This window comes from uncultured Tenacibaculum sp. (assembly GCF_947502995.1).
Taxonomy (GTDB): Bacteria; Bacteroidota; Bacteroidia; order Flavobacteriales; family Flavobacteriaceae; genus Polaribacter.
On the sequence record NZ_CANNBW010000022.1, the window covers coordinates 1 to 83585 of the forward strand.

Here is an 83585-nt window from a genome sequence, read left to right on the forward strand (position 1 = left end):
AGTTCGCTTTTTCTTGGATTCATTGTTATTCATAAAATAAGTCTAAATTGTGTAAACTTATTTCAGGACGGGACAAAGAATAAAAAAAGAGGAAGTTAAAACTTCCTCTTTTTTTATGTATTAAAGTGTATTCTTTCGTATATAATCTATTGTAATTCCTTTATTATTTTCTGAAATCCCTATCATTTTTAATTCTTTTTCATTTGTTGAAATTTTCCATTTTTCTCTGTTTTGTTTCAAATTATGAGGAATAAAAGTAACCTCTGATCTGTGACCATGAATATGCCAATAGCCCAACTCTTTATTCCCTTTTTCGTCGTATTTTTCATAGATTCTATCCCATCGAATTAGTAATTTATTATATCTCCTTTCTTTTTTTAAATTTGAAACACTCGTTTGTTGCCACATACCTTTAAAATAATCTGCCGGAGACATTGGTTTTTCTGTAATTGGTATTAAAGTAACTTTTACTTCCATCCCATCTTCATTCCTTTTCCAGATCATATTTTCTTTATCAAAAGAAACCAAAAAAGATCCGAATTCATCTGCAATATTTAACGGATCTACAGTTTTGTAAGTTTTAGTTTTATTATCATAACTCCATTGTCCTTTAGAATTTTGTAACCACCCATTTCCTGATTCATAAGATTTATCAGAATTAATTTTCATCCATTTAGCTACAGGTGTTTTACTTCTGTTTCCTACCGAAACACTTTCTACTTTCCAAAAACCAATCACCTTTTCTTTTTGTGCATAAAGACTAGTTACGAACATTAAAAACAATAAGAGTATTATTTTACTTTGAAATTTCATTATTTATTGAATTAAAATTTGAACAATTTTTTGTGCTAAAACCAATTCATTTGTATTATTTCCAAGGTTACTTAGAAAACTAATCACATATTCTTGATTATTTATATTAATAAGCATTGATTTATAACCATCTGTACTTCCACCATGAATGATATAAGGCTTACTTATTTTTAAATCTCCAATCTTACTTTTAGTATTTAAATCAAAAACGACCCAACCATAACCGTAACTAATATTTTCCGTTTTATTCTGATGATTTTTAGTTAACAAATTCAATGATTTTTTAGATAACCAACCGGGATTTCCTATCACTTGAGCCCATTTATTTAAATCTAATGACGTAGAAAATATTCTTCTACCTAAACTTAAATCTATAAAAGGTGTTTGTAACCATGCTTTGCTTTTTTCATCATAACAATAATCTTTGGCTAACTTTTCAATGATATGATTGTTTTTATCAACCGATATTGTGTTTCTTAATCCTAATGGAATTGTCAACTTTTCTTTTAAGATCTCTTTGAAAGGCATTTTATAAGTAACTTCTAAAACAATAGCTAAAAGATGATATGCAAAATTGCTGTAGTAAAACCTTTCATTTGGTGAATATAATTGAGGTAATTTACTGATAAAATTTACATACTCACCATTTGAAAATTGAGAACGTTTAAACTTCAAAAAGTTATCCTTTTTTAATTCGTTGGAAACACTATCGTAATCTGCTAGACCTGAACGGTGACATAATAAATGATGAAGAGTAATTTCAGAATGAAAATTACCTTGATAATCAAAGTCAGCTAAAAGATCTACTAATTTATCTTCTAAATGAAGTAAATTATCCTCAACCGCTTTTAAAACTAAGGCAGCTATCATCGATTTATTTACAGAAGCAATATCAAACTTAGTGTTTTTATCTACAGAAATCCCCCAAGTTCTATCTGCAATTCCTAAATAATTTTCATAGATAATTTTGCCCTTTTCTGATATTACAATTCCACCTTGAAATCTATCTTGTGCATATTCATTTGTGAATAATGAATCTATTCGATTGGTAATAATTGAACTATCTTCATTTTTTATTTTTTCAGCTTTTGATTGACAAGAAAAAAAGGTATAAACACAAGTGATTATAATTATCAAATAAGTCTTTCTCATTTGTTTTTTGTTTTATACAAATATGAAGACTTGTATTGATATTAGGCTATAAAAAAGAAACTTAGGGATTAAAAACGCGTATTTGTGATGAAAGATAGATGTTAAATAAACGTTTTTTGATATTGTTTAGAGATCGGTACTATTAATTCTAATATTTCAAGATAAAATTTACCTTTTATTTGTTTTACTAATTGAATATTTGATGTGTTTACTAAATAACTTCTATGGCTTCTTTTAATTGTAGGATAATCTTTAAGCTCATCTTCTAATTTTTTTAACGTTTTTCGTATAAGATGTTCCTTTACTATTCCATTAGATTTATATGTAATTGTTATATAATTACCTGAAGACATTGCACATAAAAAATCTTCCATTTTTACTTTTAAGTGATCCTTATTGTTGTCCGATTTCAAAAATAAATATGTAGATAATTTTGTTTCTTTTTCTTTAGAAAAAGCTTGAATCATTAAATAAAAAGAAAGTGGAAAAAACATCATTAAAGGAAATTCTTTCTGAATTAAAAGATAAGCTTCTATATTCCATTCTTGCCAATTCCAAAAGAAATTAAAAAGTAAGAAAATCAGCTGATTCCCTATAACTATTAAACTTAAATACCAATAAAATTGTTTGCTAAGAGTAATAACTTGAAATCTAGACTTCACATACGACTCTAAAAAAAATAGATAGGTAAAAGTTAAAACCCCAAAACTTATACTTCTAAATAAATGTGAATGACCTGAATAAGAAACACCTTTTTGAATACCATATGCTTCAAAAAAATACAAAAAATAAAAAACTGCAATTCCAGAAATTAAACCAAAAGAAATTGGCAAAAAACTGAATAGTTTTTCTTTTTTGTAAAATGATTTATCTAAAAGCAACATCAATGTAGTAATATTTAATCTTGAGTATAATAATTGAAGTCTTTTAAAACAACATCTATAAATTCGATATCAGTAAGTTCTGTTGGCTTTTTAATACTTGTAACTTCTTCTATTTTAGATCGTAATTTGATTAAAGTATTATAATCCTTATTTCTTCTGGCTTTTACGTAAGTATCTTTTATAATTCTAACATCATTATCTGAAAGTTTAATAACATTAGAAAATCTAGGTTTATAATCTTCCTTGATTTCTTCTAAAATAGTTCGAGAAAAACTAGCCTTATCTTTTAAATAAACAACAACTGTATTAGCAGCGAAATCTCCTACTCTTTGATTGTTCTTTGTGAAAATAATTAAAAGAAAACCAGCCATTTTACCTGCTAAAAAAATAAGATACAACATTACAAAAAACTCTTCTCTTGCTAAATTATCGTAAAAGAACACAAAAATTAAAATGAAAAAATTAAAGTCTACTACACGCATAAACCAGCGAATAGTATAATCTAAAAATGATGGTTTAAAACCTTCAAAATTTATTACTCTTATATTCATTACTTTTTTTCCTAAGGTTTGTCCATTCATTAATACTTCTGAGTATAAAGAATAAAATGTAATAGGCAGAAAAAACAATACTTGTACAGCTATTTTCGACCAACGATCTTGATCTATATTTGAAATTACTGTATCGAAATCTACGAACTTAGCTAAAACGTAGATGTAAGCAATTTTTACGATATTATCTATCACAAAAGCTAATAAACGTTGACCGACATTTGCCATCTCAAAATTTATTTTAACATTTTGTGTAGTATTTACTTGTAGTGTGTTCATACAATTTTTACATTTGTCTCTATGAGAGAGATCGCTTTTATAAAGCAAAATAAAGAAAAATGGCTTGAATTCGAAGAAGTAATTTCAAATAAAATTGAAAAAACTCCTGATGAAATCGCGCACCTTCACATTCAAATAATGAATGACTTGTCATATGCGCAATCATTTTATCCAAAAAGTAATGTTGTTCCTTATTTAAATAAACTTGCAAAGAGTAGTTACAGCAAAATATATCATACTAAAAAACAAAGTAAGAACACATTTTTCTCTTTCTTTTTAGAAACAGTTCCTTTGTTATTGTTTAAGCATAAAAAATACATGTATATTTCTTTTGCTGTATTTTTCACTTTCTTTTTTATAGGTTTACTCTCTACATTTAATGATGAAAATTTCGCTCGTGAAATTCTAGGAAACAGTTATGTAGATCATACTCTAGAAAATATAGAAAGTGGTGATGCACTTGCTATTTATAAAGGAGGTAGTACTTGGGGAAGTTTCATTGGAATTTTTAATAATAATCTTAGAGTTGGTTTAAACATGTTTTTATCTGGACTTTTTATTGGAATTGGTTCTGGATATTATATTATGATTAATGGAATTATGGTAGCTGTTTTTCAGGCTTTCTTTTACCAACACAATTCTTTAGTTGATAGTTTATTAGGAATTTGGATTCATGGTACCTATGAAATCTTTGCTATGATAATTGAAGCAGGTTGTGGATATATTATTGGTGCAAGCATCTTATTTCCAGGAGCTTTAAAACGTTTTGAATCTTTTAAAAAAGGCTTGCGAGAAGCTTTTTTTATCTTTTTAAGTACAATTCCTTTTACTTTTGCAGCCGCATTTTTAGAAGGATATGTAACACGACATTATAACAGAATGCCTGCATTCTTCTGTGTATTAATAATTTTATTCTGTTTGGTTACAATTTCATATTACTATTTAATATTCCCATATAAAGTAGCTAAAAAACAACAAGCTATATGATTAAAAAGCTACTCTATTTTATATTCCTATTTATAGGAAGTTTACAACTATTTGCTCAAGAGGAAGATATCTCTTACGAAAGTTTTCCTCCTGAAAATAGTATAGAAAAGCAACGTAATTTTGACGATGATTTATCTTCTAAATATAATTCTGATGATTTTAAATATAAAGATGATGTAGAAAAAAAGCCTAAGAAAACTGGACCAAATTTCCCGTCTACTTTTCTTAGTAAGGTGGTGCATTTTTTTGTAACGATATTTCCTTATTTACTTGCTTTAATTATCATTTTTATTGTTGTAAAAGCTTTAATAGGTGAGGATTTTAAATGGTTCAATGCATCTATAAACAAAAAAGTCGAACGTGTTTCCATACTTTCTTCTGAGGAAGAATCGTATTTAGAAAATGAAGATTATAGGAAACTAGTTGCTTTATCTAAACAAAAAGGAGATTATAGGAACGCAACACGTTATTACTATTTGTTATTATTAAAAAGTATGTCTAATAAAGGATTAATTACTTTTGATAAGGATAAAACAAATACAGAATATATTTTCGATTTACAAAAGAAGGAATTAAGAAAACCTTTTTCTTACTTATTATACATTTACGATTACGTCTGGTATGGAGAATTTAATGTTAATCAGACTAATTTTGAGGTAATAGAATCTAATTATGAATCTTTTTTAAAACAATTGTAATGCTAAAAAGGACTAAATTATACATAATAGGATTCGTATTGTTTTCTTTAATTGGTTGTAAAAAAACCAATTGGAGAGAAAACTACCAAGAGCGTTCTAAAGAACCTTTTGGAACATATATTTTTGCCAATGAGCTTGAAACCTTATTTAATTATAATGAGTTTACAGTTTTAGATGAACATATTTACGATTATTTATTAATTAATCCTGTTACTACAAATGATCAGGCGAACTATGTTTGTATTAAATCTTATGCTTATCAATTAGATAAAAAAACTACCAAAAAGCTTTTAGATTTTGTGGCTGTTGGTAACGATATATTTCTATCCTTAAATAGTTTTAATGATACTTTTGAAAAAGAATTAAACTTTAAAACTGAAAATTTAGATAGTACTGTTTATGATATTGAATTTTTAAAAGAACTTGACGGTACTTTTTATCTCAATAATCAAGAGTTTAAGGTTAATAAATTCTATTTTGACAGAAATATTAGAAAGAATTATTTTAAATCCTTAGATAGCACAAAAACTGTCGTTTTAGGATCGCAAAATGTACCTTCCGAAGGTAAAAAACCTAACTTTATAAAAGTTAGTCACGGAGAAGGAAATGTATATTTACATACCCAACCTATTGTTTTTACAAATTATTATCTACTAAAAGATACTGCTCCAAAATATATAGAAAATGTATTCTCTTATCTTCCGGACAGATCAGTTTTATTAGATACGCAAACAAAACGTAGTAAATACAACTATAGTGATGAGGAAAAATCTGCATTACAGTTTTTCTACAAGCATCCAACTTTAAAATGGGCGCTATATGTTGGATTTATAGGCTTACTTTTATTTTTATTCTTAAATGCCAGAAGAAAACAACGCGCAATACCTGAATTAAAACCTTTGAAAAATTCAACTCAAGATTTTACACACACTATTGCAAACTTGTATTTAAGAGAAGACAATCATAAAGATTTAGTGAATAAGAAAATCACATATTTCTTAGAAAAAGTACGTTCAAAATACCATTTAGACACACAAAATTTAAATTCAACATTTATTGAAAAATTAGCAGCTAAATCCGGTAACACAGAACATACCACAAAATATTTAATTAATACAATTACAACAATTAATAAAAGATCGCAATGCTCACAAGAAGAGTTAGTACAACTAAACTCTCTTATCGAGAATTTTATAAAAAACAAATAATATGGAAGAAACAACTACTCCAAACGACGGTTTAGAATTTGAAAACAGAATAGATCTTTCTGAATTACAAGAAAGTGTATATAAAATTAAAAATCAACTTCATAAAGTAATTGTAGGTCAGAAAAACATGATCGATCTATTAATTGTTGCTATATTTTCTGACGGACATGCATTAATTGAAGGAGTTCCTGGAGTTGCAAAAACAATTACTACAAAATTATTATCTAGAGCAATGGATATTGATTTTAGTAGAATTCAATTTACACCAGATTTAATGCCATCAGATATTTTAGGAACATCTGTTTTTAATGTAAAATCTTCTGAATTTGAATTTAAAAAAGGTCCAGTTTTTTCTAATATGGTCTTAATTGATGAAATAAACAGAGCTCCTGCTAAAACTCAAGCTGCATTGTTTGAAGTAATGGAAGAAAAGCAAATTACCATGGATGGAAAACGTTATCCTATGAGTGCTCCATTTATTGTATTAGCTACTCAAAATCCTATTGAACAAGAAGGAACTTATCGTTTACCTGAAGCACAATTAGATCGTTTTTTATTCAAAATTAATGTAGATTATCCTACTGCTGCTGAAGAATTAGAAATTGTTACCAGAGAACAAGCCTTACTAAAAGATAAAAAATTAGATAAAGTAGAAAAAGTAATTACTGGCGAAGAAATTCTTAAGTTTAGAGACTTAATTACAAATATTAAAGTAGAAAAAAACTTATTGGAATACATTGCTAATATAGTAGTTAACACAAGATCTAACTCATTTTTATTTTTAGGAGCTTCACCAAGAGCAACAATTTCTATTTTAAAAGCTTCTAAAGCATTTGCTGCTGTAGCAGGAAGAGATTTTGTTACTCCAGAAGATATTAAAAATGCTGCAATTCCAGTTTTAGAACATAGAGTAATTGTGACTCCTGAACGTGAAATGGAAGGTGTTACAAGTAAACAAATCATTGAGCAAATAATTGAAGCTGTAGAAATTCCTAGGTAATTGTAAATGAAAACGTTTTTTAACTCTTTATTTTTAAATAATCGCTTTTTTTATGCCTTAGGATTAGTAGCTTCATTATTTATAGTTGGTTTTTTCGTTCCTATATTTTTTGATGTGGCTAAAATACTACTATTCAGTATCTGTATTTTTACTTGTATAGATATTATACTGCTCTTTTCTAAAAATAAAGGTATTACTGGTGAACGTTTTTTACCTGAAAAGCTCTCTAATGGTGATCAAAATAAGATTACGATCACATTAAAGAATAACTACAGCATAAAAATAAATGCTGTAATCTTAGAAGAACTACCTTACCAATTACAATTACGATATTTTAAACTTACTGAACGTTTAAAGAAACAAGAAGAACGAAAAAGTAATTATATAGTAAATCCTAATATTAGAGGTGATTACGATTTTGGTAACATGAATGTTTACGTATCTTCTCCATTGCAGTTTGCTACTAGAAAATATGTTTTAGGAGAACCTAAAATTGTTAAATGTTACCCTTCATTTTTAAAGTTAAATGACTTTTCTATCAAAGCTATTTCTAACGACATTACAAGTCAAGGAAATAAAAAGATTCGAAGAATTGGTAACTCAATGGAGTTTGAACAAATAAAAGAATATGTTACTGGAGATGATATTAGAACATTAAATTGGAAAGCTACAGCGAAACGAAACCAATTAATGGTAAATCAATATGTAGAAGAGAAATCACAACCTGTATATTCTATTATTGATACAGGTAGACCGATGCAAATGCACTTTGATAATTTAACGCTTTTAGATTACTCTATTAATGCTTCTTTAGCAGTGAGTAACGCTATTTTAAAGAAACATGACAAAGCAGGTATGTTTTCTTTTTCGCAAAAAATAGACAATCTTATTGTTGCAGAACAACGTAATTCTCAAATGAATCTAATCTCTGACGCATTGTATAACATTAAAACCAACTTTTTAGAGTCTGATTATAGTTTATTATATGCGTCTATCAAGCGAAAAATAACAAGTAGAAGTTTATTAATACTATATACTAATTTCGAAACTTTAGATGCTTTAAAACGTCAATTACCTTATTTGAGAGCTATTGCAAAAAACCATTTATTATTAGTTGTATTTTTTCAAAATACTGAACTGAATAAAATTATAGATCAAAAATCGAAAAAAGTAAGTGATGTATACGACACAATTATAGCTGAAAAATTCATTTACGAAAAAAAACAAATTGCTAACGAATTAAAGAAATACGGTATTCAGTCGGTTTTAACAAAACCAAAAGAATTAACCGGAAACACTATCAATAAATACTTAGAATTAAAATCAAGAGGATTATTTTAATTCTTATCTCAATCAAAAATTAACTCAAAAACAATAATTATTATGAATTGGTACCTTAAAGTAATGAAACAGTACGCTGATTTTCAAGGAAGAGCAAGAAGACAAGAATATTGGATGTTCATTCTATTTAATATGCTTTTTGCATTTGTCGCTATCTTTATAGATGGTTTAATTGGTTTTTCTATGAGCGGTGGTGAAGGCTTATTTCCTATAGGAATCTTTTACACGCTTTATGTTTTAGCTGTTTTAATTCCAGGTGTAGCAGTAGCAGTAAGAAGACTTCATGATATAGGTAAAAGCGGATGGTTTTATTTTATCGCTTTTATACCTTTAATTGGAGGTATCTTATTATTAGTTTGGTTGTGTACAGATAGCCAACACGGGCCAAATAAATGGGGAGATAATCCTAAAGGAATTGGAAATAATAGAAATATTGATCAAATAGGAAAAGATTAATATCAAATATTATAAATACAAATGAGATCGTCCAATTCGGGCGATTTCTTTTTTTAACTAGTATTGTGTAAGATTTTTTTGTTACTTCGTACTAATACCAAATTTATCTTATGAAATCTTACTTAGCTTTACTCTTAGCTGTCATTTTAACTTCTTGTACTTCTGAAACTAAAACAATCAAATTAAAAAAAGGAACTTACAGAGCTGCATTACAAATCCAAGATCAAAAAGAACTTCCTTTTATTTTTGAGGTAATCAATGAAAATGAATTACATGTTTTTAATGCTGAAGAAATAATAAAAGTTCATGAAATTACTTACAAAAATGACTCTGTAAAAATACAAATGCCATTTTTTGAAGGTTATCTCGTAGCAAAAATTAAAGAAAATAGACTTGAAGGCGAATTTGTAAAATCTAGTTTAGATCGTATTGTTCCATTTACAGCTGAAAAAAACACCAACCGATTCGCTAATACTTCTAAAAGCGTATTTAATATTTCAGGAAATTGGAAAACAGTTTTTAGTCCGAATTCAGAAGAAGATAAATATATAGCTAAAGGTATATTTAAACAAGAAGGAAATAAAGTTACAGGTACATTTAGAACTACTACAGGAGATTATCGTTTTTTAGAAGGTAATATCAATAATGATATTTTACAACTTTCTACTTTTGATGGCGCTCATGCATTTTTATTCACAGCAAAAGTCACTGACTCTACTATGAATGGACATTTCTATTCTGGTAATCATTGGAAAGAGCCTTTTACAGCTAAACTGAACAACAGCTATGAATTACCTGATGCTGAATCATTGACGTATTTGAAAGAAGGTTATGAAACGATTTCATTTTCATTTCCTGATAAAAACGGCACTATGGTTTCTTTAAAAGATAACCGCTTTAAAGATAAAGTAACTGTAGTTCAAATTATGGGATCTTGGTGTCCAAACTGTTTAGATGAAAGTAAATACTACTCAGAATATTACGCAAAAAATAAATCAAAAGGAATTGAATTTGTTGCCTTAGCTTTTGAAGTTGCTAAAACTAAAGAAGAAGCTTTTGAGTATTTAAATCGTTTAGAAGAACAAACCAATATCACCTACCCTATTTTGTTAGCTCAATTTGGTTCATCTAATAAAATTTCTGCTCAAGAAAAGTTACCAATGTTAAATCACGTTTTGTCATATCCGACTACAATTATACTTGATAAAAAAGGAAAAGTGAGAAAAATTCATACAGGATTTAATGGTCCTGCTACTGGTAAATTATATACAGATTTCACTAAAAATTTCGACTCTTTTTTAAACGAATTAGTTAACGAATAACCAATCACAAATAACTAAAAATAATGGCAAAAATTGGAATCATCACAGTAAGTGATAGAGCAAGTGCTGGTGTTTATGAAGATCTTAGTGGAAAAGCAATTATAGCAACTTTAAACGATTACTTAGTTTCTGATTGGACAGAAGTTTATCAAATTATTCCTGACGAACAAGATGTTATTGAAAATACTATGATTGATATGGTTGACAATAAAGGTTGTTGTTTAGTAATTACAACAGGTGGAACAGGTCCGGCAAAAAGAGATGTTACTCCTGAAGCTACTGAGGCTGTTTGTGATCGTATGATGCCAGGTTTTGGTGAGTTAATGAGAGCAGAATCTCTAAAATATGTTCCTACAGCTATATTATCTAGACAAACTGCTGGTCTTAGAAACGAAAGTTTAATTCTGAATTTACCTGGTAAACCGAAATCGATTCGTGAATGTTTAGATGCTGTTTTCCCTGCTATTCCATATTGTATTGATTTAATGAACGGACCATATTTGGAGTGTAATCATGAAGTTATAAAACCATTTCGTCCAAAGAAAAAATAAAACTCACCAATAGGTTTTACTTAAATAATTCTTAAAAAACATGTTAAACTAAACCATATACCTAAGCTTTAATCTTAATTTTTTATACTTTTAATCTCAATCAAATTAATCTTTATTAAAATTATTATTATGAGAAAAATTTTAAAAATCCAAGGTATTAAGGAATTAAACAAAAACGCACAAAAAGAATTAGTAGGAGGTTTTTTAACTGAATACATTGCATCATGTAGTTTTGCTACAGATGGTTTAGCTTGTTTAACAGGATTACCACACTGTCCAACTGGTTTCTGTGCTAGTGGAGTTTGTTCTCCTTCTACTGGTGGATAAAATTTTAGTAATTTTAAGAATATAATCTTCTAAAAGATAAATTTAAGTAGTCATTGCTCTGTAATGGCTACTTTTTTATTTTTAATTTTGAAAAAAATTGAATTCAGATGATAAAAAATGAACTAAAAATAAGAGACAGTATTCATATCTTTTACAAGCATAATACATTTTAATACCAATTAAATTTCAATAATGTCTAAACTTTTAGCTTACAGAAAAAAATTTAATCTTACACAAGAAGAACTAGCTGAAAAATCTGGAATATCTGTTAGAACTATTCAAAGAATAGAAGCTGGTGCTCCTTTAAAAGGTCATACTTTAAATGCTATCTCAAAAGCTTTAAACATAGATAAAGAAAATTTAAACGGTCAAAAAAATGAAGAAAGTATAAATATCAAACTTATTAAATTAATTAATTTATCTTCTTTACCTTTTGTTGCTATTCCTCTAGTAAATATTCTTATTCCATTTGCCATTGTTTATTATAAAAAAGAATACAATCGTTTAACAAAAGAGATTATCTCAATTCAGATATTCTGGACAATTATTTCTACTATTTTAATTCTATTAAGTCCATTTGCTAATCGATTATTTTCTTCAGAAATCAGACTAACATTACCAGTAATGATTCTTTTAATCTTAATAAACATCACCATCATCCTAGTAAATACAGTTGGATTGGATAAACATCAAAAAAACTATATAAAACTAAAATTCAACTTCTTATAAACCTTGTCGTGATTTTGTCAGGTTATTTTCGGGCTGTTTTCGGGTTTCTTTTATTCTGATTTACGGAATATTGCTTCATCATTTAAATTTTTAATCACAATCAAAATTATGAAGCAATTTTATACTCTTATATTAATTCTTATAGTTCTTTTTTCAATAAAAATAGGAGCACAAATTTCTAAAAATTCGAAACTCTTTAATGAACTGAAACAAATTGATAGTTTATTTTTTGAAGAAGGTTTTAATAAATGTAATTTTTCTCTATTAGAAAAATATATTGCTACTGATTTTGAGTTTTATCATGACGAAAACGGAATTCAAAATAGAGCACAATTTTTCAAAGGATTTAAAGAAAGTATATGCTCTAACACAAATAAAAAACCTATTCGAAAAGTCGTAAATGAAAGTTTAGATGTTTTCAGATTAAAGAATAATGGTGAAACTTATGGTGCTATTCAAAAAGGAATTCATTTATTCTACATAAAAGAAACAAACAAAGAACCGTATCTTACCAATATAGCTAAGTTTACTTCTCTTTGGAAGATAGAAAATAAACAATGGAAATTAGCTAGAGTTTTGAGTTATGATCATAAAGAACCTAAAACTAATTATGGCTCAAAATTTACAATTAACTATCCTTCTCCTCTATTTGAAAATGATAAGATTATAGAAAAACTTCTTAAAAAACATCAAATTACATCACTATCAATTGGTTATATAGAACAAGCTAAAATTAGACAATTGAGAGCTTTTGGCTATCAAAAAGACCTTGTAAAGACTGATTTAAACAGTATTTACAAAGTTGCCTCATTAACCAAACCTGTTGTTGCAAATGTTGTACTGAAACTTGTTGATTCGGGACAAATTGGTTTAGATGAACCTTTATCGAAATATTATATTGATTCAGATATAAAAGATCATGAGTTTTTACAAAAACTTACTGTTCGTAATATATTGTCACACCAATCAGGATTACCTAATTGGAGATATTTAACACCAACCCAAAAGTTAAATTTTGTAAGAGCACCTGGAACAAAATGGGAATATTCTGGCGAAGGATTTGAATATATGAGAAAAGCTATAGAAAATAAATTGAAAAAGCCTTTTGAACGTATAGCAGAAGCATTATTATTTGAACCTTTGGGAATGAAAAACACATCTTTTAATTGGAATTCGAAAATCAAAGAAAATAATTATGCTGTAGAACACAATGAAAAGGATAAAGCAATAGCTTTTGAAAAATACACTTCGGTTAACGCTGCTGCCAATTTATTAACTACAACAGAAGATTACTCTAAATTTTTAGTTCATCTCTTAAACGGTGCAGGAATTTCTAAGTTCTTATATAAAGAGTTTGTAAAACCACAGTCAAAAGAAAAGCAAGGAATATTCTGGGGTTTAGGTATGCAAATCTTACCTAATTTAAAAAACAATGAAACTGTTTTAATGCATACTGGTGGAGATTATGGAACCAAAACCATAGCTTTAATTTCTTTACAGTCTAAAAAAGGAATTGTAATACTATCTAATTCTGAAAACGGAATGAAAATATGGCAAAAAATATTACAAGAATATTTTCCTGATTTTGGTAATGAAATTATGGATAGAAATATGAAGTAATTCTACTTAAAAAGATAAAAAGCAGAGAAGTTTTAAATTTCTCTGCTTTTTAATTTATTCCTTTGGTAATTCTACCTCTTCATTCCATATATATTTTAAAAACCATTGCCAATTATGCCAAGTTGCTGCCAATTGCTCTTTTGGTTTCGTAATTGCATGACCAAATCCTTTATAAATAATATATTTAGTAGGTACTCCATTGTCTCTTAGCCCCTGATATAATTCATTCGCATTTGCAATAGGAACTCTACCATCATATTCGCCATGTTGAATTAAAGTTGGCGTAACCGCTTTAGTTATATTAGTCATCGGAGAAGTTTTTTCATAAATTTCTTTATTAGACCAAGGTGTAGCTTTTAAATATTGCCTAGTAAACGGATGAATATCTGTATTTACATAATACGTCGTCCAATTAGAAATTCCTGCACCGACAGATATAGCTTTAAAATCTTTGGTATTAGTACTTAAAAAAGCAGAGATATAACCTCCTTGACTCCATCCCATAACACCAAGTTTATCAGTATCAATCATTCCTTTTTTATCTAAATGTTTAATTCCAGACATTACATCCCAAGCATCACCAACTCCTAAATTTTTAACATTTAAAGACCTAAAACGTTCTCCATATCCAGCAGAACCACGATAATTTGGTCTTAAAATTAACGCTCCTTTATTAACCCATTGTACCATTGGATATACATAAGAAGCTGTTGGACCAGGAATTGAAACTCCTGTTGGACCTCCATGAATAATCACCAACAATGGATATTTTTTCTTAGAATCGTAATCCATTGGTTTGTTTAACACTCCTTCTATTACTTCTCCGTCTTTACTTTTCCATGAAATGACTTCACTTTTTGCAACTGCCCAATTATCTATTTGTTCAGAAGAATTTGTTACTTGAACTGGATTCTTGAATGTAAAATCCGTCTTGTAAATTTCTGATAAATGATTATTATCTCTACCAGTATACATTACTTTTTTGTTGTCCTTAGAAAAAGAATAACTCCAAATTTTACTATGCTTTACAGGAACTATTTCATAATTCCCTGTATTAGGATTAACTTTTATTAGAGCTCTTTTTGTTTTTAACCAGGCTAAACCAAAAATCCCCTTTTCATTCCATTGAAAATCAGATAAAATCTCATCAAAATCTTTAGCTAATTGTTTGGTATTAGTTCCATCAATATCTGTTCTAAAAAATTTCTCATTTCTATAATAATTTTCAGTAAAATCTTTTAGACTAGATGAATACAAAATAGATTTACTATCAGGTGACCAATCTATTAATCCGTCATAACTTTCATTTTTTACAAGTACTTTGTGAACTTTTGAATCGATATCATAAATTGAAATATCTGCCTTAAATGCTGAATTTATTAACGGATCTGGTTGATGTGTAAATGCAATTTTTTTACCATTAGGAGACCACTTAAAATTTGTGATTGAAAAAGCTTTGTCTCCGATTAATAACTTTGCTTCTAAATTACTTTTATAAACAGAATCTTTTAAAGTACTTGGCAGAGGTTTATCCATTAAAAGTTTAGGATTGAAATTCGTAATCCAAAGTTGATTTTGATTAAACTCTTTATCTTCAACTTTAAAACTCCCAAATTTATCTTTAATCTTTTTAGTTGATTTCGAATTATCTTCAGATTGAATGTATGCTAATTTTTTTCCATTTGGAGACCATTCAAAATTATATATTCCTTTCTTAGAATTTGTGATCTGAATTGCTTCACCACCAATTACTCGTATCGCATAGATTTGATTACCTGATCCTTTGTTAGACAAAAAAGCAATCCATTTTCCATCTGGAGACCATTTTGGAGATGAACTACTATTTTTACTATTCGTTAATTGAAAAGGTTCTTGACCATCTTTAGAAATCCATAATTCAGAATCAAATCGGTTTTCTTTCCAATCTGTTGCTTCTTTTGAAAAAATAAAATGTTTACCATTGGGTGATAGCACTACATTTCTTATAGTGTTTAAGGAAATAATTTCTTCAAAAGATGGTTTTTTAAGATTTTGTGCAGTAATAGATAATGCAAAAAAAATCAATATGATAATTGATGATGTTTTTTTCATAGTGATGTATAGCTATCTTTTTATTGATAGCAATTTTATATAGGTTAATTAATATTTCGTTGTTTGTAAAAGCAATTTTTAATCGATTCTCTCCACTTTATTAATTGGAATAGGTAAATCAACTCCTTCTTCAATAAAACGCTTGTGGACAGCTTCTTTTAAAGCACATTTTCCTCTAAATTCTTGAAATGGTTCATTCATCCAAACATAAGCTCTCATATGAATATAGGTTTCATGAATATCAATTACTCGAACATCAATACTATCACTAGATTCAGTTTCCATTACCATAGGTAATTTTACAGCTTCTTCCTGAATAATTTTACGTGCTAAATCTATATTTGCTCTTAATCCGATTTTAAAATTATTAAAGCTTAAAACGTGAGAATCTTCTATAGTATGATTTAATACAGAATCGGTACTAATTACAGAATTTGGAATGATTAAACGTTTATTTTCAAAATTGTTAATTACTGTGTGACGTAGAGTTATGTCTTCAACAATACCAACTCTAGCCTCATCTAGTTTAATATAATCACCAACTCTAAAAGGTTTAAAAATTACTATAAAAGCTCCGGCTATTAAATTCGATAAAGCTGCTTGTGCAGCGAAACCGATAATTGCTGCAATAATACCAGCACCTGAGAAAATTATTGTTGCTTTACTACGTAAAGTTGGTATTGTCATTACAATAAAAATCAGAGCAAATATTCCTACAAAAAACTTTACTGAATTACGTAAAAACTGAATACTCGTTCTACCAAAACGTTCTGATTTTTTGGACTTAATAACAACTAAAATGATTTGTCTGATCAATCTAGAAATTCCCCAAGAAACTAGCAATACTATTAGGATATAAAGTGTAATACCTAAAGGTGTATTTAAATCAAAATATGGAGAGATTTTATCCAACTGAATTTCTTTTTTCTAATGCGTTTGTTCTTAAATATAAATACAAAGGAAACGTAAAAGCTACAGCAATAATAAAGGTTAGCGGAATTAAAATCCACCAATACTTAATTTTAAGTTTAATTGCATCTGGTATATAAAAGGCAAAAAAAGTTAAAACGACTACTAATAAATCTGCACTTAACGACTTACCAGCAAAATTGACTTTTGCATCTGCGAAAAAGTTCAAAAATGATGGATCAGCTGCTGTTTGGAAATATTGAATATTGTAATACCAAGTATAACACATACCCAATATTGCCAAGAATAAGTACAAATACTTTAGTTTCATTTAAAATAATGCTGTTTGACTTTCATCATCACCTTCTTTCTTCTTTTTAATGGCAGCTTCTAATGCTTTACGTGCCTTCTCTTTTTTATCTAAAGATTCATCTGCTTCTGTGACATTAGTATCGCTATCTTGTACTAACTCTTCTTCATTCACCTCTATATTTTCAACCTTTTCTTCTTCAGGTTCTTCATAAGGTAATGACTCTAGAGTTTTTACCGTTCTAATTTTAGCTGCCGTCAACTGATTTCCGATTGCTTTTATACCTTTTACAGAAATAAATTCTTCAAAATTTACTTTCATACTTGGCAAAGCTCTCTTAGAGAAAATCACCTCTACCATTGGACGGTAATCTGTAGCAATTATTTGTAATTGCGACTTTTCGTGATCTGTGATAAATATTTCTTCTTTATCCGTACTTTCTAATAAGAAACGTTTCACATAATAACGTTCTTTATGACCGTCGTAATAAATTGCAGAAATTGGTTTATTAGGTTTCCATTTTTCTAAGACAATCATGTCATTATCGAAATGCATTGCTAAATCCGGTGTTACTGCTTTAGCTTTTCCAGATTGTTTTACAATTAGAATTTTATCTTCAGCTTTAAACTCTCCTAATAACTCTCCTCTTTCATCAACATTTAAACGTCTCACAGTATCATCAAACCAAATCTTACGTGGTTTTAATGTTGATACACCAGCTTCTTTAAACTCTACTTTTTTAACGCTATGTTTAGTAACTAAATTACCTCTAACACTTCTTCCTTTAATTGCTAAATCAGCAAAATCTAAATCCCATTTTAGCTTTTTAACACTTCCTACAGCACGTAGTAAAATAGTAACAACTTCTGCTTCTCCATTTGGATTTGCAGAGAAATACAGTACTTGAGAACCTTTATTTCCATTCGTTAAATCGTATTCTCGATCTCTTGTGATAGAAGTTACATTAAAACGTTTCATGTAACTTGGTCCGCGAGTACCATCTTTATAAATTAGGTTATAAACCGTACGCTTATCTTTTTTCTTGAAAACTGCAACGTGGATAATTCCTTTACCAACAAACGTTTTAGAATCTACTTTGGTAACTTGCATTACTCCATCTTCGCGGAAAACAATAATATCGTCGATATCTGCACAATCTGCAACAAATTCGTCTTTCTTTAACGACGTTCCGATAAAACCTTCTTCTCTATTCACATAAAGCTTTGCATTACGCATTACTACCTTTGTAGCTACAATATCATCGAAGATTCTGATTTCAGTTTTACGTTCTTTACCTTTTCCGTATTTATCTTTTAGTTCTTTAAAGTAATCAATAGCGAATTCGATAAGATTATCTAAATATTCTTTTACCTCCGCTATTTTCTCTTCTAAACTTTCTATAAACTGTTTCGCTTTATCAATATCGAACTTAGAAATTTTCTTAATTCGAATTTCAGTAAGCTTTACAATATCATCTACAGTAACTTCACGTTTTAAATGCTTAGTATGAGGTTTTAAACCTAAATCAATTGCTTCAATTACACCTTCCCAAGTTTCTTGTTCCTCAATATCACGATAAATTCTATTTTCAATAAAAATTCGTTCTAATGAAGAAAAATGCCATTGCTCTTCCAATTCATTTAATTGAATTTCTAACTCTTGCTTCAATAAATCAACAGTGAAATCTGTAGAACGTTTTAAAACATCAGAAACCCCAATAAAAATTGGTTTGTTATCTTCAATAATACAACACAACGGAGAAATTGAATTTTCACAATTTGTGAAAGCATATAATGCATCTATAGTTTTATCTGGAGATACATTTGGTGGTAGGTGCACCAATATTTCTACATTAGCAGCTGTATTATCTTCAATCTTCTTGATTTTGATTTTACCCTTATCATTTGCTTTTAAAACACTATCAATAAGCGAAGAAGTTGTTGTTCCGAAAGGAACTTCTGTAATTACTAATGTTTTTTTATCTAACTGAGAGATTTTTGCTCTTACACGAACTTTTCCTCCACGTTTACCATCATTATAATTAGAGACATCTGCAATTCCTCCAGTTAAAAAGTCTGGGACTATAGTAAAGTTTCTTCCTCTAAGATATTTGATGGAAGCATCAATTAACTCATTGAAATTATGTGGTAAAATTTTTGTTGATAAACCTACTGCAATACCTTCTGCTCCTTGTGCTAATAATAAAGGAAATTTTACAGGAAGATTTATAGGTTCCTTTTTTCTACCATCATAAGATTGTTGCCATTCAGTAGTTTTAGCATTGAAAACAACATCTAAAGCGAATTTAGATAAACGTGCTTCGATATAACGTGAAGCCGCAGCTCTATCTCCTGTTAAGATATTACCCCAGTTTCCTTGCATATCTATAAGCAACTCTTTTTGTCCCATTTGTACCATGGCATCTGCAATAGAAGCATCACCGTGTGGATGATACTGCATGGTGTGACCAACAATATTTGCTACTTTATTATAACGCCCATCATCTAAATCTTTCATAGAATGCATGATACGACGCTGTACAGGTTTAAATCCGTCTTCAATAGACGGAACAGCACGTTCTAAGATTACATACGAAGCATAATCTAAAAACCAATCTTTATACATTCCCGTAACCTTAGTTATGGTCTCTGTATTTTCAACTTGGTTTTCGTTTGTTAATTCTTCGTCGTGTTCGTAATTATTGTTTTCTTCGCTCATGTATTATAAACGTTTGTACGTTTTTGATTTTTTTACTTTTTTGATCTTAACAATATAAAAATAGCTAGACCTATTATTGTTATAAAAGCTGCATAGTTACCGTCATCAGTAATCTCGTTGAAATTTATTGAAAATAACATTAGAAAAATAAAAAAAAGAGCTATTAATATTAAGCCTCTATTTAATTTCATTTTAACTTTCTTCTATTAAATCTTGCTCTACTTTTAGATTTTCGATAATAAACTTTTGACGATCTGGTGTGTTTTTTCCCATGTAGAATTGTAACATTTGATCGATAGACATTTCTTTATCTAACATTACTGGATCTAAACGAATATCGTCTCCAATAAAGTGTACAAATTCGTTTGGTGAAATTTCACCTAATCCTTTAAATCGTGTTATCTCTGGTTTACCTCTTAACTTGGCGATAGCAGCTTGTTTTTCTGTTTCTGAATAACAATAATGCGTTTCTTTTTTATTTCGAACTCTAAAAAGTGGCGTTTCTAAAATATATAAATGTCCTTCTTTTATTACTTCTGGGAAGAATTGTAAAAAGAATGTAATTAATAACAGTCTAATGTGCATTCCATCGACATCGGCATCGGTTGCGATTACAATGTTGTTGTAACGTAAACCTTCTAATCCATCTTCTATATTTAATGCCGCTTGAAGTAAGTTAAACTCCTCGTTTTCGTAAACGATTTTCTTTGTTAAACCATATGAGTTTAAAGGCTTTCCTTTTAAACTGAAAACCGCTTGAGTATTTACATTTCTAGATTTTGTAATAGATCCAGATGCAGAATCTCCCTCGGTAATAAATAATGTGGTATTTAAATAATCTTCTTTCTTAGTGTCTCCGAAGTGAATTCTACAGTCTCTTAATTTTTTATTATGAAGATTTGCTTTCTTAGCTCGATCTCTTGCTAACTTTCGGATTCCAGATAATTCTTTACGCTCTTTTTCAGCTTGTAAAATCTTCTTTTGAAGCGTTTCTGCAATTACAGTGTTCTTATGTAAGAAATTATCTAATTTTGTTTTTACAAAATCATTGATGTAAGTTCTTACCGTTGGTAATCCGCCTCCCATTTCAGTAGAACCTAATTTGGTTTTCGTTTGACTTTCGAAAACAGGTTCCATTACTTTTATGGATATTGCTCCAATAATTGATTTTCGAACATCTGAAGCATCGAAGTTTTTTCCGTAGAATTCTCGAATAGTTTTAACAACAGCCTCTCTAAATGCAGCTTGGTGTGTACCACCTTGTGTTGTATTTTGTCCGTTTACAAACGAATGATATTCTTCTGAATATTGAGTTTTGCTATGTGTCATAGCAATTTCTATATCATCTCCTTTCAAATGGATGATCGGATATAGCATGTCCTCAACATTGTTATTATCTTCTAAAAGATCTTTTAATCCGTTTTCAGAATAATATTTTTCTCCGTTAAAAACTATAGTTAATCCTGGATTCAGATATACATAATTCTTTAATAAACGAATTACATATTCTGGACGATATTTATAGTTTTTAAATATGGCATCATCTGCAATAAAAGTAACCTTCGTTCCTCTTCTTCTAGTTGTTTCCTCTAAAAGATCTTGATTTGTAAGATTTCCTTTCTCAAATTCAGCAGATGCAGATTTTCCATCACGCGTACTTTCCACACGAAAATATGTAGATAATGCATTAACAGCTTTGGTACCAACTCCATTTAATCCTACAGATTTTTTAAAGGCTCTACTGTCGTATTTTCCTCCAGTATTCATCTTAGAAACTACATCGACAACTTTTCCTAAAGGAATACCACGACCGTAATCTCGAACAATAACTTTATTACCTTGGATAGATACTTCAATTGTTTTTCCTGTACCCATTACAAACTCATCAATAGAGTTATCGAGTACCTCTTTTACTAAAATGTATATTCCATCATCAGGAGAAGAACCATCTCCTAATTTACCAATATACATACCTGGACGCATACGGATATGCTCTTTCCAGTCGAGTGATCGTATATTATCTTCGGTATATTTAGTTTCTTGCGCCATAAAATCTGAGAAAAATGAAGTGTATGCTAAAATAAGATTTACCTAGAAAAAATAAAAAACTCTGTCAACATAGTTATTAACAGAGTTTTTAATGCTTTGATTATTAATCTAAAAGAAATAAAATTATTCTGACCAATAAGATAGTGTTACTATAATTTCATCATTAACAACTAAAGCATTTGATAATGTAACCATTGTACTACTTGCTCCATCAAAATATCCATCGTAAGCATCGAAACGATATGTACCAGCCGGTAAGTTTGTAAAAAGATCTTCTTCTCTCCTATCATCTGCATAATAATATGTATTTGTTTCTACATTATATGCATAATATCCAGGTAAAGTTGCTGCTGGAACTTCATTTCCGTATCTGTCTTCTAATTTGATTCTTACAGCAAATTCTGATGATTTCTTATTTAATTCTTTTTTTGTTTTAGTCTCAATAATAGTATTTGAATTATCTACTAAGTTTTGTGCTGTTATGTTTGATACAAACAATGTAGCTACTAAAAAAACAATAATCTGAGTGATTTTTTTCATTATATATGTATTAAGGTTAACTCAGTTAAAATTATCTTTTAAATTTCTGTCTAAAGGAAAAACTGCTTTATGAGATAGTTAGCTAAATATTAATTAACAGTTTTAAAATGACTCAAGAAATTAATATTTTAATCTTCTTCATCATCTTCTGCAGGAGTTTGGCCATCTTCCCTTGTAGTATTTTGAATTTCTTGTTGTATATCTAACTCTTGTATTTGTTTTTCATTTAAATCTGAACATGAAGTAAATATACTGTTCCCTATGATAAATGCGAATATTATAAAAATGCGTTTCATAATAAAATTCTGTTTTAAAAATTGATAATATTTATCCTGTCCGAGCACTTTGCTCAGATTCAGGCCATGTCGGTTTTTGACATAGAATTTTTAAAAGAGGCGCGCTACTCTTTCGCGGGAAGTGAGATGTCTAATCAATATTATTTAAAAGCTTCCCTTCTTTTAAAATCAACTGATGTAGAACTCTTAATTAAGTGATGTAATCGTTTAGTATATTTTTAATTCCCCGACCAATCACACTGCAAATATTCTGATTATTTGGAGTTTAGAATAAGATAGATATTGAAAACTTTCAAAAAATAGATTTAGACACTAGTTACACGTTTTTCACTAAAGGAGTTGCTAACTATTGGTATGGAAAAAATAATGATGATATTCGTGAGTTTTTTACAGATAGAGGAATTCATCCTGAAACAAAACAAGAATTAAAACCAATTACAAGGGATATTTTAAACTTAGAAGGATTATTAAATGAATAAAAAAAACTCTGTTGATTATGTAATCAGCAGAGTTTTTTCTTTTATTATTTATATAATTTATTATCTAATGATAATCTTTTTAACCAGCTTTTCGTTTTGAGTTTCAACTAATACGAAATATAAACCTGGAACCATAGTTAAGTTATAATCGATCTTATATTCTTTCTTATTTTCTACTTTCTTATAATCGATCATATCGTTACTTAGTAAACTATAAATCTTAACACTTACATCACTCTGTTCTTTTAACTCTAAATCTAAGGCAAATACTCCAGAAGAAGGATTTGGATAGATATTAAAGTCTGTTATTAATGGAGTTTGTCCGTTTGCTTCATCAGAACCAGTATTATCGTCTCCAATTTCTTTTTCAGTGATGAAAACAGTTTTTGTTTGAAACGCCTCACATTCTCCTTTTTTAGTGTATAATGTTATTTCGTATTCTCCGGCTTCTTCAAAATAAAACTCGACATATTCATCGGTTTTTTCATTTAACTTCACATTCGCAGGTAAAATCCACTCTGAATCATCTGGAGCAGGATCACTAACATTTACCGCTACGATTGGCTCGTTTACATAAGCAATGGAAGAAACTAAGAAATTTGATGAAATATCATCTCTAGTGCGTTTAATCTCTATTTCGTCAGTAATAATACATCCATCTTCGTTAGTTATGACAACAGAATATATTCCTTCTTCAGACACTTCTATTACACGTTCTGTGCTAGATAATCCGTTAGTAGAAGACCATTCGTAAGAAACACCGTTATCTATTGTAGCATTTAAAACATAAGTTTGATCTTTACATAAAGTAACATCTTCACCTAAAGAGAATTCGATTTCATCTGGATTTGCTAAAACATAAGCCTTAGAAATTATACAACCTTTACTATCTGTAATTATTACTTCATAAGTTCCTGAAGTTAAATTATTATTAGTATTAGTTGTATTTCCATTATTCCACTCATAAGTATATGGAGCTAATCCTCCTGATACTTCTATTTTAATATTACCGTTACTTCCATTGAAACATTTTGGATCATTTGTTTCTTCAGCACTAATAATTAATTCTGGTGGTGTAACTAATTCTATTTCTTTAGTTACAGAACAACCATTAGCATCTACAATAGTTACTTCGTAGCTACCTGTTATTACATCTGATAAATTTGCACTAGTTTCTCCGGTATTCCAAACATAACGATATGGTGCAGTTCCACCACTAACATTTGTAGTAATAGTCCAATCATTTCCAGTACCACATAACGTATAATCTGAAGCTAAAGTTAACTCTAAAGCATCTGGTTCTGTTATTTCGAAACTTGAACTACGAACTGTATTTCTGTTTGCATCTGAAATTATAATATAATAGTTCCCTGGAGCTAAATCAGAAAGTTGACTAGTAGTTCCTATAATTCTGCTAGAACCTTCTTTATACCAACTATACGTATAATCTTTAACTCCACCAGTTACAGTAGCTTCTAATGAAGCATTATTAGCACCTAAACAACTAATAATTGAAGTTTGGTTTAATGATACTTCTAATAAGTCTGGTTGTGTTATTTCATAATCTTGAACTAAACGACATCCTTTAGTATCTTCTACAATTAATTGATATTTTCCAGCTACAATATTATCTAAGATATTTGAGTTTGTTCCAACTGAAACTCCACTTGCATCAAACCACTGATAAGTATATCCTGGAGTTCCTCCTGTTAATTCAACTGTAATCGATCCATTTGATAATCCGAATCCACTTACATTTACTATATCTTCTTTTGTAAACTTGAATTCTGCTGGAGCTGTTAATCGAACTGTATCTTTAATACTACAACCATTAGCATCTACAACTGTTACTTCATATAAGCCTGAAATTACATTATTTAAATCTGCTGTAGTTTCTCCATTATTCCAAATATATCGGTAAGGAGCTGTTCCACCTGTAACTGTAGTAGTAACCGTCCAATCATTACCTGTTCCACAAGATGTGTATTCAGAAGCTAATGATAATCTTAATGCTGTTGGCTCTGTAAATTCAAAACTTGAACTACGAACTGTATTTCCATTAGCATCATTTATTACAACATAATATTTTCCTGGTGATAAATCTGAAAGAACATTTTCTGTACCTATTACAGTAGCTGATGATTCTTCATACCAACTATATGTATAATCTTTAACTCCGCCAGTTACAATAGCTTCAATTGATCCGTTTGAAGAACCTTCACAACTGATAATTGATAATTGATTTAATGATACTTCTAATAAATCTGGTTGTGTTACTTCATAATCTTGAACTAATCGACATCCTTTAGTATCTTCTACAATTAATTGATATTTTCCTGCTACAATGTTATCTAAAACAGTAGAATTTCCTCCTATTGAAGTTCCACTTGCATCGAACCATTGATAAGTATATCCTGGTGTTCCTCCTGTTAATTCAACTGTGATTGATCCATTAGATAATCCGAATCCACTTACATTTACTATATCTTCTTTTGTAAACTTGAATTCTGCTGGAGCTGTTAAACGTACTGTGTCTTTAATACTACAACCATTAGCATCTACAACTGTTACTTCATATAAGCCTGAAATCACATTATTTAAATCTGCTGTAGTTTCTCCATTGTTCCAAATATATCGGTAAGGAGCTGTTCCTCCTGTAACTGTAGTAGTAACTGTCCAGTCATTACCTGTTCCACAAGATGTGTATTCAGAAGTTAATGATAATCCTAATGCTGTTGGCTCTGTAAATTCAAAACTTGAACTACGGACTTTATTTCCGTTTGCATCATTTATGACAACATAGTATTTTCCTGGTGATAAATCTGAAAGAACATTTGCTGTACCTATTACAGTAGCAGATGATTCTTCATACCAACTATATGTATAATCTTTAACTCCACCTGTTACAATAGCTTCAATTGATCCGTTTGAAGAACCTTCACAACTGATAATTGATAATTGATTTAATGATACTTCTAATAAATCTGGTTGTGTTACTTCATAATCTTGAACTAATCGACATCCTTTAGTATCTTCTACAACTAATTGATATTTTCCTGCTACAATGTTATCTAAAACAGTAGAATTTCCTCCTATTGAAGTTCCACTTGCATCGAACCATTGATAAGTATATCCTGGTGTTCCTCCTGTTAATTCAACTGTGATTGATCCATTAGATAATCCGAATCCACTTACATTTACTATATCTTCTTTTGTAAACTTGAATTCTTTATGAGCAGGTAGATTAACTATATCATTAATCTTACAACCATTAGCATCTACAATTGTTACTTCATATAATCCTGAAGCTACATTGTTTAAATTTGCTGTACTATCTCCATTATTCCAAATATATCGGTAAGGAGCTGTTCCTCCTGTAACTGTAGTAGTAACTGTCCAATAATTTCCTACTTCACAAGATGTATATTCAGAAGCTAATGATAACTCTAATGCTGTTGGTTCTGTAAATTCAAAACTTGAACTACGAACTGTATTTCCATTAGCATCATTTATGACAACATAGTATTTTCCTGGTGATAAATCTGAAAGAATATTTGTTGTACCAATTACAGTAGCTGATGATTCTTCATACCAACTATATGTGTAATCTTTAACACCCCCAATTACAATAGCTTCAATTGATCCGTTTGAAGAACCTTCACAGCTAATAATTGATAATTGATTTAATGATACTTCTAATAAATCTGGTTGTGTTACTTCATAATCTTGAACTAGACGACACCCTTTAATATCTTCTACAACTAATTGATATTTTCCTGCTACAATGTTATCTAAAACAGTAGAATTTCCTCCAATTGAAGTCCCAATAGCATCGAACCATTGATAAGTATATACTGGTGTTCCTCCTGTTAATTCAACTATGATTGACCCATTAGATAATCCGAATCCACTTACATTAACAACTTCTTCTTTGGTAAGTTCTAATTTAGTAGGCTCAGTAATATTGATTTCATATTCTGAATTTCCAGCTGCATCTGTAGCCAAACAGTTATTTACATCTCTTACTTGAACTTTATAATCTCCTTTAATTAGATTTTCTATTGTTATAGAATTTCCAGTAATAGATGTCCAAGCAGTATATCCTAAAGTATTTGTGTATCTATACTCATAAGTTCCTGTTCCTCCTGTAACATCAACTTTGAAACTCGCATTAGTTGCTTCAAAACAAGATGCATTAACTTGACTAATTGATACTTCTACTTTTTCTGGCTGAGTAACTGTAAATATTGAACTCTTTTCTTCAATACCTTCTGCATTACTTACAATTACATAATAACTACCTGCTGGAATATTTTTTAACTCTTTATCTGATCCGATTACAGAATTTGTTGTTGCATTAAACCACTGGAATCTATTTCCTCCTGCGCCTCCTATAGTAATTACATCTAAAATAGCATTACTTTCTCCGTAACAGAAAATCTCTTGAGTTTGTTCTATAGAAACTAATAACTCTCCTGGATTAGCTAAATTATAAGTCTCTGAAAGTACACAATTCTTAGCATCAGTTATTGTAATTGTATATCTACCTTCTGATAAATTCTCTATTTTACTAGTTTTTAAATTAGTAGATTCGTCTAATATTGTAGAACCCGACTCATCTTCCCAAACATATTTGTATGGTGCTTCACCTCCAACTATAATAACTTCTATATCACCATCATTTACAGTTTCAGAAGTTGGACGTGCTAATTTTATTTTATCTATTGCATACTCTTCTGGTTGGTTGATTATTATTTCTCGTTCTACAGAACAACCATTAGCATCAGTAATAATAACATTATAAGTATCAGCTTCTATATTCTCTAAAATATTATCATTTATACTAGTATGTGTCCACTTATAAGAATATGGTGTAACACCACCCACAACTGTTATTTCTATTCTTCCATCAGAACCTTTATAACAAGTAACATCTGTAGTTTCTACATTTGTAATTTCTAATAAAGATGGCTCTATAATAGTAACTTCATCTTCTATTTTATTTCCATTTTTATCTTCAACTTTAATGACATAAACTCCACCACTAATATTCAATAACTCTGGAGCAGAACTTAACTCTAAAGTCTCTCCTTTTTCAATCCATGAATAAGTATACGGTTCAACCCCTCCTGTTACATTAGCTATTGCTGATCCTTTTTGACCGAAACAAGAAATATCGTTTTTATCTATTTTAACCTCTAGTTTTTCTGGTTGATTAATTGTGTAATTAGGAGAAATTTCACAACCTTTTGCATCATTAACTTTAACTGTATATACTCCAGCTTTAAATCCAGTTAAATTAGCTGTTGTATTTGTTAAAATAGTACCAGAAGCATCAGTCCATTCATAAGTATAAGGAAGAGTTCCTCCTTCAACTTCAATAGAAATTGCTCCATTAGATAAATCGAATCCACTTGCATCTTTAATAATATAATCTTTTATACTTAAAGGCGCTAACGGTTCAGTAACGATTATTTTCTTTTCAAACGCACAAACTAAATTCTTATCAGTTACTTTAACAATATACTCACCTGCTTTTAAACCTGTAAGCTCATTTCCTGTAGATCCGTTACTCCAATTATATACATATTCTCCAACTCCACCTGTCGCGGTTACTTTAATAGTTGCATCATCTTCACCAAAACAAGAAACATTAGTTACAATTACATTGGCATCTAAAATTTCTAATAATGTAGGTTCTATAATAGTAACTTCTTGTACTACTTTATTACCATTTTTATCTTCAATTTCAACAACATAAACACCACCACTAATGTTTAATAATTCTGAAGTAGTACTTAACTCTAAAGTCTCTCCTTTTTCTTTCCATGAATATACATACGGTTCAACTCCTCCTGTTACATTAGCGATTGCTGATCCTTTTTGACTAAAACAAGGAATATCATTTTTATCTATTCTAACTTCAAGCTTTGCTGGTTGGTCAATTGTATAAGTAGGATTAGGCTTAAGTTCACATCCTTTAGCATCAATAACTTTAACTGCGTAATCACCAGCTTTAACTCCAGTTAAATTAGCTTTTGTATTTGTTAAAATAGTACCAGAAGCATCAGTCCATTCATAAGTATAAGGAAGAGTTCCTCCTTCAACTTCAATAGAAATTGCTCCATTAGATAAATCGAATCCACTTGCATCTGTAATAGTATAATCTTTTATACTTAAAGGCGCTAACGGTTGAGAAACGATTATTTTCTTTTCAAATGCACAAACTAAATTCTTATCAGTAACTTTAACAGTATATTCACCTGCTCTTAAATCTGTAAGTTCACTTCCTGTAGATCCGTTACTCCAATTATAGACATATTCGCCAACTCCTCCAGTTGCAGTTACTTTAATTGTAGCATCATTTCCTCTAAAACAAGAAACATTAGTTACTATAATATTAGTATCTAAAATTTCTAACAACGGAGGTTCTATAATAGTAACTTCTTCTTCTATTTCAATACCGTTGTCATCTGTAATTTTTACTACATATGTTCCTTTATCTCTATTTAGTAATTCTAATGTGTTACTTAATTCAGTAGTTTCTCCTTTTTTCGTCCAAGAATACGTATAAGGTTTAACTCCACCAGTTACAATAGCAGTAGCTGATCCTTTTTGACCAAAACAAGGAATATCATTTTTATCAATTCTAACTTCTAATAATGGTGGTTGATTAATCGTATATTTTGGATTAGGATTTATGTAACATCCTTTAGCATCTGTAACTTTAACAGTATACTCTCCTGCTTTAACTCCTGTTAAATTAGCTGTTGTATTTGTTAAAATAGTACCAGAAGCATCAGTCCACTCGTAAGTATAAGGTGATGTTCCTCCTTCAACTTCAATAGAAATTGCTCCGTTAGGTAAATTAAACCCTTTTGCATCTGTAACAGTAAAATCTTTTATACTAAGTTCGGCTGTAGGTTGAGAAACTACAATCTTCTTTTCGAACTTACATACTAAGTTTTTATCAATCACAGTTACAACATATTCACCAGCAGTTAATCCTGTGAGTTCATCTCCTGAAGCTCCATTGTTCCAACTATATGAGTAATCACCAACTCCACCAATAGCTTTTACTTTAATAGTTCCATCATCTCCATTGAAACATGAAACATTAGTAACAATAACATCTGAATTTAATATTTCTAATTTTGGAGGCTCAATAATCGTTACTTCTTCTTCTATTACAATATCATTTGCATCTGTAACTTTAATTACAAAAGTTCCTCCGCTTCTATTTAACAATTCTGTAGTAGCACTTAACTCCGTAATTTCTCCTTTTTCTGTCCAAGAATACTTGTAAGGTTTAATTCCACCTGTTACACTAACTGTTGCGAATCCTTTTTCACCAAAACAAGAAATATCTTTCTTCGTAATCGTCAATTCTAATTTAGCAGGTTGATCTACAGTATATTTAGAATTAATTTCACAACCTTTAGCATCTGTAATAGTTACTGAATAATCTCCTGCTTTAATTCCTATTAGATTTGCAGTTGTATTTGTTAAAATTGTACCTGAAGTATCTTTCCATTCATAAGTATAAGGAAGAGTTCCTCCTTCAACTTCAATAGAAATTGCACCATCACTTGAACCAAATTTTTTAGTATCAGTAATTAAATAATCTTTAATATTTAATGATTTTTCAGGCTGGGTAATTACAATTTTCTTTTCAAACTTACATACTAAGTTCTTGTCTATTACAGTAACAGTATATTCTCCTGCTGCTAAACCAGTAAGTTCTGAACCTGTTTCACCATTGCTCCAACTGTAAGAATAATCTCCTACTCCTCCAGTTGCAGTAACTTTAATTATTCCTTGTTTTTCTCCAAAACAAGAGACATTTGTAGTAATGATATTTGTATCTAAAATTTGTAATACCGGCGGCTCGTTTATAGTTATTTTTTTATCCGCAGTATTATTGTTTTTATCAGTTACTGTTATTATATAATCTCCGGCTCCTCTTTTTAATAGCTCCTCAGTTAAGCTTAATTTAGTAGTTTCACCTTCTTTGATCCATGAGTAAGTATAAGGTTTAACACCACCTACAACATTAGCTAATAAATCTACAGATTCATCTCCATTACATTTAATTTCACCAGTTTGTACAATTTCACTAACTTCTAATTTTGCGGGTTGCTTAATTTCGTAAAGCTCAGAAAGAATTGTACACTTTTCATTAGTTAATGTTAATTGATAAAATCCAGCTTGAACACCAACAAGATTCTTGTCATTACTAATAACATCAGTTTGATCTTTTAATCTCCATTCATATTTATAATCGGAAGTTGTTCCTCCATCAACTTCAATTATAATACTTCCATCACCTTTTTCAAACCCTGTTAAATGATTTCTAACAGCTTTAGTTACTTTTAATTCTTTTGGAGGTTGAGTAATTAAAAATATAGGAGAAGTTATAGAACATATATTTTTATCGGTAACTTCTACATAATACTCACCTGCTTCTAAGTTTTGAATATTTTGATCTGTACTAGAAAAACTAGCATCTCCTACTTTAGTCCACACATACGTATAAGGCTCTGCACCTGTTGATGTATCAAACGGAGTTCCATCTTTAACACTAATTTTAATTTCCCCATCAGTACCTTTAAAACATGAAACATTTGTTTTATCTATTAGAGAGATTTTAATTTGAGACGGTTGAGCTATATTGATTGTCTTAGAAGTTGTTACTCCTTTACGATCCTTGATATCAACTCTATATGAACCAAATTTTAATCCTGATATACGATCTAATCTTATATTAGTAGGATTTAATAATGTTGAAGTACTTCCATCTAGTCTATACCAGCGATATTCAAAATCTGAAGGCTTTGATTCAATAGGAAAACCACCACTTACTTTTGCTAAGATTTCAGCAGTTTCTTCACCAAAACATTCTATTAATTTTGTTTGAGATAAAGCCACTGTTAAAGGAGAAGGCTCTTTTACCACATAATTTGCAGTAACAAAACAACTATTATTACTTTTATCTTTAACAACAACAGTATAAGTTGCTGCTCGTAAACTAGAAATAGTTGCAGAATTAGTTCCTACAAAAGAAGCATCAGTACTCGTCCATTCATAATCGAAATTCCCAGTACCTCCTGAAACATTAACTGTTATGGCACCAATACTCTGATTAATAATATCGTTATTAGTAATAATAGGAAAACCTAAAACAATAGCCGTTGGACGTTTTATTGCAACTGATTTTGGACCAACTATACAGTTTAGATCATCTTTAATGTATATTTGGAAAGTTCCATCATTTCTATTTTCAATTGTATTTCTATTTAAACTAGAAATTGGCTGAAAGTTAGACGTATTATTTATCGAATAATAATGAGCTCCTTGACCTCCAGAAACAGAAATTTCAATTTTTCCATCATTTAAATTAAAACAACTTATATCTGTTCCTTTTAAACTAAAAGTAATAGCCTTAGGTTGAGTCAATTTTTTAATTTCACTAGGCTTATTAGTGTAAGAATCGTAAACTACAACGCTATAATCACCAGAAGTCCCTTCATAAGTAGGGTCTGTTGCGCCAGAAATTATACTACCGTTTTTATACCATTTATAAGTGTAAGTTCCTTTTCCTCCTGTAGGATTGGCTTTTACAATTCCCTTTTCTCCATTACAGGTTATTTCTTTTTGAATACTAACATAAACTTTTAACTCTTCTGGTTCATCAACTATAATCTCCTTTGAAGTAATAACACATTTATTAGCATCTGTTATTGTTGCAATATATTTACCCGCTTTTAATTCTGTAATAGTTGCTCCTACATTAGAAATATTACCACCATCTTTTTTCCATGTAATTTTATAATTTTTAGTTCCTCCGCTTACAGCAATACTAATACTTCCTTTTGCTCCCCCATTAATATTATTATGAGTTACAGTAGGATTTGGATTTACATATAATTCTGTAGGTTGATCTATCTTTCCAGAACTAGAAAAAGCAGACTCACAAGAAGGTAAATTTTTACTTCTAACTTTAAAACGGAAGCCTGAAGTAGACGCTTTAACTTCAAAAGAATTATTATTTTGCCACTTTACAATTCCAGATTCTTCAATTCCATATTGATAAATAGTACCTGTTTTCCCTCCTGTTGCAGATATTTTAATTTCAGCATTTCCTCTATTACATTTGATAGGAGAAATAACTATATCTTTTATAACGATAGCAGAAACTTCACCAATAGTAATACTTTTTGTTCTTCCTCCACTTCTAGAATCCTTAATTATAACAGTATAAGTTCCTTTCTTTAAGTTCTCTGTTATAGTAGAAGTTCTTACTATGTTTCTTAAAGTTTTTAATGTCGTAGAACCTCTCTTTAATGTTACGGTATATTTTTCATAACCACCTTTGATACCTGAAACTACTAACTGTCCATTTCCACCAAAACATTCTGCATCTTTTTTAGTTAAAGTGAAATCTACAGGATTTGGTTTAATAATTGTTGGTAAAGTGAAATCCTTAGAACACCCGTTCGCATCTGTATATCTGATAATATGAGTTCCAGGAGGTAAACCTGTTATTGTAAATCCGCTTGAAGCTGCGGTCTTTTCAGTTGTAACTGTAGCACTATTACCATTTAAAAATATTACATACTTATAAGTATTTCCACTAAACATAGTTCCTCCAGATACACCACTAACATATATAGTTCCATCTTTATTATTTTCATCTGAAGGATGAGTGACTGCTGAATTAGGTATTGAATTTTGTACTATAGCTGTTGCAACATTAATAGTAACTTTTTTAACTATTACCTTATTTCTATCATCTCTAGCTTCACAATTTTTAGAATCTAAAATTGTAACATTTTTACTACCAGGAGCTAAGCCATCTACTATAGTTTCAGCAACACCTCCAGGTGAAGGAGCTGAAAACGTCTTTTTAAAGACTCCGTTAACATAAACTTTATATGTATTAGAACCTCCTGCAGCTTTTACTTTTATCTGACCATCATTGACCCCTGGACAACTTTGATGCTTTTGAGAAGATGCATTTAAAAATAATACTGGTTCAGGCGTTCTTATTTCATAAAATTCTTTTTCATTAGTCGGGAATTCTATTTCTACACAATTCTGAACTAAATTCCCAAAACTATTTTTTCTATAACCTGAAACCTCTATTTTATAATTACCATCTTCTAGTAAATTACCTGATCTATCCGGATCTACATCTTTCTGCCAAGAATAACTGTAGGTTCCATCAGCTTCTTCATTTAACCTAGTTATATTAGTATTAACATTCCAAGTAATTACAGAATGATCATCAAGTTCTTTATTTAAAGAAACATTTATTTCTTCGTTATCGTATAATTGACGATCAAAAAACAATTTCAAATTACTAACTTCATCATAAGAACAACTTGGAGAATCAAATGTTGGCTTTTTAGCTACTTTTGGTGGTTCAGGTAAAAATTGAAGAGTTAATATATTTGAAATATCAGTAATACCATTACATGAAGGATTCATTCTTACTCTTATTTTTTTATTATTAAGAGCCTTCATTTGATCAGTTTCATTAGAATAAAAATCAGATAGTCCTAAAGAAACATTACTTTGTCCAATTATCGAATTTAAATTTTTCCAAACTGATTTATCAAAATATTTTTCTCCAGTATAATTGTCTACAGCTTGACTTGCTTGTAAAAATCTTTGATATAAATATCTACACGCTGGGCTAGGATCTCCACCTCCCAAAATTGGTACTCTAAACAACATATCTTCATCTGAACTTTTCTTTTTTGGAGGATCAGTATTTGATCCTCTAGATCTTCTTAAAAAATCAATATCACCAGGTCCACCACCTCCTCCTGTTGATACTTCACAATCAAGATATCTTTGAAATGCATCATCTCTTGCATTCAATAAATTGTTATAAGCTGATGTAATAGTTCTTACCGTATTAACATTATCTTCAAATTCCCATTTGTAGATCTGGTTTTTATGTGTATTATCAAAGCCTGGTATTGAGTTTATTGATATTTTCTCATTTTGACATACAATTTTTGTGATATTAGTAGATGAATTATCAGCATAAGTAAGTTTTGTTACAGGTGTGAGTGTATACTTAAAATAACTATGAATAGTTCTTAAGTTTTTATTCATGAAACCTGATCTTGAATTTTCATAGCATGGATAATTAGGCATATCAAATCTAACATCAGAATAGTCACCTGAATGACATCCTCCCCAACTATTTTCATCATTTACGTAAGATGTAAATCTTATATAATTAATTTTATCGTTATTTTTAAATATCAATTCATCGGTAACATTAATATTTGAAAAATAACTTTTGGGACCAAATTCTTTTAAAACTACAGTTTTACCACTATTTAAATATGCAATAAGTTTATAATTATTTCTATCTGTACAAATATCCTGAAGTTTAGTATGTTCTAATCTAAATCTATAAGATAATTTATATTCTTGTGAGAAATTTTCTAGTACAGAAAGTAATATAAAAATCAACAGTAATATTCTTCTCATAATCAATAGTTTAATTCAATTTTTTTAATGGGTGATTTTGCTCCAGATGTAAAAACAGCTTGAAGCAAATATTTATAGTTAGTATTGATTAGCAATTCTTTATCTTTATACTTGGTAGTATTTTTATCAAAAATTTTATACATAGTAGGTTGTTTTCCTTCTTGTCCTTTGTATAAAATGAATTCTTCTACATTTTCAACAGAATATCTCCAATTCAAATTGATAAATTTTTCCTCTCTATTAGCATAAGCTTCAAACTTATTGATCTCTGGTTTAGGTAAATTATCTGAAATCTTTACTTTTAAAGGAGTAATCGGTTCAGATTCTAAACCAGAATCATCGACTGTTAGAATTGTATACAAATAATTTTTACCTATTTCTGTTTTTGTATCTGTAAATTTATTCTTAGGTAATGCTATAGTTGCTAAAAGTTGCCATGGTAAATCTGACCCTCTTTCTTTTCGATAAACCAAAGTACTTACAGCATCTTGACTAGAACTAGTTACCCAAGTTAGTATTACATTTTTCTTATCTACATTAAAAGAAGAAAAAACAGGTTGTGATGGAGGAATAATATCTGGTCTCTTCAATTCTAAAACTTCAGAAAAATTAGAAGGATTATACCTTTTATCTAAAGCTTGTATTTTATAGTAAATCTTCTTATTAAGTGTCTTTATATTGATTGTATCTACAATCTGATTATTCTGTATTGGTTTAAAAGTGATTTGAGTAAACTCATCATCTTTTAAATTTGCGCGAAAAACTCGGTAACCAAGAAAATCTAATTCTGTATTCTGCTTCCAATTTAATCTAACAATACCCAATGTATCTACTTTTCCTACAATTTCTGTTGGGATTGCAGGAGGAGTATTATCATCTGGTTGAATCATTTTAGGAAAAGATTCTCTTGTAGTTCCATCTGTACCAACAGCTACTATTTTATAATAATTAATAGGCTTTAAATTTGTTAACTTAATACTCCTTGTACCTTTGCTGATTTGATTGTTAATTACAAAATATTTTCCTTTTGGTTTATCTGCTCTTAATAATTCGAATCGTTTTAAAGTTTGTAAGCCTTCATTTGGAAAATCCCATTGAAGCACAACTGTTCCATCTTCTAAAAATTTATTTTCTGTTATAAAAGGATTATGAATTAAAGGTGTAACTCCTTTCCCTGAAACTATATTAGAATAAGGACCTTCAATACCAAATGGAGAAATTCCTTTAATTCTATATTGATATATCTTATCATTTTGAAAAAGACTATCAACATACATCATCCTATTAGAAGGTCTTACTTCTCTTTCACCTAAATTTGCTATAGGAGTATTGGTTAAAGGCGTAAATGTTTTTCCTAAATCTTCTGATTTTTCTATAATGTAATTTGTAAAAAAACGTTTTACTATTGCATAATTCCAACTTAAAATTGTTGTTTTATCTTTAAAAACACCAACAAATTCTTTTGGTTTTGGTAATGGCTTTTCATCTGATAATCCTAAATAAACACCACCGTGTTTTATATCAGATTTCCCCTGTGGTTCAGCTACTTTAATAGTATATAAATATCGTTCACCTTCTTTTACTGAAGTGTCCACAAAAGCTAATCCAGAAAATTTTGCAACTTCATAATCTTGATCGGCGGCATACATTGCAAAAATAAATCGTTGTTCTAATACTTGTGCTTGATTTAATATACTGATGATTCCATTACCTCCATTATTCATTTCAACATCAAAATTGTCACCATATAGTGCTTGTGCAGCTATGGCTGCATTCGTATTCTTTTGAGTAAATTCTTTCCACTCCATCATTGGTTTTGGTTTTAGAGGAGTAGAGTTTAATTTTTTTAGAATGGGAGTTTCTAAGATTTCATTATTTGATATAATGGTCTTTCTTTCTATAGTAAAACCATATTTATTTGCTCTTTTCCAAGCTGAAGGAGTGTTAACTCCCCAACGTAGCATGATTGCTTTTTTATTGACTGTAGCTATAGCTTTAACTCCAGCTTCTTCTGCTACAATTTCTTTTTGTGAAAAAACATTATTAATAGAAAACAATATCATTAATAATGTAATCAACCTAGACATTTTCATCTAATTAATCGTTAATAGGATTTACATACTTAATTACTCTTTCTCTTCCTTCCTGAATACCTCCTGGTAAGATATATTTATAAGTTGTTTTGTACTTACCTTTTCTCATGTATGGAAATGCTTCAGAAATCATTTTTCTATACCTTGCATTATCTCTCCAAGGTAAATTTGAATTTAAAATTTGATATGATAAATCTTCATAATCGTACCAATAATAATTAGTTAAATTGTAACTATACGGGAAGTATACACTAGTTTCACCAGTATATTCATTTTCTAAATACGTAATATACCAAGCTAAAGGTTGTAAAGCTTCTACAGGAGGAACTCCAATTTCTTCAGTTTTTCTACTAACTGTAATCTCTCCTTCAAGAGGATAATTTTCATATAGTAATGGATATATTGTTTTTTTATAATACGAATCATCTAAAATAGCTGTTGCTACAACAACAGGTTTACCTTCGGTAAATTCATTACCAACTAATTCAACTAAATCAAATGGTTCATTTTGTTTTATACTTGAAAATAAACTTATACCGTATGGGTATATTACATGATCATATAAATCTTTAGTTACCTTAATGGAATTCATTTTTTTATTAAATGTATCGTAACTACTCGTTTCAAAATCGTACAATAATAATTCTCGTTCTCCATCTTTTGTTGCATCTCCTTCTGCTTGTTTAGATTTAACTTCTACAGAATTTTCTGAACTATCATCTAAATCTTTTTTATTGTAGGTTTCTGATATATTATCTCCTATTGTACTACCTTCAGAAATTAGTTTAATACTAGTTGAGTAAGCTGTACTATTGTTCATTCCTTCTGGCAATTGGAATACAATTTGTTTTTTCGCTGAACTGTAGGTAAATGAATTCTTCAGAACATTACCTGTTTCAGAAGTCATAATCATAGTTTTATCCCAATCTGGCACAGCATCAAAAAGATAACTTTGACCTCTTTTTAAATTGATATATCCTTTACTATATTCTTCTATAAAAAAGTTCTTTTGTCCAATGACAGGATACATATATTGTATATTAGTTAAAGGAATGGTTTTTGGAGCTTCACCAGTTGTAAAGTTCACTTCCTTAGTTTCCAAAGCTCTTTTACCTTCTGATTGCATTACTTCCCAACGCCCATTTTTAAACTCTTCAAAATGTAGTTGTATAAAGGCTTTTAAATTAGAATTTGGTGGTAATATCTCATGAGAATAAAAAGCAGCAGCATCATTATTATTACTCCATTTTACTTCTCCTTCAATTTTCTGTCCATCTTTAGTTACAGAAAATTCATCCATTAAAATTTTATACTTTCTATCACCAGTTTCGTCTGGTAATTCAAAAACTTTATTAACCTGTAAATTAAATACAGCTTGAGGAGCAGCAAATACATCTACATCTACACTGCCATCTTTAGGTTTTAAGTCACTAATGACAACAATATCATCAATAGGACTTCCTCCTACAATTTCACATTTTTCTCCAATCTCAACTTTAAATCGGAAACTACCTTTAATCAGCCCTCCTAATAAATTGAATTTCCCGCCTAAATAACCTCTAAACCAAGATGGATTAGGAAGCTTCGCTTGTAATAGAACTGCTCCTCCTCCACTAATAATCGGGATTTTAGTTTTAAATCCGAATAATCTGAATGTTAAACCTAGCTCACCTTGAAGATATGCATAAGCTTGACCATTTGCATACCAACCATTCATACCTATAGGTTCCGAAGATCCTTTACAATGTGCATCTCCGTAATCTTTTACCATGATATCAAATCCAACACCCGCATCAAATCTGGCATAAAAAATTAGAAAGGTTAAATCTCCTGTAGTTACACTTAAACTAGCTCCAAATGCTAAACCTTTACCTGATTCTAAACTATTCAGTTCTCTCATGTAATCTAATTCAGCTAAATCTAATCCAAGAATATCTGCTACTTGCGGTGGTGGTGGTGGACTCCCAGGTAAATTATCTCCCGTCATAAAATAAGCTCCCATTTTCATCTCTAAAATCAAGAGATCAATAGTAATACCTATTCTATCTTTTGGTGTACCAATTAATAAATGCCATTCATCTGGGGATGCGTAAAAATCTAACCAACCAGCTCTACCATAATTTCCAACTCCTCTTACTATTCCTAAGTTTATGTATACTTCCGCCGTAGTTTGAAAAATATCATTTACAAAATCGTACCCTATATATAAACTAGCTGCTATTGCAGCTGAAGTTTCTTGTGCCGGCAAATATGGATTTTCTATATCTTGAGAAACTTTGTCTAGATTTCCAATAACATCATCATAGAAATCATCTGGTAATGGAGAAATTAATTCTCCTTTTCCTTTTAAATATACTTCTTGTAATCCTCCACGACGATTAAACGCCATTCCAAATTCAACGGTTGCGTGAAATAAATCTTCAGAATTTTGTGTGATAATACCTACTGATGCTTTCATACCGAAAGCATTATCTTCATAAGGCTCGTAAATTACACCAGAAGTTGAGGCACCAATTTGTTCGTAAGCAGCATTTTCTTTATTATTAACACCAGCCATCTTCATTCTGTTATACAATCCACCTCCAAAAGTATTCAATGCAAATCCAGTAAAAATTGGAACTCCAGAAGGAATGGTTACCTGACCGTCTGCAAACCAATATCTAAACTTCTCAGTTCTTCCAAATAATGCTTTTACATCAACTTTAAAACCTTCTAAACCTTTGTTAAATGTAGCTCCAACTGCACCTGCGAATCCTGTACCATAAGTAGGATCATCATCGAAAATAAATATTGATCCTCGTAACTCTGTACCAGCAACATCCATTTGAATGAATAACTTCTCTAAAGTAACTCCATCAAATTTCCATTTTCTATCTTGTTGTTTCGCTTTAATTACAAGCTTACTGGATCCTCCGTTTCCACCATCAGATTCTGAAGTTAAATTAACAGAAAGATCAATAATTAAATCTGCCCGATTATCTGTTGGGGTTCGTAATCCTATTTCATTAATAGTAACAGGGAAACCTGCGAGTCCGAGTTTACCTTTAGTACCAAAATATTCGACGGAGAACATGGGGGATTCAGTTTGAATCACCATTTTTTCAAATACAATTCCCTCAAAGCTTACTGAACTATCTTTTTTCTTTGGTTTTGGTTTATTCGGATCTTTTTTTCCTGGTGATGTTCTGATTGTTACAGATCCGTTTAAAGAAGCTTTGGGTCTGAAATTACCATCTTTCACAAGCATTTCAATAAATGAATCTTTGGTTAAATGCACATCTGCTGCATCCCAAAGATCAAAATTGATATCTTTCTCCGTTTCTACTCTTAATTTATATTCTCCTGGTTGAAAAACCGCACTATATTTTAAACTATCTAACTCTGAAACGGGTAAAACTAACTTTCCATTAAAAGCTCCAGCTTTTAAATTATTAGTTTCAATATCTAACATAAAATAATCCAAAGAAAAATCCCAACCGGAAGCATCTCCTTCATTTAAACTTAAAATATTTTCACCAATAAATTTACCAGTTATTCCTTGTCCATCAATAATAAGATCTGTTGCACCAAATCCGATTCTATCTTTACCGCCACCTTTAATTTTAAATTCTTGCGGTAAAATAACTTTTAAAGATTTTACATAAACCCCTCTCCATAAAGTAGGCTCTTCTTTGTAATATTTATTTAAATATGCTGCTGGTGTTGCTTCGTCGTTTCGTAAATCACTAAAATCGAATACAGCTGTATTTAATTGAAAAGTAGTTCCTTCTAAGCCTTTGACTCCAAATTCAGGTAATGAAATGTTTACAACCATATCATTCCAATCTGATATGGAAGTTTTAAAATCAGCTTCTACATAACCAATCTTCTTTTTACCATTTTTATCTACAGGGTGTAATAAACCATTTGCAAATTTGATATTAGCATCTAAGCCTAATTCCTTAAAACCAGAACAATCAATAATAGCGTATGTTCCAGGTTGTTCAAAGCTTCCTTTTAAGGTAAGTAGTATTGAACCTTTATTAAAGTTTGTAGTAAACTGTGAAATTAAATGAAGTTTCGCATCCCCTATAATACCTCCTTCATGTGATAATTTTACATTTGAAGCTCCAAGAATTAATTCTTGTTTTCCTCTTTTTTCATTTTTACTTGGAAACTCTATTTTTAAGAATACTGTTAACTCCGTAAATGCTGGTTTGAAAACTGCCTTAGCAATTCCCATAGTATACTTTACATTACTAATATTCATTGGTTTTGTAGCCACAGGCAACTGTGCTAAACCATCTTTGGTAATAACATCGATATAGTTTTCTGTTTCTTCAATTAAATTGAAAGTATTCACAGCCATATCTAACCACTCTTTATTTTTAGTAGAATCGTTAGATATAAATTGATAACCTTCATCAGTAAAACGTTGCTCTTTTACAGGAGTAAAGTTATCTTCTAGTTTATCGAATTTCGATAAAGATTTAAAGCTACGAAATTGTTTATTAGAATTAAGTTTTGTCGCTTTTAACTTAGGTGTTGTTACCTTAGTTTTCTTAGCAATTTTTAAACTATCGATGTAATTTTTACTATACTTTGTTGTAGCGAAAAGGTTTGCGCTTAACATAAGTATTAGTAAAAAAATTAGGGGTAATTTTTTCTTCATATACTTTTAAAAAACTTAAAATTTTCTTCTTATATCAATTAATAATCTTACAATTATTGCAACATATACTTTATTAAAAATGCCTTTATCGAATTCCCCGTTTTGAATTGGACTTGGTTTTTAAATGGTTACAATAGCATTAAAATGCTATTATTAAAGTTCTAAATAAATTTATTTAGGACTATGTTAAATTACGACCATGCTGTTTAATCGATTTTAACAAGGTGCAAATAAAGTTAAAAAAAACTGAAAATCATAATTTTATGTTAAAACGATGTGATTAAGACTTAAAAAGTTACTTTAAATAATTCCATCATTTTTCATCTGTTCATATTCGAATGGGCGTATTATATTCTCTTTAATTTCATAAAAATTTGCATTAGTAACTCCAACAGAGTTTAATGCTTTTACTACTTCTTCACTTACATATAGAACTTCTGAGTACCCCCATAGTACGTCATAATTATGCTTATACACTTTGTTTTGAAATCTTACTTTATTCTTTCTTAATAACTCTTTATCTCTATATTTGAATATATAAGTTCCTAATGTATCTTTTTTAGCATACATATCTTTTGATGTTTTTATAGTTCCTTCTGGAAATATATTTACTACAGATTTATTTCCTTCAATATCTTGAGTAACTTCTTCAAATGTACACTTCTGATAATCGATTATATCATCACCAACTGTAGTACTTTTTTCTGCCTTCATATGAAATAAAAAATAATCTTTATTTATAATTTTTAAATCTTTACTTTCAATTACTAAGGGGTAAAAACGACAATCTGGAAGTCTAAACTTTTCTAAAACATCTTTTACTTTTTTACTAATTATTTTAGTGACACCTTTTTTAGGTTCATCATCTCCTGTTGTAATATCTGTATACCAACTTAAGACATCTAAAAAAGGAGTTTCTCCTTTCCAAACACTCAAATCCTTAAAAGAATCTATAAGTCTCATTTTTAAAGGTGTGACTTCTTCTCTTAACCATTGATTATTATTTATTGGGCTAATAATATCTCCGTAATCTTCTAGGTATACATTAACATACCATTGAAAAGTTGCATTAGTAAATTCAAAAAATTTCATTTGTATATGTTTAATTTAACATTTCCATTAAAACACTCTCATTTATTAAGTCATCCACTTTTGTTCTAATCCATTCTCCAGAAGGATTACGGTGACCTATAACACATTTCTCTAATAATAAGTCTTGTAATTTTTCTTGTACTCTTAAAACTTCATCTCCAAAAACTTCCATAACCTCATCTATATCATCAAAATCATTCATATGCTTCTTCCAACGATTATTAAAAAAGTTAATCAGTGTTGTATTATAAGTATCATGATTTGCATGCACTCCTCTTTCTGCTCTACCAACTCTTTTTCTTGTATATCCTTCTAACATGATAAGATTTGCTAACCCATCATGTCTTTTACCATTAACATCCATAAGAGTGTGACCAACTCTATCATACCATATCCTATATCCTTCACTTCTTTTTATTGCTTCAATTACAAAAATATGATGTGATTGAAATCCATTAAAATGCTCTGTAGCTTCTTTTAATTCTTTAAAAAACCCCTTCCAATCATTACCTTTCACTGCATATGTAATCTTTTTTCCTTCAACATAGACTTCAAAAGTATATGCTTTTTTCATTTTTTCATAAGCCTCACCTGTTAATTTCTCTAAAGCTTCGATATTGTAATCATTAACCTTACCTGACCATTTAGCAGCGTCAGCAGCATTCTCGAAACCAAATAATTTCAGAAGATCCTTTAAATCTGTATTTCTGTCACCATAGTCTAAGACTATCACTTCTATTTTTTTTCGTTTATTAGCTAAATCATATAAATCTTGGAAATTAAATTTTGCATTCACATCATACTCCGCTAACTCCAACCAAGCTTCAATATGTTCATCTTTAAGATTTTTTATATTATTAGCTAATAAATTATCTTTATTAACACTGCTAACTTTTTTTGAATCTACAAAACTTAAAACTCTAAGAAATTCTTCTTGCATGGATTTCTTCATTGTATTGAAACTCTCTAACACATTAGAAAAACCATCCAGATTATCAAAGTTCTTTACTAAATCAGGGTGAGATCTTTGTAATATTTTCCATGCATCTATATGCTTATCGGTGATTTGATCTATATTCTTAAATAAAAGTTCTCTTACTAAGATTTTTGGTAACTTAACACCTTTTTTAACAAATAAATCAGCAATAAACTTTCCTCTTTCTTCTAAATTATCAAACTTACCTTCTATTTTTTTAGCTAAATCTGGGTAATTTTGTAATAATTCTGCCCAATTAATATCGTCAATTGATCTAGTAGAAAGTTCTAGAAAATCGTCTGCATAAGTTACATCGTCTAACTTGTCAGCATCTGGCCCTCTTGGCCTAGCATTTTCTGGTAGAACTTTCTCTTGTCTATTCGCTCCTAATTCATACCATTGGGTACTTCCATTTGGTTGCCTTGGTACTACAGTAACTAAACCATCATTATGCACTCTTATATATCCATCAGTAGCTTGTACTGTAAACTTATCACCTAATTTATTGGCAAAATCTTGAGCTCCTTCAAGATTTGTACATGATAATAATCTTACCTTATCTGCATTTGGATGATTGTCCTCTAACCACTTTTTAATATTTACAATATCAGGTACTTCATTACCATCTACAATAATTTTATTATCAGCACCATGTACAACTATATCAATTACATTATCTGCAGTTTGAGATTCAATTGCTTGAAGTCTTTTTGTTGTTTTTCCTAAGTCACCTCCTAAAACTAACATATGATTAGCTGCAGAAATTTCACCTACTCCATCAATTATATCAACAACAAAACCTTCTGATCGTAGTCTATTTCTAGCATCTTGTACACTTTTCCCAGCTATTTCAGTTAATAATTCTTCTCCTTCCGCTAACTCTTCTTCTGCTTTCTTTATTATATATTCATATGATTCATCTGCTTTTTTGAGCTTAGCTAACTTATATGACTTAATTAGCTTTGTTCCATATTGAGCATAACCGAACATTGCGACGCCAAATGAATATTCAAGGACTCTTCCTGTGTCTTTATTATATGTTGCAAAAGCTAACCCTACAAAATCAAAAACAGTATCTAATCCTACAGGTGCAAAGAATAATGAAGCTGCATCTATCATACCGTAGATGACTTCATTAGGATTTATTTCTCCATCATAAAAATGTTTCTTTGTATCTAAGTTGCCATAAGAGTCAAAAGTATAAGCTATACTAACTAAGAAATCGAAATTTTCATCTTTATCAAAATGAAAATTTGCATATTCCATTTGTAAACCATTATCAAATGTTTCGTTGGTTATGTATACTTCTCTTAATTGTATTTCTCCATTAACTTTCTCGAAATAATGTTTATTATTATTTTCAATAGCCTCAGCATCTTTATCTTCAGCTTCTAAAATTAGAGCATCATACTCTTTCTTCCATTTTATAAACTTTCTTTCATACTCTAATTTTTCTTGTGTAGAAGCATCTTCTTTCAATTCCCCTACTTCGGTCTTTTTATCTCTTAGCTTTTTATCTATTAATTTTAAGTATGGTGACTTTAATGTAGATAATACATTAATTAAAGGAAAACCTCTAACATTACTTTTAGATTGCTTTTGTAATGTATGAACTGAAAAATCAGATTTTATTACTGTCGCATATAAATTTAAAGGTTTTTCAATCGTTTTGAATACATTTATAATATCGGTAAATGGGGAATCACCTTTTTCTACTTCGCTTGGTAAAACTATATTAGATGAATTTTGTCCATAACCTATATTGTAACATACATCATTATTAAAAAGACCAACTCCAAAAATTGATTCATAATTAGATGATGATAATACTAGATGAACTACTTTCTTTCCATTAATAAAGGCTTGGTTTGCAATAATACTTTTTTCTGCCATATCACTTAATAAAGCAGTTGGGATACTAGTATTATTTGACTCTAGTTGTAAAAAACTTACTACAAAATAAGTATCGGTGTAATGAGCTAATAAATGTAATTTATCTTCTAAAATTTCATAATTCTTAGCAGCTTCTAAAGCATTAATATCCTTACCGTTGATAAATTGTAAATGACTGAAATTACCCTTATCTCTAGTCTCTGTACTAGATGTATTCTCTATTTGTGCTAGAGCTGTACTTAAAGATTCATTTAATTTAGTTTGATACTTATCTAATGAAGACACATCTTCTTCTTTATCATAAGATAGAGCTACAAAACTATTACAATTACTAGTTTGTTGAGTTTGTGAACTACATTTTATTAGTGTTATTTTAGATCTTAAATTTTCTGCTACTATTGGATTTTTTCCTTTTTGTCCTTTAACATTTTCCCATTTAGCTTTATAATAAGAATTTTTACCACAAACTCCGTTGAAATTAAAGACTGCAATTGAATCGTTGTCACTTAAAGTAGAAGTTTTTAAATCATAGAATTTTTTCTCTTTGTTAGAATAATATCCTTCAAAAGATCCTTGAGCATTAAATTTAGCATAATAATATATACTATTATCTTTATCCTTTTTGATTTTGAAGCCAGGTACAGAACCTTTTACATACTTATCTCCTTCTACTTTATTTGCTATAGACTTAGTGTTTGGAACTGTAAATACTTTCCAGTCAGGAGTTAACCAATATAACCCACCTAATTCCCCATCTTCATCATCTTGGAACCAATAAATTTGAATTCCTGGAGCATGTATTTTTTTCCAATCTAAATGATTCAGTACTGTTCCATCTCCGTTATCCATTAAAAAATCCGTAGCTCCTTTCGGAGTGCTGAATTCTTCCCAAGGATGCTCTAATCCGAAAATACCATGACCTAATTCGTGAGCCATAGTTTTAGCTTGTTTTTCTACAGTATTATTTTGGTCGTGAATAAAAACAAAACCAAACTGACTCTTTAAAGGCATAAAACCATTTATACCTGTACCTCTTGTAGTTCCAACATTAGTTACAAAAACATAATACGTCTTCTTATTGTATGTGTTTTTTTGTTTTATAAAATTTTTAAAAGCCTTTTGTTCTGAAGTATAATAAGATGTCATTCCACTCTCTCCAACTTCTAATCGACCATCATTATTTTTATCCCATTCATAAATTTCATCTAGAGATACAGCTTTATAATCTTGAAGATTTAAACGAACTCCAGATTTAGCATAAATTTCAGCAACCCTAGTCTTAACTTCATCATTTACTTCATTAATACCTACAGGAACCAATGTTACATTAATAGGCTCTAACTTATCTGAAGCCAAATGTGTTACTAACAAACTTCCTGCAATATCAAATTTCTTTGGATCTTCTTTAGATCGAATTACCGCAACGATTTCTTCATCTGCATAATCGAACTTACGTTCTAATTCTAAATCTGCAGTATTAGTAGCATCATCCCAACGAAGTATATTTACCTTAGCTCCTTCTTTTGTTTTGAAAATAATACTATCTCTCTTAATAGAATTATCTGTAATTTCAACTTTAGCTTGAATAATATCTTTCCCTTTGTTATCGGAAATTGCTTTATAACCAATATGATATTTACCACCATCATATGCTAAAGATTTATAATGCTCATCTAGCTTTTCATAAGATCCTTCTGGTTTTTTATCAAAATGATAAAATCCAGATCTTTTAAAATATACAACTACTCCTTTTGCAGTAATTGCATTGTATTCTCCATCTGAATCTACTCCGTTAGTTGTTGCATCAGTTACTGCTCCACCTTCTGCACCTTCTCCTTTTGTTATTTTTCCATCTTCACCATAAGACCAAACATCTCCATTGGCATCTGTAATAGTAACATCTGTATTACCAGGTATTATAGCTTCTTGAGGATCACCATTTTCATCAACTCCGGTTACAACTAACGCTCCATTTTCATCAATGGTAATTTCAGTAATTACAAAATCAACTTTAACTCCATCTTTATCTGTAGAATCTCCACCAATTGCTTCTGCAATATCAATATTAACATCTACCGTCATAGAAGCTCCTTCTCCAAATTTAGGATCGTAAAGCGTTACTATCTCTCCTTCTGCTAATTGATTAGAAGAATTAACTAAAACTCCATTGAAAGTAACTGCAAATTTCGCAAAATTTAAATACGGAATAGAAACAAAACCATTTCCTGAAATTACTCCACTAGATTGACTCGTTATATTTGTTAAAGTCACTTTAAAATCTCCAGCAGTAATTTGATCTCCGATATATAAACCTGGGTGTGGTTCTCTATTTGAAATTGCAATCGCATCTGGAACAATACCACAATTGTAATTTGCATCTTCATTAGTCACCATATCTGTTGTGATATACTGAGGTTCTGAATAGTCACTGTATTGGTACGTACATTTACCCTTTATTTTATACTCATACGTAACACCAGCTTTTAAATTCCAAATTGTTGCCCAACTACTATTGGTTTTCTTTGTAAACCAGTGTGCATCTGGATTATCTGCTTCTCGATAAGCAATAATATATTCTGAATGTACTGTAGGATCTTGATCCCAGAACACATTTATCTTTGAGGTTCCTTTTGCTTCTGCACTTACATTTTCAGGAACTAAACAAGGAGCTGTTCTTGAAAACCAAAAAATTTCACTGAATCCTTGATTTTTAAACAGTCCTATTTCTTCTAATCCTTGTAAAGCTTTTGCTTTTACTCGCCAAGCATATTTTTTACCTGGTAATAATTGCGGTTTGTCTGGTCCGTAAATTAAGGTTGTTCTTCTTGTAGTTTCCTCGTAAATAGGTGCTTGAGATAAAAATGCTGTTTGTGGATTTACATTATTATCCCAAATCTCTACTAAACTAAATTCATATTCAACATTACTAACGTTAATGTGACGTGGTGTCCATTGAAAAGCAATATTTTCAAAATCAGTTGGTTCTATATTAGTACCATTCTGAGGAAAATTTAGAATAGGTGGTTCATTTTTGAATATGAAAACTGTAGCACATTGTTTAGCGGAAAGCTTGGCTCCTGAAGCAAAATCGTAAACTTCAAAACAGAAATTATAACTTCCTTCCGGAATTGGTCTTCCATAAACTACAGAACTAATCCCTTGAATATTCTCTAGTTTATAATAAGGTGCTAATTGTGTATTTGTTAATGTTAATGGAATTCCTCCTTCAATAAAAAGAGGTTCAGATCCAAGAACAAAATCTTTGCTAGTGAAATTTATATTTCCACCTTCAAAATATGTTTTTAAACGAATTTGACGACTTGCAACAGTTAAGTCATTTAAAAATATTTGAACTGTTACTGGGCTGTTTAAACTTGTTTCATCTGCATAGTTATAAAAGTTAACTGGTGCAGGTGCGCTTACTCTTGGTACAATTCTTACAGGAAATTGTTGAGCAAATGTTAGTTCTAACAGAAAAAATAAGGCAAATAAAAAGCGTAGCTCTTTTTTCATACAATTAAGGGATTACTATTAATTTGTGTCCATATACTTTAACTCATACTGATCTTTATCAATATGACTTTCTGATTCCTTAGCAAAAAAATCGACAATTAATGCTTCCAAATATAATTTTATTTTTTGTTTTTTTTCTTTCATTTTTAACATTTTAAAAACTTTGGATGCGTGTTTATTTCTGAAATCTTTGATTAAGGTTTTATTTTCTTCTAAAGTTTTAAATGAATCAATTTGTTCTAATTCCGATAAAATCCATCGGTGTACTAGGAGTTTTTTATGAGACTTATTTAAAACTTTATCCATGTGTTTATATTCTTTTTGAATTTCTTTAGGATAAGAAGCTATATCTTTTTCACTTTTATTCCATAACATATGCTTCACTATCTCTTTTTTATTCTGAACAAATTGTTTTTCTATAACATAATCTGTTCGTTCTGCACTTCTATATACATCTCCAATAGCTAAGAATAATAGTTTATTGAACTCGTGCATATTTTCTTTAGTATCATATAAATCACTTAGCAATTGTATTGCTTTGATTTTATAAGCTTTATTGTTTTCTTCTTGTGCTATTTCTGCTTTTTCTTTTTTCAACTCTTCCATTATATTATCTGGAGTTGTTTGAAAAAGTGGTGAATTTATTAATGTTGTTATTTGATAATCTACTTCAGGAATAGTACCATTGTATAAAGAATCTCTAAACTTAAATCGAATTGGTTTTTTAATTCTTTTCTTCTTTGCTTTTTTCTCCTTTTTAGCTTTTATTTTCTTCGTTTTTGGCTTTCTTTTTCTCTTTCTAAACCTAATATCTTTAGAATTAAATAAACCAAAACTATAATTGTAACCGAATGTTAATGTGAAGTTTTTACTCGAAGCACTTGAAATGCTATTTCTAAATTGAAATAAAGCATTTAAGCTAAAATTATGTTGCTTTTTATACACATATCTTCCACCTAATCTTAGGTTAGCTACCTGACCTTGACGTTCTCCATCGGTTAATGTTTCGTTATAACTAACTGCGCTATTTACTTTTAATGTCTTTTCAAAAAATCCTTTTGTTGCACTTACGGTAGGCCCAAGAATTAAAGTATTTGATTCTGCTAATTGACTTAAACTGGTATTAATTGCTCCAGAAACCGATAAATCTGTTTCTGGATAAGTTAAAGTATAAGCTGTGTTAGCATTATAAAAAGCAGAATTATCTTCTTCTCTTATTTCATCTGCTATTTTATTTACCGCATCTTGATATGATAAATTAAAGTTTAAATTTTGTTTGATACTTGGCGTATCTTCTAAATTGTAATTTACATTCAGGTTTGCATTCTGAGAAATCTGTGTAATATTATCTTGATCGAGCTGTTCTTCTATTTGATTTACTCCATTAATAAAATCGAATTGATCTTTAATATTTGTAAATGATTGAAAGTTAGAATAACTACCTGTTAGATTTAATTTATCACTAGCATTATACGCTGCATTAAAAGACATTACTAATCTATTTAACTGACTAGCTTTAGTATCATCTAAATCATCTTTTTGTAAACCAGCATTCATACTTAAAGCTAGTCGGTCGTTAAAAATCGTTTGTGAAGCATTAACCGTAATATTTTCTAAATCGTTATTAAAGAAATATCCTCCGAGTGTTTTATAATTAGGATCGATACGTTCATATCCTAATCCGATTGCTCCTTTTCCTACTTGATAATTAAAGTTTAAATTAAAGGCTTTGTAATATTGTGTAGTTGGATTACTATTTACCAGAAAGGAAGCAAAATGATCACTTTCACCTACTACTCTAGTATCTTCTGTTAGTGCAGATAACGCTACTTCTGCTTTAAAGTTAATTTGTTTATTAATATTAAAATCTCCATTAAAACTAATAACTGTATTGTCTTTAGGCAATATTTCTGTTTCAATTGGAATAGGATTTTCTAAAGAATTTACATCATCGCTTGCTTTAAAAAATATAAATCCTAATGTTGCAAAATCAAACTTATATGAAGTATTAAAACCATAACCAATTCGTTTGTAATTAGCTTCGCCATTAATGTTTTCTTCATCAAATTCTCGTTCTTTTAGTAAGCGACCATACATTACACTTACTTTGAATTTGTCTTTTGGAGATAAATCGAAACCTAAACCAGTAAATTGATGTCCATTTAATGTATAAGGAGAAAATGTCATGCTTACATCACCAATATGCGCAGTTACCCACTTGTAACTTGGGTGTAGGCTTAACCTGTTAAATGTAAAGGGATTGTTCGTTTGGAATTTACTATTAGAATACGAAAAAGAGAATGGAACATTATACACATCACTAATATTCAGGTTTACATTTCCTGATAAAAAATATGTAAATGGTTCTCTATTTGCGTCCCCTGCGTAATAAACCGAATTTACTGCTACCCCCCCAGATAACTTAAAAAGTGGTGACTTTCCTATTTTTTCTAGGTTTTGGGATGATGAAAAAAGAGAAAAGAAAACAACTTTTAAAAATACTATTTTCTTAAAATTCAATAGACAACTAATTTCGCGCAAAAAAAAAGATTTTTTTGCTAACAAAAAAATCTTTTCTGAAGTTTCTTAAATTTATGTTAAATCAATTTTAACTATAATTTTAATATTCCTTAGTAATCGTAAGGTATTGAAGATGAATTTTATTAATCTGAAATAAGATTATATTATTTTTAATTATTCAACTAAATTATACACTGCTACAGTACTACCTGTATACTCTTCATAAGTACCATCTGGTTTCAGTATATTATTCTTAAAAAAACCTGCATCAGGAAAAGTTAAAGTAATTGTTTTTTTATCGTTTGAAATAGTGCCCTTATATACTATTTGATCATTTAAAGCATTTTTTAACACGAAACTATTACCTTGAATTTCATAAATTAACGGTAAAGCTTCTGCTATACCACAATCTTGAGTTTGTTTTTTCTCTCCATTTGTATCTGTTTCAACATTTAAACTAAAAATGTAGGTATGAGGATGAACGACCTTTCCTTCTTCAGAAATAAATAAAGGATAAAAACCGCATGGATTTCCTTCCTTAAAAACATCTGTAGAAAATATTCCATCTCCATTCAAATCAAATGGAGTATCAAAATTATAACTAATCATATCATACCTTAAATCATTTAAAGAAGTATTATCTATTCGTTCTAAAGTATCGTCTGAACTACAGCTTGTAAAAACTAAAAATAGTAATGCGTTTAAAAATATTATTTTATTCATTGTAATTTTTATTAAAAGTATGATAGTAAATTATTCTACTAATTCGTAAACAGCAACAGCCCCACCCAAATATTCTTGAGAAGATCCGTCTTGTTTTAAAATATATTGCTTAAAGATTCCGGCTTTAGGAAAAGTTAAAGTAATTGATTTTTTGTCAGCTGAAATTGTACCTCTGTAAGAAATTTCATCATTATTTGGATTGATTAAAACAAGATCATCACCATCAATTTGATAAGGCAAACCTAATGCTCCTGCAATACCACAAGTAAAGACTTGTTTTTTAACTCCATTAATATCGGTTTCAATTTCAAGTGAGATACCGCTTGTGTAAGGATGAGTTACGACTCCTTCACTATTAACCTTAAATGGATAAAATCCACAAGGATTACCTTCTGCAATTAAATCGGTAGAAAATGTTCCATCATTATTGATATCAACAGGAATATCAATATTAAAACTTACCATTTTAAACTGTAAACCATTTAAAGATGAATCATCTATACGTTCTACTGTATCATCTGATGAGCTACAGCTTATAAAAATTAAAAATAGTAATGCGTTGAATAGTATTGTTTTTTTCATTTTAGAATTATTTGGATAGTAATTTTACTTTAAAGATATATTACTTTTTATAAAACACAAAAAAACTAAGTTAAAACTCAAAAAATCAACCTATTTAACACAAAAAAACCGCTGAAATCATTCAACGGTTATAAAAATATTATGTAGTTTTTTTATCTTCTACTGTAGTTTGGTGCTTCTTTTGTAATTGTAACATCATGTGGATGACTTTCATTAATACCACTTGATGTAATTCTTACAAACTTTCCATTTTCTTTTAAAGTCTCTATATCTTTAGCTCCACTATATCCCATTCCTGCACGTAAACCACCAACAAATTGATGGATACTTTCATATAATTCTCCTTTATAAGGAACTCGTCCAACGATTCCTTCTGGAACTAATTTTTTAATATCGTCTTCAACATCTTGGAAATAACGATCTTTAGAACCTTTTTTCATAGCTTCTACTGATCCCATTCCTCTATATGTTTTAAACTTTCTTCCATCGAAAATTATAGTTTCACCTGGACTTTCTTTAGTTCCTGCTAATAAAGATCCTAACATAACACAGTCTGCTCCAGCTGCAATAGCTTTAGGAATATCACCTGTATAACGAATTCCACCGTCAGCAATCACTGGAACTCCAGAACCTTTTATTGCTGCGGCAACTTCTAATACTGCAGAAAATTGTGGAAAACCTACACCAGCTACTACTCTTGTTGTACAAATTGAACCTGGTCCGATACCAACTTTAACTGCGTCTGCTCCAGCTTCAACTAAATATTTTGCTGCTTCAGGTGTTGCAATATTCCCTACTACAACATCTAAATTAGGAAACTTAGCTTTTACTTCTTTTAATACAGAAACCACGCCTTTTGTATGACCATGAGCCGTATCGATAATTACTGCATCTACTCCTGCATTTACTAAAGCTTCAGCTCTATCAACAGCATCACCTGTAACACCTAAAGCAGCCGCTACACGTAATCTTCCTAAATTGTCTTTATTGGCAATTGGTTTTTGAGTTGTTTTGGTAATATCTCGGAAAGTAATTAAACCAACTAAAATATCATCGTCATTTACAACTGGTAACTTCTCTATTTTATTTTCTTGTAAAATAATTTCTGCTTCTTGAAGTGAAGTTCCTTCAGCAACAGTAATTAAGTTTTCAGAAGTCATTACTTCTGTAATTGGTCTGTCATTATTCTTTTCGAAACGTAAATCTCTATTGGTAACAATACCAACTAGTTTTTTACTTTCATCAACAACAGGAATACCACCAATTTTATGTTCTTTCATTGCTGATTTAGCATCCAAAACAATAGCATCTAAAGATAAAGTAATTGGATCAATGATCATTCCGCTCTCTGCTCTCTTCACCTTTCTAACTTCTTGAGCTTGTTGCTCTATAGTCATGTTCTTGTGTAAAACTCCAATTCCACCTTCTCTTGCCATAGCAATAGCCATAGCACTTTCAGTTACTGTGTCCATAGCAGCAGAAACTACTGGCACATTAATGGTAATATTTCTAGTAAACTTTGTTTGGATATTTACTTCTCTAGGAAGTACTTCTGAGTATGCAGGAACTAATAAAACATCATCATATGTTAAACCTTCGCCTACAAATTTATTTTGGTGAGCATTCATATTGCAATCAATAATTATCTTGTCAATTAATTGCATGCAAATATACTAATTTTATTGTAAAATTTAGTTTACCTAAATGTTAATCATTTCGATTTCCTTTTCAAGAGTTAAATCTAAAACGCTTATTCTCGATATTCATACACTTAAGGTATAATGAATATTTTCTACCTAAATAAAAAATAACTTCGTTGGTGTTGAATATTGAAACTCACTATTTCAGTTAACAGTCTATTATTAACTAACCCGAAAACCAAAAACTATATATGGCTACTTTGAAAGAACCAAAATCATTATTAGAAACTACATACCTTGCTAAAGGAACTATAGGAAATGTAGGAATGCCAGGAGCTCCAATTGCTCATTTTTCTGTAGTTGTATCTACAGAACAAGATACAGTATCTGGAATTGTGGAAATTACTCAAGCAATAGATAGACCAACAATAAAATTAAATGTTGCTGGAAGATTACGTCATACAGGATATGGTGATATTACACAAATTATAGATTTAAAGGGAGAATATGTTGTTTCTATGCCTCCTCCTGCAATTGGAAGTTATTTAGAACAATTTGAAGCGTATTTAGATGTTGATAAAAGTTGGAATGGAACAGGTGGTTTCTCTTTTGGATTTCAAAAGCAGAATAACGTTCCTGTTAAATCAGCAAATTAAAAAAATATAATTTAGGGGATTATAAATTTTAAGGTAATACTTGGAAGATGTTAACTTCTTTGTATTACCTTATTTTTATCTAAAAATTGTATTGTCTCTTATAAATGCATTCTTATAGCGTTCACTAAAAGGAATTTTCTCTAAATTATTAAGAATAATAAGATTATCTTCTAAATATATTTCTTTAATACTCTTTACATTTACTAGATAATTTCTGTGTACTTGTCTGAAATTATCATTATTAAGCATTTCTTTTAACTTTACTAAAGATAACTTTACTAAATATCTTCCTTCACTACATTGAAGGTTACAATATTTTTCTTTGACATCAATAAAATTTATAGAATCTACATCTACTTTTACAACGCTTCTTTTATGCTTTATGAACAGATATTTTGGACTTAACACACCACTATCATCGCCAAAACTGATACTATTATTTTGTTGATAACAAGATTCTATAGCTAACTCTAGAGAGTATAATAATTCTAATTTATTATAAGGTTTTAGTAAATAAACTAAAGGATTAGTAAGTTTGGCTTCATCGAAAACAGCTCTACTTTGCATACTTGTTAAAAATAAAAACGGCACATCTATTCCTTCTTTATTCAAACGCTGAGCAAATTCAATTCCTTCAGGTTTACCATCAATCATAATATCTAAAATGATAACATCAAAAAAGCGATTTTTAATTTCACTTTCAGCTTCTGCTAGATTTCTAACTCTAGTAATTTCATATTCATGCTGATGTAAAAAATCGATTAACTCTTGCGCTTCTTTATCTAAATCTTCTAGTAATAATAATCGAAGGTTTTTCATGTAGTAATGGTTTATAAGATAAAAGTATAAAAAAGTTAATGAAATTTAGATTTAGGAAAGGAAATAATGAAAACTACTATTCTTTTATTCGTTTACAACGGGTAATTGAATTGTAACTTTTGTTCCTTTACCAACTTGACTATCAAAAGATAAAATTCCATTATTTTTTTTAACCAAAGTCTGACATAAAATAAGTCCGAGTCCTACTCCTTCTGAACGATCTATCTTATCAATACTTACACCTTTTAAAGCATTAATTTTCTCTAGTCGGTCTTCTGAAATTCCAATACCTGTATCTTGAATAGATACATAGCTGTAATCTTCACTATCTATTCCAATTTCAACAGTAATTTTACCTACTCCATTCATATACTTAACTGCATTATCTAAAAGATTACGTAATACAATTTTTATAGATTCTCTGTCAGCATTCACTATTGAGTTCTGAATATAATTTGTAGAAATTGCTATCGCATTAGCTTCAATCAAGTTTTCATAATCATATAAAACGTGTTCAACTATTGGCTTTAAAGGATATGATTTTTGTGCAAAAACCATTTGATTACTTTGTTCTAAAGACCAATGCAATACGTTATTTAATAAATGACTAGTACTTTCTGTAACTGTAATAGCTGTATTGTTTGCTTCTTTGATTCCCTCTAAATTATTATCTGCAATATGTTTTTTTAATTGTTCATGCTGATACTTAATCGTATTCATTGGAGAACGTAAATCGTGAGATACAACAGAAAACAGATAGTTTTTTGTTTTGTTGGCAATGGCTAAATCTTCTTTTTGTTGAGTGATTAAAGTATTCTGTTTTTTTAATTTAGAATAAAAGAATCCCAACGCACCTATGAACAACAATAAACCAGAAGCTCCAAAAAGCAATCCGCGTTGGACTGCTTCTTTTTGCTTTATTTTACTTTCTTGTATTGCAATCTCTTTATCTTTTTGAGCGACAGCTAATTCTTTAGTTCTTTCTGCTAACTCTAAAATTCGATCTCTATTAGATAATGAATCTTTCCATTTAATAAACTCTCTGTAATAATCTACACTCTCTTTATAACGTTTACGATTACGTTCTATAACCGCCATATTTTGAGCTGTATTTTGTTTTAATGTTAAATTACTATAGTTTTTAGATAAATCATATGACTCCTTAAATAATGGAATAGCTTCATCATCTAAATACTGTTCATAATACACATTAGCTAAATCCATTTTTGCTCTAATAAAAGACAATGTATCTTTTCTATCTAATAAACTTAATTCTTTATCAAAATACTTTTTAGCTTTTACGTAATCTTTCTTATGCATGTAAGAAAGAGCTAAATTATGAAACATTGTTTTTCTTGATTGAATATTGACTGAGGAATCTTTGGAAATCCAAGACTCTATATTAGTTATAGCCTTATCGTATTTTTTTAAATTCAAATAAATATTCCCTAAAAGATATTTTTTGATTTGTGAATATTTTTCATCGCCGGAAATATTATTAATATTTAATAGTGATTTCTTATTAAACCCCTTTACAAAAGCACAATACCCATTTATACAATTAAAAAAATCTTGCTCTTTTATTGTTTTAGATAAATCTAAAGCTTCAGTACTGTATACATAACAAGAATCATATTGTTTATTATTATAGAATTCAACAGCTTTACAGAATACTTCATTTTTAGAATCAAGGCATATTGAATTACCAATATTTAATAGCGAATTTGTTTTTTGAGAAAAAATAGAAATTTCAAAAAAAACAAAGAAAATTACTGAAATTTTTAAATAATACTTCAAAATATTACATAGTTGGTGGTGGTGGAACTGCTGGTGTAGTTACTGTTCCTCTACTTAATTCTGGATCTAAATCTCCTTGTGCTAAAAATAGTACCTCAAAACTACTGTTATCATCTATTGTATAATTAAATTCTAAAGCATACAGTTTACATTCATAAGAAGAAGCACCTTGTGCATCAAAATCATAACAAACTGCAAAAGAACGTGATGTAAACTGAGTACTTGTAGATTGAACAAGATCTGCTGTTTGGATATCTTCGAAGTTTGCCAAAACAACAGTAGCACTTTCAGATGTTCCAACTAAAGAAACTGCTTGTGTTGGTGTATAGCCTGAATAGTTTCCTTGACAAAAATCTGTTACTGACTTTGGAACTAAAGTTCCTGTTGGAATATAACATAAAGCGTAAACAGAGTAATTGTTGTTACCGTTATTGAAAACAGTTACTGCTGGATAATTAGAATTTGGGTTGTAATTTACTGTAGTGTTTAAATCTGTTAACACTGGGTTTGCTCCTATTGTAATAGATGCCATAGTTTTTAAAATTGTTTGATTAGAAAGACTAAATCTACAATAAAATTTGAAGAAAAAGCAATTTTTTCATTAATCTAATCAAAACAAAATAATATTATAACGTAAACTAAAGAATACTAATAAATTATTAGGAGACTTTGTCGTATTTACTCTGCCAAATGTATCTATTAAAGTTTTTTCCTAGAGAAACTCCCCACAATAAACTTAACCCTACAGCCCCTTTAAAATAGAATAAAAACAAGACGATAAAATAACTAATTGAAGAATGTTCTCTAAAAAAGAAAGTATGCGTAGCTAATGAGAAAATAAAACACAAAGCTAATAGCGTAAAAATGAAATTATCCAAATCCTTAACAAACCAAAATTTAAACTTTCTGAATGGATGCAAATCATTACCCCATTTATGAATTAAATAGTAATAACCATTTCCCATAGGTACAAAAAGCATTGGATCATCTGCCTTTTTTAATCTAAATAAAACAGAGGGAGCAATTATTTTAAAACCTTCTAAATTTGTATTATGAGTTCTCTCTAATTCGTGTATTTTAGTAATTGCCTCTTCAGGAAAATCTCCTTTAAAAAAACTAGTATCAAGAAAACGAAGTCGGTAATCAATACATATTTTTCGTATTTGCTCTATATGAAAAATAGCATTAGAATCAACAAAATCAATATCAAAACGATTCGTATTTTCAATATCACTTTCTTCTTTTAATTTATCTTTTGTAGCTGTTCTGGCTGCATCTAAATCAGAGAAAATTTCTTCTATCCAAAAATCTATAGCAAAATTCTTAAGTTCTTTATTTCTTAATTTAAGTAATCTTTCTTGTAAATTAACCGGATGTAACATGATAACTATCTATTTACCATAAAAATACAACAAAAAAACCAGTGTAAAATCACACTGGTTTTTTCGGTTTTATTTAGAAATATTCTAAAGAAGTTTTAGAATTTAAATTGTAGTGTCGTATACCAATTTCTTGGTGCAGAAGGAATGATTCCTGGACCTGGATATCCTGTTGCTCTTCTTGTAAAATATACTTCATTTAAAGCGTTATTTACCCCTACTTCTAATTTTAAAAATTTATATGTGTATGAAGCTGAAAGATCTAAAATGCTATATGCAGGAATTGGCCCACGAACAGCATTAGAATTATCTGGTGTAGCAGAATTATTTGCATCGTTAAATTGTTCTGATAAATATGAATATTGAACACTTGTTGTAAAATCTTTATATCCAAACTTTAATCCCGTTTTTAAGTTTACGTCTGGCACAAACTCTACTTTGTTTCCTTCAATGTTATTTTCTCTTGAAGAAGTGTATTCAGAGTTAATAAAAGAAGTATTTATAAATGTATTTAAACTATAATCGTTTGACAAATTAAATACTTTTTTAAGATTAACATCTAATAAAGATTCCACACCTATAATTCTTGCTTCACCAACATTTGTTCTTAATTGACCAACAGTATTTAAAGGTGGGATTGTAGTTGTAAAATCTCCTATTCTATTATTGTAAAATAAAGCGAAACTACTTAAATCGTAAGAAATGAATCGATTTAAGTTTCCACGAACACCTAAATCTATTGTGAAACCTTTTTCGTCTTCTAAATTTGGATCTACTGCATTAGACGGGTTTACAATGTTTACATCGGAAAAAGTAATAGAACGATAATTTTGAGAAACATTACCGTAAACCTCTAAAGCATCATTAGGTTTGTAACTTAAACCTAATCCTAATAAAACAAATGAGCGGCTTTTAGTAAGATTATCTGATTCTTCTACTGTTCCGATTGGATTTCCAGCGGCATCTGTATTTACACGTCTTCTAAAACCATCACTTCCTGTATTAATGTATTCGAAACGAAAACCTGGGGTAATAGAAAATTGATCGTTTACATAAAAAATATTCTCTCCGAAAACAGCTATATTTTCATTCGGATTCTCGAAATTTGATTGAAACGTAAAGTTCGGAAATTGATCTAAAGCTGAACTAAAATTCGCATCACTTCCATCTGTCCCTGGACCTTGAATAGATCTATTATCTGCTTTATAATATTTAGCTCCCAATAAGTAAGTTGCTTTCTTTCCAAATAAAGTATATCGATCTAAAAAACGAGCTTCAAAACCAAAATTATTAAAATCACTACTCAACAATTCTCTAGCCTCTAAATTGTCAGGTAAATCAACTCTCCTATCTCTAAAACCTATAGCTTTTCTCGAAGCATTTAAACCAAAGAAACTGAATGTAAGTTTTGTGTTTGTAGAAAAATCATGAGTATATTTTAGGTTATATAAAAACCAATCTACATTAAACCAATTTCTTTCTCTATTACTTTGAAAAGGATCTTCAGCAAACATTCTGTCCGTTAAACCACCTGCTTGTTGTGATAAATAAGTTAAATAGGTTACTTCACCTTCTATCTTAGATTTATCAGAAATTTGATATCCTAAATGAGCGAAAATATTTTTTGAATTAAAACCTGAGTTTGGTCTGAATCCATCTCCTTGTTTGTAATTATAAAAAGCATAATAACTTAATTTGTCTGATGTGCCGCCAACACTTGTAAAATTTGTAAATAAATTAAAACTTCCTAATGTGCTTCTTGAAACAATTTCGAAAGGTTTATTTGGATTTGGTTTCTTCATTACGAAGTTGATTAATCCACCAAATTGAGTTCCATATTGTAAAGAAGCTGCTCCACGAATAACTTGTATTTCTTGAACTCCTTCTGCTGCTGGTGAATAATAACTTTCTGGATATCCTAAAACATCTGCACTAATATCATAACCATTCTGACGTGTATTAAAGTTTGAAGTTCTATTTGGATCTAAACCACGACCACCAACATTTAATTGTAAACCAGCATCATCATTTTCAAAAATATTTAAACCCGCGACTTGATTATACAATTGTCTGGCGTTGTTTGTTGCTAAATTTGCTGTTGATTCTGTAACTAAGATAACTTCTGTCTTTTTTCCTGCATAGATAGCTGTACCTTCAACATCTTTAAGTCTTTTTAGTTCGAAAGCTTTTCTCTTTTTAGCTGTTATTTCTACTTCTGATAATTCTTCAGAAAAAGAAGCTAGAATGATATTCACATTCTGGTTTGCTATTAATTTTTTCTCTAAAAGTTCATATTCATCTAAGTAGAAAACAACTTGAATTTGAGTTTTATTCGACGTAAACTCAAACGCTCCTTTGTTATTAGTTTCTGTTAGTACGTTTCCTGAACTATCTAAAATCTGTACTTTTTGTAAAGCTTTTTTATTCTCATTTGTAACCGTTCCTTTGTAGCGCTGCTGCCCAAATGCGCATACTGAAACTAGAAATACTATAATAAAACAACTATAATCCTTTAATCTTAATCTCATTTGTAAAAGGTAAAATCCAATATTTATGTTTGAAACTGTTTTTTTCTTTATATAAGTCAACTTTAGCATCTATAAAAAGTTCGCTTGAACGTCCGTTTAATGCCACATAAGAGTCTGCATATACTTCAACATTCTTGTGCCCTTGTTGCGTAAAATGATCTCCTAAAAAGTGAGCATATTCTATAATAAAATCAGGTTGAAAACTCATTTGTTTTTCCTGAAAAGAGGTTAAAAAATCGGTATTGTCAACGTAAAAGAATTGCTTGGTTTTTCCATCAACAATTTTAAATGTTGTGTACCCTGCTTTTTCCATCAACATTACACGCCAAGAGAATCGATATCCTTGTTCTGTCCAAAACAATTCCCCAGGATACAATAAATATCTCCATGGCAATAAAAGTTGTAAAACTAAAAATACACTAACAACCTTCAATGTAAATGTTCTTCTAAATTGAAAAGTTTCAATTACTTCTATGTTATCTGTTTTTAATCTTAGCTTACTTTTTATGAAAGCAATTATTTTATCATGAAAAGATGCGCTAAAAAATATTAGTGTAGCAACGATCATGATGTAAGGAAACATTCCTATCGGAAATAAAACCCTTGTAAACACATGAAAAACAACAACTAAGAAAAAACCAATAGTTCTTGTTCTTTTAAATAATAATAAAAAAGGTATAGACAAATCATAAATAGCTCCACTCCAACTCATAGCGAAATGAAACCATTCTTGTTGCATTAGATTATTTCCAATTAAAGGCAAGTCATATTTAGAAGGTAACCATATTTTTAAAGGTTGTGCCCTAAACAACCAATCGGAATTTAATTTAGCTAAACCAGCATAAAAATATACAATTCCTAAAAGGAGTTTAATACTATCGATTGTCCAATTCGGTATTGTTTTGTATGATTTTTTATTGAAATAACTATCTAATGAAAAAGTTGCATTTGCAGGTAAAAAAATAAGTAGAAAACTAAGAATACTTACAAAATAATAATGATTAAGATAAGTTGTCTTATCCATTAATTCGATATAAGTAAAACTTAAAAAGAAAGTTATTATTGACAATCTATACTTATAACCTACAGCAACTAATACTGCTGAAATTCCGCAAATAATGAAAAGAAGATAGGTATAACTTCCTAACGGTTTAATCCAGCTAAAACCATAAAAAGAAAAGAAAAACTTAGGTTGTATGTATAATTTCTCTATCCATCCATGATACCAAAACCTAATGATGCTCATACACATTAACAACCCGAAAAACAATCGGAAAGTTGCCAACGGAGCAGCACTAGTCTTTTTTAATATGTAATTATTTAAAGTCAATCTCTTATACACAAAAAACTGCCTGAGTTAACAGACAGCTTTTAATATTATACTTACTAAGTTATATTTTTAATCTCCATCAGCATCAACAAAGTCAACACTTACATTAAATGCCTGTAACATATCTACTTTTAACAGTACAACTGCTTTTTGTAATTCGTCATATGCTTTTAACATTTCTATATTATTCGAACTTACTTGATTGAAAAAATTATCATTTAAAGTTTCAATTTGTGTTTTTGCTAAATTGAATTGATTTTCTATGTCTGTAGCTAACGTTGATTTATCCAAGCTAACTAAATAAGATTTAAAACTAGCTCCGTTTGTACCAATATAACCGTGTCCAGTGAAAACATCTTGTACAGATTTTAATCCTTGTAATGCTAATTTTTTAGAAATATCTTTCTTATAGAAAGCTTCTACTTTTTCTGGTAAAGCTGTATTAGAAAAAACTCCTCCTGGTATCCCGAATTTATTTGCTCTTAATCTTTTTTCGTAGTAAAAAATAAAATCATTAACAAGTTTGTTAAGTGCACTAGTAGCTGTGTTAGATGTACTTGAAATAAACTGTGATCTATAACTTCCTTTCCAATCTGATACAATATCTCTAGCTACAGTACTCATTTTTTCTACAATATCATTTACATACTTTTTATATCCTGCAGCATTTGCATCAGTAGTAAATTTTTCAAGTATTGCTGTATCATCAGTTCCTATACCGTTAAATAAATAATCTAAAGCTGGTAAACCTTGAGCATCATGATTATTAGGACTATTAAAATCGTAAGTTCCATTTGTAATATTGCTTTCTATATCTGCAACAGTTACTGGAAAAATATTAAAATGGTTTACAAACTGTAATTCTTCAGCCTTACCAATATCAAACATTGAAACACTTTGCCAGATCATATATGTTGACTCCCAACTTGATCTAACCTCATTTAATGTAGTAGTATTTGGTGTTGTTGTAAAACTAGTTGCATCTGTTTTTAATTGAGCTAACCTAGTTTCTAAAGTTTCGAAAGCAGGAATAATTGTGTTATCTGCTAAAAAGGTTAACAAAGCTCCTCTATCAAAATTATCTGTATTATTATTATCTCCAGGATCTTGTGAATTATCTGAACAAGATAAGATCAACAAGAATGAAATGAATAGTATCGAATATTTTTTAAACATATAAAAAGTTATTTCTATTTATTCTAAATAAAACTCCCGCAAAGATAAAAAGTAGCTATGAATCTAGCTACTTTTTATAAATTTATTTTTATTTAGAATAATTTTAATTAACTACCTGCTTGTTCAACAGTGAAATCAAATTTATCTGCTATTTCATCAGAAATTTCATCAAGAGTAGCGTTAGTTACATCCCAAAAACCATTTCCTTCTAGTAATTTGCTTGTAAATTCACTAATTTCAGAAGTAGTGAAATATGGTTCATTTGTAGAAGTGTTACGAGTGAAACGTAAAGATTCTATAAAACCAAATCCTTCAGATAAATCATGGAAAGCAGATCCTTTATCAGTAGCTAAAGTTAATTTAGCTTGTTGTAAATAATAAACTGCTCTAATAGCTATAATTTTAGAAACTTCATCTCTAATGATTTTAGCTTGAGCTTCTCTTTCTGTGTAGTTTTTAACAACAATTGCTTGTCTTCCTTTCTTAAATGCGTCATAAATTTTCTGTGAAATACCAGCAAAATCAGTATCTCCTTCTACTCTAGAAACATATTTACTTAAGAAACTATCAGCATTGTATTGTGGATTTTCTGCATCATCTGTACCATATAAATATCCGAAAGCTTCATCCCATTTGTGCTCCATGTTTGTGTAGTTCTTATCTGTAGCTAAAACTTGGTTATCGTTATCTGCTACATTAGTTCCTTCATCTAAAACAAGAAAACCTAAATAATTATTTAACATTTGGTCTACCATTAAAGCACCAATTAAAGTTTTATTAATTGCTTGATTTAACTCTAAACCTTTTCCGTTTACTAAACGATTAGATCCTCCACCAGCTTCTTGAATTCTTCCAGCAACACCTGCCGCTGCGTTAGTATTCCAGTTAGGAAAAACTACATCAACTTGCTCTGCAATCCAACCATCAAATTTTTCTTTAATTGCTGTACCTTCAACTACATTTGAAAAGAAATAATCTCTAGAAGCAGCTGTTTTACTTCTAATGCTTTTGTCAGAAGCATTTAAATCTGCATCAGAGAAATCAGCATTTCCTTCTACATGTGCAAACATTCCATCTAAAATTGCTTCTGTTGTCGTTGGAATTGTAGTACTAGAAGGATCATTTTTTAATGCACTGATAAATTCTTCAGCCATTTTAATTCTAGTAGTTTGACCTGAGTAACTTACTGAAGTACTACCATTTCTTTCGAACTTATATGTATCTGGAGCTACAACTTCTGCATCAGGATTTTCTGGAATATTATTGTCATCATCTGAACAAGAAACAAACAATAAACTTGAAACTGTTAAAGCAGATAAAAAAACTTTCTTCATTTTATTAAGACTTATTTTAAATAATTTGACGCAAATATACTATACGTTTTTTCGTAAACAAACTTTATTTAGATTTATTTAAAATAAATTGCTTTGATTTTAAAAATTCAATAACTGCTTTTCTAACATCTACCGCTATTTCACCGGTTTTAGGTCCATAAACATCAAGTACTTGAGGATTGGAATTCTTTAAAAAAGGAATGTCAAAACCTTTCAATAAATAGTCTGAAGTTGCAATGGTATAAACTTTATTGGGATCTATCTTTTGTTCTTTAACTAACCAATAACCTTTATCATTTCTTGCTACATTAAAACGTTGTAAATAAGCGCCCGTACCAGAAGCTTTATCACCAAAGTCTAATACTTCTTTAAGTAATTTTCCTTTTAACTTCACTTTTAATACTGGCCCACCATAAGGTAAAACTCTAAAAATATCTACAGCATTAATATTTCCTTCTAAAATATCATCTATACGAACAGAACCACCATTTACAAAAGCACAATCAATAGTTTTATCACCATATGATTTGCTCATAGATTCTGCTATAATTTGCCCCATATTTGTTTGTACTGATCTAATGGGTGTATCACGTGCATCTAAAGGCTCTGAAGTTTTGTAAATGATTTCATCAGGGTTATCAACTAAATCTTTAATCTTAGTATTTAATAAATTTTGCCATTTTTCAACAACTACATTTACTTTTTCATCTACAGGAAATTTATCATTTATAGTTTTTAGTTCAGATTTAAATTTTAATTCTTTAGTATTTGGATTAAACTCAAAACGATGAATATATACTGTTTTTGCATTAGCGTCAGCTTTAGCTATATAAGTATTTCCTTGTTTAACATACATATTATTATGCTCATGTCCTCCCATTATTAATGGAACATTAGGTAACAACTTTGCTATTTTTTTATCTTCTTCGATTTTAACATGTGTTAAACCTAACACAATATCTACCTTATCTTTTAATTCGTTATAGGTTCTTTCAGCTTCTGCGTACATATCTGAATAGTACACATAACTTTTAGGATTTGATGGAATACAAACACTAATAAATCCAATTTTTACTGACTTCCCTCCTACGTTATATTCTTGAATATAAGTTTCATTAACTGCTTCCTTTTTTCCTTCTATAACTTTATAAAAAAAATGATTTTTCCCATTTTCTTTATGAAAAACATTTGCGCTTAACCATTCAAAATGACTTTCATTTAATCTATTTTGTAAATCATTATAACTTAAATCAAACTCATGATTACCAAATGCTACTAAATCAAAATTCATAGCATTCATTACTTCTACCATTTGTTTTCCTCTAACACGCTCTCCATTTACTTTCATTGTTCCTAAAAGAGAAGGATTTAAAAAATCTCCAGCTAGGACTAACATTGAATTTGGATTTTCTTTTTGAAGTTCTCTATATAAAGCTGAAACTCTAGCCATTCCTCCATATTTATTTCCTTGAATTGGTGCTATTTCATAAACATCATTCAATTGTAAAATGGTGAAATAAATATTATTAGGTTGTCTTAAAAATTTATACTCTTCTGAAGATTTTAGTGGATTTGAAGTAGATTCACACGCGGTTATAAATACAATAAATAAGATACTGTATTTTATAAAAAAGTTATTAAGCTTCACAGCAATTAATTAAGAATTATTCGTATTTCTTTATATTTTTTCTAATTACTTTTCTGTAGTAAACCAATTCTTCAAACTGGTAGAAAAAGTTAATTTTTAACTCTGATATAGTTTCAGGGTTTTCTATTTTTTTACCTAAAACAAATGCAGTCCAACTTTCTGCTATATCTTCTTCTGGACTTTCTGCAGCATAATCGGTAATAAAATCATTGTAGTTGTCCTTATACAATCCATAAAGCTTTTCAAGGCAACTTTTTTGTTCTGTATAACAAAAGTTTCTTTGAATGTAATCCCATTCTTTAAGAAGAGTACCATCCCAAAATTCATTAACAAATAAATTCAAATAACTCTTCTTATTTGTTGTACCTTCTATAGTTACATAAGGCTCATTTGGTCTTTGGTTGGTTTTTTTCCCTGGTTTAATTTGAGTATGATTTAAGGTAAGTAAATGACCAAACTCATGAACCAAAGTATAAATAGACTGATTAATTCTAGTCTTATCTTTACTAGTAAAATCAACATCAATAGGATCTATAACCAATTGCCAATCAGTATTTTTATCATTTAATGCTCCTAAAGCTCCTGTTTTTTCATCTTCTCCATCAGTCATTAAAACAAGTCTCTTTATATATTTTTGAGTAATTCTTTTAGGGAAGATATTGTAGAATACGCTCCAATTATAACGTGCTATACTCGTTTCTTCGTCATTGTTTTCTATAAATATTCCATTTCTGATTTCCCAAGAGCCTAAGGTTTCACTGTCTCTGTTTGAAACAGTACTATGTGGTATTAAAAAACCAATTAAGAATGTTATTAAAAAACTAAACTTCATTTATAGACTAATAATTATGATTAAAAACGTCTAATACTTTATTGTAAGAGCTTTCAAAGCTCATTGGTTTAATATTGGTTTCAACCTTGTTGGCAGTAAAATAAGAAAGCATTTTTTCTGTGGGCATATTACCTGTTAAATCGTCTTTTGCCATCGGGCAACCTCCATAACCTTTAATAGCTCCATCGAACCTTCTGCAACCTGCTTTGTATGCGCTATCAATTTTTTCAAACCAAGTAGTAGGTGTGGTATGCAAATGGGCTCCGAACTCTATATTAGGGTAACTTGGGGTTAAATTTGAAAAAAGATAGTCAATAACTTTTGGGGTTGAACTACCAATCGTGTCAGACAAAGATACAATTTTAACTCCCATATTTGCAAGTTTTTCTGTCCAATTTGCAACAATTTCTACATCCCATGGATCTCCATATGGATTTCCAAATCCCATAGATAAATAGGCTACTACTTTTTTATTATTTTTTTGTGCGATATTTAGAATATCTTTCAAAATGTCTACTGATTCGGCTATAGTTTTATGCGTATTTCGCATTTGAAAGTTTTCTGATATAGAAAAAGGATATCCTAAATAATCTATTTCTTCGAAAACAGAAGCATCATTAGCTCCTCTAACATTTGCAACTATTGCTAATAATTTACTTCTTGTTGTAGATAAATCTAATAAGTTTAATACATCTGCTGTATCTCGCATTTGCGGGATAGCTTTAGGAGAAACAAAACTCCCAAAATCAATTGTATCAAAACCAACTTTTAACAATGAGTTTATATATTTTGCTTTTACTTCTGTTGGAATAAAATGACTTTTTATTCCTTGCATTGCATCTCTTGGACACTCTATGATTTTTACTTCTTCAATCATTATGCCAAATATAAATATATTTTAATATTAATTCTTCAATCAATAGTGTTAAATAGCATCCGAAAATATTAATTATTTAATTTTAAAGAAATTTTCAAAAAAAGTGTAACAATGAAAATCTAGTTTAGTCTTTGAAGTATAATTTAGAAATTGAAAACACCAGACTTACATATTAATCAACTACTAAAACGCTGTCAGAAAAACGATTCATCTGCTCAAATGGAAATATACAAATTGTATTATAAAGCGATGTATAACTCAGCTTTTAGAATCTTAAGAGATGAATTTGAAGCAGAAGATTTGATGCAAGAAGCTTTTTTAACAGCATTTACTAAATTAAATAGTTTTAAAGGAGAAGTAACATTTGGTGCTTGGTTGAAACGAATTGTTATTAATAAGAGCTTAACTCAATTGAAAAAAAACAATAGATATCAAGAAGTTAAACTCGAAGTAATACCAAATCAACCTGAAGAAAATGATAATTTGAATTATGATAATTTAAATATTAAACATGTTTTAAGTGCTATTCAAAAATTAAAAGATAATTATAGAGTTATTCTTACATTAAATTTAATTGAAGGATATGATAACGAAGAAATCATGCAGATTTTAAATTATAGCAATGAAAATGTTAGAACAACAATTTCTAGAGCGAAAAAGAAATTAAAAGAAGTTTTAAGTAAAGATATTAATAGAATTAATGTAGTATGAAAGATAAATTCGATGATTTTTTTCTTAATAACGATTTCGATATAAATGAACCTCATTCGGGACATGAAGATCGTTTTTTAAGAAAATTAAGCAGACAGCAGAAAAGTAGAAGAAGAATTTCTTGGACATGGATGAGCGCCGCAGCTTCTATTCTACTATTAGTTAGCTTTTTTCTAGGAAAATATACAACGCAAGAAAATCAAGTGCATTCTATTTTTCCTGAAATGGCAGAAACAGAAACATTTTTTGTGAACACTATAGCACAAGAATTAACAGAAATAGAAAAATATAGAAACATAGAAACTGAATCTATTATTGAAGATGCTTTAGATCAAATAGAAGAGTTGGAAGATCAGTTTCAAAATTTCAAAAAAGATCTTAAAGTAATTGGTAATGAAAAACAAATCATTAAAGGAATGATTAATAATTACCAGCAACGTTTACAAATTTTAGAACACCTCTTATTTCAATTAGAATACATTAAAAACCCTAACAAACAAAACGACAACAACAATGAGTTTATATAAAAGAACACTAATTATACTTTTTTTGGCTCCTACTCTAGTATTTGCCAATACAATTAAGAAACATGAGAAAACAAAAACAGTAAGTAAAAAGTTTTCTGTAAATAGTAATGCTACAGTTTACGTTAAAAATAAATACGGAAATGTAAATGTTACTACTTGGGATAAAAATACTGTAGAAATTGATGTTAAAATAACCGTTAAAGGAAATGACATTGATAAAATTGAAGATAAATTAGATGCCATTCGAATTAATTTTGAAGCTTCTGAAAACCTAGTAGAAGCCAGAACAATTATAGAAAACACAAAATCTAGTTGGAGTTTTTGGGGTAAAAGTAACAACATTAATTACAAAATTAATTATTACATAAAAATGCCTGTAACAAATAATGCAGATTTACATAACAAATATGGCAATATTGAATTAGATGTTATTGAAGGAAAAACAAACATAGATTGTGATTATGGTTCAATACAAATTGAAAAACTATTAAACCCTTCTAATTCTATTTTACTTGATTATTGCGGAAGTTCTAATATTCAGTATATGAAATCAGGAAATTTAAATGCTGATTATTCTAAAATTACAATCCATGAATCTGAGAGTGTAAAAGTAAATGCAGATTACACAGGAGTGAAATTAGGGAAAGTTAATGATGTAACCTTTAATTGTGATTATGGAAGTATAACTATAGACGATTCAGATAACATTGATGGTAATTCAGATTATGCAGGAATGCGAATAGGAACTGTTAGAAAGAACTTAAAAATAAACACTGATTATGGTGGTTTAAAAGTTAAAAACTTAATGAAAGGTTTCGAAAGTTTTACTGTAGATGGTAATTATGCTGGTATCAAAATCGGAACTTCTAGTGACAATAACTTCAACTTTGTTATAAACTTAAGCTACTCTGGTTTTAAATATCCAAAAGAACATGTAGAAACATTTAAAGCCGTAAGAAAAACAACTAAAAAGTATTACGAAGGTGTTTTTGGTAAAGGGAATACAAATTCTAAAATAAATATCAAGTCAGATTACGGAAGCGTGTCTATTCGTTTAAACGACTAACTACCTTCTCAAAACCATCGACCTAAAAATCAAATACCTAGCTACGTAATACATCAAATGATAAATTACAATGTAGTACGGACTAGGACTTATATAATTCGAAATAGTTGTTAAAACATCTGCTATTGGAAAGATTAGTACGCCTAAAAAAAAGTACAAAGCTTTAGCATTATTTTTAGTCAATAGGTTTAAAAAAGCAAATAGTATAAGAGCTATAGATACAACCCCCATAATAAAAACAAATAATTGAATATCGTTTACATATTCATAAAGTATCAAATAAATCATCGAAAAAATAAACACAAAAGGAATAGCATAAAGCAATAGTGTTTTCAATGGATGCTTTAAAATAGAATGATAAATAATTATTATATACAAGAACCTGTTTAATATCAATAAAAATAAAGCCTCATAATAAAAGTGTTTTTCAAAAACAAAAAGTGAATCTGAAACTATAGAAAATAATAAAATTACGACGTACCAGTAATTAACCTTAGGAGTTGTTTCTAAATACAAAAAAGACAACAACAGTAAAGTCACAAGCTTTACTGCAAATTCAAAATTTAAATCTCCTAGAGTTACTACGTATAAAACTAAAAGAGAGGCTAAAAAATATAACGTTGTGAAAAATGTAACATTTTTCTTATTTGTATGTCTTTTTCTCAAATGGAAGTATTAATTGTTTAAAAATAAAAAAAAAATGAAAAAATTACTATTAACCTTATTTATTTTAACTACTACGGTAAACCTTTCTGCTCAAAGCTGGTGGAACTCTAAAAAAGTTAGAGGAAATGGAAAAATAACAACTGAAAAACGATCTGTTGGAAACTTTGATGAAGTTAGTGTTGGAGGTTCTTTTGACGTTATTCTTGTTGATGGCCGTGAAGGAGAAATTACTATTGAAGGAGAAGAAAATATAATTCCTTATATCATTACTGAAGTAAAAAAAGGAAAATTAAAAATAGAAGTAAAGAAAAATACAAACCTAAGATTCAATAGAAAATTAACTGTTACTGTACCTTTTGAAAAGATTGACGGTATTGGGCTTGGCGGTTCTGGTAATGTTCGTTCAGAAAAAACTGTTATTGGAGAAAAAGTTAGTTTATCTATAGGAGGATCGGGTAATATTAAAACTAAAGTAAAAGCAAGCTCTTTATCAACTTCTATTGGTGGTTCTGGAAATATTAGAGTATCTGGTTCTACTGAAAGCATGAGATGTTCTATCGCAGGATCGGGTAATGTTAAAGCATACAATGTTACTACCAATACTTTAAAAGTAAATGTTGCTGGATCTGGAGATATAGAAGCTACTGTTAAAGAAAAAATTAAAGCTACAGTAGTAGGTTCTGGAAGTGTATATTATAAAGGAAATCCAAAATATATTGATACAAATTCTGTGGGATCAGGAGACGTTGTGAAAAGAGATTAACTACGTTATTATTGTTCTAAACGTTAAGTTAATCCTTGGACGGTGGACTTTTTTAGTAGGTGGAAGACGATGTAACCAATTTGTTTGGGTTTCGTCTTTCATCACTAACAACGAACCATGTTGAAGTACTTTTGAGACCACTTCCTTGGTTCGTTTGTGTTTAAACGCAAACTTTCTTTCTGCCCCAAAAGTAATCGAAGCTATGGCTCCATTTTTCTTTAAGTCTTTTTCTCCATCACTATGCCATGCCATTCCTTCAGAACCATCATGATATAAATTCAATAAACACGAATTATAAGTTTCTTTTGTAGTCGATTCGATTACTTTTTTAATCGCTAATAATTCATTAGTAAAAGGTAATGCTACTTTGGTAATATTTGAATACGAATACTCAAACTGTTTTTCACCAAACCAAGCTACTTTTCTTTTTGTTGTAATTAATTTTCCAAAAATTATGGCTTGATCTTGCTTCCACGGAATTTCATTTAATAAATAATCATAGTAAGAATCTGCTTCTCGTTTCGTAAAAGCATGGCCATAGTAATTAACTGTACCTCCTTCTGGAAGTAAATTCAATAACTCTTGAGACTGATTGAATAAATCCATTTAAAGTACAATTTAACTTATTTCACCAATCTTGTTAAAGCTTCTTTTATAATAGCGATATTTTTCTGTTCATTAGGCTTATTGGCACTTTTTTGTGTTTGAACCATATTACGCATCAACTCTATTCCAACATTATTAAAACCATACTGTTCGTATTTTTTTCCTTTCACCACAATATCGTTTACTAAATTTTGAATCGCTTTTGAGTTATTACTTTTTGTTATTTTTTCATAAGCTTTCGTATATAAGCTTTTTATACTTTTATCTTGACTTAAATACATTCCTGTAATTACATTACCAGCTATAAAAGTTAATTCACTTTCGTCATTTTCTTCTAAATAAATACGAGTTAAAGGTGTTGCAATTACCTTTTTAACTCCTTCAGAAAGTTCTTTTGATTTGGTGTAAGCTAATTTTTTATCTATATAATACAGTGCAACCAAAGCATTACCAACCACCGAATATGATGGACTTTTTAATGCGTTTTCAAAAATAGGTTTTAATTCAGGTTCTGTTAACTTTCCTAAAGTTTCTATAGCTGCTGCCTGAACAAGTGTTTTTGAATCATTCGCAGCCATTTGTTTAATTTTATCGATAACCTTACGCTTACTGTATTTATTAATTAAATTAATATTTTGAAGTGCTAAAATTCTCAATTTATAGAAAGGATCATTTAAAACACCCGCTATTGCATTAAAAGCTTTATTATCGATATGTTGAGACTTTGCAACTTCTAATAATGCTTCTCTTTTGTGTCTAAAGTTTTTTGCATTTTTCAACTGAAAAATAAAATCACTTAAAACTTTGTTTTCACTAATATCACATAATAAAACACCATCTGCATTAATTTGAACTAATTTTGGTTGTGTTGTATAAGACAAATTAAAAGATGTTTCTTTTCCATTTACAAAAACAGTATGACGTTTTACTTTATTTTTTTCAAAAACATCTATAGTTAAAGGAAATTGAAATTCTTGATCTTGGGTTTGATACACATTAACAGTAACCGTTTTTCTTAAGTCATTGTAATCGTAAGAAATATCTAATTTAGGATGTCCTTTTCCGAAATACCATTGATTAAAAAACCAATTTAAATCTTTACCTGTAACACTTTCTAAAGCTAATCTTAACTCATGAGCTTCACCTGTTCCGTATTTATTATTTGTTAAGTATTTATTTAAACCTTCAAAGAAAGCTTTATCTCCTAAATAATTTCTTAGCATATGCAAAATCGCTCCACCTTTATTATAACTAACAGCATCAAACATATCTTCTTTATCATCATAATAAAAACGAACCAAATGTTTATCTGGATTATCTCCTAATTTATATGCTTGAATATCTTCAAATAAATGTGCCTCAGCTTCATCTTTACCGTATTTATGCTCTAACCATAAATATTCACTATAATTCGCAAAACTTTCATTAACTGTTAAATTACTCCAACTTTCTGCAGTTACTAAATCACCAAACCAATGATGAAATGCTTCATGTGCGATTGTAAGCTCTTGTACATTTTGATCTATTAATTGCCCTGGAGTTTGATATGCTTTTTCTCCATGAATAACCGCTGTAGTATTTTCCATTGCGCCACTCACATAATCTCTACCTACGATTTGCGAATATTTATCCCAAGGATATTCAACTCCTGTAATTTTAGAAAAGAAAGCCAACATTTCTGGTGTATTACCAAAAATATCTTTTGCAAAAGGAGCATATTCTTTTTCTACATAATAATCTACCGGAATATTTTTATATGTATCTTTTATAATTTCATACTCTCCTACTCCCATAAAGAATAAATAAGGAGCATGTTTTTGAGTAAAATTCCAATAATCTGTTCTTGTTCCATTACTATTTTGAGTCTGACTTTCTAATTTACCGTTAGAAAGTGTTTTATATTTTTTGGGAACAGTAATATAAATCTCTTGTGAAGTCTTTTGATTAGGAGCATCTATAGTAGGAAACCAACAACTACTGGCTTCAGTCTCACCTTGTGTCCAAATTTGAGTTGGTTTATTTTCATCTTGTCCTTTAGAATTGATAAAATACAAACCTTTTGCCGATGTTATTGCTTTACTTCCCTTTTGCTTTACTCTTTCTGGTTGTGCAGTATATTTAATGTAAATTGTTACTTTTTCATCTCTCTCATAAGTCTTTGGTAAATTTATTTTTAGCTTGAAACCATCATACTTATATTTTAAATCTACATTATTTAATGTGATTTTATGAATTAACATTGCTTTGGCATCTAACTCTAACTCTTTAACGCTATAGAAATGAGGTTTTGCTGTAATCCAAGCTTCACCATTCATTGTTTGTTTCTGAAAATTAAAATCAACTTTTAACTTCGTATGTTCTAAGTTGAAAATCTTATCTCTCTCGCCTCTATATTCAGATAAACTTTGTGAAAATCCTTGATAAATAAAAGAACTACATAGTATTAGTACCCAAAAAATATTCCTCATAAAACTTTATGTATTTAATCAAAAGTACTAATTAAATATTGTATTGCTGTTAATGGCTAGTTAAAAAGAAAGCGACCTAATTAGGTCGCTTTCTTTTTAATAAAGATCTTTATTAAGATCGTAAATATTCATATAATCATTTGTATAGCCGTACCTATCATACCCGAGTCCTATGTAAAAAACTCCATCTTTAATATGAGTTGAAAAACTATATCCTTTAATTAACATTGGTGTTTTTTCATTCCAAGTTCTAGAGTTAAGATCAAATTCATAAATTCTATGTTCTTTACCTGCATCAGTTAATCCTCCTATGTAGTATAACTTAGAATTATAATATTTAAGTGCTACGTTCTGATAAGTACCAAAGAAATTTCTTGGTCTTCCCATACCTGTGAATGACTTGTTGTTTATATCATAGTAAAAACTCTCTCCTTGATACGGATTAAAAAATATTTTATCTGCACCATAAGTTAAAACTTCTAGATTGAAATTAAAGTTTGAAGGTTTGTATCTAAACACAGAAGTATTATCTGTTAAATTATATTCATAAAACTCTCTATCGTCATTATTAATAGCATATAACATATTATTAATAATAACTCCATTTTTAACATTGATATTTATATCTTTTGATGTCCAAACTTTACTAACTAAATCATAACTATACAATTTATTTCCTATAGCTATTTTTAATTCTGAATCAGTTACTGTTAAATATCGTTTTGTTCCAAAAATAAAAGTGCTAAAAGGTATAGGATTTGAATCAAAAGTTTCCCATTTATTTAATGTATGATTAAACTTAAACACTCCTCTATTATTCATATAATACCAGTTTTTCGAATCTGATCCAGCTACATGATCTCCATAATAATTTACATCAGATAAACTTTCATTTACAATGTCATGAGGCTCTATACCATTTATAGAAGCTATTTCAATTCTTTGATCTCCTGACATACCAACTATATTAATACTAGGAACTAATTTTATATAATATGTAAGTTTAAACTCAACTTCATTGTCTGTTCTTCTAATTATTTCACAAGATTCGCCATTCGCTGAAACAATTAGACTTTGTAAATCTTCTCCCTTAACTATAAAAGTATCTCTTCTTGTTCCTTCAGTTCTAGAAATTGAATTTACTTTTACTTCTTTTACTTCGTATTCAAGAACATTTGATTTTTGTCCAGCTACTTCTACGTAAATACTATGTTTCCCCGGTAAAGTATTTTTCAATAAAGGAAAAGAAATTTCATTATTTTTAACTGTATATGAAGATGAATTTGGGTTATTTACTAAATCCCCATCTATATAAACTTTATTATATCTACTATAAGCGAAATTAGTTCCTTTTATAGTTATTCTGTCTCCTGGTACATAAACATCTTTATTTAAAGATGAAATTATCGGTGCATATATTTGAATGTCTTTACTATCTGTTCCGTAATTATTTTTTAAATCAACTTGTAACTTCCCTCCTTCTTTAAGTTCATAATTATGAGAGTAAAAATCTATATTTAACCAATCTTTTAAGGAAACTTTTACTTTACCAGTATTGTCAATTTCAAATTGTCCTCTATAGTTAATTGACCTTCCCCCTATTTTTAGATTATTTTTTTCTATAAATGCATCTGTATTCACACTTAAATCGTCAGTTAAGTTATAGATTTCCTTATCAAAATCTAACAATTTAGGAGCTCTAACATTTACTGGAATTGCATCAGTAAAATCTGCTATTTGTATTTTTAATTCAGGATTTTCAAAATAAAAATATCTATCAACAATTACATCTATAAAATCTTTCTCAAAAGATACTAAACTCTGTTCTCTGTCAGCAATAGTTATTTTTGGTAATACACCAGAACCTTGTTTAAAATACCCTCCTTTAATTCTTACTACATCAAAGAAACCTAATGGTAAAGGCTCTACTTCTGTAATGTAAGGCGTTGTCGTTTGATAATAATTAGGAAGCTCTATTATTTTATCTAAAACTTTTAATTTTACATCGACCTTTCCTTTTGATAAACCTCTAGGAATCGTTGCTATTAAAGTGTCTTTATATTCTGTATAATCTAATGTTGTTTTAACATTATCTAACCATAATTCAGATATTGAATAATGTAGATTTTTACCATAAATCTTCACTTTATCTCCCACAAATTTATCACCACTTTCAATAGAATCTAATTTTGGAGGATCAATTGTAAATTTGTCTTGGATGTCTTTATTAACTCCACAAGTTTTAAGTGATAAATACAATTCTGAATATCTTAAGCCAGTAGGGATTACAACCTTCATTAATGAATCAGATTCAAAAATTGGAGTGTATCCTCTATTATTCATATAAACTAAATTTCTGAAATCTTGAGTACAGAAATTTTTCCCTTTAATGCTTAAAGTATCGTATATAAAACCATTTTTAGGATATATACTATCAATTATAATTGGTGTGGTAAAATTACTTTTAAACTCTAAAGTATCACTATTAACAATTTTCCCTTCATATTCTATAAATGAATATGTTTTGTATAACGAATCTTTAAGAATTTTTTCTGTAATAGAAATATCAAAAAAATCATTTGATAAATTATCAAATCTTTTCTCATTTACATCTCCTGTTTTCTTGTACCATTTCACTCCGTAAGCTTCTATATTATCACCATTAAAACTAGATAAATCTAACTCTGTAGAAGTATCTATTCCATTGATTGAATTATTAATGATTTTAAAAGCTTTAATTCTAGCTTCGTTTTTGGCCTGAGGATTATCTTCTTCTTTATTACAGGATATAATAAATACTAAAAATAGCAATGCGTAAGTAAATCTCTTAATCATAAAATAGTTTTAAAAGGGCGCAAAATTAGTTCTTTAAAACAAAACACCACAACATTTTTTAAAAAGTTGTGGTGCTACTATAATCATTTTATAAAAAAGTTTACTCGATAGGGTCTACTCTTAATTTTTCAGTTTGAAATTCTCCTCCGAACATATCTTTTATCATTTCTAACTCTTGGCCTTCTTCACTCTTTTTGATATTCTGAATCATATTTATAATTCTATTCGGATTCATATCTTCTCCTAAAACTCTAGCTACTCCAAACCCTAAATCTTTTGCATAAACCACAGCGACAATTTCATTAATTGCATCTGTATCTCCAGAATAATACACAGTAGCTCTTCCTCTTTTATCATTTGCTCTGAATAAAGATTTATAATCTGTATTTTTCATGATTGTTTTCAATCTCTTATTCTCTAACTTTAGTTCTTCTTCCGTAGCATTTTTAACAGGTAAAAAAGCTAAATTCAACTTTTTTATACTCTGAAAAGTTTTTTGATCTTCTTCTGAAGTATCTTCAAAAAAAGAACCAAGCATACTTGTAGAAACATCTAATCTGGTATAATTTGTATTATCTTGAGATTGGATTAAATAAGTTTGTAAACTTTCTTCATTCTTACAAGAAACAATTGTAAGTGTGATACATAAAACTGCAAACGTTAATATTTTTTTCATAGTATACTTATATTTTTTTGATAAAAAACATAGCCTAACTAAAGGCTATGCTTTATTTTATTTATTTATAATAAACTGAAAAATTATTCAGCTTTCTTTTGATAATCGTTAGCTATCTTAGATAACTCATTCATATTAATTTCTCCTGTTAAAGAAATAATCGTTGATGATGGTAAGTTTGTTTTACCTCCTTTAATTCTATCGTTTTTATCTAAATCTTTAACAAACATTAATACCTCGCTAACAATATCTTTGTTTTTTGTAGCTTTAATATAAATCTTAACTCTAGATCCTTTATCCTTAATTCTCATTAACTGAGTTAAATTAGAATTTTTTATAGCTTTATTTACCATTTTTTCCATATCAGCGGCAATACTTGCATTTTCTGTTGAAAATACTTTTAATTCTTGAAGACCTTTAGCTGTATTGAAAAACTCCATTTCTTCAGATTTAGAATCTGGAAACTTACGAATAATATCAAATAAATCTTTAGTTACTACTACTACAGATACATCGTCTAAATCTTCTAGTTTATCAAACATAGATGATTGACTAAATCCTATATTAGATACAAAAGCTAATGCTAATAATATGATTACTTTTTTCATGATATTTACTTTTTTGACTTGGTTTTACTTTGTTTACTTTTCGAATTAATTATTTATTTTCTTTATCGCTGTTTGCACAGCTTTATCATAAGTGTCTAACTTTGCTATCGCTTCTGTACCTTTTTTATAATTATTAGACACAGAATATAATGCTTCATTACCTTTATTTAGATTATATGATACCATTTTTAACGCCTTTTTTACTTCTGCGATTTGCATTTCGGTTTTACGTTTTTCTATAATATCATAACCTGTGTATACACTTACTAACAGAGCGAATGATGCTGCTACCGATAACCATTTAAAGTTCTTACGTTTCTGCTTCTCAGGTTTTAACTTAATGGTCTTAGTAAAGGTTTCGTTCCGACTTTGTTTAAAATACCCAAATAACATTGCATATTCTTCAAGATGTACTGGTAATACTTCTGTAGAAGTAAAATAATCTCTTAAAACAGCTTCTTCTTGAAGTGTTGTTTCTGCATTTAAGTATTTTTCTAATAACTTTTCTATGTTAGCTAACTCCATAGTTATGTTGTTTAATTAATGCTTCTCTTATTGTTTTACGAGCTCTTGATAATGCTACCCTTACTGCTGTTGGTTTCATATTTACCATTTCGCAAATTTCGTCAAAATCATATTGTTCAATATCTCTTAATTGAATAATAATTTTTTGTTGCTCAGGCAGATTTTCAATGAGCTTGTGTACTTGGTTTACACTGTCTTTATATTCTATTTTCTTATCTAGCGTTGTATCTTTTTCTTTGTAATTACTATGAACCAATGTTAAATTACTTGCTTGTTTTGATTTCAATCTATCGAAACAATAATTCTTTGTCATAGTCATAGCAAAAGCTTCAACATTTCTGTAATCAGCTAGTTTTTCTTTATTTCTCCATAACTTAAAATAAAGTTCTTGTGTAGCATCTTCAGCTTCTTCTGTTGACACAAGTAAACGTTTGGCTAAACGAAAAACTTTATCTTTAAATGGTAATACAACTTTTAAAAAGTCTGATTGGTTCATTGTCTGGTTACTTAAATTTTTATTAAAGTTGTAAATACATGTTAATTTTAACGACAAATTTATCAACTTTACACACTTACGACGACACAGTATTTTTTTTGTTACATAAAAAGTTAAAATAAATACTAAGTTTTATTTAAATTGCGTTAATACTAAGGATTAAACTCATTATAATGAAGAAATATTTTACATCTAAGTTCCTTTTATTACTTATAATTTCTGCTGCAATAAGCTGTAGTAAATCTGAAGATATCCCTCAAGAACTTGAAATTAATGATTTTGTTTGGGGAGGATTAAATGCATATTATAAATGGCAAGGTGAAGTACCTGACTTAGCTGACAATAAATTTTCGACACGTGAACAATTAAATAATTATTTAGCAGGTTTTAGTTCACCTAATGATTTATTCAATAGTTTAATATATAGACCAGGTGAAGTAGATCGTTTTTCTTGGATTGTTGATGATTATGTAGCCCATAATAATTCTTTACAAGGTATTCGATCAACTAATGGAATGAAATTGATTGGTGTACGGTATAGTGATGGATCTGGAAATATTTTTATAGTAGTTCGAGATGTCATTCCTGGCTCTGACGCTGATACAAAAGGAATTACTAGAGGAATGATTATTAACGAAGTAAATGGAACTCAGTTAACTTCTGCAAATGTAAACGGATTACTTGATCCCGATTCATATACAATTTCTTTAGCAGATTATAATGGAGGGAATCCTGTAGCAAATGGAACTACAATTGATCTAGTTAAAGAGCAAATACAAGAAAATGCAGTCAAAATTGCCAAAGTTATTACTCAGGGAGCTAATAAGATTGGTTATTTAATGTACAATCAATTTTCTACACCTTATGATGGTGATTTAAACAATGCTTTTGCTACATTTAGAAACGAAGGAATTACAGATTTAATTATCGATTTAAGATATAATGGTGGTGGATCTGTTCGTACTGCGACCTATTTAGCTAGTATGATTAGTGGTCAACCAACAACTAATGTGTTCTCTCAGCAAATTTGGAATGACAAAGTAATGAACTCTATTTCTAATAGAGATTTTTTCCTTAATTACTTTACTGATCGTCTTAGAAACACAGATGCTAATGGCCAGGTTATTATAGATGAACCAATAAACACAGTTAATTTATCTTCTGTATATTTTATTGTTACAGGAAGAACAGCTTCTGCTTCTGAATTAGTAATTAATGGTTTATTACCGTACATTGATGTAAATCTTGTCGGAACTCAAACTGTTGGAAAACAAGTTGGTTCTATTACATTATATGATTCAGACGATTATACAAGAACTGGACCTAATTTTAATAATAATCATACTTGGGCTATGCAACCTATTGTTTTAGAAATTCAAAACAAAGATGGTCAAAATGAACCTAACGGTTATACACCAGAAGTAATCTTAGAAGAAGATGTTGCTAATTTAGGAGTACTTGGAGATCCTACGGAACCTTTATTAGCTAGAACTATTCAATACATCACTACAGGTTCTAGAGGAAGTTCTATACTTTCTCGAAGTTCTTCATTACAAAAAACTATATGGAATTCTGAAATGAAAAACTTAGATTATAACAATATGTATATTGAATTAAAATAAATTACAAATATTTCATTATAAGAAAAAGTCCAGCTTAATAGTTGGACTTTTTTATTTAAAATGTCCCGTCCTGAAATAAGTTTACACAATTTAGACTTATTTTATGAATAACACTGTACCCAAGAAAAAGCGAACTC

At 29.4% G+C, this 83585-nt stretch carries 56 protein-coding genes; 17 read left to right on the forward strand and 39 right to left on the reverse strand.

Going from position 1 to position 83585, the window contains the following annotated elements; genetic code table 11:
• Positions 1 to 120: 120 nt before the first annotated feature.
• The 4 genes from Q1A46_RS16890 to Q1A46_RS16905 form a co-directional block, all read right to left on the reverse strand.
• On the reverse strand, positions 121 to 813 hold the full coding sequence (locus tag Q1A46_RS16890; protein WP_299681620.1) for a hypothetical protein: 693 nt from the start codon (positions 811 to 813) through the stop codon (positions 121 to 123).
• A 3-nt stretch (positions 814 to 816) separates the two neighbouring features.
• Positions 817 to 1965 carry a serine hydrolase gene (locus tag Q1A46_RS16895; protein ID WP_299681623.1) on the reverse strand — a complete coding sequence of 383 codons (1149 nt, stop codon included), beginning with the start codon at positions 1963 to 1965 and terminating at the stop codon, positions 817 to 819.
• A gap of 101 nt (positions 1966 to 2066) precedes the next feature.
• Entirely contained in the window at positions 2067 to 2849 is a 783-nt protein-coding gene (locus Q1A46_RS16900) for a LytTR family DNA-binding domain-containing protein (RefSeq protein ID WP_299681769.1), read from the reverse strand.
• Positions 2850 to 2863: 14 nt separating this feature from the next.
• Entirely contained in the window at positions 2864 to 3679 is an 816-nt protein-coding gene (locus Q1A46_RS16905; protein WP_299681626.1) for an RDD family protein, read from the reverse strand.
• Between the two features lie 21 nt (positions 3680 to 3700).
• Here Q1A46_RS16905 and Q1A46_RS16910 point away from each other — a divergent pair, with 21 nt between their 5' ends.
• The 11 genes from Q1A46_RS16910 to Q1A46_RS16960 all read left to right on the forward strand — a co-directional run bounded on the left by Q1A46_RS16910 (position 3701) and on the right by Q1A46_RS16960 (position 13918).
• On the forward strand, positions 3701 to 4666 hold the full coding sequence (locus tag Q1A46_RS16910) for a stage II sporulation protein M (protein ID WP_299681629.1): 966 nt from the start codon (positions 3701 to 3703) through the stop codon (positions 4664 to 4666).
• Entirely contained in the window at positions 4663 to 5364 is a 702-nt protein-coding gene (locus tag Q1A46_RS16915; RefSeq protein WP_299681632.1) for a hypothetical protein, read from the forward strand. The genes Q1A46_RS16910 and Q1A46_RS16915 overlap by 4 nt, the downstream gene beginning before the upstream one ends.
• Positions 5364 to 6572: a DUF4350 domain-containing protein gene (locus Q1A46_RS16920; protein ID WP_299681635.1), complete on the forward strand. Its 1209-nt coding sequence runs from the start codon at positions 5364 to 5366 to the stop codon at positions 6570 to 6572. Before Q1A46_RS16915 ends, Q1A46_RS16920 begins: the two co-directional genes overlap by 1 nt.
• Before the next feature lies 1 nt (position 6573).
• Positions 6574 to 7572, forward strand: coding sequence for a MoxR family ATPase (locus Q1A46_RS16925; protein ID WP_299681637.1), 999 nt, complete (start codon positions 6574 to 6576; stop codon positions 7570 to 7572).
• A gap of 6 nt (positions 7573 to 7578) precedes the next feature.
• Positions 7579 to 8913: a DUF58 domain-containing protein gene (locus tag Q1A46_RS16930; RefSeq protein WP_299681639.1), complete on the forward strand. Its 1335-nt coding sequence runs from the start codon at positions 7579 to 7581 to the stop codon at positions 8911 to 8913.
• A 42-nt stretch (positions 8914 to 8955) separates the two neighbouring features.
• Positions 8956 to 9369: a DUF805 domain-containing protein gene (locus Q1A46_RS16935; RefSeq protein WP_299681642.1), complete on the forward strand. Its 414-nt coding sequence runs from the start codon at positions 8956 to 8958 to the stop codon at positions 9367 to 9369.
• A 110-nt stretch (positions 9370 to 9479) separates the two neighbouring features.
• Positions 9480 to 10691 carry a peroxiredoxin gene (locus Q1A46_RS16940; protein WP_299681645.1) on the forward strand — a complete coding sequence of 404 codons (1212 nt, stop codon included), beginning with the start codon at positions 9480 to 9482 and terminating at the stop codon, positions 10689 to 10691.
• 23 nt (positions 10692 to 10714) lie between these two features.
• Positions 10715 to 11242: a molybdopterin adenylyltransferase gene (mog, locus tag Q1A46_RS16945; RefSeq protein WP_299681648.1), complete on the forward strand. Its 528-nt coding sequence runs from the start codon at positions 10715 to 10717 to the stop codon at positions 11240 to 11242.
• A gap of 129 nt (positions 11243 to 11371) precedes the next feature.
• Complete coding sequence (locus Q1A46_RS16950) at positions 11372 to 11569, forward strand: hypothetical protein (RefSeq protein WP_299681651.1); 198 nt, start codon at positions 11372 to 11374, stop codon at positions 11567 to 11569.
• A gap of 192 nt (positions 11570 to 11761) precedes the next feature.
• Positions 11762 to 12298: a helix-turn-helix domain-containing protein gene (locus Q1A46_RS16955; RefSeq protein ID WP_299681654.1), complete on the forward strand. Its 537-nt coding sequence runs from the start codon at positions 11762 to 11764 to the stop codon at positions 12296 to 12298.
• A gap of 108 nt (positions 12299 to 12406) precedes the next feature.
• Positions 12407 to 13918 carry a class A beta-lactamase-related serine hydrolase gene (locus Q1A46_RS16960; protein ID WP_299681657.1) on the forward strand — a complete coding sequence of 504 codons (1512 nt, stop codon included), beginning with the start codon at positions 12407 to 12409 and terminating at the stop codon, positions 13916 to 13918.
• A gap of 54 nt (positions 13919 to 13972) precedes the next feature.
• Here the strand turns inward: Q1A46_RS16960 and Q1A46_RS16965 are convergent, their stop codons facing one another.
• The 16 genes from Q1A46_RS16965 to guaB form a co-directional block, all read right to left on the reverse strand.
• Complete coding sequence (locus Q1A46_RS16965; RefSeq protein WP_299681661.1) at positions 13973 to 16009, reverse strand: S9 family peptidase; 2037 nt, start codon at positions 16007 to 16009, stop codon at positions 13973 to 13975.
• Positions 16010 to 16087: 78 nt separating this feature from the next.
• The gene (locus Q1A46_RS16970) at positions 16088 to 16921 is read right to left on the reverse strand and encodes a mechanosensitive ion channel family protein (protein ID WP_299681664.1); all 834 of its coding nucleotides are present in this window, start codon (positions 16919 to 16921) and stop codon (positions 16088 to 16090) included.
• Positions 16914 to 17249 (reverse strand): DUF2834 domain-containing protein, encoded by a 336-nt coding sequence (locus tag Q1A46_RS16975; protein ID WP_299681667.1) that lies wholly within the window; start codon positions 17247 to 17249, stop codon positions 16914 to 16916. The genes Q1A46_RS16970 and Q1A46_RS16975 overlap by 8 nt, the downstream gene beginning before the upstream one ends.
• Entirely contained in the window at positions 17250 to 19946 is a 2697-nt protein-coding gene (locus Q1A46_RS16980; protein ID WP_299681669.1) for a DNA gyrase/topoisomerase IV subunit A, read from the reverse strand. It abuts the gene before it with no gap.
• Between the two features lie 192 nt (positions 19947 to 20138).
• A complete protein-coding gene (locus Q1A46_RS16985) occupies positions 20139 to 21995 on the reverse strand; it encodes a DNA topoisomerase IV subunit B (protein WP_299621593.1) in 1857 nt (618 codons plus the stop codon).
• A 123-nt stretch (positions 21996 to 22118) separates the two neighbouring features.
• Positions 22119 to 22535, reverse strand: coding sequence for a hypothetical protein (locus Q1A46_RS16990; RefSeq protein ID WP_299681672.1), 417 nt, complete (start codon positions 22533 to 22535; stop codon positions 22119 to 22121).
• Between the two features lie 128 nt (positions 22536 to 22663).
• Positions 22664 to 22831, reverse strand: a complete 168-nt coding sequence (locus Q1A46_RS16995; RefSeq protein WP_299681675.1) for a hypothetical protein — start codon at positions 22829 to 22831, stop codon at positions 22664 to 22666.
• A 539-nt stretch (positions 22832 to 23370) separates the two neighbouring features.
• Entirely contained in the window at positions 23371 to 35820 is a 12450-nt protein-coding gene (locus tag Q1A46_RS17000; protein ID WP_299681678.1) for a T9SS type A sorting domain-containing protein, read from the reverse strand.
• 2 nt (positions 35821 to 35822) lie between these two features.
• Positions 35823 to 37907, reverse strand: a complete 2085-nt coding sequence (locus Q1A46_RS17005; protein WP_299681681.1) for a fibronectin type III domain-containing protein — start codon at positions 37905 to 37907, stop codon at positions 35823 to 35825.
• 10 nt (positions 37908 to 37917) lie between these two features.
• Positions 37918 to 42564, reverse strand: a complete 4647-nt coding sequence (locus Q1A46_RS17010) for a hypothetical protein (RefSeq protein ID WP_299681684.1) — start codon at positions 42562 to 42564, stop codon at positions 37918 to 37920.
• Positions 42565 to 42864: 300 nt separating this feature from the next.
• Positions 42865 to 43656: a hypothetical protein gene (locus Q1A46_RS17015; RefSeq protein WP_299681687.1), complete on the reverse strand. Its 792-nt coding sequence runs from the start codon at positions 43654 to 43656 to the stop codon at positions 42865 to 42867.
• Between the two features lie 10 nt (positions 43657 to 43666).
• A complete protein-coding gene (locus tag Q1A46_RS17020; protein ID WP_299681690.1) occupies positions 43667 to 50038 on the reverse strand; it encodes a fibronectin type III domain-containing protein in 6372 nt (2123 codons plus the stop codon).
• 18 nt (positions 50039 to 50056) lie between these two features.
• Positions 50057 to 52558, reverse strand: coding sequence for a hypothetical protein (locus Q1A46_RS17025; protein WP_299681693.1), 2502 nt, complete (start codon positions 52556 to 52558; stop codon positions 50057 to 50059).
• A gap of 174 nt (positions 52559 to 52732) precedes the next feature.
• Positions 52733 to 53281 carry a hypothetical protein gene (locus tag Q1A46_RS17030; protein WP_299681696.1) on the reverse strand — a complete coding sequence of 183 codons (549 nt, stop codon included), beginning with the start codon at positions 53279 to 53281 and terminating at the stop codon, positions 52733 to 52735.
• A 30-nt stretch (positions 53282 to 53311) separates the two neighbouring features.
• Entirely contained in the window at positions 53312 to 53863 is a 552-nt protein-coding gene (locus Q1A46_RS17035) for a hypothetical protein (RefSeq protein ID WP_299681699.1), read from the reverse strand.
• 152 nt (positions 53864 to 54015) lie between these two features.
• Complete coding sequence (gene guaB, locus Q1A46_RS17040) at positions 54016 to 55491, reverse strand: IMP dehydrogenase (RefSeq protein ID WP_299681771.1); 1476 nt, start codon at positions 55489 to 55491, stop codon at positions 54016 to 54018.
• A 263-nt stretch (positions 55492 to 55754) separates the two neighbouring features.
• On the opposite strand from guaB, the gene Q1A46_RS17045 reads away from it, so the two are divergent.
• The gene (locus Q1A46_RS17045) at positions 55755 to 56159 is read left to right on the forward strand and encodes a DUF1842 domain-containing protein (protein WP_299681702.1); all 405 of its coding nucleotides are present in this window, start codon (positions 55755 to 55757) and stop codon (positions 56157 to 56159) included.
• 75 nt (positions 56160 to 56234) lie between these two features.
• On the opposite strand, the gene Q1A46_RS17050 is transcribed toward Q1A46_RS17045, so the two are convergent.
• The 11 genes from Q1A46_RS17050 to Q1A46_RS17100 all read right to left on the reverse strand — a co-directional run bounded on the left by Q1A46_RS17050 (position 56235) and on the right by Q1A46_RS17100 (position 69879).
• Positions 56235 to 56978 (reverse strand): LytTR family DNA-binding domain-containing protein, encoded by a 744-nt coding sequence (locus Q1A46_RS17050; protein ID WP_299681705.1) that lies wholly within the window; start codon positions 56976 to 56978, stop codon positions 56235 to 56237.
• 84 nt (positions 56979 to 57062) lie between these two features.
• Positions 57063 to 58775 carry a tetratricopeptide repeat-containing sensor histidine kinase gene (locus Q1A46_RS17055; protein WP_299681708.1) on the reverse strand — a complete coding sequence of 571 codons (1713 nt, stop codon included), beginning with the start codon at positions 58773 to 58775 and terminating at the stop codon, positions 57063 to 57065.
• 4 nt (positions 58776 to 58779) lie between these two features.
• Positions 58780 to 59307, reverse strand: coding sequence for a hypothetical protein (locus Q1A46_RS17060; protein ID WP_299681711.1), 528 nt, complete (start codon positions 59305 to 59307; stop codon positions 58780 to 58782).
• A 127-nt stretch (positions 59308 to 59434) separates the two neighbouring features.
• Positions 59435 to 60157, reverse strand: coding sequence for a hypothetical protein (locus tag Q1A46_RS17065; RefSeq protein ID WP_299681714.1), 723 nt, complete (start codon positions 60155 to 60157; stop codon positions 59435 to 59437).
• A gap of 95 nt (positions 60158 to 60252) precedes the next feature.
• Positions 60253 to 62682: a TonB-dependent receptor domain-containing protein gene (locus tag Q1A46_RS17070; RefSeq protein WP_299681717.1), complete on the reverse strand. Its 2430-nt coding sequence runs from the start codon at positions 62680 to 62682 to the stop codon at positions 60253 to 60255.
• Positions 62657 to 63934, reverse strand: a complete 1278-nt coding sequence (locus Q1A46_RS17075; RefSeq protein WP_299681774.1) for an HTTM domain-containing protein — start codon at positions 63932 to 63934, stop codon at positions 62657 to 62659. The genes Q1A46_RS17070 and Q1A46_RS17075 overlap by 26 nt, the downstream gene beginning before the upstream one ends.
• 147 nt (positions 63935 to 64081) lie before the next feature.
• Positions 64082 to 65188 (reverse strand): imelysin family protein, encoded by a 1107-nt coding sequence (locus Q1A46_RS17080; protein WP_299681720.1) that lies wholly within the window; start codon positions 65186 to 65188, stop codon positions 64082 to 64084.
• 107 nt (positions 65189 to 65295) lie between these two features.
• Positions 65296 to 66522 (reverse strand): DUF4856 domain-containing protein, encoded by a 1227-nt coding sequence (locus tag Q1A46_RS17085; RefSeq protein ID WP_299681723.1) that lies wholly within the window; start codon positions 66520 to 66522, stop codon positions 65296 to 65298.
• Between the two features lie 64 nt (positions 66523 to 66586).
• Positions 66587 to 68170 (reverse strand): bifunctional UDP-sugar hydrolase/5'-nucleotidase, encoded by a 1584-nt coding sequence (locus tag Q1A46_RS17090; protein WP_299681726.1) that lies wholly within the window; start codon positions 68168 to 68170, stop codon positions 66587 to 66589.
• 16 nt (positions 68171 to 68186) lie between these two features.
• Positions 68187 to 69002: a hypothetical protein gene (locus Q1A46_RS17095; protein WP_299681729.1), complete on the reverse strand. Its 816-nt coding sequence runs from the start codon at positions 69000 to 69002 to the stop codon at positions 68187 to 68189.
• A gap of 7 nt (positions 69003 to 69009) precedes the next feature.
• A complete protein-coding gene (locus Q1A46_RS17100; RefSeq protein ID WP_299681732.1) occupies positions 69010 to 69879 on the reverse strand; it encodes a hydroxymethylglutaryl-CoA lyase in 870 nt (289 codons plus the stop codon).
• Positions 69880 to 70029: 150 nt separating this feature from the next.
• On the opposite strand from Q1A46_RS17100, the gene Q1A46_RS17105 reads away from it, so the two are divergent.
• Genes Q1A46_RS17105 through Q1A46_RS17115 form a run of 3 tightly spaced genes read left to right on the forward strand, consistent with a single transcriptional unit; the run spans position 70030 to position 72183 of the window.
• Complete coding sequence (locus Q1A46_RS17105; RefSeq protein ID WP_299681735.1) at positions 70030 to 70590, forward strand: RNA polymerase sigma factor; 561 nt, start codon at positions 70030 to 70032, stop codon at positions 70588 to 70590.
• Positions 70587 to 71117, forward strand: coding sequence for a hypothetical protein (locus Q1A46_RS17110; RefSeq protein ID WP_299681738.1), 531 nt, complete (start codon positions 70587 to 70589; stop codon positions 71115 to 71117). Before Q1A46_RS17105 ends, Q1A46_RS17110 begins: the two co-directional genes overlap by 4 nt.
• Positions 71104 to 72183, forward strand: coding sequence for a hypothetical protein (locus Q1A46_RS17115; protein WP_299681741.1), 1080 nt, complete (start codon positions 71104 to 71106; stop codon positions 72181 to 72183). Before Q1A46_RS17110 ends, Q1A46_RS17115 begins: the two co-directional genes overlap by 14 nt.
• Here the strand turns inward: Q1A46_RS17115 and Q1A46_RS20965 are convergent, their stop codons facing one another.
• The gene (locus tag Q1A46_RS20965; RefSeq protein ID WP_373456517.1) at positions 72184 to 72849 is read right to left on the reverse strand and encodes a lysoplasmalogenase family protein; all 666 of its coding nucleotides are present in this window, start codon (positions 72847 to 72849) and stop codon (positions 72184 to 72186) included.
• Between the two features lie 34 nt (positions 72850 to 72883).
• Between Q1A46_RS20965 and Q1A46_RS17120 the strand changes: the two genes are divergently transcribed.
• Entirely contained in the window at positions 72884 to 73612 is a 729-nt protein-coding gene (locus Q1A46_RS17120; protein ID WP_299681744.1) for a head GIN domain-containing protein, read from the forward strand.
• Here Q1A46_RS17120 and Q1A46_RS17125 read toward each other — a convergent pair whose 3' ends face one another.
• From Q1A46_RS17125 to Q1A46_RS17155, 7 genes are all read right to left on the reverse strand, one after another.
• The gene (locus tag Q1A46_RS17125; RefSeq protein WP_299681747.1) at positions 73613 to 74218 is read right to left on the reverse strand and encodes an alpha-ketoglutarate-dependent dioxygenase AlkB; all 606 of its coding nucleotides are present in this window, start codon (positions 74216 to 74218) and stop codon (positions 73613 to 73615) included. It lies immediately after the preceding gene.
• A gap of 17 nt (positions 74219 to 74235) precedes the next feature.
• Positions 74236 to 76686 (reverse strand): M1 family metallopeptidase, encoded by a 2451-nt coding sequence (locus Q1A46_RS17130; protein ID WP_299681750.1) that lies wholly within the window; start codon positions 76684 to 76686, stop codon positions 74236 to 74238.
• Between the two features lie 96 nt (positions 76687 to 76782).
• Positions 76783 to 79521, reverse strand: a complete 2739-nt coding sequence (locus Q1A46_RS17135; RefSeq protein ID WP_299681753.1) for an IPT/TIG domain-containing protein — start codon at positions 79519 to 79521, stop codon at positions 76783 to 76785.
• Positions 79522 to 79621: 100 nt separating this feature from the next.
• Entirely contained in the window at positions 79622 to 80197 is a 576-nt protein-coding gene (locus tag Q1A46_RS17140) for a DUF4252 domain-containing protein (protein WP_299681756.1), read from the reverse strand.
• Between the two features lie 83 nt (positions 80198 to 80280).
• Positions 80281 to 80805 (reverse strand): DUF4252 domain-containing protein, encoded by a 525-nt coding sequence (locus Q1A46_RS17145; protein WP_299681759.1) that lies wholly within the window; start codon positions 80803 to 80805, stop codon positions 80281 to 80283.
• A 45-nt stretch (positions 80806 to 80850) separates the two neighbouring features.
• On the reverse strand, positions 80851 to 81330 hold the full coding sequence (locus Q1A46_RS17150; protein ID WP_299681761.1) for a hypothetical protein: 480 nt from the start codon (positions 81328 to 81330) through the stop codon (positions 80851 to 80853).
• A complete protein-coding gene (locus Q1A46_RS17155) occupies positions 81317 to 81826 on the reverse strand; it encodes an RNA polymerase sigma factor (protein WP_299681764.1) in 510 nt (169 codons plus the stop codon). The genes Q1A46_RS17150 and Q1A46_RS17155 overlap by 14 nt, the downstream gene beginning before the upstream one ends.
• Before the next feature lie 173 nt (positions 81827 to 81999).
• On the opposite strand from Q1A46_RS17155, the gene Q1A46_RS17160 reads away from it, so the two are divergent.
• Positions 82000 to 83448 carry a S41 family peptidase gene (locus Q1A46_RS17160; protein WP_299681766.1) on the forward strand — a complete coding sequence of 483 codons (1449 nt, stop codon included), beginning with the start codon at positions 82000 to 82002 and terminating at the stop codon, positions 83446 to 83448.
• Positions 83449 to 83585 lie beyond the last annotated feature (137 nt).

Coding starts and splice junctions, on each gene's coding strand:
- Q1A46_RS17075 (WP_299681774.1), bottom strand. CDS start 63,934: ATGTGTATGAGCATCATTAGGTTTTGGTATCATGGATGGATAGAGAAA.
- Q1A46_RS16910 (WP_299681629.1), top strand. CDS start 3,701: ATGAGAGAGATCGCTTTTATAAAGCAAAATAAAGAAAAATGGCTTGAA.
- Q1A46_RS17085 (WP_299681723.1), bottom strand. CDS start 66,522: ATGAAGAAAGTTTTTTTATCTGCTTTAACAGTTTCAAGTTTATTGTTT.
- Q1A46_RS17015 (WP_299681687.1), bottom strand. CDS start 43,656: ATGAAATTTTTTGAATTTACTAATGCAACTTTTCAATGGTATGTTAAT.
- Q1A46_RS16925 (WP_299681637.1), top strand. CDS start 6,574: ATGGAAGAAACAACTACTCCAAACGACGGTTTAGAATTTGAAAACAGA.
- Q1A46_RS16985 (WP_299621593.1), bottom strand. CDS start 21,995: ATGGCGCAAGAAACTAAATATACCGAAGATAATATACGATCACTCGAC.
- Q1A46_RS17140 (WP_299681756.1), bottom strand. CDS start 80,197: ATGAAAAAAATATTAACGTTTGCAGTTTTATGTATCACACTTACAATT.
- Q1A46_RS17115 (WP_299681741.1), top strand. CDS start 71,104: ATGAGTTTATATAAAAGAACACTAATTATACTTTTTTTGGCTCCTACT.
- Q1A46_RS16995 (WP_299681675.1), bottom strand. CDS start 22,831: ATGAAACGCATTTTTATAATATTCGCATTTATCATAGGGAACAGTATA.
- Q1A46_RS16940 (WP_299681645.1), top strand. CDS start 9,480: ATGAAATCTTACTTAGCTTTACTCTTAGCTGTCATTTTAACTTCTTGT.
- Q1A46_RS16905 (WP_299681626.1), bottom strand. CDS start 3,679: ATGAACACACTACAAGTAAATACTACACAAAATGTTAAAATAAATTTT.
- Q1A46_RS17030 (WP_299681696.1), bottom strand. CDS start 53,281: ATGAATAAAATAATATTTTTAAACGCATTACTATTTTTAGTTTTTACA.
- Q1A46_RS17045 (WP_299681702.1), top strand. CDS start 55,755: ATGGCTACTTTGAAAGAACCAAAATCATTATTAGAAACTACATACCTT.
- Q1A46_RS17050 (WP_299681705.1), bottom strand. CDS start 56,978: ATGAAAAACCTTCGATTATTATTACTAGAAGATTTAGATAAAGAAGCG.
- Q1A46_RS16895 (WP_299681623.1), bottom strand. CDS start 1,965: ATGAGAAAGACTTATTTGATAATTATAATCACTTGTGTTTATACCTTT.
- Q1A46_RS17080 (WP_299681720.1), bottom strand. CDS start 65,188: ATGTTTAAAAAATATTCGATACTATTCATTTCATTCTTGTTGATCTTA.
- Q1A46_RS17110 (WP_299681738.1), top strand. CDS start 70,587: ATGAAAGATAAATTCGATGATTTTTTTCTTAATAACGATTTCGATATA.
- Q1A46_RS17065 (WP_299681714.1), bottom strand. CDS start 60,157: ATGTTACATCCGGTTAATTTACAAGAAAGATTACTTAAATTAAGAAAT.
- Q1A46_RS17010 (WP_299681684.1), bottom strand. CDS start 42,564: ATGAAGAAAAAATTACCCCTAATTTTTTTACTAATACTTATGTTAAGC.
- Q1A46_RS16920 (WP_299681635.1), top strand. CDS start 5,364: ATGCTAAAAAGGACTAAATTATACATAATAGGATTCGTATTGTTTTCT.
- Q1A46_RS17020 (WP_299681690.1), bottom strand. CDS start 50,038: ATGAAAAAAGAGCTACGCTTTTTATTTGCCTTATTTTTTCTGTTAGAA.
- Q1A46_RS17160 (WP_299681766.1), top strand. CDS start 82,000: ATGAAGAAATATTTTACATCTAAGTTCCTTTTATTACTTATAATTTCT.
- Q1A46_RS17060 (WP_299681711.1), bottom strand. CDS start 59,307: ATGGCATCTATTACAATAGGAGCAAACCCAGTGTTAACAGATTTAAAC.
- Q1A46_RS16960 (WP_299681657.1), top strand. CDS start 12,407: ATGAAGCAATTTTATACTCTTATATTAATTCTTATAGTTCTTTTTTCA.
- Q1A46_RS17125 (WP_299681747.1), bottom strand. CDS start 74,218: ATGGATTTATTCAATCAGTCTCAAGAGTTATTGAATTTACTTCCAGAA.
- Q1A46_RS17035 (WP_299681699.1), bottom strand. CDS start 53,863: ATGAAAAAAACAATACTATTCAACGCATTACTATTTTTAATTTTTATA.
- mog (WP_299681648.1), top strand. CDS start 10,715: ATGGCAAAAATTGGAATCATCACAGTAAGTGATAGAGCAAGTGCTGGT.
- Q1A46_RS17150 (WP_299681761.1), bottom strand. CDS start 81,330: ATGGAGTTAGCTAACATAGAAAAGTTATTAGAAAAATACTTAAATGCA.
- Q1A46_RS16930 (WP_299681639.1), top strand. CDS start 7,579: ATGAAAACGTTTTTTAACTCTTTATTTTTAAATAATCGCTTTTTTTAT.
- Q1A46_RS17070 (WP_299681717.1), bottom strand. CDS start 62,682: ATGAGATTAAGATTAAAGGATTATAGTTGTTTTATTATAGTATTTCTA.
- Q1A46_RS16935 (WP_299681642.1), top strand. CDS start 8,956: ATGAATTGGTACCTTAAAGTAATGAAACAGTACGCTGATTTTCAAGGA.
- Q1A46_RS16990 (WP_299681672.1), bottom strand. CDS start 22,535: ATGAAAAAAATCACTCAGATTATTGTTTTTTTAGTAGCTACATTGTTT.
- Q1A46_RS16890 (WP_299681620.1), bottom strand. CDS start 813: ATGAAATTTCAAAGTAAAATAATACTCTTATTGTTTTTAATGTTCGTA.
- Q1A46_RS17155 (WP_299681764.1), bottom strand. CDS start 81,826: ATGAACCAATCAGACTTTTTAAAAGTTGTATTACCATTTAAAGATAAA.
- Q1A46_RS17095 (WP_299681729.1), bottom strand. CDS start 69,002: ATGAAGTTTAGTTTTTTAATAACATTCTTAATTGGTTTTTTAATACCA.
- Q1A46_RS16955 (WP_299681654.1), top strand. CDS start 11,762: ATGTCTAAACTTTTAGCTTACAGAAAAAAATTTAATCTTACACAAGAA.
- Q1A46_RS17145 (WP_299681759.1), bottom strand. CDS start 80,805: ATGAAAAAAGTAATCATATTATTAGCATTAGCTTTTGTATCTAATATA.
- Q1A46_RS16975 (WP_299681667.1), bottom strand. CDS start 17,249: ATGAAACTAAAGTATTTGTACTTATTCTTGGCAATATTGGGTATGTGT.
- Q1A46_RS17005 (WP_299681681.1), bottom strand. CDS start 37,907: ATGTCTAGGTTGATTACATTATTAATGATATTGTTTTCTATTAATAAT.
- Q1A46_RS16950 (WP_299681651.1), top strand. CDS start 11,372: ATGAGAAAAATTTTAAAAATCCAAGGTATTAAGGAATTAAACAAAAAC.
- guaB (WP_299681771.1), bottom strand. CDS start 55,491: ATGAATGCTCACCAAAATAAATTTGTAGGCGAAGGTTTAACATATGAT.
- Q1A46_RS17120 (WP_299681744.1), top strand. CDS start 72,884: ATGAAAAAATTACTATTAACCTTATTTATTTTAACTACTACGGTAAAC.
- Q1A46_RS17135 (WP_299681753.1), bottom strand. CDS start 79,521: ATGATTAAGAGATTTACTTACGCATTGCTATTTTTAGTATTTATTATA.
- Q1A46_RS17130 (WP_299681750.1), bottom strand. CDS start 76,686: ATGAGGAATATTTTTTGGGTACTAATACTATGTAGTTCTTTTATTTAT.
- Q1A46_RS16965 (WP_299681661.1), bottom strand. CDS start 16,009: ATGAAAAAAACATCATCAATTATCATATTGATTTTTTTTGCATTATCT.
- Q1A46_RS17000 (WP_299681678.1), bottom strand. CDS start 35,820: ATGAGAAGAATATTACTGTTGATTTTTATATTACTTTCTGTACTAGAA.
- Q1A46_RS16900 (WP_299681769.1), bottom strand. CDS start 2,849: ATGTTGCTTTTAGATAAATCATTTTACAAAAAAGAAAAACTATTCAGT.
- Q1A46_RS16980 (WP_299681669.1), bottom strand. CDS start 19,946: ATGAGCGAAGAAAACAATAATTACGAACACGACGAAGAATTAACAAAC.
- Q1A46_RS16915 (WP_299681632.1), top strand. CDS start 4,663: ATGATTAAAAAGCTACTCTATTTTATATTCCTATTTATAGGAAGTTTA.
- Q1A46_RS17100 (WP_299681732.1), bottom strand. CDS start 69,879: ATGATTGAAGAAGTAAAAATCATAGAGTGTCCAAGAGATGCAATGCAA.